General features: G+C 66.9%; 104 protein-coding genes and 7 tRNA genes (1 of these 111 cut by a window edge). 55 read left to right on the top strand and 56 right to left on the bottom strand.

Annotated features, from left to right (window positions below; all coding sequences use genetic code 11):
• Nucleotides 1-11 precede the first annotated feature (11 nt).
• Complete coding sequence (wecB, locus tag IFS44_RS06055) at nt 12-1,163, top strand: non-hydrolyzing UDP-N-acetylglucosamine 2-epimerase (protein WP_192097799.1); 1,152 nt, start codon at nt 12-14, stop codon at nt 1,161-1,163.
• A 12-nt stretch (nt 1,164-1,175) separates the two neighbouring features.
• A complete protein-coding gene (gene wecC / locus IFS44_RS06050) occupies nt 1,176-2,471 on the top strand; it encodes a UDP-N-acetyl-D-mannosamine dehydrogenase (protein ID WP_192097798.1) in 1,296 nt (431 codons plus the stop codon).
• Here the strand turns inward: wecC and IFS44_RS06045 are convergent.
• Entirely contained in the window at nt 2,468-3,622 is a 1,155-nt protein-coding gene (locus IFS44_RS06045) for a M48 family metallopeptidase (RefSeq protein WP_206757813.1), read from the bottom strand. The genes wecC and IFS44_RS06045 overlap by 4 nt on opposite strands.
• 14 nt (nt 3,623-3,636) lie before the next feature.
• Here IFS44_RS06045 and IFS44_RS06040 point away from each other — a divergent pair, with 14 nt between their 5' ends.
• Entirely contained in the window at nt 3,637-4,437 is an 801-nt protein-coding gene (locus IFS44_RS06040) for a metallophosphoesterase family protein (protein WP_192097796.1), read from the top strand.
• Between the two features lie 169 nt (nt 4,438-4,606).
• The gene (locus IFS44_RS06035; RefSeq protein ID WP_031394633.1) at nt 4,607-4,852 is read left to right on the top strand and encodes a hypothetical protein; all 246 of its coding nucleotides are present in this window, start codon (nt 4,607-4,609) and stop codon (nt 4,850-4,852) included.
• Between the two features lie 443 nt (nt 4,853-5,295).
• Here IFS44_RS06035 and IFS44_RS06030 read toward each other — a convergent pair whose 3' ends face one another.
• Nucleotides 5,296-5,865, bottom strand: coding sequence for an FKBP-type peptidyl-prolyl cis-trans isomerase (locus tag IFS44_RS06030; protein ID WP_031394634.1), 570 nt, complete (start codon nt 5,863-5,865; stop codon nt 5,296-5,298).
• 133 nt (nt 5,866-5,998) lie between these two features.
• Nucleotides 5,999-6,205 carry a 30S ribosomal protein S21 gene (gene rpsU, locus IFS44_RS06025; RefSeq protein ID WP_031394635.1) on the bottom strand — a complete coding sequence of 69 codons (207 nt, stop codon included), beginning with the start codon at nt 6,203-6,205 and terminating at the stop codon, nt 5,999-6,001.
• Between the two features lie 186 nt (nt 6,206-6,391).
• Here rpsU and cysS point away from each other — a divergent pair, with 186 nt between their 5' ends.
• Together cysS and IFS44_RS06015 are read left to right on the top strand one after the other, a co-directional pair.
• Nucleotides 6,392-7,858, top strand: a complete 1,467-nt coding sequence (gene cysS, locus IFS44_RS06020) for a cysteine--tRNA ligase (RefSeq protein WP_192097795.1) — start codon at nt 6,392-6,394, stop codon at nt 7,856-7,858.
• 61 nt (nt 7,859-7,919) lie between these two features.
• Complete coding sequence (locus tag IFS44_RS06015; RefSeq protein WP_192097794.1) at nt 7,920-8,858, top strand: D-2-hydroxyacid dehydrogenase; 939 nt, start codon at nt 7,920-7,922, stop codon at nt 8,856-8,858.
• 37 nt (nt 8,859-8,895) lie between these two features.
• Here IFS44_RS06015 and IFS44_RS06010 read toward each other — a convergent pair whose 3' ends face one another.
• On the bottom strand, nt 8,896-9,051 hold the full coding sequence (locus IFS44_RS06010) for a hypothetical protein (protein WP_162235368.1): 156 nt from the start codon (nt 9,049-9,051) through the stop codon (nt 8,896-8,898).
• A 208-nt stretch (nt 9,052-9,259) separates the two neighbouring features.
• Between IFS44_RS06010 and IFS44_RS06005 the strand changes: the two genes are divergently transcribed.
• The 6 genes from IFS44_RS06005 (at nt 9,260) to IFS44_RS05980 (ending at nt 14,406) form a co-directional block, all read left to right on the top strand.
• Nucleotides 9,260-10,633, top strand: a complete 1,374-nt coding sequence (locus tag IFS44_RS06005) for a class II 3-deoxy-7-phosphoheptulonate synthase (RefSeq protein WP_031394637.1) — start codon at nt 9,260-9,262, stop codon at nt 10,631-10,633.
• Nucleotides 10,634-10,746: 113 nt separating this feature from the next.
• Nucleotides 10,747-10,821 (top strand) — tRNA-Glu (locus IFS44_RS06000).
• A 164-nt stretch (nt 10,822-10,985) separates the two neighbouring features.
• Nucleotides 10,986-11,561, top strand: a complete 576-nt coding sequence (locus IFS44_RS05995; RefSeq protein ID WP_192097793.1) for a GNAT family N-acetyltransferase — start codon at nt 10,986-10,988, stop codon at nt 11,559-11,561.
• A gap of 91 nt (nt 11,562-11,652) precedes the next feature.
• Entirely contained in the window at nt 11,653-13,296 is a 1,644-nt protein-coding gene (locus IFS44_RS05990) for a PAS domain-containing sensor histidine kinase (RefSeq protein WP_244649946.1), read from the top strand.
• Nucleotides 13,289-13,921, top strand: coding sequence for a response regulator transcription factor (locus IFS44_RS05985; protein ID WP_192097792.1), 633 nt, complete (start codon nt 13,289-13,291; stop codon nt 13,919-13,921). The genes IFS44_RS05990 and IFS44_RS05985 overlap by 8 nt, the downstream gene beginning before the upstream one ends.
• A gap of 71 nt (nt 13,922-13,992) precedes the next feature.
• A complete protein-coding gene (locus tag IFS44_RS05980; protein WP_192097791.1) occupies nt 13,993-14,406 on the top strand; it encodes a hypothetical protein in 414 nt (137 codons plus the stop codon).
• 23 nt (nt 14,407-14,429) lie between these two features.
• On the opposite strand, the gene IFS44_RS05975 is transcribed toward IFS44_RS05980, so the two are convergent.
• The 6 genes from IFS44_RS05975 to IFS44_RS05950 all read right to left on the bottom strand — a co-directional run bounded on the left by IFS44_RS05975 (nt 14,430) and on the right by IFS44_RS05950 (nt 19,435).
• The gene (locus IFS44_RS05975) at nt 14,430-15,476 is read right to left on the bottom strand and encodes an acetate/propionate family kinase (protein ID WP_192097790.1); all 1,047 of its coding nucleotides are present in this window, start codon (nt 15,474-15,476) and stop codon (nt 14,430-14,432) included.
• Nucleotides 15,464-17,875 (bottom strand): phosphoketolase family protein, encoded by a 2,412-nt coding sequence (locus tag IFS44_RS05970; RefSeq protein WP_192097789.1) that lies wholly within the window; start codon nt 17,873-17,875, stop codon nt 15,464-15,466. Before IFS44_RS05970 ends, IFS44_RS05975 begins: the two co-directional genes overlap by 13 nt.
• A gap of 64 nt (nt 17,876-17,939) precedes the next feature.
• The gene (locus tag IFS44_RS05965; protein ID WP_192097788.1) at nt 17,940-18,623 is read right to left on the bottom strand and encodes an NAD(P)H-dependent oxidoreductase; all 684 of its coding nucleotides are present in this window, start codon (nt 18,621-18,623) and stop codon (nt 17,940-17,942) included.
• 286 nt (nt 18,624-18,909) lie between these two features.
• A tRNA-Pro gene (locus IFS44_RS05960) sits at nt 18,910-18,986 on the bottom strand.
• A 230-nt stretch (nt 18,987-19,216) separates the two neighbouring features.
• Nucleotides 19,217-19,293 (bottom strand) — tRNA-Arg (locus IFS44_RS05955).
• A 65-nt stretch (nt 19,294-19,358) separates the two neighbouring features.
• Nucleotides 19,359-19,435 (bottom strand) — tRNA-Arg (locus IFS44_RS05950).
• Nucleotides 19,436-19,529: 94 nt separating this feature from the next.
• Between IFS44_RS05950 and IFS44_RS05945 the strand changes: the two genes are divergently transcribed.
• Nucleotides 19,530-20,045 carry a hypothetical protein gene (locus tag IFS44_RS05945; protein ID WP_197977767.1) on the top strand — a complete coding sequence of 172 codons (516 nt, stop codon included), beginning with the start codon at nt 19,530-19,532 and terminating at the stop codon, nt 20,043-20,045.
• Between the two features lie 16 nt (nt 20,046-20,061).
• Here IFS44_RS05945 and IFS44_RS05940 read toward each other — a convergent pair whose 3' ends face one another.
• The 3 genes from IFS44_RS05940 to hemB are packed head-to-tail and all read right to left on the bottom strand — an operon-like array spanning nt 20,062 to nt 23,798.
• Nucleotides 20,062-22,275, bottom strand: a complete 2,214-nt coding sequence (locus IFS44_RS05940; RefSeq protein ID WP_244649945.1) for a hypothetical protein — start codon at nt 22,273-22,275, stop codon at nt 20,062-20,064.
• On the bottom strand, nt 22,268-22,813 hold the full coding sequence (locus tag IFS44_RS05935; protein ID WP_192097787.1) for a GNAT family N-acetyltransferase: 546 nt from the start codon (nt 22,811-22,813) through the stop codon (nt 22,268-22,270). Before IFS44_RS05935 ends, IFS44_RS05940 begins: the two co-directional genes overlap by 8 nt.
• Entirely contained in the window at nt 22,806-23,798 is a 993-nt protein-coding gene (gene hemB, locus IFS44_RS05930) for a porphobilinogen synthase (RefSeq protein ID WP_031396015.1), read from the bottom strand. The genes IFS44_RS05935 and hemB overlap by 8 nt, the downstream gene beginning before the upstream one ends.
• A gap of 118 nt (nt 23,799-23,916) precedes the next feature.
• Between hemB and IFS44_RS05925 the strand changes: the two genes are divergently transcribed.
• Nucleotides 23,917-24,864: a diacylglycerol/lipid kinase family protein gene (locus IFS44_RS05925; RefSeq protein ID WP_192097786.1), complete on the top strand. Its 948-nt coding sequence runs from the start codon at nt 23,917-23,919 to the stop codon at nt 24,862-24,864.
• Between the two features lie 8 nt (nt 24,865-24,872).
• Here the strand turns inward: IFS44_RS05925 and IFS44_RS05920 are convergent, their stop codons facing one another.
• The 7 genes from IFS44_RS05920 to IFS44_RS05890 form a co-directional block, all read right to left on the bottom strand.
• Complete coding sequence (locus IFS44_RS05920) at nt 24,873-26,342, bottom strand: MATE family efflux transporter (protein WP_192097785.1); 1,470 nt, start codon at nt 26,340-26,342, stop codon at nt 24,873-24,875.
• A 115-nt stretch (nt 26,343-26,457) separates the two neighbouring features.
• On the bottom strand, nt 26,458-29,259 hold the full coding sequence (locus IFS44_RS05915) for a valine--tRNA ligase (protein ID WP_192097784.1): 2,802 nt from the start codon (nt 29,257-29,259) through the stop codon (nt 26,458-26,460).
• Between the two features lie 39 nt (nt 29,260-29,298).
• Nucleotides 29,299-30,900 carry a histidine kinase famiy protein gene (locus IFS44_RS05910; RefSeq protein ID WP_192071169.1) on the bottom strand — a complete coding sequence of 534 codons (1,602 nt, stop codon included), beginning with the start codon at nt 30,898-30,900 and terminating at the stop codon, nt 29,299-29,301.
• A 148-nt stretch (nt 30,901-31,048) separates the two neighbouring features.
• Nucleotides 31,049-31,660, bottom strand: a complete 612-nt coding sequence (locus IFS44_RS05905) for a DUF2497 domain-containing protein (protein ID WP_243845946.1) — start codon at nt 31,658-31,660, stop codon at nt 31,049-31,051.
• 35 nt (nt 31,661-31,695) lie between these two features.
• Complete coding sequence (locus tag IFS44_RS05900; protein ID WP_166748431.1) at nt 31,696-33,225, bottom strand: TolC family outer membrane protein; 1,530 nt, start codon at nt 33,223-33,225, stop codon at nt 31,696-31,698.
• Nucleotides 33,226-33,233: 8 nt separating this feature from the next.
• Nucleotides 33,234-33,863, bottom strand: coding sequence for a protein-L-isoaspartate O-methyltransferase family protein (locus IFS44_RS05895; protein WP_192097913.1), 630 nt, complete (start codon nt 33,861-33,863; stop codon nt 33,234-33,236).
• 339 nt (nt 33,864-34,202) lie between these two features.
• Nucleotides 34,203-35,288: a helix-turn-helix domain-containing protein gene (locus IFS44_RS05890; RefSeq protein WP_192097783.1), complete on the bottom strand. Its 1,086-nt coding sequence runs from the start codon at nt 35,286-35,288 to the stop codon at nt 34,203-34,205.
• Between the two features lie 170 nt (nt 35,289-35,458).
• Here IFS44_RS05890 and IFS44_RS05885 point away from each other — a divergent pair.
• Both IFS44_RS05885 and IFS44_RS05880 read left to right on the top strand, forming a co-directional pair.
• A tRNA-Cys gene (locus IFS44_RS05885) sits at nt 35,459-35,532 on the top strand.
• Nucleotides 35,533-35,768: 236 nt separating this feature from the next.
• Nucleotides 35,769-36,851, top strand: coding sequence for a cellulase family glycosylhydrolase (locus IFS44_RS05880; RefSeq protein ID WP_192097782.1), 1,083 nt, complete (start codon nt 35,769-35,771; stop codon nt 36,849-36,851).
• Between the two features lie 209 nt (nt 36,852-37,060).
• On the opposite strand, the gene IFS44_RS05875 is transcribed toward IFS44_RS05880, so the two are convergent.
• The 3 genes from IFS44_RS05875 to IFS44_RS05865 all read right to left on the bottom strand — a co-directional run bounded on the left by IFS44_RS05875 (nt 37,061) and on the right by IFS44_RS05865 (nt 39,197).
• Nucleotides 37,061-38,314 carry a glycosyltransferase gene (locus tag IFS44_RS05875; protein ID WP_192097781.1) on the bottom strand — a complete coding sequence of 418 codons (1,254 nt, stop codon included), beginning with the start codon at nt 38,312-38,314 and terminating at the stop codon, nt 37,061-37,063.
• A 268-nt stretch (nt 38,315-38,582) separates the two neighbouring features.
• A complete protein-coding gene (locus tag IFS44_RS05870) occupies nt 38,583-38,903 on the bottom strand; it encodes a hypothetical protein (RefSeq protein ID WP_183936250.1) in 321 nt (106 codons plus the stop codon).
• A gap of 204 nt (nt 38,904-39,107) precedes the next feature.
• Nucleotides 39,108-39,197 (bottom strand) — tRNA-Ser (locus IFS44_RS05865).
• Between the two features lie 145 nt (nt 39,198-39,342).
• Here IFS44_RS05865 and hspQ point away from each other — a divergent pair.
• From hspQ to IFS44_RS05845, 4 genes are all read left to right on the top strand, one after another.
• Nucleotides 39,343-39,777, top strand: a complete 435-nt coding sequence (hspQ, locus tag IFS44_RS22590) for a heat shock protein HspQ (RefSeq protein ID WP_081874363.1) — start codon at nt 39,343-39,345, stop codon at nt 39,775-39,777.
• A gap of 172 nt (nt 39,778-39,949) precedes the next feature.
• Nucleotides 39,950-40,294: a 50S ribosomal protein L21 gene (gene rplU / locus IFS44_RS05855; RefSeq protein ID WP_031393729.1), complete on the top strand. Its 345-nt coding sequence runs from the start codon at nt 39,950-39,952 to the stop codon at nt 40,292-40,294.
• Between the two features lie 13 nt (nt 40,295-40,307).
• Complete coding sequence (gene rpmA / locus IFS44_RS05850) at nt 40,308-40,598, top strand: 50S ribosomal protein L27 (RefSeq protein WP_031393730.1); 291 nt, start codon at nt 40,308-40,310, stop codon at nt 40,596-40,598.
• A gap of 175 nt (nt 40,599-40,773) precedes the next feature.
• Nucleotides 40,774-41,325 carry a GNAT family N-acetyltransferase gene (locus tag IFS44_RS05845; protein ID WP_031441337.1) on the top strand — a complete coding sequence of 184 codons (552 nt, stop codon included), beginning with the start codon at nt 40,774-40,776 and terminating at the stop codon, nt 41,323-41,325.
• A 202-nt stretch (nt 41,326-41,527) separates the two neighbouring features.
• On the opposite strand, the gene IFS44_RS05840 is transcribed toward IFS44_RS05845, so the two are convergent.
• Entirely contained in the window at nt 41,528-42,427 is a 900-nt protein-coding gene (locus IFS44_RS05840; protein WP_042467462.1) for a metal-dependent hydrolase, read from the bottom strand.
• A 33-nt stretch (nt 42,428-42,460) separates the two neighbouring features.
• On the opposite strand from IFS44_RS05840, the gene IFS44_RS05835 reads away from it, so the two are divergent.
• The 10 genes from IFS44_RS05835 (at nt 42,461) to IFS44_RS05790 (ending at nt 53,740) form a co-directional block, all read left to right on the top strand.
• A complete protein-coding gene (locus IFS44_RS05835; RefSeq protein WP_031441339.1) occupies nt 42,461-43,060 on the top strand; it encodes a TetR/AcrR family transcriptional regulator in 600 nt (199 codons plus the stop codon).
• Nucleotides 43,061-43,126: 66 nt separating this feature from the next.
• Nucleotides 43,127-44,173 (top strand): GTPase ObgE, encoded by a 1,047-nt coding sequence (gene obgE, locus IFS44_RS05830; protein ID WP_031441340.1) that lies wholly within the window; start codon nt 43,127-43,129, stop codon nt 44,171-44,173.
• A gap of 187 nt (nt 44,174-44,360) precedes the next feature.
• Nucleotides 44,361-45,461, top strand: a complete 1,101-nt coding sequence (gene proB / locus IFS44_RS05825) for a glutamate 5-kinase (RefSeq protein WP_031441341.1) — start codon at nt 44,361-44,363, stop codon at nt 45,459-45,461.
• 34 nt (nt 45,462-45,495) lie between these two features.
• Entirely contained in the window at nt 45,496-46,395 is a 900-nt protein-coding gene (locus IFS44_RS05820) for an NAD-dependent epimerase/dehydratase family protein (RefSeq protein WP_031441342.1), read from the top strand.
• A gap of 58 nt (nt 46,396-46,453) precedes the next feature.
• Complete coding sequence (locus IFS44_RS05815; RefSeq protein WP_037527622.1) at nt 46,454-46,699, top strand: acyl carrier protein; 246 nt, start codon at nt 46,454-46,456, stop codon at nt 46,697-46,699.
• 138 nt (nt 46,700-46,837) lie between these two features.
• On the top strand, nt 46,838-48,100 hold the full coding sequence (spt, locus tag IFS44_RS05810; protein ID WP_192097780.1) for a serine palmitoyltransferase: 1,263 nt from the start codon (nt 46,838-46,840) through the stop codon (nt 48,098-48,100).
• Between the two features lie 124 nt (nt 48,101-48,224).
• Entirely contained in the window at nt 48,225-50,114 is a 1,890-nt protein-coding gene (locus tag IFS44_RS05805; protein ID WP_192097911.1) for an ATP-binding protein, read from the top strand.
• 115 nt (nt 50,115-50,229) lie between these two features.
• Complete coding sequence (lptF, locus tag IFS44_RS05800) at nt 50,230-51,423, top strand: LPS export ABC transporter permease LptF (protein ID WP_031394134.1); 1,194 nt, start codon at nt 50,230-50,232, stop codon at nt 51,421-51,423.
• Nucleotides 51,420-52,517 carry an LPS export ABC transporter permease LptG gene (gene lptG, locus IFS44_RS05795; protein ID WP_056674932.1) on the top strand — a complete coding sequence of 366 codons (1,098 nt, stop codon included), beginning with the start codon at nt 51,420-51,422 and terminating at the stop codon, nt 52,515-52,517. Before lptF ends, lptG begins: the two co-directional genes overlap by 4 nt.
• A gap of 68 nt (nt 52,518-52,585) precedes the next feature.
• Nucleotides 52,586-53,740, top strand: a complete 1,155-nt coding sequence (locus IFS44_RS05790) for a GNAT family N-acetyltransferase (RefSeq protein ID WP_037527626.1) — start codon at nt 52,586-52,588, stop codon at nt 53,738-53,740.
• Nucleotides 53,741-53,762: 22 nt separating this feature from the next.
• Here the strand turns inward: IFS44_RS05790 and IFS44_RS05785 are convergent, their stop codons facing one another.
• The 9 genes from IFS44_RS05785 to IFS44_RS05745 all read right to left on the bottom strand — a co-directional run bounded on the left by IFS44_RS05785 (nt 53,763) and on the right by IFS44_RS05745 (nt 67,504).
• On the bottom strand, nt 53,763-54,155 hold the full coding sequence (locus IFS44_RS05785) for a response regulator (protein WP_192097779.1): 393 nt from the start codon (nt 54,153-54,155) through the stop codon (nt 53,763-53,765).
• A gap of 64 nt (nt 54,156-54,219) precedes the next feature.
• On the bottom strand, nt 54,220-56,694 hold the full coding sequence (locus IFS44_RS05780) for an ATP-binding protein (protein ID WP_192097778.1): 2,475 nt from the start codon (nt 56,692-56,694) through the stop codon (nt 54,220-54,222).
• Nucleotides 56,695-57,984, bottom strand: coding sequence for an EAL domain-containing protein (locus IFS44_RS05775; protein WP_192097777.1), 1,290 nt, complete (start codon nt 57,982-57,984; stop codon nt 56,695-56,697).
• Between the two features lie 725 nt (nt 57,985-58,709).
• Nucleotides 58,710-62,966 carry a translocation/assembly module TamB domain-containing protein gene (locus IFS44_RS05770; RefSeq protein WP_192097776.1) on the bottom strand — a complete coding sequence of 1,419 codons (4,257 nt, stop codon included), beginning with the start codon at nt 62,964-62,966 and terminating at the stop codon, nt 58,710-58,712.
• Nucleotides 62,966-65,083: a BamA/TamA family outer membrane protein gene (locus IFS44_RS05765; protein WP_342366341.1), complete on the bottom strand. Its 2,118-nt coding sequence runs from the start codon at nt 65,081-65,083 to the stop codon at nt 62,966-62,968. The genes IFS44_RS05770 and IFS44_RS05765 overlap by 1 nt, the downstream gene beginning before the upstream one ends.
• 154 nt (nt 65,084-65,237) lie before the next feature.
• Nucleotides 65,238-65,681: a hypothetical protein gene (locus tag IFS44_RS05760; RefSeq protein ID WP_192097775.1), complete on the bottom strand. Its 444-nt coding sequence runs from the start codon at nt 65,679-65,681 to the stop codon at nt 65,238-65,240.
• Nucleotides 65,678-66,451: a prepilin peptidase gene (locus IFS44_RS05755; protein WP_244649944.1), complete on the bottom strand. Its 774-nt coding sequence runs from the start codon at nt 66,449-66,451 to the stop codon at nt 65,678-65,680. Before IFS44_RS05755 ends, IFS44_RS05760 begins: the two co-directional genes overlap by 4 nt.
• Before the next feature lie 61 nt (nt 66,452-66,512).
• The gene (locus IFS44_RS05750) at nt 66,513-66,980 is read right to left on the bottom strand and encodes a GNAT family N-acetyltransferase (RefSeq protein ID WP_192097774.1); all 468 of its coding nucleotides are present in this window, start codon (nt 66,978-66,980) and stop codon (nt 66,513-66,515) included.
• A 32-nt stretch (nt 66,981-67,012) separates the two neighbouring features.
• Nucleotides 67,013-67,504 carry an SH3 domain-containing protein gene (locus tag IFS44_RS05745; protein ID WP_183936260.1) on the bottom strand — a complete coding sequence of 164 codons (492 nt, stop codon included), beginning with the start codon at nt 67,502-67,504 and terminating at the stop codon, nt 67,013-67,015.
• Between the two features lie 162 nt (nt 67,505-67,666).
• Here IFS44_RS05745 and IFS44_RS05740 point away from each other — a divergent pair, with 162 nt between their 5' ends.
• Complete coding sequence (locus IFS44_RS05740) at nt 67,667-68,689, top strand: 2-hydroxyacid dehydrogenase (protein ID WP_192097773.1); 1,023 nt, start codon at nt 67,667-67,669, stop codon at nt 68,687-68,689.
• 91 nt (nt 68,690-68,780) lie between these two features.
• On the top strand, nt 68,781-68,972 hold the full coding sequence (locus IFS44_RS05735) for a hypothetical protein (protein WP_031395371.1): 192 nt from the start codon (nt 68,781-68,783) through the stop codon (nt 68,970-68,972).
• A gap of 47 nt (nt 68,973-69,019) precedes the next feature.
• Here IFS44_RS05735 and IFS44_RS05730 read toward each other — a convergent pair whose 3' ends face one another.
• The 7 genes from IFS44_RS05730 to IFS44_RS05700 all read right to left on the bottom strand — a co-directional run bounded on the left by IFS44_RS05730 (nt 69,020) and on the right by IFS44_RS05700 (nt 76,243).
• Nucleotides 69,020-69,268, bottom strand: coding sequence for a hypothetical protein (locus IFS44_RS05730; RefSeq protein WP_197977766.1), 249 nt, complete (start codon nt 69,266-69,268; stop codon nt 69,020-69,022).
• A 122-nt stretch (nt 69,269-69,390) separates the two neighbouring features.
• Nucleotides 69,391-70,017 (bottom strand): LysE family translocator, encoded by a 627-nt coding sequence (locus IFS44_RS05725; protein WP_031441353.1) that lies wholly within the window; start codon nt 70,015-70,017, stop codon nt 69,391-69,393.
• A 26-nt stretch (nt 70,018-70,043) separates the two neighbouring features.
• The gene (locus tag IFS44_RS05720) at nt 70,044-71,447 is read right to left on the bottom strand and encodes an NAD(P)H-dependent flavin oxidoreductase (protein WP_031441354.1); all 1,404 of its coding nucleotides are present in this window, start codon (nt 71,445-71,447) and stop codon (nt 70,044-70,046) included.
• 68 nt (nt 71,448-71,515) lie between these two features.
• Nucleotides 71,516-72,652 carry a glycosyltransferase family 4 protein gene (locus IFS44_RS05715; protein WP_192097772.1) on the bottom strand — a complete coding sequence of 379 codons (1,137 nt, stop codon included), beginning with the start codon at nt 72,650-72,652 and terminating at the stop codon, nt 71,516-71,518.
• Between the two features lie 633 nt (nt 72,653-73,285).
• Nucleotides 73,286-74,401 (bottom strand): glycoside hydrolase family 130 protein, encoded by a 1,116-nt coding sequence (locus IFS44_RS05710; RefSeq protein ID WP_192097771.1) that lies wholly within the window; start codon nt 74,399-74,401, stop codon nt 73,286-73,288.
• 139 nt (nt 74,402-74,540) lie between these two features.
• Nucleotides 74,541-75,299, bottom strand: coding sequence for an SDR family oxidoreductase (locus tag IFS44_RS05705; RefSeq protein ID WP_192097770.1), 759 nt, complete (start codon nt 75,297-75,299; stop codon nt 74,541-74,543).
• Between the two features lie 62 nt (nt 75,300-75,361).
• Nucleotides 75,362-76,243, bottom strand: coding sequence for an alpha/beta fold hydrolase (locus tag IFS44_RS05700; protein WP_192097769.1), 882 nt, complete (start codon nt 76,241-76,243; stop codon nt 75,362-75,364).
• Nucleotides 76,244-76,280: 37 nt separating this feature from the next.
• Between IFS44_RS05700 and IFS44_RS05695 the strand changes: the two genes are divergently transcribed.
• Together IFS44_RS05695 and astD are read left to right on the top strand one after the other, a co-directional pair.
• Nucleotides 76,281-77,660, top strand: coding sequence for a protein adenylyltransferase SelO family protein (locus IFS44_RS05695; protein WP_192097768.1), 1,380 nt, complete (start codon nt 76,281-76,283; stop codon nt 77,658-77,660).
• Nucleotides 77,661-77,729: 69 nt separating this feature from the next.
• Nucleotides 77,730-79,142 carry a succinylglutamate-semialdehyde dehydrogenase gene (gene astD, locus IFS44_RS05690; protein WP_031441361.1) on the top strand — a complete coding sequence of 471 codons (1,413 nt, stop codon included), beginning with the start codon at nt 77,730-77,732 and terminating at the stop codon, nt 79,140-79,142.
• Between the two features lie 63 nt (nt 79,143-79,205).
• On the opposite strand, the gene IFS44_RS05685 is transcribed toward astD, so the two are convergent.
• Complete coding sequence (locus IFS44_RS05685) at nt 79,206-81,023, bottom strand: DUF885 domain-containing protein (protein WP_192097767.1); 1,818 nt, start codon at nt 81,021-81,023, stop codon at nt 79,206-79,208.
• A 199-nt stretch (nt 81,024-81,222) separates the two neighbouring features.
• Here IFS44_RS05685 and cobA point away from each other — a divergent pair, with 199 nt between their 5' ends.
• The 5 genes from cobA to IFS44_RS05660 all read left to right on the top strand — a co-directional run bounded on the left by cobA (nt 81,223) and on the right by IFS44_RS05660 (nt 85,387).
• Nucleotides 81,223-82,011 carry a uroporphyrinogen-III C-methyltransferase gene (gene cobA, locus IFS44_RS05680; protein ID WP_192097766.1) on the top strand — a complete coding sequence of 263 codons (789 nt, stop codon included), beginning with the start codon at nt 81,223-81,225 and terminating at the stop codon, nt 82,009-82,011.
• A complete protein-coding gene (locus IFS44_RS05675; protein WP_031395828.1) occupies nt 82,008-82,304 on the top strand; it encodes a DUF2849 domain-containing protein in 297 nt (98 codons plus the stop codon). Before cobA ends, IFS44_RS05675 begins: the two co-directional genes overlap by 4 nt.
• A gap of 273 nt (nt 82,305-82,577) precedes the next feature.
• The gene (locus IFS44_RS05670; RefSeq protein WP_159512445.1) at nt 82,578-84,209 is read left to right on the top strand and encodes a nitrite/sulfite reductase; all 1,632 of its coding nucleotides are present in this window, start codon (nt 82,578-82,580) and stop codon (nt 84,207-84,209) included.
• Nucleotides 84,202-84,642: a DUF934 domain-containing protein gene (locus tag IFS44_RS05665; protein WP_192097765.1), complete on the top strand. Its 441-nt coding sequence runs from the start codon at nt 84,202-84,204 to the stop codon at nt 84,640-84,642. Before IFS44_RS05670 ends, IFS44_RS05665 begins: the two co-directional genes overlap by 8 nt.
• Nucleotides 84,635-85,387: a phosphoadenylyl-sulfate reductase gene (locus tag IFS44_RS05660; RefSeq protein ID WP_107929628.1), complete on the top strand. Its 753-nt coding sequence runs from the start codon at nt 84,635-84,637 to the stop codon at nt 85,385-85,387. Before IFS44_RS05665 ends, IFS44_RS05660 begins: the two co-directional genes overlap by 8 nt.
• 165 nt (nt 85,388-85,552) lie before the next feature.
• Here the strand turns inward: IFS44_RS05660 and IFS44_RS05655 are convergent, their stop codons facing one another.
• Entirely contained in the window at nt 85,553-87,043 is a 1,491-nt protein-coding gene (locus IFS44_RS05655) for a replicative DNA helicase (RefSeq protein WP_031395824.1), read from the bottom strand.
• A 143-nt stretch (nt 87,044-87,186) separates the two neighbouring features.
• Here IFS44_RS05655 and IFS44_RS05650 point away from each other — a divergent pair, with 143 nt between their 5' ends.
• Genes IFS44_RS05650 through IFS44_RS05640 form a run of 3 tightly spaced genes read left to right on the top strand, consistent with a single transcriptional unit; the run spans nt 87,187 to nt 88,817 of the window.
• Nucleotides 87,187-87,669, top strand: a complete 483-nt coding sequence (locus IFS44_RS05650) for a UPF0262 family protein (protein ID WP_031395823.1) — start codon at nt 87,187-87,189, stop codon at nt 87,667-87,669.
• Nucleotides 87,670-87,678: 9 nt separating this feature from the next.
• Entirely contained in the window at nt 87,679-88,356 is a 678-nt protein-coding gene (locus IFS44_RS05645; protein WP_192097764.1) for a GH25 family lysozyme, read from the top strand.
• Nucleotides 88,353-88,817, top strand: coding sequence for a cytidine deaminase (locus IFS44_RS05640; RefSeq protein WP_192097763.1), 465 nt, complete (start codon nt 88,353-88,355; stop codon nt 88,815-88,817). Before IFS44_RS05645 ends, IFS44_RS05640 begins: the two co-directional genes overlap by 4 nt.
• Nucleotides 88,818-88,824: 7 nt before the next feature.
• On the opposite strand, the gene IFS44_RS05635 is transcribed toward IFS44_RS05640, so the two are convergent.
• Nucleotides 88,825-90,378, bottom strand: a complete 1,554-nt coding sequence (locus IFS44_RS05635) for a porin (protein ID WP_192097762.1) — start codon at nt 90,376-90,378, stop codon at nt 88,825-88,827.
• Nucleotides 90,379-90,497: 119 nt separating this feature from the next.
• Here IFS44_RS05635 and dcd point away from each other — a divergent pair, with 119 nt between their 5' ends.
• Nucleotides 90,498-91,052, top strand: a complete 555-nt coding sequence (gene dcd / locus IFS44_RS05630; RefSeq protein WP_031395819.1) for a dCTP deaminase — start codon at nt 90,498-90,500, stop codon at nt 91,050-91,052.
• Between the two features lie 90 nt (nt 91,053-91,142).
• Here dcd and IFS44_RS05625 read toward each other — a convergent pair whose 3' ends face one another.
• The 5 genes from IFS44_RS05625 to IFS44_RS05605 all read right to left on the bottom strand — a co-directional run bounded on the left by IFS44_RS05625 (nt 91,143) and on the right by IFS44_RS05605 (nt 94,285).
• Entirely contained in the window at nt 91,143-91,490 is a 348-nt protein-coding gene (locus IFS44_RS05625) for a tetratricopeptide repeat protein (RefSeq protein WP_235516361.1), read from the bottom strand.
• A gap of 234 nt (nt 91,491-91,724) precedes the next feature.
• Entirely contained in the window at nt 91,725-92,153 is a 429-nt protein-coding gene (locus tag IFS44_RS05620; protein ID WP_031395817.1) for an ExbD/TolR family protein, read from the bottom strand.
• A gap of 33 nt (nt 92,154-92,186) precedes the next feature.
• A complete protein-coding gene (locus IFS44_RS05615) occupies nt 92,187-92,666 on the bottom strand; it encodes an ExbD/TolR family protein (protein ID WP_031395816.1) in 480 nt (159 codons plus the stop codon).
• Nucleotides 92,667-92,758: 92 nt separating this feature from the next.
• Nucleotides 92,759-93,553 (bottom strand): MotA/TolQ/ExbB proton channel family protein, encoded by a 795-nt coding sequence (locus tag IFS44_RS05610; RefSeq protein ID WP_031395815.1) that lies wholly within the window; start codon nt 93,551-93,553, stop codon nt 92,759-92,761.
• Between the two features lie 51 nt (nt 93,554-93,604).
• Nucleotides 93,605-94,285: an energy transducer TonB gene (locus IFS44_RS05605; RefSeq protein WP_056406249.1), complete on the bottom strand. Its 681-nt coding sequence runs from the start codon at nt 94,283-94,285 to the stop codon at nt 93,605-93,607.
• Between the two features lie 254 nt (nt 94,286-94,539).
• Between IFS44_RS05605 and IFS44_RS05600 the strand changes: the two genes are divergently transcribed.
• Nucleotides 94,540-95,508 (top strand): hypothetical protein, encoded by a 969-nt coding sequence (locus tag IFS44_RS05600; protein WP_244649942.1) that lies wholly within the window; start codon nt 94,540-94,542, stop codon nt 95,506-95,508.
• Between the two features lie 24 nt (nt 95,509-95,532).
• Here the strand turns inward: IFS44_RS05600 and IFS44_RS05595 are convergent, their stop codons facing one another.
• Nucleotides 95,533-95,823, bottom strand: a complete 291-nt coding sequence (locus tag IFS44_RS05595; protein ID WP_192097761.1) for a Rossmann fold domain-containing protein — start codon at nt 95,821-95,823, stop codon at nt 95,533-95,535.
• A 4-nt stretch (nt 95,824-95,827) separates the two neighbouring features.
• The gene (locus IFS44_RS05590; RefSeq protein WP_031395199.1) at nt 95,828-96,199 is read right to left on the bottom strand and encodes a dihydroneopterin aldolase; all 372 of its coding nucleotides are present in this window, start codon (nt 96,197-96,199) and stop codon (nt 95,828-95,830) included.
• Nucleotides 96,200-96,337: 138 nt separating this feature from the next.
• On the opposite strand from IFS44_RS05590, the gene IFS44_RS05585 reads away from it, so the two are divergent.
• From IFS44_RS05585 to IFS44_RS05570, 4 genes are all read left to right on the top strand, one after another.
• Nucleotides 96,338-96,847 carry a GNAT family N-acetyltransferase gene (locus IFS44_RS05585; protein ID WP_031440744.1) on the top strand — a complete coding sequence of 170 codons (510 nt, stop codon included), beginning with the start codon at nt 96,338-96,340 and terminating at the stop codon, nt 96,845-96,847.
• Between the two features lie 76 nt (nt 96,848-96,923).
• Nucleotides 96,924-97,514 (top strand): DUF1285 domain-containing protein, encoded by a 591-nt coding sequence (locus IFS44_RS05580; RefSeq protein WP_192097760.1) that lies wholly within the window; start codon nt 96,924-96,926, stop codon nt 97,512-97,514.
• On the top strand, nt 97,511-98,107 hold the full coding sequence (locus IFS44_RS05575; RefSeq protein ID WP_031440742.1) for a CoA pyrophosphatase: 597 nt from the start codon (nt 97,511-97,513) through the stop codon (nt 98,105-98,107). The genes IFS44_RS05580 and IFS44_RS05575 overlap by 4 nt, the downstream gene beginning before the upstream one ends.
• Nucleotides 98,098-99,291 carry a CCA tRNA nucleotidyltransferase gene (locus tag IFS44_RS05570; protein WP_192097759.1) on the top strand — a complete coding sequence of 398 codons (1,194 nt, stop codon included), beginning with the start codon at nt 98,098-98,100 and terminating at the stop codon, nt 99,289-99,291. Before IFS44_RS05575 ends, IFS44_RS05570 begins: the two co-directional genes overlap by 10 nt.
• A gap of 4 nt (nt 99,292-99,295) precedes the next feature.
• Here IFS44_RS05570 and IFS44_RS05565 read toward each other — a convergent pair whose 3' ends face one another.
• On the bottom strand, nt 99,296-100,972 hold the full coding sequence (locus IFS44_RS05565) for a putative bifunctional diguanylate cyclase/phosphodiesterase (RefSeq protein WP_159512439.1): 1,677 nt from the start codon (nt 100,970-100,972) through the stop codon (nt 99,296-99,298).
• A gap of 186 nt (nt 100,973-101,158) precedes the next feature.
• Nucleotides 101,159-103,408, bottom strand: coding sequence for a DNA topoisomerase IV subunit A (gene parC, locus IFS44_RS05560; protein WP_037530076.1), 2,250 nt, complete (start codon nt 103,406-103,408; stop codon nt 101,159-101,161).
• A 222-nt stretch (nt 103,409-103,630) separates the two neighbouring features.
• On the opposite strand from parC, the gene IFS44_RS05555 reads away from it, so the two are divergent.
• From IFS44_RS05555 to purQ, 6 genes are all read left to right on the top strand, one after another.
• On the top strand, nt 103,631-104,527 hold the full coding sequence (locus tag IFS44_RS05555) for an alpha/beta hydrolase (protein WP_192097758.1): 897 nt from the start codon (nt 103,631-103,633) through the stop codon (nt 104,525-104,527).
• A gap of 34 nt (nt 104,528-104,561) precedes the next feature.
• Nucleotides 104,562-105,776, top strand: a complete 1,215-nt coding sequence (gene kynU / locus IFS44_RS05550; protein ID WP_192097757.1) for a kynureninase — start codon at nt 104,562-104,564, stop codon at nt 105,774-105,776.
• A gap of 140 nt (nt 105,777-105,916) precedes the next feature.
• Nucleotides 105,917-107,020, top strand: a complete 1,104-nt coding sequence (locus IFS44_RS05545) for an acyltransferase family protein (RefSeq protein WP_192097756.1) — start codon at nt 105,917-105,919, stop codon at nt 107,018-107,020.
• A 148-nt stretch (nt 107,021-107,168) separates the two neighbouring features.
• A complete protein-coding gene (gene purC, locus IFS44_RS05540) occupies nt 107,169-107,948 on the top strand; it encodes a phosphoribosylaminoimidazolesuccinocarboxamide synthase (protein WP_031396310.1) in 780 nt (259 codons plus the stop codon).
• Nucleotides 107,949-108,179: a phosphoribosylformylglycinamidine synthase subunit PurS gene (gene purS / locus IFS44_RS05535; protein ID WP_192097755.1), complete on the top strand. Its 231-nt coding sequence runs from the start codon at nt 107,949-107,951 to the stop codon at nt 108,177-108,179.
• Between the two features lie 13 nt (nt 108,180-108,192).
• Entirely contained in the window at nt 108,193-108,861 is a 669-nt protein-coding gene (purQ, locus tag IFS44_RS05530) for a phosphoribosylformylglycinamidine synthase subunit PurQ (RefSeq protein ID WP_166745980.1), read from the top strand.
• Nucleotides 108,862-108,974: 113 nt separating this feature from the next.
• On the opposite strand, the gene IFS44_RS05525 is transcribed toward purQ, so the two are convergent.
• Entirely contained in the window at nt 108,975-109,676 is a 702-nt protein-coding gene (locus IFS44_RS05525; protein WP_051916672.1) for a queuosine precursor transporter, read from the bottom strand.
• A gap of 106 nt (nt 109,677-109,782) precedes the next feature.
• Here IFS44_RS05525 and IFS44_RS05520 point away from each other — a divergent pair.
• Nucleotides 109,783-109,859 (top strand) — tRNA-Arg (locus tag IFS44_RS05520).
• A 5-nt stretch (nt 109,860-109,864) separates the two neighbouring features.
• Here the strand turns inward: IFS44_RS05520 and IFS44_RS05515 are convergent.
• The 3 genes from IFS44_RS05515 to guaA all read right to left on the bottom strand — a co-directional run.
• Entirely contained in the window at nt 109,865-110,296 is a 432-nt protein-coding gene (locus IFS44_RS05515; protein WP_192097754.1) for a c-type cytochrome, read from the bottom strand.
• Nucleotides 110,297-110,945: 649 nt separating this feature from the next.
• Nucleotides 110,946-112,562, bottom strand: coding sequence for a carboxylesterase/lipase family protein (locus tag IFS44_RS05510; RefSeq protein ID WP_192097753.1), 1,617 nt, complete (start codon nt 112,560-112,562; stop codon nt 110,946-110,948).
• Between the two features lie 107 nt (nt 112,563-112,669).
• Nucleotides 112,670-112,782, bottom strand: the final stretch of a protein-coding gene (guaA, locus tag IFS44_RS05505; RefSeq protein WP_056406242.1) for a glutamine-hydrolyzing GMP synthase. 1,444 nt of this gene lie beyond the right edge of the window; only the last 113 of its 1,557 coding nucleotides appear in the window; its start codon lies beyond the right edge, outside the window; it ends in the stop codon at nt 112,670-112,672.

Genomic DNA, 112,782 nt, shown 5'->3' with positions numbered 1-112,782 from the left:
AGGCGGGTTCCATGTCAAAAATACTCGTCATCTTCGGGACGCGCCCCGAAGCGATCAAACTCTTCCCGGTCATCCGGGCGTTGCAGACGCAGCCGGGGCTGGTCGTCAGGACCTGCGTGACCGCACAGCATCGCGGACTGCTCGACCAGGTGCTCGCGATCGCGGGGCTGTCCCCCGATATCGATCTCGACCTGATGGAGCCGGGGCAGACGCTCGATCGGCTGACCGCGCGGCTGCTGGTCGGGCTGGGCGAGGTGATGGACGCCGAGCAGCCCGACATGATCGTCGTCCAGGGCGACACCGCCACTGCAATGACCGGCGCGCTCGCCGCCTATTACCGCAAGGTCCCGGTCGCGCATGTCGAGGCCGGGCTGCGCTCGGGCGACATCCATCATCCCTGGCCCGAGGAAGTGAACCGGCGGATCGTCGCGCCGATCGCCGCCTTGCACTTCGCGCCGACCCAGACTGCGGCGGACGCGTTGCTGCGCGAGAATATCGCCCCCTCGACGATCCACGTCACGGGCAACACGGTGATCGACGCGCTGCACTGGACCCATGCGCGGGTGGCGGCGGATCCGGCGCTCGGCGCCGCGCTCGACCCGGTCGTGGCGGACTGTGCGGGCAAGCGGATCATCCTCGTCACGACGCACCGGCGCGAGAATTTCGGCGACGCGATGGCCGAGATCGCGCGGGCGATCGCGCGGATCGCGGCGCGCGATGACGTCGCGGTGGTCTTTCCCGTGCATCCCAATCCGAATGTCGTCGCGGTGATGGACCGGATCCTCGGCGACCAGCCCGATATCGCGCGGATCGCGCCGCTCGATTACCCGAGCTTCGTCCGCGCGCTGGGGCTTGCCGAGATCGTCCTGACCGATTCGGGCGGCGTGCAGGAGGAAGCGCCCGCGCTCGGCAAGCCGGTGCTGGTGATGCGCGAGACGACCGAGCGCCCCGAGGGCGTCGAGGCGGGTACCGCAAGGCTGGTCGGGACGTCGGAGGACCGCATCGTTTCCGAAATCTTCACGCTGCTCGACGACAAAGCAGCCTATTCCGCGATGGCGCGCGCGCACAATCCGTTCGGCGACGGCCACGCCGCAGCCCGGATCGCCGAGACCATCGCCCAGACCATGGCCCAGGCGGTCGCCAGCGCACCGGCCCATCGTTGAGGATCATCCGTCATGCTTTCCGATACTGAACTGAACGTCGTCGTCATGGGGCTTGGCTATATCGGCCTGCCCACCGCGGCGATCATCGCGCGGACCGGCGCGCGCGTGCTCGGCGTCGACGTGACCGAACGCGTCGTCGAGACGATCAATTCGGGGCGCGTGCATATCGAGGAGGTCGATCTCGACGGTCTGGTCTCGGGCGTGGTCGCGCGCGGCACGCTGCGCGCGGCGATGACGGTCGAGCCCGCCGACGTCTTCGTGATCGCGGTGCCGACCCCGTTCGACGCCGCGCATGCGCCCGACATCAGCTATGTCCTGGGGGCCGCGACGACGATCGCGCCGGTGCTGAAGCCCGGCGATACCGTCATCCTCGAATCGACCTCCCCCGTCGGGACGACCGAGAAGGTCCGCGACCTGCTGGCGACCTTGCGCCCCGATCTGCGCGTGCCCGGGCGGACCCGGGACCAGGCCGATATCGCGATCGCCTATTGCCCCGAACGCGTGCTGCCGGGACGCATCCTGGTCGAGCTGATCGACAATGACCGCGTCATCGGCGGGATCACGCCGCGCTGTGCGCGCAAGGCGCTGACCTTCTACCGCCGGTTCGTGCGCGGCGCGTGCGTCACGACGACCGCGCGCGCCGCGGAAATGACGAAGCTGACCGAGAATGCGTTTCGCGACGTCAACATCGCGTTCGCCAACGAGCTGTCGCTGATCGCCGACACGATGAACGTCGATGTTTGGGAGGTGATCCGGCTCGCCAATCGCCACCCGCGCGTCAACATCCTGCAGCCCGGACCCGGTGTCGGCGGGCATTGCATCGCGGTCGACCCCTGGTTTCTCGTCCATGCAGCACCCGACCAGACGCCGCTGATCCGCACCGCGCGCGAGGTGAATGACGGCAAGACCGATCACGTCATTGCGCAGGTCGCCGCGATGATCGCGGCGGATCCGACCGCGCCGGTCGCGTGCCTGGGCCTCGCGTTCAAGGCCAATATCGACGATTTCCGCGAGAGCCCGGCGATGAAGGTCGCGCTGGCGGTGGCGAATCGCTTCGGGGACCGGGTCCGGATCGTCGAGCCCTATGCCGCGGCGCTGCCACCGGCGTTCGACGGCACCGGCGCGACCCTGATCGACGTCGACACCGCGATCGAGACCTGCCCGATCATGGTCGTGCTGGTCGATCACGACGTCTTCCGCTCGATCCCGCTCGAGGAGCGCAGCGAGAAGACGGTGCTCGATACGCGCGGGATCTGGCCCGACCAGCCGCGCGGCCCGGCGCAGCCGGCGGCGCGACTGGCCGGCTAGCGGAGCGGCTGGGTCCGCAGCGCGAGGACGTCGGCGGGCAGGATCGGCCGTTCGGGGCGGCGGGCAATGTCCTGGACGACGGCGTCGAGCGCGGTCGCCCGCGCCTTGGACGAGGCGTGGGTGCGGCTGCGGAACAGACCGCCGTCGATCGTGCCCCCCTTCTCGCGCCAGAATTGCGGGGCCGAGCGCGGATCATAGCCGGCATTGGCGAGCAGATAGACGCTGAGCCGATCCGCCTCGTCCTCGGTCTGGCGGATCAGCCGGCCGTTGCGGCCGAGTTCCGCCATCAGCCCGCGGCTGATCTTGGCCGCGTCGAGCCGGTCGCGGTGGCGCAGGATGTTGTGCGCCAGTTCGTGCGCGACGATCACTGCGACCTCCGCGTCGCTATAGCCTTCGAAATATTTCTCGCCGATCTGGACGACCGCACCGTCCGCGCTCGCATCGAGGCCGCTGCCGAGCAGGATCTCGAATCGCGAGCGGCAGCCCGCCACGGCGGGGATCGAGACGCTGATCGCGCGCCCGTCGCGCAGGACCGTCATCGCGATCGGCGCGCCCGGCGGCTGCGCTGCGATCAGGGCCTCGGCGGCGTCGCGGTCGGCGGGGGTTTCCGCGGCGTCGGCGGCACCGATCCCGGGTTGCCGCTTGCCCGCGAGCAGTTGGATCGAATCTCCCGACCGGACGCCTGCGCGCGCGGCCGGCCCGTTGGCGACCACCGCCTCGACCGCCAGCCGCGTTTCGAACCCGAATACGCCGATCGCATTCGGCCTGGCCTCCGCACTATATTGGTTGAGCGCATGGATCGGCATGCCGATCTGCGGCTGCAGCCGGTCGCACAAAGCCGCATTGGCGGAGGTCAGCCGGTATCCGATCGTCGCAAGCCGCAGATCCGCGGCGCGCAGTGCTTCGAAGAATGCCCGGGGTGGGGCCTCCGCGGGTGCCGCAGCCGGAGCGGCGCCGGCGAGGGAGACGGGCAGCGGCGGAACCGCGGAGGCCGCACCTGCGCTTAGCAGGACTGCGGGCAGGATACGCATGACGATCGACATGCGGCCCTGATAGACGGCTTTCAGCCGTACGCCATCCACCCTCGCGCAGGAGTCGACGAACCGCGCCGCGTTGCGACGGCGCGCCCGAGCCTCTATGTGCGGTGCCAACGGATATAGACTTTATGATTTCAAGATTCTTTCGGTCCAAGGCCCCGCGATCCGCGGGCCGGTCCTGCTCGATCCCCGAAGGCCGACGCGTCTATGCGGTCGGCGACATCCATGGCTGTGCCGATCTGCTCGACGACCTGATCGCGCAGATCGACGCGGACGATGCGGCGCGCGGCGCGGCGGAGACGACGGTCATCTTCCTCGGCGATATCGTCGATCGGGGTCCGGGCTCGGCCGCGGTGATCGATCGGCTGATCGGCTATGCCGCGACGCGCGCCGACGTGCGGTTCCTGCAGGGCAATCACGAGGAGATCTTCCTCGGCGCGCTTGACGGCGAGCCCAAGGCGCTGCGGCTGTTCTGCCGGATTGGCGGTCGCGAGACGGTGCTGAGCTATGGCATGGATGCGGCGGAATATGAGCGGCTCGATTACGAGGAGCTGGTGCAACGTCTCGCGCAGCTGGTGCCCGAGGCGCATCGCACGTTCCTGGCGGGCTTCGAGGATCTGATCACGATCGGCGACTATGCGTTCGTGCATGCGGGCGTCCGTCCGGGAACGCCGCTTGAGGACCAGCGCGGTTCGGATCTGCGCTGGATTCGCGATCCGTTTCTCGATCATCGCAGCCCGCTCGACAAGATGATCGTCCATGGCCACACGGTGATCGAAGAGGTCCAGACGATGGCGCATCGTATCGGCATAGATACGGGCGCCTATGCGACCGGTCGGCTGACTGCGCTAGGGATCGAGGGCGATCGCACATGGACGTTGCAGACGGCACCCCGCCCCGGCTCGTCGGAAAATTCTCTCGTATCCTGAAAACTATGCCTTCTCGTCTTACTACAATAGGGTATACCCCCAGGGCGATCAGGGCATGTTGCCCGCTCGCAACAGTATGGAACTCTTCCGTACCGTTTCAGTTACCTCGGTTGCGCAAGGTCAGGTTTCGTGCCAAAGACCTACGCGACGAGCACAAAGGGAGTTCATCATGCGTCTTGGGAAGTATCTCCTGACCGCAGCAGCAGCCACGATGGCAGTTGCTCCGGCCATGGCAGCACCGGTTAATTCGGCAGCAAGCCTTTCGGTTTCGAAGTCGGCTCGCGCCGGTTCGGTTACCGCAAAGAAGAACAAGGTTGCAGGCGGCGGCGTTATCGTTGCAGTCCTCGCAGCAGCAGCCGTTGTCGGCGGCATCGTTATCGTTGCCGATAACGACGACGACAGCGACAGCAACTAAGCCTAGGCTCAGTTCTGGAAAATAGCGGTCTTCGGGCCGCTATTTTTTTGCCTGCTGCAGATGGGCCCGGGGCGGGTATGGCGAAACTCCAGCGTCCCTCCCCGCCTCGCACCGCTGCGCAAGCCACCGCGTGCCACCGGGATCGACGATAGATTGCGACGATCTGCGGGACTGAGGCCTGCACACGAATTCCGGCAGTCGAGCATGATCCGCCATGCCGCTGTAATGCCGGATGGTGTTTGACCCCTGACGCGGCGCGCCCACCCTTGGCCAAGGCATGCGGGCGCGAAATGACCCGAGGCGTCACCGGGCGCACCGGCCGAACCCTGCATGATCCGCATTACGCTGACATAACAAGGCCGCCCGCGACGATCAGTCGCAGACGGCCCTGTATCATGATGCCGAGTTCGGCGAGTCGGGCGGCGCACCGCCCGACGAGGCGATCAGCGCGGCTGCGGTACCGCGCCGCCGGCGCCCGGCGCACCCTGCTGCATCTGCATCTGCTGCTGCGCCTGCATCTGCTGGACGACGCTCTGCGGCAGGAAGTCGAGCAGTTCGACGTCGAACACGAGCGTCGAGTTGGCTGGGATCGGTCCGCTGGCCTTGTCGCCATAGCCGAGCGAGGGCTTCAGCCAGAAACGGTACTTGCCGCCCTTGGGCATCAGCTTGAGCGCTTCGGAGAAGCCCGGAACGACGCCCGTGACGGGCAGCGGCGTAGGCTGCTGCGACTTGTCGAAGGTGGTGCCGTTGAGGAGCTTGCCCTCGTAATTCACCAGCGCGACATCGGCATCGGTCGGCTTGGCGGCACCGGGCTTGCCCGGCGTCAGAATCTTGTACTGGAGGCCCGACGCGGTCGTGACGACGCCCTTGGCGCGCCCGTTGCGGGTCAGCGGATCGTCACCCTGGCGCGCGAGCGCAACGGCGCCGATCAGCGCGAGCGCGATACCCAGCCACAGATAGATGAGATAGCTGCGCTTGGTCGGCTGCAGCGGAACGGCGGTGACGGTCGACATCGGACAAACCCCGGGTCATCTGGTCACGCCGGAGCGCCGCGCGTGCCGTAGAATTCGTAATCGGAGCCGCGGTGACGCGGCCCCCAAAACCCTGGCTGCACCTGCAGCCGAGGGTTCCTACTGCAGGCGAAGCTTAGCGTGCGCCGTCGCGCTCGGCGCGCTTGCGCTCGAGCTTGCGCGAACGACGGATCGCAGCCGCACGCTCGCGAGCGCGCTTTTCCGACGGCTTCTCGTAGTGGCGGCGCAACTTCATCTCGCGATACACGCCTTCACGCTGCAGCTTCTTCTTGAGCGCGCGAAGGGCCTGGTCGACGTTGTTGTCGCGGACGATGATTTGCATAAACCCGTTAAGCTCCGGTCGAATAGATACGAATGGATAGTGCCGTCGCGAACAAGTCCGCGCCGCATGAACGGGAGCCCCTAACAGCGTGTGCCCGCTGTTTCAAGCCAAACCCGCCCGGTCAGTGTCGGGGTTCACGTCGGGAGGCGGTTTGCGGGCCTGCCAAGCCAGCGCTAAGAGCCGCGCATGACCACGCACGCCCTGACCCTGTATAACAGCCTGACGCGCCGCCTCGAGCCGTTTGCGCCGATCGAGCCCGCCAATGTCGGGCTCTATTCCTGCGGACCGACCGTCTACAACTATGCGCATATCGGCAATCTGCGCGCCTATGTCTTTACCGACACGCTGTCGCGGACGCTGACGTGGAAGGGCTTTGGCCTCACGCACATCGTCAACATCACCGATGTCGGCCACCTGACCTCGGATGCCGATGCGGGCGACGACAAGATGGAGGCCGCCGCGCGCGCCAGCGGGCAGGATATCTGGGCGATCGCAAGACATTACACCGAAGCCTTCAAACGCAACCTGATCGACCTCCACATCCGCACGCCGACGCGCTTCCCGCTCGCGACCGACCATATCGCGGAGATGATCGCCTTTGCCGAGGCCATCGCGCCGGAGCATTGCTACCTGCTTGAGGACGGCCTGTATTTTGATACCAGCACGGTCCCGGACTATGGCCGGCTTGCCCGGTCGAACGACGATGCCGGCGAGAGCCGGATCGATCCGGTCGCCGGCAAGCGCCACCCGCAGGATTTCGCGATCTGGCGGACATCGGCCCCCGGCGAGATGCGACAGATGGAATGGGAGTCGCCCTGGGGACGCGGTGCGCCTGGCTGGCATCTCGAATGCTCGGTGATGAGCCAGAAATATCTGGGCCCGCAGTTCGACATCCACACCGGCGGGATCGACCACCGGGAGATCCACCACCCGAACGAGATTGCACAGAATCAGGCGCGTTGCGGGTGTGCGGAGACCGGGGCGAACCTCTGGATGCACAACAACTTTCTCGTCGAACGCTCGGGAAAGATGTCGAAATCCGGCGGCGGGTTCACAACGCTCCAGACGCTCGTCGATCGCGGTTTCCACCCGCTCGCCTATCGACTGATGTGCCTTCAGGCGCAGTATCGCAGCGAGCTCGAATTCTCCTGGGACAATCTGGCGGCCGCGACGACCCGGCTGAAGCGGCTGGCGCTCACCGTGCAGGCGTTGCGCGACCGTGCGGCCCCAGGCAATTCGGCAAGCGATCCCGCCAAACCCGCGGCCGACACCGTCCGCGCGCTGCTCGCCGGCTACCGCGACCGACTCGACATCGCGGTCTGCGACGACCTTGCGACGCCGCGCGCCTTGCCGGTCCTCGACGAACTGCTCGCGGACAAGCGGCTGTCGCCCGCGGACCGACTCGCCGCGCTGGCCGATTTCGATGCGGTTCTGGGACTCGATCTTGCAGCCCTGCGCCGCGAGGATCTGCGCGTTCGTCCGGCCTCGGCCACGCTCGATGCAACAGCCGTCGACGAACGCCTTGCCGAGCGCCGCGCCGCGCGGGCCGCCAAGGACTTCCCCCGGTCGGACGCGATCCGCGACGACCTCGCCAGCGCCGGGGTCGAGGTGATGGACGGTGATCCGCTCGGCTGGGACTGGCGGATCGGCTGATCAGCGGCGGAGACGACTCCGCGCTTTGGCGTCGCACCCGAAGCGCGGTACAGAGGCGGGGATGAAAGCCGTCCTCCCCGCCGCCGCCCGCCCGCTGCTCGAACCGCATCTGCCGTCCGATCTCGACGTCGAATGGTTTGCAACGCCCAGTGAGGCGAATGCGGCGATCGCCGATGCGGACATCGCCTGGGTCGACATGCAGCCGACTCACCTGGTGGCGGACGCGATTCGCGCCGCCGGGCCGCAGCTGAAATGGGTGTCGACCATCTATGCGGGGCTCGACGCCTTCCCGCTCGCTTTGCTCCGCGACCGAGGAGTGATCCTGACCAACGGCGCGGGCATCAACGCCGTCGCGGTCGCGGAATATGCGGTGATGGGGATACTCGTCGCCGCCAAGCGCTTCGACACCGTCCTCCGCGCGCAGGACGATCATGTCTGGCTGAAGGACGCGCCGGGCAAGATCGAACTGGCCGACACGCGTGCGCTGGTCATCGGCTATGGCACGATCGGCGCGATGATCGGTGATCGGCTCGCGGCCTTCGGCGTCGACGTGACCGGCGTGACCCGGACCGGGCGCGACGGGACCCTCACGCCCGATGCCTGGCGCACCCGTCTCGGGGAGTTCGACTGGGTGGTGCTTGCCGCGCCCTCGACCGATGCGACCAAGACGCTGATCGGCAGCGGCGAGCTTGCCGCGATGAAGGACAGCGCATGGCTGATCAACATCGCGCGCGGCGACATGATCGACGACAAGGCGTTGCTCGCCGCGTTGCGTTCGGGACAGATTGGCGGGGCGTTCCTCGATCCGACGCACCCCGAACCGTTGCCGGCCGATCACCCCTTATGGTCCGCGCCGAACACGATCCTGACGATGCATCTGTCGGGTCGCAGCCAGACGAGGATGTTCCAGCGCGGGGCGGCGCTGTTCCTCGAGAATCTCGAGGCGTACCGCGCGGGGTCTGCTATGCGGAACGTCGCCGATCTCGGCGCGGGCTATTGAACGATAGCGTCGGTGGCAGGCACCGGCGGTCGCACGATCAGCTGCGCGCGGTGCCGTTGTTCGGGCTGTTATAGTCCTTGATCCCGCGACGGCGGCGCTTGTCGCGACGGCGGCGCTTCATCATCATGATCAGGACGGGCACGCCGATCGCGACACCGACGCCAACGATCGAAAATGCAATGATAATTCGCAAGGGAAGATCCATCGTCGCCCTGTGCCAAACCTGCCCGACATTGAGAAGCGCTTTCTCTACAATCTTGGGCAACCCCTAACCGACCGGATCGCTGCGATCAGCCAAGCCCTGGGCTCGGTACTCGTCCGCCTGCAAGCTTTACTTGATTGCGCCAAAAGCCGATTCGGCGCATGGCCGCGCCTCGAATTCACCAATCGGACGAACAATTATGGCCGCGAACTGGGCCCCCGACAGCTGGACCACGCACGAAGCCCGCCAGCTCCCCTCGTATCCCGACGCCGGCGCGCTCGACGCCGCGACCGCACAGCTTGCGACGTTTCCGCCGCTCGTCTTCGCCGGCGAGGCGCGCAACCTGACCGCGAGCCTCGCCGAGGTTGCAGCGGGCAAGGCGTTCCTGCTCCAGGGCGGCGACTGCGCCGAGAGCTTTGCCGAGCACAGCGCGAACAACATCCGCGATACCTTCCGCGTCATCCTGCAGATGGCGGTCGTGCTGACCTTCGCCTCCAAGCTGCCGGTCGTGAAGCTCGGCCGGATGGCGGGCCAGTTCGCCAAGCCGCGCTCGGCCAATACCGAGACGATCGGTGGCGTCGAGCTGCCGAGCTATCGCGGCGACAACGTCAACGACATCGCCTTCACCGCCGAGTCGCGCGCCCCCGATCCGCAGCGGATGATCCGCGCCTATTCGCAGTCGGCGGCGACGCTCAACCTGCTCCGCGCCTTCGCGCAGGGCGGGTATGCCAACCTGCATCAGGTGCATCGCTGGACGCACGACTTCATGGGCCGCAGCCCCTGGTCGAAGAAATATGCCGAGACCGCGGACCGGATCGGCGAGGCGCTCGAGTTCATGGCGGCCTGCGGGATCGATCCGGAAACGGTGCCGCAGCTCGCCCAGACCAATTTCTACACCAGCCACGAAGCGTTGCTGCTGCAATATGAGCAGGCGCTGACCCGGCAGGATTCGCTGACCGGCGACTGGTACGACACGAGCGCGCATTTCCTGTGGATCGGCGACCGGACGCGATTCGAGGGGTCGAGCCATGTCGAATATCTGCGCGGCATCGGCAATCCGATCGGCATCAAATGCGGTCCGAGCCTCGAGCCGGACGCGCTGCTGCGGATGCTCGATACGCTCAATCCTGCGCGCGTCCCGGGCCGGATGACGCTGATCACGCGCTATGGCTATGATTCGATCGAGGCCGCGCTGCCCAAGCTCGTCCGTGCGGTGACCCGCGCGGGGCATCCCGTCGTCTGGTCGTGCGACCCGATGCACGGCAACGTCGTCAAGGCGGCCAATGGCTACAAGACCCGCCCGTTCGAGCGCATCCTTGCCGAGGTCCGCGGCTTCTTCGCGGTGCACCGCGCCGAGGGCACGCATGCCGGCGGCATCCATATCGAGATGACCGGGCAGAACGTCACCGAATGCACCGGCGGCGCGGTCGACGTCACCGAGCAGAGCCTGGCGGACCGGTATCACACGCATTGCGATCCGCGTCTGAACGCCAGCCAAAGCCTTGAGATGGCGTTTCTTCTGGCCGAAATGCTCAATGCCGAAATGGCCGAGCGCAAGAAGGTCGCCGCCTGACGACGACGACCGCCAAGGCGATCCGGCGGCAAAACGTGCACCTCGCGCGATTTTGCCGCCGCACCGCCTTGACGCCCGCGCCCCGCTTCCGTAGGAGCGCGGCTCGACTACACGGCCCCTTCGTCTAGCGGTTAGGACGACGCCCTCTCACGGCGTAAGCACGAGTTCGATTCTCGTAGGGGTCACCAAGTCTACCCATTCCGACATCGCTGGTTTCTATCGGATCGCGCCGTTCGTCGTGTGCGGTGACCGTGTCGCTACGTGTTTCCCGACGGTGTAGCGACGGGCGAGCGGGCGCTACCCGGGGCCGTCCTCATTTTCGAGGGCGTGCACCCCGTGGAAGGATGCCAGCATGGCCGATGCCGCCCGCAACACCGACTCGCCAGATGCCCTCCCCGCGCCGGCCACCGACTGGAGCGCGGATCTGACGACCCGGACCGGCTACGCGTTTCACGTCCGCCCGATCAGGCCGGACGACGAAGCGGCGCTGGCTGACTTCTTCACGCATGTCGGCAAGGAGGACCTGCGCTTCCGCTTCCTCAGCGCGATCGACCATGTCGGGCACGAGCAGCTGCTCGCGCTGCTGCGCGTCGATCACGAGCATAGCGAGCATTTCCTTGCCTGCGAGATCGGCAGCGGCAAAATCCTCGCGACCGCGATGCTGGTCGGCGATGACGACGGCATGCGCGCGGAGGTCGCGGTTGCGATCCGCAGCGATTTCAAGCGGCGCGGGATCAGCTGGGTCCTGCTCGATCACGTCGCGATGTTCGCGCGGGCCAAGGGCCTCCGCACGCTCGAATCGATCGAGAGCCGCGACAATCACCAGGCGATCGACATGGAGCGCGAGCGCGGCTGGACGGCCGCCCCCTGCCCTGGCGATCCCTCCGCGATGATCCTGCGACTGACGCTGGCATCGCCGCCTGCCTGACCCGTTCTGGTCACAGAGGCACGCGATCGGCCGGCGGTGGCCGGTGCGGCGGTTCTGGTCTATCATCCAGGCCGGTTCCGTACCGGCGACCATGATCTTGGCCGCCGGCGTATCGGACCCGACCGCCGGACAAGGCCCAGAGCCCGATGAACCGCACGCGCCCAGCCCGACCGGCCGCCTCGCCCGCATGATCGCGCATCCGTCCGACATGGGCGACGCGGCTGCCGGACGTCCCGCCGTGCTCGCGGAGGAACTCGGCCTGCTGATCGACGCGGCGACGACCTATGCGATCTACATGCTCGACCCGCAGGGGCGTGTAACGATCTGGAACCGGGGCGCCGAGCGGATCAAGGGATGGACCGAGGCCGAGATCATCGGCCGCGATGCCGCGATCTTCTACCCGGCCGAAGACGTCGCGGCAGGCAAGCCGCGCGCAGATCTCGAGCGCGCGCATGCCGGTGGCCGGATCGAGGAGGAAAGCTGGCGGGTCCGCAAGGACGGATCGGAGTTTCTGGCGAGCGTGACGATCACCGCGCTGCACGACGATGCGGGCGCGCTGCGCGGCTTTGGCAAGGTGATCCGCGACATCACCGACGAAAAGGCGGCGGAGGCCGCGATCCTGCGCCGCGAACATCATCTGCGCTCGATCCTGAACACCGTTCCCGATGCGATGATCGTGATGAACGAACACGGCGTCATCGTATCGTTCAGCGCCGCCGCCGCGCTCGTCTTCGGCTATGAGACGGACGAGGTGATCGGCCGCAACGTCGCGATGCTCATGCCGCCCGCGAATGCCGCCGCGCATGACGCGCATCTGCACACCTACCGGCGGACCGGGGTGCGGCATGTCATCGGCAATGTCCGGCTAGAACACGGGCTGCGCAAGAATGGCGAGGTCTTTCCGATCGAGCTCGCGGTCGGCGAGGCGTCGATCGCGGGCGAGCGGATCTTCACCGGCTTCATCCGCGACATCAGCCAGCGCCAGGTGACCGAGCGCCGGCTGAAGGAGCTGCAGGCCGAGCTGGTCCACGTCTCGCGGGTCAGCGCGATGGGCACGATGGCATCGACGCTCGCGCATGAGATCAACCAGCCGCTGACCGCGATCGTCAATTATCTGGAGGCGACGCGGGACATGATCGGCGACGCGCCGTCACCGCTGCTGGCGGAGATCGCCGAGGCGCTCGAACTTGCGGCGGCCCAGTCGCTGCGCGCCGGCACGATCGTCCGGCGGCTGCGCGCGTTCGTCGAGGGCGGCGACACCGCGCTTCGCGTCGAACCGCTCGCCGCGCTTGTCGAGGAGGCGATCAGCCTGGGGCTGCTGGGCGCGCACGAGGCGGGGATCACGGTCACCACCGATATCCGCCAGGGCGCCGATCTGGTGCGGGTCGACCGCATCCAGATCCAGCAGGTCCTGGTCAACCTGATCCGCAACGCCATCCAGTCAATGGCCTGCGCGCCTCACAAGCGGCTGACGATCGCAACGCTGGCGGATCGCGAAGGCTGGGTGCGGATCAGCGTGGCCGATACCGGTGCGGGCATCGATCCGGCGATCCGCGAGCGCCTGTTCGACGCGTTCGCCACCACCAAGAGCGACGGCATGGGCCTTGGCCTGTCGATCTGTCGGACGATCGTCGAGGCGCATGGCGGCCGGATCTGGGTCGAACCGACATGCCCCGCCGGTACCGCCTTCCACTTCACGATACCGCTCGCCACACAGGATGTTGCCGATGGATGAGACCAGCCACGTCGTGCACGTCGTCGACGACGATCCCGCGATCCGCCAGTCGGTCGGCTTCCTGCTGCGCAAGGCGGGCTATGCGGTCGAGACGCATGTGTCGGGCACGCAGTTCCTGAAGCACGTCACGCGCGAAGCCCATGGCTGTGTCCTGCTCGACGTGCGGATGCCCGATATCGACGGGCTCGAGGTCCAGGCGACGCTGGCACAGCGCGGCATAGCCCTGCCCGTGATCATGCTGACCGGACACGGCGACGTCGCGCTCGCCGTGCGCGCGATCAAGGCGGGGGCGATCGAGTTTCTGGAAAAGCCGTTCGAGCGCGCGACGCTGCTCGCGGCGATCGAGACCGCGCTCGCCAAGGCCGCGCGGATCGGTCGCGACCAGCTTGCCGCGGCCGAGGCCCGCGTCCTGCTCGCGGCGCTGACCCCGCGCGAGCGCCACGTGCTGGACGGGATGGTCCTGGGCCGGCCGAACAAGCTGATCGCGTTCGATCTCGACATCGCGACGCGGACGGTCGAGGTCCACCGCGCCAATCTGATGGAAAAGCTGATGGCGCGCAGCCTGTCGGACGTGCTGCGCATCGCCTTTGCCGCGGGTCTGGGGGAACCTGCCGACCCGGCCTGAGCGCCCCCCCGTGTTTTACGTACAGACCGGGTCCGCGGGTCCTGTCATCGAAGATCCGACAAGGATCGACGATGACCCCACCGGCCCCGTTTCTGCCTACCAGCCCGGGCATCTCGCTGGTCGACGGCAATCCCGCGCGACGCCGTGCGCGGCAGATCCTGCTGCTGTCCGAACGCTACCGGGTACGGTCCTATGCAAGCTGTGCAGCCCTGGTGTCCGATCCGGCACCGCGCGAGCATGCGTGCATCATCCTCGATCTTTCCGATCCTCGGCTCGCGGGGCAGGATGACGACGGGGTGGCGGCGCTTGCCGCGATGCGGGGCCTGGGCTGGGCTGGCCGGGCGATCCTGATCCATGAGCGGGTGCCGTCGCCGGACCTGCTCGCCGCGGCAGACCGTCAGGGTGACCGGATCCTCGACCGCGCGACCACCGACGGTGCGCTGCTCGCGGCGATCGCGGCCGCCATGCTGACGCTCGCCGGGTAAGGACGCCGCGCGGATCGATGGGGTCAGCGTGAGGGTCGGACGCCCCCCGCCTGGCTCAGCCGGGCGGCATGACGGGCGATCTCGTCGTCCTCGCGCGAGGCGACGATCCGGATTGCCAAGCCCGGCAGCCATGCCAGGCCGGTACTGATCGCCTGCTGGGTCGCGCGGTCATGTTCGCCGATCCCGCCGGTCAGCACCAGCAGGTCGATCCCCCCGAGCGTCGCAGCCATCGCCGCGATCTGCTTGCAGACCGATCGCTCGAACATCCGGATCGCAAGGACCGCATCGGGATTGCTCCCGGCCGCCGCGCGCAACACGCGCATGTCCCCCGACAATCCCGAGATCCCCGCCATTCCCGATTCGTGATCGATCAGCGTCGCCAATGCCCCGGCGTCGAGCCCGGTCTCGCGCAGCAGGTACAACAGGATCCCGGGATCGATATCCCCCGTCCGGGTCGCCATCGTCACCCCGCCCGATGGCGTCAGCCCCATGCTGGTATCGACCGATCGTCCGTCGCGCACCGCGGTGACGCTCGCCCCGTTGCCGAGATGCGCGATGACGAGGCGCGACGGGACGCCGTCGCCGAGCTGCGCCAGGATCGATTCGCACGACAGGCCGTGAAAGCCGTACCGCCGCACCCCGCTCGCGCGGTAGTGACGCGGGATCGACAGGACCTGCGCGACATCGGGCAGATCGGCATGGAAGGCGGTGTCGAAACAGGCGACCTGCGGCAGCCCCGGATAGCGCGCGCGTGCGGCCGCGATCAACGCGAGCGCCGCCGGACCATGGAGCGGCGCGAACGCACAGGCCGCGACCAGATCCGCGGTCACCGCATCGTCGATCAGACAATGCGCGGTACGGTGCGGGCCGCCATGGACGATCCGGTGGCCGATCGCGCTTGGCGCCGGGCTGTCCCGCAACGCGGCGTCGAGCGCGTCGAGGACCGAAGCGTGACCGTCGGCGGTCTCGATCGTCCCGCCGACGAGCAACGCGGGGTCCGGGTCGACGGCGTAGAGCCCGTATTTCACCGTCGACGACCCGCTGTTCAGCGCGAGGATCAGCGCGCCCATTGCCAGTCGCGCACCTCCGGCAGATCGTCGCCCTGTTCGGCGATGTACAGCTTGTGCCGTTCCATCGTCGTCCAGTAGCGCGCGGTCTCCCGCGGGACGCGGTCGCGGAACCGCGGGATCCGCTCGATCGCGTCGAGCGCGAGCCGGTACCGGTCGAGATCGTTCAGCACGACCATGTCGAACGGCGTCGTCGTCGTGCCCATTTCCTTGTAGCCGCGGACATGGATGTTGGCGTGGTTGGCGCGGCGGTAGGTCAGCTTGTGGATCATCGCCGGGTAGCCGTGGAACGCGAAGATCACCGGTGTGTCGCGCGTAAACAGCGCGTCGAATTCGCGCTCGTCGAGCCCGTGCGTATGTTCGGATCGCGGCTGCAGCACCATGAGGTCGACGACATTGACCACCCGGATCCGGATGTCGGGGACATAGGCACGCAGCAGTGTCACCGCAGCCAGCGTCTCGAGCGTCGGGACATCGCCCGCGCACGCCATCACCGCATCGGGCTCGGCATCGTCGCCGGCCCAGTCCCAGATGCCGGCACCCGCGGTGCAGTGCCGCACCGCCGCGTCGATCCCCAGCCATTGCCATTCGGGCTGCTTGCCCGCGACTATGACGTTCACATAGCCCCGGCTGCGCAGGCAATGGTCGCCGACCGACAACAGGCAATTGGCGTCGGCGGGCAGATAGATCCGCGTGACCTCCGCGGTCTTGTTCGCGACGTGATCGATGAACCCCGGGTCCTGATGCGACAGCCCGTTGTGGTCCTGCCGCCAGACATGCGACGTCAGCAGATAGTTGAGCGACGCGATCGGCCGCCGCCACGGGATGCCGCGCGTCACCTTCAGCCATTTGGCATGCTGGTTGACCATCGAATCGACGATGTGGACGAACGCCTCGTAACAGGAAAACAGCCCGTGGCGCCCGGTGAGCAGATAGCCCTCGAGCCAGCCTTGGCACAGATGCTCGCTCAGCACCTCCATCACGCGGCCGTCGGCGGTCAGATGCTCGTCGACCGCCTCGACCTCGGCCATCCAGACCTTGCCCGACACGTCATAGACATCGGCGAGACGGTTCGACGCGGTCTCGTCGGGCCCGAACAGGCGGAAGTTCACGCTCGGCATGTTGAGCGTCATCACGTCGCGCAGATAGCGACCGAACACCCGCGTTGCCTCGGCCATGACCGTGCCCGGCGCATCGACCGGCACGGCATGCGCACGGAAGTCGGGCAGCGACAGGGGCACCAGCGTCTCGCCGCCATTGGCATGCGGGTTCGACCCCATCCGCCGATGTCCGGTCGGTGCGAGCGAGGCGTAGATGTCGAGGAACTTGCCCGTCGCATCGAACAGCTCCTCGGGACGGTAGCTTCGCATCCACTCTTCGAGCAGCCGGAGATGCTCGGGGTCCTTGAAGTCGGCGATCGGGACCTGATGCGCGCGCCACGTGCCTTCGACCGGCTTGCCGTCGACGGTCTTGGGGCCGGTCCACCCCTTGGGCGTGCGAAACACGATCATCGGCCAGCGCGGGCGTTCGGGCGTCGCGCCGGGGATGCGTGCCGCGGCCTGGATCGCCTGGATCTTCGCCAGCGCGGTGTCGAGCGCGGCGGCGAGCTGCTGGTGGACGAGCGCGGGGTCGCTGCCGCCGACATAGAGCGGCTCATGCCCATAGCCGCGCAGCAGCGCGTCGAGCTCGTCCTCGTCGATCCGCGCGAGGATCGTCGGGTTGGCGATCTTGAACCCGTTGAGGTGCAGGATCGGCAGGACCGCGCCGTCGCGCGCGGGGTTCAGGAACTTGTTCGAATGCCAGCTCGCCGCGAGCGCGCCCGTCTCCGCCTCGCCATCGCCGATCACGCAGGCGACCAGCAGGTCCGGATTGTCGAACGCCGCGCCATAGGCGTGCGCCAGCGAATAGCCGAGCTCGCCCCCCTCGTGGATCGATCCCGGCGTTTCGGGCGCGACATGGCTGGGGATTCCGCCCGGCCAGGAGAATTGCCGGAACAGCCGGTGCATGCCCGACCGGCTGCGCTCGATCGCGGGATAACGCTCGGTATAGGAGCCCTCGAGATAGGTGTGGGCCACCAGCCCCGGCCCGCCATGCCCCGGCCCGATGATGTTGATCATGTCGAGGTCGTGCGCGACGATCAGCCGGTTGAGATGGACGTAGAGGAAGTTGAGGCCCGGCGTCGTGCCCCAGTGGCCGAGCAGCCGCGGCTTGACGTCGGCGATCGTCAGCGGGCGTTCGAGCAGCGCGTTGTCGCGCAGATAGATCTGGCCGACCGATAGGTAGTTGGCGGCACGCCAATAGGCGTCCATCCGGTGCAGCTCATCGCGCGACAACGGATCGGCGCGCGTCACGACATGCGGCGGTGCCTTGTGGGCGAGGCCGGTCAAGATTGCGGAGTCCATCGACGAGCGGCGGGGATCGCGGGCGGTATGGGACGCATGTCGATAATCCTTTGATGGAGGCGCATCAGCCGGCCAGCCGGCTGGTCAGCGAAGGGTCGCGCAGCAGCGCTTCGTCGCCGAATGCCAGTTGCGCGCAGGTACGGTTTGCCTGCGCGGTGACGGCGTTCAGATGCTGGCTGGCGACCTGCGGATCGAGATGGCTGGTGATGTTGGCGAATCGACGCTGTTCCTGCGACCGCATGCCGAAGGCGTGGACCAGATACTGGTCGACCATGGTCGTCAGCCCCGTCCCGAGCCCCTGATCGTCGAGCCAGACCCGGCTGCCAGCCGCGGTCGTGAAGGTCAGCAGCCGCTTGCCGCCGAGCAGCAGGCTGCGCGCACGCTGCTGGACCGCGACAGGCTCGATCCCTGCGCCGAACACGCGCTCTATATAGCCCTTCATCATCGCCGGCGGGGATCCGAACCAGAGCGGGTAGACGAGGACGAACACGTCGCAGCCCGCGATCGCCGCGCGTTCGTCCTGCACGTCCTGCGCGAGAACCGCCGCATCCCGCGTCGGCAATTCCGCGGGTTTGAGCACCGGATCGAAGCCCAGCGCATAGAGGTCGCGCAGCACGACGTGCTGGCCGTTCGCGCGCACCGCATCGCAATAGCGGTGCGCGATCGCGTGGTTGAAGCTCACAGGGTCCGGATGGCACAGGATCACGGCATGCCGAGGCTGGGCCGCAACGGGCTCGTCATCCATCATCGCGCCGACTCCATCCTGCGCCGACCATCATCCAGTCGCGCGCCGCGCCGGAGACGGTCAGGGAGTCGAGGAGTACGGGATCGCCCCGTGCGATCTCAGCCTCGGAAACTACGCACTAGGCAGCGCGCTTTACGCCTGCGCGCGCCCATCGGCCCGGAGGCGGCCAGGTCGGAATGCCGCTCGAGCACGGACACGACGCGACCAAGACCTTGTTGGCCTTAACGGCTTTGATGGTGCTGGATATACGGCCTGCCGCCTGGGCAAGCGATGATCATGCGATGCATGATGGTCGGGAAGAGAGGATTCGAACCTCCGGCCCCTGCCTCCCGAAGACAGTGCTCTACCAGGCTGAGCTACTCCCCGACGGAGTCCGATCGTTACGCCCTTGGGGGACCGACCGGTGACTGGAGGGGCGCCTATACCCAGCACTTCGCAGCTGTGCAAGCGGCCGCAGCAAGAAGTTTGCAGGGGATGTCGAAAAGCTCGGGAGCATTGCGTGATGCGACGGGACAGTTGCGTCGCGACGTCGATGCGGTGCGGATATGATAAGAAGTAATCGCGGACGGCGTCGTGCCGCGGCAGGTTGTGGACGATGGTGCACCCAGAGCGATTCGAACGCCCGACCCTCAGATTCGTAGTCTGATGCTCTATCCAGCTGAGCTATGGGTGCATCGCCATGCCGTTTTAGGCCGGCCCGTGTCTGGCCGTCTGGCCCCGCCGCGAGGCAGGAAATCCTGGTGCACCCAGAGCGATTCGAACGCCCGACCCTCAGATTCGTAGTCTGATGCTCTATCCAGCTGAGCTATGGGTGCACTGGAGGGGCGCTGATAGCAGGCATTTTTCGCGGCGCAAGGGTGTTGCGCGATAAAGTTGTGTACGCCGCGTCGGCGGCATAGAGCGATGGGCATGAAACAGCCTTCCCGCCCCGTGCTGATCGCCCTTCTTCTCGCACCCGCCCTGGCGGTCGGCGCCTGTAGCAAGGATACCGCCAGCTATCCCTCGCTCGGGATCCGCCCGACCGAATCGATCGGCTTCGGCGAACCCGCGGGCAAGCCGGTGGTGGTCCAGCCCGATCCGACGCTCGACACCGACATTGCAGCGTTCCGGACGCAGCTCGACCGGATCAAGGCGGGCTTTGCTAAGGATGCGGCGAGCACCCAGGCCGCCGCCCATGCCGCACGCGGCGGTGCGGTCGGTAGCGAGCCGTGGCTGACGGCCCAGACCGCGCTGGCCGGTCTCGACGACTGGCGGGCGCAGACGTCGCTGCTGGTCACCGATATCGAGCGTCGCGCGACCGATCGCGCGGCGACGCTCGCGCCGGCCTATCCCGCGCTCGATGCGGTGCGCGACGCGGCGCAGGCCGAAGCCGAGAAGCAGGGAACGACCATCACTCAGATCCAGGCGAGCCTCCCCGCCGCCTGACGCCGCCGCCCGCAGCCTACCAGAGCCCCTTGAGCAGCGGCAGGATCGTCGAATAATCGTCGGTCCATGCGGCCATGCCGTCGCGCGCGACGATCGGTTCCCAGCCTGAATTGCGTTGCCGGAGCAGCGCGATCGCCCGCGGGTCGCGCGACAGCGCGATCCAGTCCGATGGCGAGGGGTGATCCGCGTCGAGCGGCGAAGGACGGTAGAGCAGGTGGACGGCATGCCACCCCGCCTCGCGCGCGGCGGCGGCGACCACGGGTTCGAGGTCGATATAGCGGTTCGAGATATGGACGAGCAGCAGCCCGTTGCGCGACACCACGCGGCCATAGGTCGCGAACGCCTCGCGCGTCATCAGGTGCATCGGCACCGTATCCGACGAGAAGGCATCGAGCGCGAGCAGATCGAGGCTTGCGGTCCGCTCCCCCGCCAGCGCGATCCGCGCGTCGCCGATCCGGATCACCGGATCGGGCAGGCAGCGCGACAGATAGCTGAACTGGCCGGTATCGCGCGCGATCCGCACGACCGCCGGGTCGATTTCGTAGAAGCGCCACTGCTCGCCCGGACGCGCGTAGCAGGACAAGGTGCCCGTCCCCAGCCCGACGACACCGACCCGCGCCGCCGGGCCATAGAGCGGGCCGAGCGCCTGCATCGCCTGCCCCACGCCCGATCCGGCGACATAATAGGTGGTCGGCGTCCGCTCGCGCGCGGGCGAACCGCGCAGCTGGATGCCGTGGACGGTGGTGCCGTGATCGAGCTCACGGACCCCCTCGCCGTCGCGGACGGTGTAGACGCCAAAATAGCTGCGCTCGCGCGCACCCCGCTCGGCGCTGAGTTCCAGGGCGCGATAGCCTCCGAACATCACCAGCGTGCTGGCGAGCACGACGACATAGGGCAGCCGTGCGCCAAGCGTGGCGAGGCCGATCGCGGCGACGATCAGGAAGGCCGCACCCTGATGCTGGTCGCCCAATATGCCGTCGGGGTTGCTGATCCGCATCCCGGCCGCCACCGCCATGACGAGGATGATGGCCGCGAGCCCGAGACGGCGCCGCACCGCCGGCCCTGACCAGACCGCGCGGAACGTCGCCAGCAGGTACATCTGCGGCACCAGCACGCCCGCGGCCAGGATCAGCAGCGGATATTCATAGGTCCAGTCGAAGATCACGGGCGCGAGCAACGCCGCGAACACCCCGCCCAGCACGCCGCCGACCGACATTGCGAGATAGAAGCCCGTCAGCCGGTCGGGGGCCGGACGGCGGCGATACATGGCGGTGTGGAGCGCGACCGAGACCATGAACAGCAAGGTCAGCGCGATCGTCGCGCTGAACACCGGCTTGTCGTTGAACCCGCCCATGATCACCCCGCCGAACAGCAGGATCGTCACCGGGGCGATCCGGGTCAGCAGATCGGCGAGCGTGCGGTCCTGCGCGAAGGCGATGGTGAAGCTGAGCAGATAGAGCCCGAGCGGCAGCACCCAGAGCAGCGGCATCGCGACGATATCGGTGGTGATATAGGTCGAGGTGGCGAGCATCAGCCCCGACGGCACCAGCGCGAGCGCGATCCAGTGGAGGATCCGCGCCGCGCCCGGCGCCGGGCTGGTCGCTGCAACGTGCTCCGCCGACGCGGTGCGCGGCAGCCGCGTCGCGCAGAGTGCGACCAACAGGACGAGCACCGCATAGCCTGCGGTCCACAACAGGCTCTGGCCGTGGATCGCCAGCAACGGCTCGACGACCAGCGGATAGGCGATCAGCCCCGCGAAGCTGCCGAGATTGGACGCGGCATAGAGCGCATAGGGATCCGCGCCGCCGCTCGACGCGCTGAACCAGCGCTGGATCAGCGGCGCCTGTGCCGAGACCGCGAAGAACAGCGGCCCGATCGACAGGCCGAGCAGCCAGGGCACCCACACCGCAGGCTGTGCATCGGCGGGCAGATCGAGCGCGAACAGCCCGATCGGCAGCCACAAAGCTGCGACCGCGAGCACGCCGAGATGGATGACCGCCTGCGCGCGCGGCTTCACCCGTCCGAGCCAGTGTGCATAGGCATAGCCGCCGAGCAGCAGCGCCTGATAGACGAGCATCGCCGAGTTCCACACGGCAGGCGCGCCACCGAGCCGCGGCAGCGCCATGCGCGCGACCATCGGCTGGACGAGGAACAGCAGGAACGACCCTGCCAGGATCGTCGCGACGAACAGGACGCGGCACCACCGCGCCATCGGGGAAGGATCAGACATTGGTGGGGCGATGGATCCGATAGAGGACGTGCCGGCGCAGCGGGTCGGTGGCGGCGAGATCGGGATGGTCGAAATCGCCGTCCTCGACATGGGTCATGCCCAGCCGCTCCATCAGCGCGCGGCTGCGCATGTTGGCGGGGACCGTGATGGCGACGATATGCGCGACGGGCAGATTGGCCCAGCCCCAGGCGAGGCTCGCCGCCGCGGCCTCGGACGCATAGCCATGCCCCCAGGCATGACGCGCGAGACGCCAGCCGATCTCGATCGCGCCGTCGATCGGCGGCTTGCCCGGTACCAGACCGCAAAAGCCGAGAAACGCGGCATCCGCCTTGCGTTCGATCGCCCAGAAACAATGTCCCGACGTACGCTGCCGATCGGCCATTCGGCCGACCGCCACCTGCGTCTCGGCGAGCGTCGCCGGCGGCCCAAGAAAGCGCATCACATCGGGGTCACGCCCCATCGCCGCAAAGGGCTCGACGTCGGCGTCCCGCCACGCGCGCAGGATGAGACGCTCGGTCTCGAGCCTGAACTCATCCATTCAGGAGCCGGGCCGCGTGTGCCGCATGATAGGTCAGCACGCCCGAACAGCCGGCGCGCTTGAACGCCATCAGTGTCTCGAGCACCAGCGCGTCGCGGTCGCCCGCGCCCGCTGCGGCCGACGCCTCAATCATCGCATATTCGCCCGACACCTGATAGGCGAAGACCGGCACCTCGAACGCCTGACGGACGCGAACGATGATGTCGAGATAGGGCAGGCCCGGCTTGACCATCACCGTGTCCGCGCCCTCGGCGAGATCCATCGCGACCTCGCGCAGCGCCTCCTCGGCATTGGCGTTGTCCATCTGGTACGTCTTCTTGTCGCCCTTCAGCAGCCCGCGGCTGCCGACCGCATCGCGGAACGGGCCGTAAAAGGCGCTCGCATATTTGGCGGCATAGGACATGATCTGGACATTGTGATGCGACTCCGCCTCGAGCGCGGTGCGGATCATGCCGATCCGGCCGTCCATCATGTCGCTGGGTGCGATGATGTCCGCGCCCGCCGCCGCCTGGTTCAGCGCCTGCGCGACGAGCATCTCCGCGGTGGTGTCGTTGACGACATAGCCCGCCGCGTCGACCAGCCCGTCATGGCCGTGGCTGGTATAGGGGTCGAGCGCGACGTCGGTCAGCACGCCGACCTCGGGCACCGCATCCTTGAGCGCACGGATCGCCTGGCACATCAGATTGTCGGGGTTGAGCGCCTCGCGACCATCCTCGGTGCGACGCTCGGGCTGGGTGTAGGGGAACAGCGCGATGCACGGGATGCCGAGGTCACGCGCCTCGCGGCCACGCGCGACGATCTGATCGACCGACCAGCGCGAGACGCCGGGCAGGCTGGCGATCGGTTGCTCGACGCCCTCCCCCTCGACGACGAACAGCGGCCAGATCAGATCGGCCGGCGTGAGGACGGTCTCGGCATGGAGCCGGCGGCTCCAGTCGGACGAGCGGGTGCGGCGCAGGCGCAGCGCGGGATAGCTTGCGGACATGGCGCGGCTTTTGCGGGATGGACGCCGCGCAGGCAAGCGTTACGGTCGGCGCGAACGGAACCGATCGCTGCCGATTCGGCCTCGGGGACGCATTTCCCTTTCGCGCGTTGGGCCTCGCATGACCGCCACCACGACAGACACGACCCAGGCGCCCGATACCGGGCCGGCGCGCGACCGGCCGATCCGTTCCGCCGCGCTTGTGGTGAACGCGAAGTCGCGCAAAGGACAGGCGCTGTTCAAGCGCGCCTGCGCGGCGATGTCGGGGCTTCCCTATGAGGTCGACGCGCATGCGGTCGAGAACCCCGAGGATCTGGAACCCACCGTCCGGCGCGCGCTCGCCGCCAAGCCCGATCTGCTGATCCTGGGCGGCGGCGGCGGCACGATCAGCGGGCTCGTCGACCTGATGGTCGGGCACGACGTCATCCTCGGTGTGCTGCCGCTGGGCACCGCGAACAGCTTTGCGCGGACGCTGGGCATTCCGCTGACGATCGAGGGCGCGGTCGAGGTCATCCGGACGGGTGCGCCGCGGCGGATCGACCTCGGCATGATCGATGGCGATTATTTCGCCAATTGCGCGGCAATGGGGATCAGTCCGAAGATCGCCGAGACGGTGCCGCACGGCCTCAAGAAGATACTCGGCCGGGTCGGTTATCTCGGCTGGGCGGCGTATCAGTTCATGCGCTTCCGCCCGTTCACGCTGATCGTCGGCGAGGGCCCGGACGCGGTGCGGATGCGCGTCGTCGAGGTGCGTATCTCGAACGGTCCCTATCATGGCGGGACCGAGCTGGTCGACGCGGCGGCGGTCGATTCGGGCGAGATCGTCGTGCAGGCGGTGATGGGCAAGATGAAGCGGCGGCTGGTGCAGAACTGGGTCGCCAGCGTCTTCCGTCACGAATCGCGGCACGAGGAGGTCCGCGACTTCCGTGGCAAGAGCATGCGCGTCGACACGATCCCCAAGCTGCCGATTTCGATCGATGGCGAGGTGCTCGCCAAGACCCCGGTGACCGCCAGGATCGCCGCGGGGATCATCCAGGTCATGGCCCCGGTGACGCCGCCCCAAACCTAGGGCGGCGCTCAGCCGACCGGCATGGATCGGCTGGCGGGCTCGCAATCCGCCTTGGCTGCCTCGCCTGCGTCGTGTGCGGCGGGCTCGGTAACGATCCGGCCCTTGCGCCAGCCGCCATGCAGGTAATAGCCGATCGTCAGCAGCATCGAGGCGAGCGACCCCGCGGGAAAGCTCCACCAGATCGCATCCGCGCCGATCATCGGCTCGAGCGCATAGGCGAGCCCGAACCGTACCGGCCCCATCGCGACCGCGAGGATCAGCAGCGGGCCGACCACCGCGCCGTTCGCGCGGACCGTCGCCGACAGCACCATCGACACGCCGAACAGGATGAAGCTCCACCCCGCGATCAGGTTGATCCGCGTCGCGATGCCGATCGCGCCGGTATCCTGCCCGAGGAACAGCCACAGCACGTGCCGGTCGAGCAGCGTCAGCAGCGCCACGAGCCCGCCGGTCAGCGCGAGGTTCATCATCAGCCCCGCGCGCGTGATCCGGTCGACCCGGTCCCAGCGCCCCGCACCGATATTCTGCGCCGCCATCGCGCTGACCGCCGCACCGACTGCCATCGCGGGCATCTGCACATAGGTCCATAGCTGGTTGGCGGCGCCATAGGCGGCGGTCGTGGTGGTGCCGTGCCGGTTGACCAGCCCGATCATCGCCAGCGCCGAGGTCGAGACGACGAGCATCTGCAACCCCATCGGGACGCCCTTCACGACGATGGTCTTCAGCAGCGCACGATCGGGCAGGATATAGCGCAGCTCCGCGCCACGCAGCCGGATCGGCAGGTCCCTGGCATAGATATAGGCGAGCAGCGCGACGAACGAGACGGTGTTGGCGATCAGCGTCGCGAGCGCGGATCCCTCGATCCCGAGCGCGGGGATCGGCCCCCAGCCGCGGATCAGCAGCGGGTTGAGCGCGACGTCGACGACCGAACCGAGCGCCATGAACTTCAGCGGGGTCAGCGAATCGCCTGTCCCCCGCAGCGCCATCGTCAGCAGCACGGTCAGGAACCCCGCGGGCATCGCGACGAAGATCACGCGGAGATAGGCGAGCGCGAGCGGATAGACCTCGGCAGGCGTCGCCAGCACCCGCAGGATCGCCGGCGCGACCAGCCAGCCGATCCCCACCGTCAGCACCGAGATGATCGTGAACAGCCCGAACGACGTGCCGAGCACGCGGCGCACCGCATCGATGTCGCGGCGGCCCATGTTCTGGCCGATCAGGATCGTCGACGCCATGCCGAAGCCGAACACCGCGGCGACCAGCAGGAACATGATGATGTTCGCGTTGGTCGTCGCCGCCAGCGCGCGCTCGCCGAGAAACTGGCCGATCCACACCGCGTTGATCGAACCGTTGAGCGATTGCAGGACCGACGATCCGAGCGTCGGCAGCGCGAACGCCAGCAACGTCTTGCCGATCGGCCCCGTGGTCAGGTCGCGCTGGCCGGTCCTTGGTGCAGCCGTGTCCGTCGCATCAGGCATCGCAGTCGGGTCCCCTCCCCTTTGCATATGGGGTCAGGACCGACCCTGACCCCGCATGCTCGCAGCACGTGTTACGCACGCCCCGGCCCCGTCCCGCACAGCGGACGGGGTCAGGTCAGCCCAGCCGTCCCAGCGCCGCCTGCAGCCGCGCGGCTTCGGCGGCCTTGTCGGCATGGTCGGCCTTGGCCTTCTCGACCGCTTCGGGCTTGGCGCGCTCGACGAAGCTCGCATTGCCGAGCCTCCCTGCGAGCGCGTCGCGCTCCTTCTCCGCCGCCGCGATCGCCTTGGTCAGGCGGGTGCGTTCGGCGTCGAGATCGATCACGCCTTCGAGCGGCAGGACGAAGGTCGCCTCGTCGACCACGACCTGCGCCGCGCCGCCGGTGGCTTCGCCCTCGGCGTGCGTGACGCGCGCGAGGCGTGCGAGCGCGGGCGCCTGGCGTTCGAGCCGTGCGAGCGTCGCCGCATTCGCGTCACGAACGTGCAGCGGCAAACGCGCACCCGGCGGCACGTTCAGCTCGTTGCGCGCGGTACGGATCTCGCCGACGAGCCGGATCAGCCAGTCGACCTCCCTGCTCGCCTCGGGATCGAGCGAGCGCGCATCGGCCATCGGCCACTGCGCGACGATCAGGTCGTGATCGCGCGGGCCCATCGCATGCCACAGCTCCTCGGTGATGAACGGCATGAACGGGTGGAGCAGGACCAGGATCTGGTCGAGCACCCAGCCCGCAACCGCCTTGGACTCATCGTCGATCTGGCCGCGGACGTCATCGACCATCTGCGGCTTGATGAGTTCGAGATACCAGTCGCAGAAGCGGCTCCACGCAAACTGGTAGATCGCGTTGGCGGCGCCATCGAAGCGGTAGTCTGCGAGCGCGAGGTCGACCTGCTGCACGGTCGCGATCGTCTCGGCGATGATCCACTTGTTGACCGCGAGCTCCGCGCGCGGCGCCTCCAGCGTGGTGCTCGCGACGATGCCGTTGGCCTGCGCGAACCGCGCCGCGTTCCACAGCTTGGTCGCGAAGTTGCGATAGCCCTCGACGCGCTTCTCATCCATCTTGATGTCGCGGCCCTGGCTCTCCATCGCCGCCATGAAGAAGCGCAGCGCGTCGGCGCCGTACTGGTCGATCAGCCCGAGCGGGTTGACGACATTGCCCTTCGACTTCGACATCTTCGCGCCGTCTGCCGCACGGACGAGGCCGTGCAGGTAGAGCGTGCGGAACGGCACGTCCTTCATGAAGTGCAGCCCCTGCATCATCATCCGCGCGTTCCAGAAGAACAGGATGTCGAAGCCGGAGATGAGCACGTCGTTGGGGTAGCGGCCGCCGAGTTGCGACGCGGGGGCAAGCCCCTCCCCTTCAGGGGAGGGGTTGGGGTGGGGAGCCGCCCCGCGCGCGTCGGTCTCGATGAGATGGGACGGCCCCACCCCTTGCCCCTCCCCTGAAGGGGAGGGGTAAGAAGAGCCGTCCCAACCTAGCGTTGCGAAAGGCCAGAGCGCGGAGGAGAACCATGTGTCGAGGACGTCGGGATCACGCGTCAACGCGACGCCCGCGCCGGCGAGCGCCTGCGCTTCGGCCTCGGTTTCAGCCACGTACGGCGTACCGTCGGGCCCGAACCACGCCGGGATCTGATGCCCCCACCAGAGCTGGCGCGACACGCACCAGGGCTGGATGTTCTCCATCCAGTTGAAGAACGTCTTCTCCCAGGTCTTGGGCACGATATCGATCGCGCCGACGCGCACCGCCTCGATCGCGGGCTGTGCGAGCGTCTTGGCGTCGACATACCATTGGTCGGTCAGCCACGGCTCGATCACCACGCCCGAGCGATCGCCGTACGGCGTCTGGATCGTGCGCGGCTCGGCGTCGTGCTCGACGCCGTCCTTGTCGAGATGCGCGATCAGGAAGCCCTCGGCCTTCAGCTGCGCGACGACGGCTTTCCGCGCCTCCGCGGTCGTCAGCCCGAGCAGGTCGGCGGGGATCAGCCCGTCGGTCACTTGCACGACGCGCGCCTTGGCATCGAGCATGTTGAGCATCGCTCCCGCGGCCATGCCGGCGCGCTTGCCGACCTCGAAATCGTTGAAGTCATGCCCCGGCGTGATCTTCACCGCGCCCGATCCGAGCTCGGGATCGGCATGGTCGTCGGCGATGATCGGGATCAGACGCCCGGTGATCGGCAGCTTCACCTGCTTGCCGATCAGCGCGGTGTAGCGTTCGTCCGCGCCGTTCACCGCGACCGCCATGTCGGCGAGCATGGTCTCGGGCCGCGTCGTCGCGACCTCGATGAACCCCGATCCGTCCTCGAGCGGATAGCGCAGGTGCCAGAAGCTGCCCTTGATCTCACGCGTCTCGACCTCGAGGTCGCTGATCGCGGTGCCGAGGCCTGGATCCCAGTTCACGAGGCGCTTGTCGCGGTAGAGCAGCCCCTGCTTGTGCAGGTCGACGAACACTTTCAGGACGGCCTTCGAAAAGCCCTCGTCCATCGTGAAGCGTTCGTTCGCCCAGTCCATCGAACAGCCCAAGCGGCGGAGCTGCTGCGTGATCTCGCCGCCGCTCTCTTCCTTCCACGCCCAGACCTTGGCGATGAAGTCCTCGCGCGAGAGGTCGGTGCGCTTCTGCGGCGGGGACATTGCGCCCATCTGGCGCTCGACCACCATCTGCGTCGCGATACCGGCGTGATCGGTGCCGACCACCCAGAGCGCGTCCTTGCCCTTCAGCCGGGCGTGGCGCGTCAGGATATCCTGCAGCGTGTTGTCGAGCGCGTGGCCGATATGCAGGCTGCCCGTGACGTTGGGCGGCGGGTTGACGATCGTCCAGGGTTCCGCGTTCGGGCGGTCGGGGCGGAACTGGCCGCTGGCCTCCCAATGCGCATACCAGCGCGATTCGATGGAGGCGGGGTCGAAGGTTTTGGGAAGCTCGCTCATACCCCGTGCCTTAGCGAGCGTGTCCGGGCTAGACCAGCCTCACGTCCGCGCCCCCGGCTTGTCGAGCACCGCCCGGATGCGGTCGTTCAACTCATTCCGTCGATAGGGTTTGCGGATCAGTTCGAACGACCGGCTGCCCTCGTCGATCGCCTCGTCGGCAAAGCCCGTCGTCAACAGTACCGCGGTGTGCGGATAGTCGCGCCGCACCGACTGTGCCAGGGTGACGCCGTTCATGCCGCCGGGCATCAGGATATCGGTGAACAGCAGGCGGAATTCCGAGTCTTGGCGGAGCGTGTCGAGCGCGGCGCGCGCGCTGTTGACCAGGACGACGTCATAGCCGAGATCCTCGAGGATCGTCCGGCCCAGCTCGCCCACCTCGCGCTGATCCTCGACCATCAGCACGCGCTCGGCACCGCCCGCATGCGGTGCGATCGGCCCCGCGGTCTTGCGCTCGACGGCACCGCTCGCGCGCGGGAAATAGAGCGAGAATTCGGCACCGCCCCCGCTGAGGTTACGCACCGTGGCGAGGCCTCCCGACTGGCGGACGAAACCGTAGACCATCGCGAGGCCGAGCCCGGCGCCCTTGCCCATCTCCTTCGTCGTGAAGAAGGGTTCGAAGATCTTGTCGACGGTCCCGGGATCGATCCCCGGCCCGTTGTCGCGAATGCTCAACACGACATATTCGCCGGGCTCCAGCCTCGCGACACCGCCATCCTCGGGAAGGACGGCGTTGCGCGTCGTGATCGTGATCTCCCCCGTGCCGTCGAGCGCGTCGCGGGCATTGGCGATGATGTTGAGCAGCGCCATTTCGGCCTGCACCGGATCGACGCGGCAATTCCACAGATCGGTCGCCAGGTCGCGCTTCAGCGTGATCCCGCTGCCGATGCTGCGGTCGAGAATCGGCCGGAAATCGCCCAGCAGCTGGTTGAGGTTCATCAACCGGTCGCGCAATTCCTGCTTGCGCGCAAAGGCGAGCAGCTGTTGCGTGAGCGTCGCCGCGCGCGAGGCCGAGGTCGAGATCGCATCGACTGCCCGCCGCGCGGAACGATCGCTGGCATCGATCCGCGCGTCGAGGATGTCGGCATAGCCCTGGATGACCTGCAGCAGATTGTTGAAATCGTGCGCGATCCCTCCGGTCAGCTTACCGACCGCCTCCATCCGCTGCGCCTCGTGCAGCGCCTCCTCCGCCTCGCGGCGCCGCGAGATGTCCAGCTGGCTCGCGAAGAAATAGCGCAGCTCGCCGTCGTCGCCGAACACGGGCGAGACGTAGAGCGCGTTCCAGAAGGTCGAGCCGTTCTTGCGATAGTTGAGCATCTCGACCGAGACTTCTTCACGCTTGGCGATCGCGGCGCGTAATTCGCCGACGACCGTGCGGTCGGTCTCGGGGCCCTGCAGGAAGCGGCAGTTGTAGCCGAGGATCTCGTCCTGCGAATAGCCGGTCATGAACGAGAAGGCGTCGTTGCAGAAGATGATCGGGTTGTCGGGCCGATGCGGGTCGGTCACCACCATCGGCATCCGCGTGGTCCGCACCGCCGCGAAGAAGATGTCGCTGCTGGCATCGGCCGGCGCGATATCGCCCCGGACGCCTTGAGCGGCGAGACGGGCGGGGATTTCAGGCGCGGACACACTGTGATCGGACATTTGCCAACAACCATAGCGGAACCGTCACGGTTCCGCTCGTCGTGACATTACAGTCGTTTGGACCAGAACCCGGCGAGCAGTGTCCGATCGTCGCCAGCCGGCCAGGTCCCGATACAGGCCGCAGCGCGAAACGCTGCGGCCGGCCCGGTCAGGGCTGCTGGTTCATGATCTTGGCGATCTCGCGCGCGACCATGTCCTCGACCATGTCGGGCAGGTTCGCGTCGATCCATTCGCGCAGCATCGGGCGCAGCATCTCGCGGACCAGACCCTCGAGCGTGCCGTCGCTACTTCCTTCGGGCTTGACCATCATCCGCGTCAGCGCCTCGAGCGGCGCACGCGTCGCTGCCGCGGTTTCGCGCGACATGATCGGCTGGGCGGGCTCTTCTGCAGGCTGCGGAGCATGCTGCTGGGGCGCATGCGCGGCCGACGACGCGACATGCGGTGCGACATGAGGCTGGGGCTGGCTGCGCGGCGGCGCCTGGCGTGGTTCCGGCGCGGCGTCGACCGAGGTCAGCACCGGCGATTTCGGCGGGCGGGGAGTGCGGTCAACCATCGGCATCGGGTCGCTCAGTTCGAGGATTTCATCGTCGTCGATCGCGTCGTCGTCGTAATCGGCCGCGTAATCGGTGGCCGCCGATGCGGGCATCGCCCGCTGGTGACGCCGCTGGCGACTCGGCATGCCGTCGCCTTCTTCGGCAATGATGCGTTTGATCGACGAGAGGATTTCCTCCATCGACGGCTCCGCGCTGATATCCCCCATACGGACCATTCCAAACCCCGTCGCCCTACTCGCCCCTATTGGCGGCTCGGCGCATCCTTACCTGTCGTCAATGCCGGGTTCCTGTCAACCGGGCTGTCGAGCAACGGGTCAAGTTCGCGGCGCACGGCCGCGTCCTGCGTGGGCGACTGGACGGTACGCGTCGCGACCGGCACCGGCTCGCCATCACCGCCCCAGTCCCAGATCTTCTTGTGGACGCGGTCGTAATTGGCGACCGGATCGTACAACACGCCGCCGTCGAGCCCCAGGTCGCGCGCCTCCGCCTGCCCCATTGCCGCCAGCAGCGCGAAGCCCGCGACATAGGCGTCGCGCCGCGCCGTCACGAGCGTGACCTGGCTATTGAGCAGCTCCTGCTCGGCGTTGAGGATGTCGAGGATCGTGCGTGTGCCGACGCTGTTCTCCGCCCGGACACCCTCGAGGCTGAGCTTGTTCGCGTTGACCGCGGTTTCGGACGACTGGATCACCTGTTCCGACGAACGCCAGACGGCATAGGCCGAGCGTGCCTGCGCGATCACATTGCGCTCGGCTGCGGTCACATTCTCGATCGCGCGGCTTTGAAACGCCTCGGCCTGGCGGACCTGCGCGGCGGGACGACCGCCCTGGAACAGCGGCATCGTCAGCGACAGGCCCGCCTGCACCGCCTTGTTCGCATTGGGAAAGGTGTTGATGCTGCCGTCGGTCGTCGACGCCGATCCGAGATAGTTGGTGTAGCTGGCGCCGCCGGTAGCACTGATCTGCGGCAGGCGGCTCGCCCGCGCGACACCGACATCGTACCGCGTCGCGTCGCGTTCCTTCGCCGCCGCGATCAGCACGGGATTATTGTCGATCGCCACCGTCACCGCCAGGGCGGGGCTGTCGGGCAGATGCGGGAGGGTTGGCGGCGTTTCGAGCGTGCCGGCGGGCGTCCCGACAAAGCGGATATAGTTTTCCCGGCTGGTGATCAGCTGTGCCTCGGCCGACTGGAGCTGCGCCCGGGCGAGCGCGAGCCGCGCCTCGGACTGAGCGACATCGGTGCGGGTCAGGTCGCCGACCTGAAACCGGTCGCGGCTGGCCTGGAGATTGATGTCGAGCACGCGAACATTCTGCGTGTTCAGGCCGACGATCGCCTCGTCGCGGATCACGTCCATATAGGCGCCGACGACGTTGGTGAACAGATCGGCCTCGGTACCGCGCAGCGTCGCGCGGCCCGCCTCGACCCGCGTCTTGGCCGCGGCGACCGAGTTGCGCACCTGCCCGCCCTGATAGAGCGGCACGGAGACGTTCGCGCGAGCAACGACCTGACGCGGCAAGGCGATGAAGCTGTTCGCGGCGGTCACGACGAACTCGGTGTAATCGCCGGTCGCATTCGCCGAAGGCAACCCTGAGGCACGCGCGATCGGGACATTCTCGTCGGTCGCACGCAGCGTCGCGCGCTGCGCCGTGATCGTCGGGTTGGTCGTATAGGCCTTGACCAGCGCCTCGCGGAGCGTCTCCGCATGGACCGGTGCAGCGCTGTATAGCAGCGCAACACCCGAGAGCAGACGGCGGACTAGAGCGGCGCGCGGCATGATGTGCCTCAGAACTTGAAGGGTTTGGGTGTTTCGAAACCCGGCAGCGTCACGCACTCGACATCGACGAACGCCGCCAGTGCAAAGCCGCCATCGGTCTTTCGTCCCGATGCGAGCCGGGTCACGCCGCGATCCGCGATCCCGGCGACGATGCGGCCGCCCGACCGGATCTGCGCCACCAGCGTGTCGGGGATCGCCTCGACCGCGCCGTCGATGACGAGCACGTCATAGGGCGCGCCCGCGGCATGGCCCTGTGCCATCGGCCCCTCGACCAGTTCGACCGTCGGCGTGGCGTCCAGCGCATCGCGTGCGGTGCCGAGCAAGGCCGCATCGCTGTCGACCGCGACCACCGTACCGACGATCTCGGCGAGAACCGCAGCGGTGTAGCCCGTCGCGGCACCGATCAGCAGGACACGGTCGGTGGCGGTCAGATAGGCCTCGGTCAGCAACCGGCCGGTCGCCATCGGCAGGTTGGCGTAACGACCGCCGCCGAGCGGGATCGGTGCGTCGCGATAGGCGATCGACCGGACTTCGTCAGGCACGAACGCCTCGCGCGGCACCCGCGCCATCGCCGCGACGACGCGCTGGTCACTGACCGCGTTGGTGCGAAGCTGGCTGGCCACCATGGCGTGACGCATGACCGCGAAATCGGGACCGCCGTCGGACGTGCCGACAGCCGCACGCGTGCGGGTAGTGGAGTTCGTATCGAGGCTGATCGTCGTCATGGTCCATCCTGTCGCACAGCTGTTTTAGTTGCGCAATACACTTGTTCGCTTGCGTCAATCTCTACCGTGCCGCCAGCGTCGCGCCAAGCGACCTGTCGCGAATCGCGCGAGACAGCCCGGCTCGGAACGGCACAGAGGTCGGAATGGCACAGGGGCCGGATGCCGGGACTAGGGCGCCCCGCCCGCCCGTGTGACACCGAAATGCCGCGGGCGGGACGCCGAGGGCGCACGCAGAATGCGGCAACACCTCGCTCAGGCGCCTAGCACGGGCGCGCCCTGATCGGGCATCGGAATTTCCGCCGGGTCGATGACGGGGGTGGGTGTGGAATCGGGGGCGGGATCGATTCTGGGTGCCCGGCGGGCCGGCACCGCGCTGATGATCCGGTCGCTCGTTTCGGCGGGAACCTGCAGCGCCTGGGTCGGCGCGCCGAGCACGGCGGCGCGCGCGCGGACGCTCGCGTCGAGAAACGGCGTGCTCATCGCCATGAACCGCCGCGGCGTCATGCCGAGAAACGTGCCGGCGTCGCGCAGGAAATGCGACACGTCGAAATAGCTCGGGTCGATCGCCGAATAATCGGTGCCGCCGGGCGTCCGGAACACGCGCAGGAACGAGCGCAGGAACCGTGCGCGCCGCAGCAGCATCTTCGGCGTGAAGCCGAAATGACGCACCGCCAGCCGCCGCAGCGTGTCGGGGCTGATCGCCAGCTTGCCCGCGACCGCGGCGACGTCATCGCCGCCGTCCTGCCCGATCAGCCGGGTAAGCTGACGGATCGTCGCGGATTCGCGATGCGGCGGCCCGAGCAGATCACAAAGGATGGCATCGAGGATCGCCGCGACCTGGTCGTCGCGTTCGGCCGCCCGCAGTGCGGTCGTCAGACGCTGGGTCGCGACCGGCCCGAGCGCGTCGGCAAGCGGCACGATCCGGTCACGATACTCCGCCGCCGACCGGTTGAACAGCCGGCTCCAGGCCAGCGCGCTGACCCCGAACCCGATCATGATGCCGCCATTGGTCGTCGCCTTCAGCGCGGTCCCCGTCGGGCCGTACAGCGTCGCCGCCGGCAGGGGCCCGAACGTCCGCCGGCCGATCGCCACGCTGATCGGTCCCGCCTCGAACGCGAACCGGACATTGGCCGTCCCCGGCAGGAAGCGGTTGACCTGGCCGATGCTGGCCGGACCGGTCGCGCGATAGACATGGTAGCCGGTGATGAGGTCGGTAAGCGCATCGCAGGGCTGGTCATATCGGATCGCCATCCCCGCGGGCATCGCGAAGACATCGGGCGCCAGCCCTGCGCGGTTCGTTCCCCCGGACACCTGCATCACGTCCAAAAGAAACTCCATATGAAGCCAGGGATTGGACCGTATCGTGCCCAATCCATCGCCGGCGTGCAAGCCGTCCCCCACCCCGGCACCGCACCGCCGTGGCACACCCCACGACTATTTTAGCCCACAAACGCGATCGCCCGGTTGACCCGCCGCACAAAAGCCCGCATTTGCGCGCTCCGCATCGAGGCCCGATGGCGGAGTGGTGACGTAGAGGACTGCAAATCCTCGCACCCGGGTTCGATTCCCGGTCGGGCCTCCAATCTCATATCCTAATCGTTGCCACATGACGCGACGCACTGCGGCGATCGAGCGCAGTGACTTGATGCGCGGACCGCGCTTTCCCAAGCATGAGCGCGGTCTTGAGACAGGTCCCCGCGACGACGGGCCCTAGACCGCGGTCCCTGATCGACGTCAGGCATCCCGACATTCGATGATAGGGAGGCGGATCCGAAGCGCGACCGATTCGCTTTCACCCTTATTCGCCAGGTACATGTCATGACCCGACCATCGATCGCCGCCGGCCTTGTCGGCCTTGCCATCGCCGCCGCCGGACTGGGCTGCCCCGCCTCGGCCGCGCCCTCCCCGCAGCGCATGCAGCCGCCCCCCGCACCTCAAAAGGCAAGCGCGCCTGTCAGGTCCAGCGCGAGCGCCAACGTCCGTATCAGGGGCCCCGTCTTCGGTGTGAACATTGCCGGGTGCAGCTTTGTCGCCGACGGTACGCTCTGCCCGACGCCCGCGTCGGTCCGCGCCTATCTCGACAAGGGGTTCACGATGGTCCGCCTGCCGTTCAAGGGGCCGCAGATGGCGGACCCGGTGATCCGCAGGAAATTGGTGGCAGCGACGCGCGCCGCGCTCGACCGCGGTGCCTATGTCGTGCTCGATCGTCACGATTATAGCTGGCCGTCGGTATCCGAACAGGTGGCGTTCTGGACGTCACTGATGGCGAGCATGCCGCGGTCCGACCGGATCATCATCGACCCGATGAACGAGCCGAGGCATTTCGACGACCCGGTGCTGACCAATGACTGGGATCAATGGGCGCGCGATATCAACCAGATCATCGCGGGCCTGCGCGCCGCGGGGATCCGCAATGTGATCGCGCCGGAATATCCCGGGTCCTCCGCCACCTTCCGGCTGCGCAAGCGCGAGGACGCCGCCAAGCCGTCCGAAAGCGCGCTGGTCGCGCTCGACCGCGCGGGCGGGCTGAAGGATCCGCTCGGCCTGACCATCATCAACGGGCACCGCTATTTCGACAAGGGGTCGAGCGGAACCCAGCCGAGCTGCACGGGGACGCCGGGCTATGACAATTTCGCGTCCGAGCTGCGGGCGCGCGGGTTGAAGGGGATCATCACCGAATCGGCGTTCGGACGCGCTGGGGCGATACCGCCGAGCTGCGAGGCGGCGGGCGCAGCAGCGATCGCCTATCTCAAGACCAATGCCGATACGGTCGTCGGCGTGACCTGGTGGGGCGGCGGCGCGGCCTGGAACGAGCGGTATCTGTTCAAGATCGAGCCGAAAAAGGGCAGTTTCGGCCCCAGGCACAAGGACGCCTATCTCGACCGCCTGCTCGGCCGCTGATCCCGCGCGGTTGTGGCCGGGCGGGATAGAGGCGGACGAACGAACCCCGACCTCGGGACGGCGGCATCAACGCTGGTGCGGCCGTTTCCCGAAGGAAAAGCGCGATTGGGAGTATGCGCACTTCTTGCATTGCCGCACCCAAGTCTCGCCACCGGCCTCATCCACTGAAACAACGCGCCATTCGCCGAGGCGATGCCAGCAGATGAGCATCAGGACACCGCTTCCGCCACGCGTACCGGCTCCGTCGCCGGAACGATGCCCGCTAGCGTGAACGCAATCTGCTCGAGTCTGGTATCGAGCTCGCTATTGTCGAATTCGCGCTCGATCTTGGCGCGTGCCGCCACCCGCATGCTCGCCAGATCCACCTCCCCCGATTCGATTGTCGTTATGATGTCGGCGATCTGTCCGGCATTGCGCTCTTCGACCAGAAAACCCTCGACGCCGTCGTCGATGAGTTCCGGGATGCCGCTATGCCAGGTGGAGACGGTGATGACGCCGAGCGCCATGGCCTCCATCAACGACACGGGAATGCCTTCCATGTCGCCATTGTCGGCGACGACGGACGGCAGCAGGAACACGTCGGACCGCTTGAGTTCCGCAAGCACCTCGCGGTGCGGGATCTTGCCGAGGAACGTCACGCGCGCAGGACAGGCCGCAGCGGCCTCGCGCAGTTCCTTCTCCAGCGGCCCGTAGCCGATGATCGACAGATGCGAATCGCCCGGCGCGGCGCACATGGCGTTGATCGCGTAGATCAGCCCCTTTTTCTGAACGAAGCGCGCCGTCGTCAGCAGCCGCAATGGCCCGGCAGCGCCGCGACGTGGCTGCGGCATCGGAAAGTCGCTGACGTCGACCCCCATACGGTGGACCGTGATCATCGCTGGGTCAGCACCCCAGCCGATCAGCTTCTTCTTCCACAATTCACTGATCGGAAGCAGTGCTTCGGTCTGGGTGAAAAGGCGGCGGTAATGCGGCAGGAATTTTTTGACGAGACTATGCTCGGTCACGTCAAGACCATGAAAGACAGTGGCGATCGGGCCCGAGATCAGACCGGCGTCGCGCAGATACATGGCCCGTACGCCCGCGGGACCGAAATGCGCGATGATGGCATCGAAATGACCAAGTCCCTGTTCGCCGACACTGAGAATATCGACGATCGGCGCGACGATTCCATCGCGCAAGCCAGTAAGTCCTGCGCGAATTCGCCGCCGACTCTTGCCGGATTGCGCGCCAAGCAGAAGTTGAGCCGACTTTTTCAGCAATTGCGCAATCGGCGATGAGTCCCCTGTATTCGCGCGTACGGAGAGGATGCGCGCGGCACCGGATAGTGGATCATCGACAGAAAGATCATGCTGGCCGGTAATGATCGTAACCTGATGGCCGAGGTCGATCATACCCCTGATCTGACGAACGACGAACGTTTCCGAAAGAACGGGGTAGTTCGAAAGAAAGAAAGCAATCTTCATGACGCGCCGCCCGGTATATTGAACGAATGATGTAACCGGACTGGCGACGCCACCGGGCAATGCAGCATTGCTTACGAGCGCCGTCGATGCGGTTCACGCCGAGCCAGCACACAGGCGAGTTCAAGCAATTCAACGCCTAGGCGGATACAGAAGAATTTCTCCACGAAAAATTGCGGGTCTATCGGCGATCCCTGTACTTTATCGGGACTTGTTGCCGCCGGGCCACGCTTCCGGCGTTGCTTTGGCGATACCGGGCCGCACGTTCGGTCTACGCGCGCTGGATCAGGTGCAGGATGACACGCCAGAACGGATAGGACGCGCATTGCGGCCAGGTGTGCGGGCACAGGCCTTCGACGTGCCAGCGCACGGCGAGGATCGCCAGCGTCGTCGCGATCGCGGTGGCGAGCGCGGTCAGCCAGCGTGCTTTCAGACCAATCCGTGGTTTGACGCCCCATTCGAGCAGCGCCGCCAGCAGCCAGAACGCCGCGATCTGCCAGCGGGAATAGGTATCGAGCAGCATGAACCGCGAAAGGACGGCCAGGGCCACCAGTCCGGCCGCCAGCAGGATGTTCAGAAGGAACGTACGCATCGCGGTCTCGATCTGGAGGGGGCCTTGGCCGGGACGGGCATGGGAGACAACGCACGCCCTCCCCGACTGTCGTCCCGCGCCTGCTACTCTGAGCACATGAATGCGCTGTCCACAGCAGCGGATCATCGGACGATAGCTATAGAGAAGTACGCGGCCCCGGCGCGGGGGCCAGGGATCTCTTTGATCCACATGGCGCTAGGTAAATGGCGGAGAGGGTGGGATTCGAACCCACGGTACCCTCGCGGGTACGCCGCATTTCGAGTGCGGTACGTTCGACCACTCTGCCACCTCTCCGCAAGGTCATCCGAAGTGCTGCGAGCAGCGCCTCCGATCGGTCGAGGGCGGGCCTCTAAATCAGACCTTGCCGCAGTGCAAGAGGGTTTTTGCAATCACGAGCGGCCCGGCTTGTGCGTCGCGAAACAGCGCTTAAATTGTCGCTATGCCCCGCCACGACATCCCCATCGACCCCGCCACCCCCGACATCGCCGCGTCCGATGCCCTCTCGTCCGAGCCGGCACCGGCGGCGGCGGTCGAGGTCGTTGCCCCGCCGATCGTCCATGCGAATTTCTCGATCGGCGATATCGTCCGGCACCGCCTGTTCGATTTCCGCGGGGTCGTGTTCGACGTGGATCCTGTCTTTGCCAATACCGATGAATGGTATGAGGCGATTCCCGAACAGATGCGGCCGAAGAAGGACCAGCCCTTCTACCATCTGCTCGCCGAGAATCGCGAGTCGAGCTACGTCGCCTATGTCAGCCAGCAGAATCTGGTGTCCGACGCGGGCGACGAGCCGGTCGACCATCCGGGCATCGCCGGATTGTTCACCGACTTTGCCGATGGTCGCTACACGCTGCGCGCCGTCCACCGGCACTGATCGCCTGCCGGGCGCGGCGCCCTGACGCGGCTCCGGCCAGAGCCCGCGATGTTTTAGCCCCGCGCAATGGCCCTTCTTGGTTGACATCGTCACGCCCCTCGCTTAGCTCCCCGGCTTCTCCCGGCGGACCCTGCGTTCGTGGGGCACATGTATTTGGAAAGTGACAAGGGCCATGTTCGCAGTCGTGCGCACGGGCGGCAAGCAGTATCGCGTCGCCGCCGGAGATAAGATCGTCGTCGAGAAGATCGAGGGCGATGCAGGTGCGTCGGTGACGCTGGGTGATGTGCTGTTGGCGGGCGAAGGCTCGGAACTGCGCTCGGTCGAGGGTTTCACCGTCGCTGCAGAGATCATCGCTCAGGCGAAGGCGGACAAGGTCATCGTCTTCAAGAAGCGTCGTCGTCACAACTATCGTCGCAAGAACGGCCATCGCCAGCAGCACACGATCCTGAAGATCGTGTCCGTCGGCGGCCAGACCGCCAAGCAGACCGAGGCTGACGCCCCGGCCGCTCAGGCATAAGGAGTAGCTTCAGATGGCACATAAGAAAGCAGGCGGCTCTTCGCGCAACGGTCGCGATTCAGCCGGTCGTCGTCTCGGCGTGAAGAAGTTCGGTGGCCAGGCATGCGTTGCCGGCAACATCCTCGTGCGCCAGCGCGGGACGAAGTTCTATCCGGGCACCAATGTCGGCATCGGCACGGACCACACGCTGTTCGCGCTGGTCGATGGCCGCGTCGTGTTCAGCCAGGGCAAACTTGGTCGCAAGTTCTGCTCGGTCGAGCTGGCAGCGAATGATGCCGCCGACATGGCAGTTGCAGCCGAATAACATCGGGTAACCATCCGGGTTGCCCACCAGGGTGACCCGGGTCGCGAAAGCGAACCTGAACAAGGGAGACGGGTCACCCCGGCTCCCTTTTTTATTGCTCCCTCCCCTTGGCTGTCGCCGTCCCGTCATCCTGACGTGGCATGCGCGCAGCCGACGACGCGAGAGGAAAAGAGCAATGTTCGCGCGCACGAAGAGACTGACCTTGCGGCCTGGCTGGCCCGAGGATGCGCCTGCGCTGACGCAGGCGATCGGGCACGAAGCCGTGATCGCCAAGCTGACGCGGGCACCCTGGCCCTATTCACTCGGCGACGCGGCGGCCTTTCTGGCGCAGCCGCGCGGCGAGCATCAGCCGCGCTTCCTGATCGACGCGCTCGACCCCGGTGCGCCGCGCCTGGTTGGCGGCATCGATATCCATGCATCGCCGGACGGGTACGGCCACGAACTCGGCTATTGGGTGACGCCCGATGCCTGGGGACGCGGCTATGCGACCGAGGCTGGCGAGGCGGTGATCGCGATCGCACGTCATGCGCTCGGGCTCCGGCGGCTCGAGGCGTTCCATTTCGTCGACAATCCCGCGTCCGGCCGCGTGCTGGCCAAGCTTGGCTTCCGGCCGACCGGGCGGGTCGAGCCGCGAACGTCGCGCGGGCGTGGCGGCGAGGCCCAGGCCGTGCTGTTCGAGCTGGTGCTCGATGAGGACCGATGTGCGCCGATGCCGATGGCGGCGTGATTCGCGCATCCCGGCCTTGAAATTGCACCACCCCGGCGAAGGTCGGGGCCCAGTTGGGGGACGTCGCTGACTGCGGTCATCGCGTTGTTACTACGACCTTTCCAACTGGGCCCCGGCCTCCGCCGGGGTGGAATGCCTGGCGACGTATTCGCCCCACATACTTTGCGGGAGAATCCGGGAGAGGAAAGGCCGCAACCGTAACTCAGGCTGTGGCCACCGCCCGCTTCTCGACCGGCAGCACCGCCGCCTCATAATCGCTTTCGGCCAGCGCGATGAGCGCGCGGTCGTCGTGTTTCCAGGGATGGAAGCCGGGCAGGAAATAGGCCGCCCAGACGCCCGCGATCTTGCGCGCCATCCCCGGATTGCCGAACGCATACCATGCCATCCGCGCCCAGATCCGCGGGCCCGTGAGCCCGTCCTGCCGCAGCAATTCGGTCATGCCGCGCGCCCGCCCCGTGAAGAAGCGCCACGTGGTGATCAGCATCACCAGCGACTTGACCCGCCAGCGGGTAAACCGCGGCCAGTCGCGGGTCGCATGCAGCCAGGTGTCATAGGCGACGCCCTTATGCTCGATCTCCTCGGCGGCGTGCCATTGCCACAGCGCCGCGGCCTGCTGGTCGCCGCCGGCGAGGTGCCGGGGGTTCGCGATCAGTTCATGCGCGAGCATCGCGGTGAAATGCTCGAGCGCGGTCGTCGCGGCGAGGCTCGCGATCGGCGGGCGCCCCTTGGTCAGCGCGAGCGCGGCGTCGACATCAGCGATCAGCGGCGCGACGTCATACCCCTGGTCGGTGACGTGCCGGTTGAACGCGACATGCTCGCGGGTGTGGATTACCTCCTGCTTGATGAACGCGTTGATCTCGGCGGTCAGCTTGGGCGGCGTACCGTCGCGAAACCGGCGAACGCTGTCGACGAAATAGCCCTCGCCCTTGGGGAAGGTGACCGACAAGGCGTTGTAAAAGGCCGTCGCGATCGGATCGTCGTTCAGCCACCACCGGCGAATCGGCGCGCCCCGGCCAAAACGACGATCGCGCGGCGTGATCGTCAGATCGACGGGTGTGGTTGCTTTCGCCACGGAAACCTCCAAACAGAGACAGATCGTCATTACTGACACAGTTGTAAGTAGGTTTTTCATTCCGTGACGTCAACACCCCGCAAGCGCCTCTCCCCGACCGAATCGCGTGATGCCGCCGTCGAGGCCGCGCGCGCGCTCCTGGTCGAAAGCGGTCCCGGCGCGGTCACGTTGAAGGCGGTTGCGGGCCGGATCGGGCGGACGCACGCCAATCTGCTCCACCATTTTGGCTCGGCCGAGGCGCTGCAGACCGCACTGATCACGCGGATGGCGGCGGACATCGTCGGCACGATCGGCGCCGCGGTGCTGCGTGTCCGCGCGGGCGAGCTGGATCCGCGCGAAGTGGTCGAGATGACGTTCGACGCATTCGGCAAGGGCGGCGCGGGCGCGCTGGCGAGCTGGATGATCCTGTCGGGCAACACCGACGCGCTCGACCCGATTCTCACCGCGATCCACGATCTGGTCGACGAACTTGCCGAGGGCGACATGCCCGGCGACCAGCCAATCCAGGACCAGACGCTGACGCTGGTCCTGATGGCGCTGGGCGACGCGTTGATGGGCGCGCCGATGGCCCGCGCGCTCGGCCTGCCCGCGACCAGGGCGCGCGAACTCGCGCTCGACGCGCTGCTCGCGAGCAAGGACGCCGCCGCCTGCCCGTCGGCCTGAGCAACGCCGACCAGGGTCCGAGTCGCAGAGGCTGGCGATTTTCGCCAATTTCGCTATGGGGCGGCGATGCATTTTCTAGACCAAGCCAAGATCTACGTACGTTCGGGTGAGGGCGGCCCCGGTGCCGTCAGCTTCCGCCGCGAGAAATTCATCGAATATGGCGGCCCCGATGGCGGCAATGGCGGCAAGGGCGGCGACATCGTGTTCGAATGCATCGCCGGCCTGAACACGTTGATCGACTTTCGCTACACACAGCATTTCCGTGCCCCGCGCGGCTCGGGCGGCTCGGGCTCGAACCGCACCGGCGCGGGCGGCGAGGACCTCGTCATCCGCGTCCCGCTCGGCACGCAGGTGCTGTCGGAGGACAAGGAGGAGGTGCTGATCGACTTCACGCAGGTCGGCCAGCGCGAAGTGCTGTTCCGCGGCGGCGATGGCGGCCGTGGCAACGCCAGCTACAAGACGTCGACCAACCGCGCTCCGCGCCAGCACGGCACCGGCTGGCCCTATGGCGAGGCCTGGGTCTGGCTGCGACTGAAGCTGCTTGCCGATGCGGGTCTCGTCGGCCTGCCGAATGCGGGCAAGTCGACCTTCATCAACCAGGTCACCAACGCGCAGGCCAAGGTCGGCGAATATGCCTTCACCACCACCCGGCCGCAGCTGGGCGTGGTTCGCCACAAGCAGCGCGAATTCGTCGTCGCGGACATTCCCGGGCTGATCCAGGGTGCGGCCGAGGGCGCAGGCATCGGCGACCGGTTCCTCGGACATATCGAACGCTGCCGCGTGCTGCTGCATCTGGTCGATGCGAACGACGCGGATGTCGGCGAATCCTACCGGATCGTCCGCGACGAGCTGGCCAATTACGGCGAGGGCCTGACCGACAAGAAGGTGATCGTCGCGCTGAACAAGACCGACATGCTCGACGCCGAGCTGATCGCGGCGCTGTCGGCCGAACTGGCCGAGGCCAGCGGTGCCGAGGTGATGGCGATGTCCGGCGCGAGTGGTGCCGGCGTGGAGGCCGTGCTCGACAAGCTGATCGGCGAGATCGGGCCCGCGCCGGGTGCGCCGAAGGAGCTGGCGGAGGGCGAAGAGCCGGTCGCATGGTCGCCGCTGTAGCGTTCAAAACCGCTCCGTAGCCCGATCATGTACGCCATCGTCATCCCCGCGCAGGCGGGGATCCATAGCCTCAGGGGTATGCGATTCGGTGGTGAGGCCAGCCAATATGGGTTCCCGCCTCCGCGGGAATGACGATAGGGTGTTGCAGGCTATGACGACCTACGGGGAGGACCTACGGGGTCGACCAATGATGTTTCCGCCGTCCTCCTGTCCCCGCCTGATCGTGAAGATCGGTTCGGCACTGCTCGTCGATCCCGACGGCAGCGTCCGGCGCGACTGGCTCGCCGGGCTCGTCGCCGACATCGCCGCGCGCACCGGTGCCGGGCAGCAGGTCGCGATCGTGTCGTCCGGGGCAATCGCGCTCGGCGCGCGGCGGCTTGGCCTCGCCAAGGGCGGCCGCGCGAGTCTCGAGGACGCGCAGGCCGCCGCCGCCACCGGGCAGATCGCGCTGAGCCAGGTCTGGGCCGAGCTGCTCGCCGCGCAAGGCCTGACCGCGGCGCAGATGCTCGTCACGCTCGACGATCTCGAGGACCGCCGCCGCTATCTCAACGCCGCCGCGACGCTCAATCGGCTCCTGTCGCTCGGGGTCGTACCGGTCATCAACGAGAATGACAGCGTCGCGACCGCAGAAATCCGCTTCGGCGACAATGACCGGCTCGCGGCGCGGGTCGCGCAGGCCGCGGGCGCGCAGGGTGTGATCCTGCTCTCCGACGTCGACGGACTCTATACCGCCAATCCGCATGTCGACCCTTCGGCCACCCACATCGCCGATGTCCCGCGGATCGACACGGTCGCCGCGATGGCGGACGACGGGTCGGGGTCCGGAATGGGATCGGGCGGCATGGCATCGAAGATCGCCGCCGCGCGAATCGCCACGGCGGCGGGCATTCCGCTCGTGATCGCCTCGGGCCGGATCGACCATCCGCTCGCCACCCCTGCCCGCCATACGATCTTCAGCGCCGAACGCACCGCGTCTGCGCGGAAAGCCTGGCTGGCGGGCGGGCTGACCGCGAAGGGCACGATCCATGTCGACGCCGGCGCCGCCGCCGCGCTCGGCCAGGGACGCAGCCTGCTGGCCGCGGGTGCGACGGGGCTCGACGGGGGCTTTGTGCGCGGCGATCTGGTGACGATCGAGGGGCCGGCCGGCACGGTCGCGCGCGGTCTCGCAGAATATGACGCGGCGGACACCGCGCGTCTGCTCGGCCGTCATAGCGACGATCACGCCGCGATCCTCGGCTATGCGCCGCGCTCGGCGCTCGTCCATCGCAATCATCTGGCGCTCGTATGACTGCCGCGCAAATGTCGATCTGGAGCGAGCCGTCATGATCCTGGCCATCACCGGCGGCACCGGGTTCGTCGGCAGCCACCTGATCGACCATGCACTGGAGACGGGACACACGATCCGCGCGCTCGCGCGCAAGCCGCAGGCCAAGCGCATCGGCGTGACCTGGATCGAAGGCGCGCTCGATCGCCCGAAGAGCCTGGCGACGCTGGTCGAGGGCGCGGACGTGGTGATCCACGTCGCCGGCGTGGTCAATGCCGCCGATCGCGCGGGCTTTGCCGAGGGCAATATTGCTGGCACCCAGGCGATTGTCGACGCGACGCGGTCGGCGGGGATCCGCCGCTTCGTCCAGGTCTCGTCGCTGGCGGCGCGCGCGCCGGCGCTTTCCAACTATGGCTGGTCGAAGGCCGAGGCGGAGACGTGCGTCGCAGCCTCGGGGCTCGACTGGACGATCGTCCGCCCGCCCGCGATCTTCGGCCCGCGCGATCACGACCTGCTCGACGTGTTCAAGGCGGCGCGGTCGGGGTATGTGCCGATGCCCCCTGCCGGCACGCGCGTCTCGCTGCTCTATGTCGAGGATCTGACCGCACTGCTGCTCGCGCTGGCCGAGATCCCGGTCGCGCCGGCGATCATGGAACCCGACGACGGTACGCCCAAGGGCTGGGACAATCGCGACTTCGCGCGCGCGATCGGCGTCGCGGTCGGCAAATCGGTGAGGCCGCTGTCGATGCCGCGCGTGATCCTGTCGCTGGCGTCCGCCGCCGACCGTCTCGTCCGGCGCGGCAAGGCCAAGCTGACGCGCGACCGGGTCCGCTATTTCTGCCATCCCGACTGGGTCTCGCACACGCCGCCGCCGGCTGCGCTCTGGACGCCCTCGGTCCCGACGCCGAAGGCACTGGCGCAAACCGCGGCGTGGTATCGCGCGGCGGGACTGCTATAGCGCCGAAAAGCCGCCGCAATTCGCTGTCAGGATTGCGTCGACACCCGGAAGGAAGAGCATGAGCGACCGTCAGCAGATCTACGACACCGTCACCGCGCAGATCGAGCCGTTCAACAAGAAGGGCGTCGCGCTGAGCGATGCGACGACCTTCCAGGGCGATCTCGAATGGGACAGCCTGACCGTCATGGATTTCGTTGCCGCGATCGAGGATGAATTCGACATCATCATCACGATGAACATGCAGGCCGAGATCGAAACCGTCGGCCAGCTGGTCGATGCCGTCGCGAAGTTGAAGCAGGACTAACCAAAAATATCCCGTTCGTGGTGAGTAGGGACTGAGCGCGGCGAAGGCCCGTATCGAACCACCTGCCCTTCGATACGCGTCTTCGGCTTCGCTCAGCCGCTACTCAGGACGAACGGAAGTTTTTAAGGCCGAATGACGATGACCGAAGCCGCCACCACCGCCCACGCCCTCCCCGTCGATCCCCCCGAGATTGCGCCCGAACGCGATCTGATGAGCAAGTTCGACGGGCTGATCGCCGAACGCGAGGCGCTGGTGAAGTCCGGCGTGCGCAATCCGTTCACGATCGTGATGGACGAGGTCAAGTCGCCGACCCAGGCGGTGATCCGCGGCAAGGACACGATCCTGCTCGGCACCTACAACTATATGGGCATGACGTTCGACCCCGACGTCATCCAGGCGGGCAAGGACGCGCTCGACCGGTTCGGCTCGGGCACCAATGGCAGCCGGATGCTCAACGGCACGTTCCACGACCATATCGACGTCGAGCAGGCGCTGCGCGACTTTTACGACATGAGCGGCGCGATCGTGTTCTCGACCGGCTACATGGCCAATCTCGGGATCATCTCGACGCTCGCGGGCAAGGGTGAGTACGTCATCCTCGACGCGGACAGCCATGCGTCGATCTATGACGGCTGCAAGCAGGGCAATGCCGAGATCGTCCGCTTCCGCCACAACGACGTCGCCGATCTCGACAAGCGGCTCGGCCGCCTGCCGAAGGAGGCCGGCAAGCTGGTGGTGCTCGAAGGCGTCTATTCGATGCTCGGCGACATCGCCCCGCTGAAGGAGATGGTCGCGGTCGCCAAGAAGCATGGTTGCATGGTGCTGGTCGACGAGGCGCATTCGATGGGCTTTTTCGGCCCCAATGGCCGCGGCGTGTACGAGGAGATGGGGCTGACCGATCAGGTCGATTTCGTCGTCGGCACCTTCTCGAAATCGGTCGGCACCGTCGGCGGGTTCGTTGTGTCGAACCACCCGAAGTTCGAGATGGTCCGCTTCGCCTGCCGTCCGTACATCTTCACGGCGTCGCTTCCCCCCTCGGTCGTCGCCACCGCCGCGACGTCGATCCGCAAGCTCATGACCGCGCATGACAAGCGCGCGCAGCTCTGGAAGAACGCGCGGGCGATGCATGCGGGCCTCAAGGCGATGGGCTTCAAGCTCGGCACCGAGACGTCGGATTCGGCGATCATCGCGATCATCCTGACCGACCAGGAACAGGCAATCGCAATCTGGCAGTCGCTGCTCGAGGGCGGGCTGTACGTGAACATGGCACGCCCGCCGGCGACGCCTGCGGGCACGTTCCTGCTGCGCTGTTCGCTGTGCGCCGAACATACCGACGCGCAGGTCGAGACGATCCTCTCCATGTTCCGCGACGCGGGTCGCGCCGTCGGCGTGATCGGCTAGCAGCCGGCCGCTGTCATTGCGTCGGGAGCAATACGCACGCTATCGTCGCGGGGTGACGCAGGACGAGGCCGACGCGGCAGCCCTTGGGGGCGGAGCGACCTGGCGGACCATCACGCTCATCGTGATGGCGCTGCTGGGCGCCGCCGTGCTGGTCGGGCTCATCGCAACGCTGAGCAGCGCGAACCGCCAGCGCGACAGCGCGTTGCGGCTGCAGGCGCACAGCTATGACGTGATGATCCTCGCGCGCACGCTGTCGAGCACGATCGCCCGGTCCGAAGCGTCGCTCGGCCGCTATGTGATCAGCGGCGACCGGCAACTGGGCCGGCTCTATTTCGAGGAATGGGTCCTGGCCGGGACGCAGCTCAACCGGCTCGAGCGACTGACCTACGACAATGGTGAACAGCGCGGGCACATCGCCGAACTACGCCAGGCCTATGAGGACCGCGGCCGCGAGCTGTCGATGACCGCGCTCAGCACCAATTACGGCAAGAATTCGCAGGCATTCGCGCGCTATTACCAGGGCCGCAACGCCCCGACGCTCATCGCGATCAACCGGACGCTCGACCGGCTCATCGCGCGCGAGCGGGCGCTGCTTGACAACCGGACGTCGCGGGCGATGGCATCGGTCGAACGTTCGAGCTCGATCGCGGGCGTGCTGGCGGTGTTCGGGATGCTGATCGTGCTCGGCGCGATCGGGCTTGGCTGGTTCACGATCCGTGCGGTCAGCGACCGGGCAGTGGCGCAGGCGGACGCGGACATGGAACGCAGCCGTGCCGAGGAACTGTCCGCTGCCGTCGAACAGGCCACCGCCGAGCTGCGCGTGCAGGACGCGAAGCTGCGCCAGGTCCAGAAGATGGACGCGGTCGGCCGGCTGACTGGGGGTATCGCGCATGATTTCAACAATATGCTGGCCGTCATTCTGGGCGGGCTGGAACTGGCGCTGCGCAACATCGCGCGCGATCCGGCGACCGCGCGGCGGCACATCGAGAGCGCGACCGACGGCGCCACCCGTGCCGCCGCGCTGACCCGCCGGCTGCTCGCCTTCAGCCGCGAGGATTCGCTAAAGCCCGAGACGATGGGGGTTGCGGGGCTGGTCGAGGGCATGTCCGACCTGCTTGATCGGACGCTCGGCGATGCGATCACGCTGCACGTGGTCGACGCCTCCGAGGGCTGGCGCGTCCGCGCGGATCGCGTCCAGCTCGAAAATGCGGTGCTCAACCTGGCGGTCAACGCGCGCGACGCGATGAACGGCCGCGGCACGATGATCGTGACCACCGGCGCCGCGGTGCTGGCCGCGGGCGCGATCGGCGACTGCCCGGCCGGCGACTTTGCCACCATCACGGTTGCCGACGATGGCAGCGGCATGTCGCCGGACGTCGCCGAGCGCGTGTTCGAGCCCTTCTTCACCACCAAGGAAACCGGCAAGGGCACCGGGCTTGGCCTCAGCCAGATCTTCGGCCTCGTCCGGCAGCTGGGCGGCGAGATCGCGATCGCCAGCGTGGTCGGTGAGGGAACGACGGTGACGCTGTATCTGCCCCGCGACACCAGCGATCCCGCGATCGAGCCGGAGCCCGTCCTGCCGTTTGCGGACCTGCCGGAGCCGGTGCAGCCCGTCGCGCCGACGGCGCTGAACGTGCTGGTGGTTGAGGATGATCCGCGCGTGCTCGCCGCGACGATCGGTGCGCTCGAGGAGCTGGGCCATCATCCAGTCGCCTGTGACGACCCGACCCATGCGGCGACGATGCTCGCGCGTCACGGCGCGATCGACCTGATCATTTCCGACGTGCTGATGCCGCGGCAGACGGGGCCCGAGATGATCGCGGCATTGCGGCCCCTGTTCCCCGACATCGCGATCCTGTTCGTCACCGGCTTTGCGGGTGAAGCCGCGACGAGCGAATTCGGCGACCATGAGGTGTTGCGCAAACCCTTCACGCTGAGCGGCCTGGAACGCGCGGTCGCGGCGGCGATGGGCACCGACCGCCCCACCCCGCCCCGCCAGATGGCGGCCGAATAGACCGTGACAGGCCCGCCCCGTCCGAACTATAGCCGCCGCCCTATATCCCGCGCGAAAAGCTGATATAGACCCGCCCCACGCCTCGCGTTCGAGGCGCTCGCAGAGCCCCCGCTTCATGAAATCCATCGATCGCTACATGGCCCGGCTGATCGCGGTCCCGCTCTTTTCGACGCTGATCATCGCGGCGATGCTGCTCGTGCTCGACCGGATGCGCCGGCTGTTCGATTTCGTCGCGACCGAGGGCGGACCGATCAGCGTCGTCTGGCGGATGCTCGCCAATCTGCTGCCCGAATATCTCGGGCTCGGGATTCCGATCGGGCTGTTGCTCGGCATCCTGCTTGCGTTCCGCAAGCTCGCGACGACGTCGGAACTCGACGTCCTGCGCAGCGTCGGGATGAGCTATACCCGGCTGCTGCGGGTGCCCTATATGTTCGCCATCGTGCTGGCGATCGCGAACCTGCTGATCGTCGGCTATCTCCAGCCGATCGCCCGCTATTATTACGAGGGGCTCCGCTTCGAGCTGCGCACCGGCGCGCTCGGCGCGTCGATCAAGGTCGGTGAATTCACGCATCTGGGCGACCGGATGACGCTGCGGATCGAGCAGAGCCGCGACAAGGGGCGCGAGCTGTCGGGCATCTTCGTCCATGCGCAGACGCCGAAGAACGACTGGATCGGCGTCACCGCGGAGAAGGGACGCTTCCTCGCGACCGACGATCCCAACGTCATCATCTTCCGTCTCGCCAACGGGACGCTGATCCACGAACGGCCCGAATTCAAGACGCCGCGCGTGCTGACCTTCAGCAGCCATGACCTGCCGATCAACCTGCCCAAGTTCGAGAGCTTCCGCGTCCGCGGCGGGCGCAACCTGGAATTCACGCTGCCCGAACTTGCGCGTGCGGGGCATGAGGCGGCGACGCCCGAGCTGCGCGATGCAAGCCGGTCCGAATTCCACTTCCGTCTGGCGGAGGTGGCGATGATGTTCCTGCTGCCGATGCTGGCGGTGGCGCTCGGCGTGCCGGCGAAACGGTCGACGTCCGGTCTCGGCGTCTTCCTGTCGATCGTGATGATCGTCACCTATCACAAGGTGAACCAATATGCGGCGGACGTCGGCGAGCTTGGCCGGATCGACCCGCTGATCGCGCTCTGGGTGCCGTTCACGGTGTTCGCAGGGCTGATCCTGTGGATGTACTACACCATCGCCTATGTGCCCGGCGGCGAGCCGATCGGTGCGCTGGAGCGCGGCGTCGGCCGGATCGGCAAGGCGATCACCAGCCGGCTGCCCGGGCGCCGCAAAGAGAAGACGGCATGAGCAGGATCACGATCTTTCCGTCGCGCACGGTCGCGGTCTATATGGGCCGGCTGTTCATGACGCGGACGTTCAGCATCCTCGCGGCGCTGGTCCTCGTGCTCCAGGCGCTCGATCTGCTGAGCGAATCGGGCAACATCCTGGCGCAGGCGGGCAATGGCGACGCCCAGGTCTGGCAATATGTCAGCCTTCGCGCACCGCAGATCATCGCCTTCGCGCTGCCCTTCTCGGTCCTGCTCGGCACCATCCTGACGCTGATCACGATGAACCAGAACAGCGAGATCATCGCGCTCAAGGCGTCGGGGCTGTCCGCGCATCAGGTGCTCGCCCCGCTGCTGATCGCCAGCCTGGTCGTCGCGATCGTCAGCTTCAGCTTCAACGACCGCGTCGTGTCGCGCGCCACCGCCACCCTGTCGCAGTGGCAGAAGGTCAATTACGGCGCGATGCCGATCGACCGTGGCGACCGCGCCAATGTCTGGGTGCGCGACGGCGACGACCTGATCCAGGTGAACCAGACGCGCGGCAAGGGCGCTGGCACGCGGCTCGGCGGGGTAACGCTCTATGATCGCGCTGGCGGAAGCCTCGTCTCGATCATTCGCGCCCCCAATGGCAAGCGCGTCGCCGGGGGCTGGGAGATCGGCCCCGCGACGCGGTTCGACGTCGCCAGCGGCACGCTGACCACGCTCGGCTCGGTGGTCGTCGGGCGCGATGTCCGGCCCGACCAGTTCACGCTCGCGAGCGTCGACGCCGACAGCCTGTCCTTCGGCGCGCTGAAGGCGGCGATCGGCGATCTGGCCGACGCGGGGCGCCCGACCAAGGCACTCGAGGGATCGCTCTGGCACAAGCTGTCGGGACCGCTGTCGTCGGTGCTGATGCCGCTGCTGGGCGCGGTCGCGGCGTTCGGCATCGCTCGCTCGGGCAAGCTGTTCATCCGCGCGGTGATCGGCATGGGGCTGGGCTTCGCCTATTTCGTCGCGGACAATTTCGCGCTCGCGATGGGCAATCTTGGCGCCTATCCGCCGTTCCTCGCCGCCTGGGCGCCCTTCCTCCTGTTCTTCCTGATCGGCGAGGCTGTCCTGTTCCGGACCGAGGAATAGCCGCTGTACGAACTGCGTGATCGTCGATATCCGCAGCGGCTGACGACGCAGCGCTGAGGGGCGAGCCAATGGCCGGTACGATAACGATCCGCAAGGTCGAGACGAAGCGCGATCGCAAGGTCTTTGTCGACGTGCCCTTCGGCCTCTATCGCGACGATCCGCACTGGGTCCCGCCGCTCAAGACCGAAGCGCTCGGGCTGATCACGCCCGAGAAGAATGGCTGGTTCAGCCATGCCAAGGCGCAACTGTTCCTCGCCGAGGAGAATGGCCGGGTCGTCGGCCGCATCTCGGCGCATATCGACACGCTCGCGCTCACCATGCCCGCCGAACAGGGCTTTGGCCCCGGCGTCGGCCAATGGGGGCTGATGGAGGCGGAGAGCGAGCCGGTGTTCCAGGCTTTGCTCGCCGCGGCCGAGGATTGGTTGCGTGCGCAGGGCATGACGCGGATGCTCGGCCCGATCAGCATGTCGATCTGGGAGGAGCCCGGGCTCCTCGTCGAAGGCTATGATCACGCGCCGACAATCATGATGGGGCATGCACGCCCCGAATATCGCGACTGGGTCGAGCGGTCGGGCCAGGTCCCCGTCAAGCGGCTCATGACCTATGAGGTCGACGTCACGCGACAATTCCCGCCGATCGTCCAGCGGATCATCAAGTCGGGCGAGAAGAATCCGCGGATCGTCATCCGCGAGGTCGACAAGTCGCGGTTCGAGGACGAGGCCGCGATCATCCTCGCCATCCTCAACGATGCCTGGTCGAGCAACTGGGGGTTCGTGCCGCTGACGCCGCCCGAGATCAAGGATGTCGGGGTCAAGCTCAAGCCGATCGTTTTCAACGACCTGATCCGGATCGCCGAGGTCGACGGCAAGCCCGTCGCGTTCATGATCACGCTGCCCGACCTGAACGAGGCGATCAAGCCACTGCGCGGGTCGCTTCTGCCGTTCGGTTGGGCCAAGCTGTTGCTGTGGCTGCGCAAACCAAAGGTGAAGACGGTTCGCGTCCCGCTGATGGGCGTCGTCCGGGAGCTGCAGTCGTCGCGCATGGCAAGCCAGCTCGCCTTCATGATGATCGAATATATCCGGCGTTCCGCCTCGCAGGATTACGGCGCGACCCGCGCGGAGATCGGCTGGATCCTCGACGACAATCAGGGGATGCGCTCGATCGCCGAGACGATCGAGAGCCGCATGAACAAGGTCTATCAGGTCTACGAAAAGACGCTCTAGCGGCCGTATGACCGGCCTGTGATCAGCCGATCAGCCCGTCGCCCTGCGCCTCACGCGCGAGGATCCGGCCGATCGCGTCAAACAGCGAATCCATCGCGACCGGCTTGAAGATCACATCGTCGGCGCCTGCGGAAAGGCAGCGCTGGCGAAGGTCGGGGGCGACGTCCGCGGTCACGACGATGATCGGGACCATGCCCTTGTCGTCGGACCGCGCGCGAATGTGACGGATCGCGGTGATCCCGTCCATGCCCGGCATGCGCAGGTCGACCAGCACCATCTCGAAATCCTGCTCGTCGAGGATTTCGAGGCCACGCTCGGCGCTTTCCGCCTCGACCATCGTCGCGCCGGCCACGTCGAGCATGTCGCCCACCACGCGGCGGTTCATCCGATCGTCCTCGATGAACAATATGTTCAACATATCCTCCGTGACGGGTCGACCGGGAGAGGCGCACTGTCCGTCATTGCTAGGCGTTTACGCATCAAGCCGCCCGCGAGACAAGATCGGGAATTGCGTTGTTTTTAACTACCGGCGACGCGAAGATCGCTTCGACCAGATCCGCACCCGATACCGGCTTCGCAACGATGCGTGTAATGGCAGTCGTGAGCAGTGTCGGATCGTCGAGCCGATCGGCCGGCCACAACAGCGTCGTCGCGGCATCACCCGCCGCCCGTGTCAGCTGCTCCAGCGCCGGCCCCGGATCGCCACCGGCGCGCAACGTCGCATCGTCGATCACGATGTTTGCGACCACCGTCTGCGCCAGCAGTGTGACAGCCTCGTCGATCGAGGCGGCGGTCAGGACGATGTCGCAATGCGGCGTCACCAGTGTCCGGAACATGCTGCGCATGATCGGATTGCGGTCGACGATCAGCGTCGCCGCGCCGGTTCCCTGATCGGCCCCCAGGTCGCCGAGCGCGATCGCCTCCGCATGGACCAGCGGCAGGCTGAGCGTGAACGTGGCGCCCTGCCCTTCGCGGCTGGTGACCGTGACGTCGCCGTTCATCGCGCGCGCGAGGTTGCGACAGATCGACAGGCCGAGCCCGGTGCCGCCGAACTGCCGCGTCGTTCCGGCATCCGCCTGGCGGAAGGATTCGAAAATCTCGTCGAGCTTGTTCGCGGGAATGCCGATGCCCGAATCGGATACGTCGAGCCACAGCCGGTCTTCACCGGTCCGCAACGCCACCGTCACCGCGCCCACGCGGGTGAATTTCAGCGCATTCGACAACAGGTTGAACACGATCTGCCGCACCCGCGCGGCGTCGCCCATGATCCGGGCGGGGCAGTCGGCCATGTCGAGCGTGAATGACAGCCCCTTCGACCGGGCCTGCTCCTCCCACATCTGCGCAGCATCGGTCACCGTGGCGCACAGATCGAACGGCGCGAACTCGATCGTCAGGTTGCCGGTTTCCATCTTGGCGATGTCGAGAATGTCGTCGACCAGCGCGCGCATCGTCGCCCCCGCGCCGCGCACGATGCCGAGGCGATCGCGCAGGTCGGGGGTCAGGCGCGAGTCAGCGAGCATGACCTCGGTCATGCCCAATATCCCGTTCAGCGGCGTGCGGATCTCGTGGCTGGTCGTGGCCAGGAACTCGGTCTTTGCCGCAAGCGCCTTGCCGAGCGCCGCGTTGGTGATCGCGAGGTCGTCATTCGCGGCGCGCACCTTATCGCGACTGCGGCGAATCGTCACCAGCCCCAGCGCGAGCAGGCCGATGATGATCGAAACCGCCGCGATCGCGCCGATGAACATCAGCCGCTGCGTCTCTGCCCGGTCCTTCTCGTACCGCACGCTGCGCTCGAGCTCATCGGCGCGCAGTTTGGAAATTTTGAGTTCCTGGTTCGCAAAGTCGAATCGCGCCGCCAGCAAGGCCGTGCTCATATTCGTGGCGAGTGTGGTCGCCTGATCATCCAGACGCTTCTGCGCCTCGAGATGGACGAGCGCGTCGAGGGGCCGGTCGAGGGCCTTATAGATCGCATAGGCAACCTGATGCCCCTCCCGATACGACAGGTTAGTCTTCGTCAGATCGACGCCCGCAAAACGCTGCGTGATGAGCGCGAGCGCGCGCGGCAAATTTCCCTGTTGGAGGGCGACTTCGGCGGCGATCGGCAGCAGCTGAACCCGCCAGACTGCGGCCTCCGACTGCATGGCAAGGCGCTGGCTGGCAGCGATCGCCATTGCCGCGGCTGCGGTCTTGCCCGCCTTTAGCAACACATGCGCGATATTCCCCTGGATGCGGGACTGCAGCAGCGGGCTCTTCATCTGCTCGGCAAGCGCCAGTGCCTTGCGATACTGTGCGACAGACTGGTCGTAACGGCCAAGATCCTGATAGCAGGAGCCCCGGTTATTGTAGATCGCCACGAGCAGGCCCGGGTCGCCATGGTAGACGTCGAGCGCTTGGCTGAGATATTTGAGGGCGGACTCGCTGTCATTGCCATCGCCGTACAGCGTGGCGATCAGCATGAGCGCCTTGGCACGGTTGCGCATGTCCCCAAGCGTGCGGAAGATATTGTGCGCGGCCTGATAGTCCGCCAGCGCCGACGCCAACTCCGCGCGAGTCGCATGAACGCCCCCACGGGATAGAAGGATCTCGGCATTCAGCGCCGAACCGGGATCCAGCCTAACCACCGTTGCCAGAGCGTTATGGATCAGCACGGCGGCGCGATCGTCGCGATCGATCCGCAGCGCCGCTTCCCCCTGCAGCCAGCGCGCGGTCGCGACGGCCAGCTGCCGCCTTTCGGGATCCGCTATGGCGGCGGCAGCCTGTTCGGCGGTCGATGCCCTGCGGATGGCCTCACCTGGATCGGTCTGCACCAGCGACTTGGCGTTCCCGATGGCGATATCGAACCGGACCTGCGGCAGCGGCTCTGCCCCGGCTGCCGCGGGCACTCCGCTGACGGCGAGAAGGATCGCCGGCAGCCCATGCCAAAGGCTTAGCCGCCGCCGACCCAGCTGATTCACTCAGCCGGTCTTCCGGACAGCCGCGATCCGCGTGAGCGGTGACCGCACGTCGCGGGCGATTGCCAGATGACGCTCTTCCGCGAGGAACGGCAGCAGAGCGTCGATACCTATCGGGCGACTCACCAGAAATCCCTGAATCATGTCGCACCCCATGACCGACAATAGCGCCATCGCCGAGGGCGTTTCGACCCCTTCTGCGACGACTTCCATTTCGAGCGCGTGCGCGAGGTCGATCGTCGACCGGACGATCAGCGGATCGCGGTTCGAACTGGTGAGTTGCGTGACGAAGAGCTTGTCGATCTTGAGCTCGCTGGCGGGAAGCTGCTTGAGATAGGCGAGCGACGACAGGCCGGCACCATAATCGTCGATCGCGATCACGATGCCGATATCCGCGAAGATCTGCAAATTCCGGATCGCGCTTTCCGGATCGCGAATCACCGACGTCTCGGTGATCTCGAAGCCCAGACGCGCGCCGCTCGACGTGATCATCTCGCACGCCTGCCGCACGAATCGCGCATCGGCGAGCAGGACGCCGGCGATATTGATGAAGATCGGCAGTTCATGACCATGCGCCGCCAGGATCCGCTGGTCGCCGATCACCTGCTCGATCGTCCACAGCGTGAGCGCAACGATGTCGCGGCTCTCCTCCGCGATCGGGATGAAGTCGCTCGGCAGTACGAGGCCGCGCTGCGGATGGCGCCAGCGGACCAGCGCCTCGACGCTGACGATCTCCTGCCGACGCAGATGGACCTTGGGTTGATATTGGAGGAACAACTGGTCGCCGCCGATCGCCTTGTGCAGCTCGCGCGCCAGCATCAGCCGGTCCAGCGAGGCGCTGGCCGCCGAAACGTCGCGCGCGATCGGTCCGCGCTCGACCCGGGCATCGGCAAGCGCCAGCTCGGCTTCCTCGATCAGGCGGACCTCGTCGTGCTGCGGCGCGCGAACCGACGCGCCGCCCAGCGTCAGGTCGACGTGATAAAGCTCGCCGTCGATGTCGAACGGCGTGGTGAAGGCATGTGCGATCAGCTCGAGGGCGAGGTCGAGCTCGTCCTGCTGATCCGCCAGAAGCGCGATGTCGATCAGATCACGCGCGGCGATCTCGATACGCGATTGCGGCAGAACCGCCGCGATCCTCAGCGCGATATCGCCGACCAGCGTGTCCGCGCGCGCGCGTCCGACATGGCGGCGAAGCATTGCGAAATTCGCGACCTCGGCGAGGATCACGAATTGCCAGCCATGAAAGGCCACGGGCAGGCACGACATAGTCGCGGGATCCGACACGTCAGTCATGCGACAGCCTCGCAGACGCATAACCGCCGCGATGCGAGTCGCACGTGCAGCCGAAAGGAATATGCGAGCGGTCGATCATCCCTAAACGCTAGCTGCCGATACTGAAGATAGCGTTAAGCCTCCCATGCTGGCACGTAAACGTGGTTAACGATTAATAAACCATGTTGAATTCAAGTTAACGCTCGGTTAACTTCCCCTTGCGTCCTAACGGGCGTGAACAAGGGAGAAAAAAGTGCTGAAGCTCATTCTTTCGCTCATCTACGGCGACCACATGCGCCCCTGGTAAACAGGTGCCGGCCCGGCGTTTTTGGAAAAACCCGCGCATCGCGGGCAGGCTTCCATTGGCGCCGGGCCACTTTGAATGCCATTCAACTATAGTGTTTTAAGACCCGTTCTGGCCTGAATCCGACGGGTAGCCGCCGACGGGCCATCCCCATGGCCGTCTGGATATGTGACCGGTCGCTACCGCTGCAGCGCGCGCATGGCGCCGCTCGGCTTCACCATACAGACAAGATGGGCCGCGCATCCGCGCCAGGGCGCAGGCCGAAGCAGCTCGCCTGCAAAACCAGCAACACAGTATAGGGATCGGCGTAGCGCGCCGGCGTCCGCTATCGGACAGACCTGTGTCTGGCTGCGAGGATCGCGCGGCGAGCTTTACGCGCCGCGCCTCGCGTCTGGGAAGATCCCGTGGCGGGCGCGATCCGCGCCGCCACGGGATGAGGCGATCAATAGTCCTTGGAGTATTTCACGCTGGCATTGGTCCCGCCCTGCGCGCCGGCCGACGAGAGCAGGCTGAGCGCCTTGGTCAGGGCAATCTCGAGCTGGGTCGAGGTGAAGCCCTTCGCGTCGGTCACGATCTCCACATAGATGTTGTCGGTCAGGTACTTGCCTGCCGCAAGGCTGGTGCCACGCCCGCTGGCCTCGTCCGCGCCGAGGACGCGAAGACGATCGAAGCCGGTCGCCGAGCGCAGCTTGCCAAGCGGATTAAGCCCGCCGCCCGATCCGCGCAGTGAATTGAGCGCAGACGCCAGCTGGATCGCCTCGGTCGCCGAGAGATTCTCCGGGTTGGTGCCGAACAACAACCGGCTCAGCACCTCGTCCTGCGGCAGCGCCGGGGTTGAGGTGAAGGCGATCTGCGGGCGCTGGCCGGTACCCGTGACGTTGATCACGACGGTGATGTTGTTCGTGGTCGTCGTCGCCTGGATGTTGATGTCCGGATCAGTCAGCGCCCCGCCACGGAAGCGGATCGTGCCGCGATTGACCTCGAACCGCTTGCCCGCGAACGAATAGGTCCCGCGGACGATGTCGAGCCCACCGGTGACGACCGGCGCGGTCGACGTGCCGGTGATCCGCATGTCCATCTCCCATTCCGATTCGAGACCCATGCCGGACACGAACAGTTGGTTCGGCGCCCGCACCCGGAGGTCGAGCTTGATCAGGCTCGGCGGCGCGGGCCGCGCCGGACGATCGGTCGGCAGGGCCGGCCGGATCTCGCTCTTGCGACGGATACCGGTCAGCTCGGCGACTTCCGCCTGACCCTGGCGGATGATCTCGTAGCGCGCTTCCGGGATCTGCAGGTCACCCTTGAGCAGTCCGCCATCGCGGCCATAGGTGAACCGCACCGACCCGGTCGTCGTCGCACTGAGCGCATCGCTCTTGGCAAGCTGTGCATTGTCGAGGGTCGCGCGCAGATCGATCGGGAAGCCGCTGTCCGCGGCAAGCCCGACGCTGCCCTGGGCCTGTACACTGCCATTGCCGGCACGGGCCCGCAGCTGCGTCAGTTCAAGCCGGTCGTTGTTGAACCGCGCATTGATCGCCATCTGCGACAGGCGCGTGCCGTAGACCTCATTGTCATAGGTCAGCGAATCGGCCCGTACGATGCCGTTCAGACGCGGCGCCTGAACGCGCCCGGAGAAGTCCGCCGCGATCGCGATCGGCCCGGACAGCTGCTGGTTGGGCAGCGCGGCCAGGCTGAACAGCACTGCCGATGGCCCGTTATACCGGATGCCACCCGACAGCGGTGCCGCCATCAGTCGTTCCGACCAGGACGCGCCAGCGCCCAGCGGCCGGAGATTGGCGACCATGCGCCCCACCACCGTCGGCCCGCGCCGGACCAGCGCGCGCCCGGTCCCGCCATCGGCATTGAGCGTGCCGGCGAACACGATGTCGACCGCATCAGACACCGCCGCGATTCCCGTGCGGGTGAAGTTGCTCACCGTCGCACGGACGTTCGCCGTGGGCACCGCAGTGCTGTTGGCCTGGGCGAAGTCGAGGCTGCCCGTTGCGGTGCCGCCGATCCCGAGGTTCGGCATCAGCGCGCTGAGGACCGACAGGTCGAGCTTGTCGAGCCGTGCCTGTGCGTTCAATCCGCGGCCATAGCTGCCGGCAAGCCGCGCTGCGCCGGCCGCGGTCCCCTGACCGAAATCGATCCGGGTCGGCGAAAGACGATAGACGCCCTGCGTCGCCTGGATCCGCGCGGGATTGGCGGTGCGGAAGTCGATCCCGTTCGCCTGCCCCTTGAGCGCAACGAGATAGTTGTCGGGGCTCAGCTTCGCATTCATCGCAAGGCGGAACGGCACGCCGCTCGACCCGGTCGCCAGCGCCTGGGCGGTGCCCTTGCCGCCGACGTAATTCACCTTCGCGCGTGCGGCGGACAACACGACCTCGCCGTAGCGCATGTCGGCGATCTGGACGTCGGCGATCACCTCGGGCGCCTTGGGATACAGCACGGCGCTGGCATCGACGATCGCGCGGCCGATCGTGAAATCGACCATCCCCGGAATCTTCGCGCCATAGGCCCGCGCAGCGACATCGGCGCGCTGATACCCGCCCTGGTTGGCGAGACGGACATTGCCCGTCAGCCCCTGCCCCGCGAACTGCAGCGCACCGGCGAACGGCCCCGCCGCACTCTGCACGATCCGGCCGCGTGCAACGATGCCCGCGAAGACCGCACGACGCACGTCGACCGCAAGCTGCGTGCCCGGCGTGACCAGCACATCGGCGGTGAAGGGGCCGTAATCGGTGCCGCCGCTCGCGACGACGGCATAGGCGCCGTTCCGCCCGACGACCCGCGCCTGGAGGTTTACCAGCCCGACGCCAACGCCCGGCCGCGGTGCGCGCAGGACGACGACCGGCGCGGTCGCGCTGCCCGTGACCCGCGCCGAGAGCGGACCGTAGACGGTCGAATAGGCATCCGCGTTGACGAGCACCGCACCGGTCGCCGGATCGAACCGCCCCTCACCGCGCGTCACGCGGAATTGCGGCGCGTTCATGCGGAGGTTGCGGAAGGTCACGATCCCCTCGGGGCTGTACCCGATGTCCGACCGGACGATCGCGTTACCGCCGAGGAAGCTGCGCGCGCCTTCGTTGAAGATCTGCGCGGTCTGCGCGACGACGCGCCCGGTGATGCCGAACCCGCCATTGGGGCCCGGCACCAGCTTCGCATCGGTCGTCAGGTTGACGATGCCGATCCCGTCGACGCGGTAGTTGTTGACCCGCCCCTTGAGCGCACCGGTGTAGCGTCCGGTCGCCATGTTGGCGACGACGACCGCGGTCGCGTCGATCTTGTCCGAACGGATCTTGAGGTTGTCCGACAGGACGTTGACGCCGGAGATCGCGAAGTCCCCGTCGATCGCGACATTGGTCGCAAGACCGCCAACCGCCACATTGAGCCCGGTCACGCGACGTGCGCGCGCCTTGATCGGCAGGAGGATGCGGTCGGCATTCACGCGCGCAAGACCCTCGGCATAGAGGTTCTCGACACCCATGTCGCCAAAGGCGATCGTCGCGGCCCGGACCTTGTAGTCGACCGTCGGGGTCGCGAACGCCCCGTCGAGGACGACGCGCGCGGTGACATCGCGACCGCGCAGATTGGGCAGGATCGCCCCCGGGGTCAGAAGCTTGGCGTCGACCGCGAAGTTGGCGAACCGGCTGTTGGCGAGATCGATCAGGCCGCCGGCATCGACCGCGAGCGCGTCCGACTTCAGCGTCATGCGCGTGTCGGCCTTGCGGTCGTTCAGCGTCGTGTCGATCGACACGTTGAGCTGCGGCGCGGTCAGGCGCTCGACCGGTCCTTCGAGATAGAGGCCGGGGCGGGTCGCGCCGCGCACCTCGATATGCCCGTTCTTCGCGGTCAGGCCGAGATTGGCGAGCTCGCCGCCGCCCAGCGTCGCGACCGCACGGCCGCGCCAGGCGGCCCAGCTTCCACGGCCGTCGACCGTCGCGGTCAGCGGCGCCTTGAGCGACCCCATCGTCGCGACCACGCCGCCGACGGGTGCGGTCAGCTTGATGTTGACGTCGAGCTTGTTCTGTTCGGGCACCGCGTCGAGCTTGAGGATCAGCCGGTCACCGCCGGCGATGCCGGGGCCGGTCAGCGCGGCGGCGTTGGTCGTCAGCTGTGCACGCTTGTCGGCGATATGGACCGCGCCGTCGATCTTGAGGATATGCGTCTGGCCCGTCACCGGCTTGCCGATCACGAACCGGTCGATCACCAGCCGGTTCACGTCGATATCGAGATCGGGCAGCAGCGGCGCGTTGGGATCGGTCGGGGTTGCCTTGAGCACCGGACGGCGTTGCAGCGTGACGAGCGGCGTGGTCAGCGACCGGACGTCGACATGGTTGCTGGCAAAGGCGAACGGGCGCCAGTCGACGCGCAGCTTCGGGCTGGTGAGGAACACGCCGGTCGGGTCCGACACGCGGACGTCGCTGAGCGTCATCGCGCCGTAGATCGATCCGTCGATCCGGCCGACCTTGATGTTGAGGCCCGACGCGGTCGTATAGCCACCGATCTGATCCGCGACGAGGCGGCGACCGGGATCGGTGTTGATCCCGAACAGCACGATCAGCACGAGTGCGATCAGCGCCACGATCAGGATCGCGATCCCCTTGAGGATCCGCTGCCAGAGCGGCCGCCGGGCCACGACGCTGTCGTCAGCCTGATCGATAGGTCCCTGGTCGGCAGGGGGTGCGCCGTTTTCGGCCATCAGAATGCCTGCCCGATCGAGATGTAGAGCGCGACCTTGCCGTCGCCCTCGCGTGGGTTCAGCGGCGTCGCGACGTCGATGCGCATCGGACCGAAGCTGGTGTAGAAGCGACCGCCGATACCCGCGCCGTAGCGCAGGCTCGACAGGTTCGGCGTGCTGCTTTCATAGCTGTTGCCCGCGTCGATGAACGGCACGATGCCGAAATCGCCGAAGCGGTAGCGCGCCTCGAGCGCGAACTCGTTGAGCGAACGACCGCCGACCGGATCGCCATTGGGATCGAACGGCCCGAGTCGCTGATAGCCATAGCCGCGGACCGATCCGCCGCCGCCGCCATAATAGCGCCGCGAGGGCGCCAGGTCGTCGCGCGCGACGCCCTGGATCGTCCCTGCCTTGGCGCGGCCGGCGATCACGATGCTGCTCGACACGGGATAGTAGAAGGTCCCCTCGACCATCGCGCGGACATAGGGTTTGACCGAGCCCTGCACCGATGTTTCGGGGCTGGCGTTGAGCCGCAGGCGGAACCCCTTGGTCGGGTTGAGCAGGCTGTCGGAGCGATCGAACAGCAGCTGCCCGGGCAGCGCGACGATGCCGTAGGTCCGCCGGACGTTCTCGCCACGAGCGAAATCATACACGCTCTCGTTCGTGCCGACGAGCTCGCCGCCGTAGTAATAGGTGATCGGCTTCTGCCAGATCGGCGTCGAATCATAGCTCCAGCGGATGCCGACGCTCGTCGTGAACGCCTCATAGGCGTCGTAGTTCGAATGATTGGCCCCCGCCGTCAGGCTGAAGGTGCGATCGCGACGCCCGGCATTGGCGCGGCGGAACGTGCCCGCAAGCCCCTGTTCCTGCGTCCCTGCAATCACCGACGCGAGCAGACCACCCTCATAGGGGAACAAGTTGCGATGCTGCCAGGTCCCCTCGGCGCGGAAGCCCTGCCCGGTCGAGAAGCCGACATTGCCGCCCAGCGTGCGCGCCGGGCCCTTTTCCTGCCGGACCAGCAGGTCGACCTGCTCGGTGCCGTCGGGGTTGGTCCTGCCGGTCCGTTGCGGGATCACCGAGACGCTCTGGAACAGGCTCGTCGCGACCAGCGCGTCGCGCAGGTCGTCGGTCATCCGGTTGTCGTAGAGCTGCCCCGCCTCGAACCGCGGAAAGACGTTCAGATGCTCGATGTCGAACACTGCGTCGCCTTCGGTGCGCAACTGCCCGAACGAGGCGCGCGGCCCCGTATCGACGGGCAGCGTATAGGCACCGGTCGGGACCTGCGCCTCGTCGTCGAGCAGGATGTCGCGTTCGCCCACCTTGACGAACGGATAGCCCATCTGCGGCAGCATCAGCGAGACATTGGCCTCCGCCCCCTGGATCCGGTCCGCCTGGATCGGATCGCCGACCTTCAGCGGCAACTGGCTGCGCACCAGATCCGGCGGAATGGTCTGCGCGGTCTTCACGTCGATCGAGCCGAGCGTGTAGAGCTGCCCCGGCTGCGCGCTGACGATTGCCTTCAGCCGCCCGGGCTTGTCGGGCACGGTTTCGATCGTCGAGACTGCGGTCGCGTCATAATAGCCGAGCGACTTCAGCAGCCGGACGACCAGCGCCTCGTCTTCCTTCGCGCGCGCCGAAACCTGCGTCGTGTTCGCCGCCTTGCCGCCGCCCTTCAGCGCGGACAGGGCCTTGTAGCGCGCTTCGAGCCCGTCGCCCGCATCGGCCAGACCCTTGATCTCCGCATCATAGCGGATCTCGGGCGCATCCTTGTCCTTGATGTCCGCAGCGGTCGCCAGCGGCGCCGTGTCGTAGCTCGCGAGCGCGGGAAGCGGCACGACCAGCTGGGGATCTTCGGGACCGGTGGGGGGCAAGACGGCGCCCGACGCGGTCGTCGCGGGGGTCACATCCGTCGCGGGGGTCACGGGCGCCGTCTCGCTCGCCATCGGCTCGAGCGGTGCGTTGATGTCGTTCGAAAGCGGCGGCAGCGCCTGGTTGAATTCCGCGTCTGGAACGATCGGGGCGTTACCCTTGGGATCGGCGACGCCGGTGTCGGCTCGCTGCTCGGCCGTGGGTGCGTCGGGTCCCTTCGCTGGCGCGGTACCGGGCTTTGCCAGCTGGGCTTCGCCGGGCGCAGCCACAGTCGCCGCCAGAGCGATCGCGAGCCAATAGTGCCGTCTTGTCGAACTCGTCACAGGAAACACGATCCCCTTTCGAAGGGCGACCGCGTTCGATTCATCCCCATTAATCCCTCGCAACGCACGAAACTTGGGTTGGTTTCCGTCATCCGGCGATTCACACGCAGCCGATCATGCCGGCCACCGGAAGGACGATGGTGTCGCGGCCCGGCCGCTCAAGCCGTAGCGTCGCATTGGGCACCATCGCGCCTGACGCCAGATCCTCGCGCGTGACGATCGTCATGTCGAGTGCGACGGTCAGGTCGCCGCCGCGGTAGGTCGTCACCCCGGCAAAGCCGTAGCCACCCGGGCCGGCCTCGTCGACTCGCGCATAATCGACCGGCTTGCCTTCGACTGCGAGACGCAGCCGAGCCGAGTCGGCGGTCGCCATCGCCACCAGCGTGCGGTCGCCCGTCGACCAGAGATACGCCGCGCATCCCCGCGCCGGCATCGCCTGCTTGCCGATCGGACCGAGCGTCGCGGGAGCCTTGGTGGTGTCGCCGGGCACCGTCTTGGCGGGCGTGGCGGCCTGCACGGCCGCGGCGATAAGCAATAGCATCATCCGCCCGACGCTATCATGAAGAGCCAGGCCGGATAAGCCGCGATCGCCAGCAATGCGCCGAACGGCATCGCGGTCTGCCCGGTCACGGGCCTGCCGCCGACGCGCATCGTCAGCACCGCGCCCAGCCCGACCATGCTGGCGATCAGCAACACGGCGGGCAGCATCTGCCAGCCGAGCCACAGCCCGATCGCACCGAACAGCTTGGGATCGCCGCCGCCCATCCCGTCATGCCCACGGATTCGACGATAGCCCGCCGCGATCGCCCAGAGGAGGGCGAACCCCGCGATCCCGCCGATCAGCCGGTCGAGTCCCCCGGGCGCCAGTCCGGCGACGCCGCCCGCCGCACCGCCGAGCGCAAGCAAGAGGGTCAGACGATCGGGCAGCCAGAAGGCGACGAGATCGAGCGCGGCAAGCGCCAGCAACAGCCAGCCAAAGACCGCGCCCCACAAAGCGGCCTGCCCCGGCGCGACGAGCCCTGCGGCGATACCGATCGCCAGCCCGCACGCCTCGATCCGCCAGTGCAACGGATCGATCTGCGCACCGCAAGACCGACACCGGCCGCGCAGCAGCAGTGCACTGACCAGCGGGACGAGATCGATCGTGGTCAGCGTCCGCCCGCAGGCGTCGCACGCCGACCGCCCGCGAACGACCGACCGGTCCTGCGGCCAGCGAATCACCAGCGCGGCAATGAAGCTGCCGACGATGGCACCGAGCACCCCCAGCGCCGCCGCGGTGATCATCGGGCTCGGCACAGGCATGGCGTCGATCATCCGCCGCGCGTGCCGGGCACGTCCCGCGCCGTCAAGTCGATCCCGGCCAACGTTGCCGCCGTCAGAGATCCAGCGTGTAATATCGGCTGAACCGCGAGGGCGGATAGGATCCGAACCGCTTACAGCGGACAAAGCCTGCGCGTTCGTACAGAGCGCGGGCCGCGGCATAGGCAGCGTTGCCCCCGGTCTCGAGGCTGATCCGCGTCGCGCCCATGTCTCTGGCATGGCGGATCGCACGCTCCAGCAGCGCCGCGCCGACGCCGCGGCGTACATGGTCGGGATGCGTCCGCATCGATTTCAGCTCGCAATGCCCCGCGTCGAGCGGCTTCACCGCGACGATCCCGAGCAGCGTCGAATCGCCCCCCGCCTCGTCCCAGGCCGACCACACCACCACCGACGGATCGCGCAGCCCGGCGAGGTCGAGGGCAAAGACACAGTCCGGTGGCGAGTTGGCATGCGCGGCGCGCTGGTGCAGCGCGACCAGATCGACGACCGCGTCGCGCGTCAGATCGTCGCGCTCTATCCGCATGACGCGATCCGGATGCGACGGCGCGTCATCGCTCAGGGCAGCGCTTCGTCCGCATCGATTCCCCACAGCGCGTCGACGCGCACGAAACCGGCCTGCCCCTTGATGTCCATCTTGCACCAGCCATTGCCGCACTGGCTCAGCCGACCGACGACGCCGGGGGCCGCGCGCCATTGCAGTCGTCCGCTCTCGCTCGGGCGGTCGAGGATCGCGATCGGGGTCGTGCCGCGCACGATCGCGGTGCGCGTGCTGCTCATCAGATTGGCCTGCATCCAGCCTTCGGTGCCGTCCGGATCGGCGATCTTGCGCCATTCCTTGTGGATCGCGATCACGCGCACCGGCAGGTCGGCACGCTGATACAGCCAGCTGGCGGGATAGGCGCGGGCCGGCCCGGTCCGCAACCGCGCGCGCCCCGCCGAGATCGAGGCATAATAGGGAAGCTTGCGCACCGGATCCGCGGCGGCGGCAGGCTCGGTGCCCAGCGCCGCCGTGACGAGGGCGGCGAGCCCGAAGGCGAGAATGCGCATGCTGATGTCCTGTTGCCGACGCGGTTCGTGTCCGGCCAAGCTCTATCGCCACCGCGGCGGCGGTTTCAACTGCTAAGCGCGCGCGCCGCCGTTCCACGGATCGCAGCGCGGTTTTGCCGCTCCATCGTTGACGCCGTGGATGACGTTCGCCAAGCCACAGTCATGCCCGATCCACGCCCCGATAGCTGGCCCGACACCCGGCGCTGCCCCAACCCCAAGGTGGTCGTCACGCGCGAACTCGCCGATGCGGTCATGGACCGTATGGCGGCGCTGTTCGACACGACCAACAATCACAGCGATGCCAAGCTCAGCCGCGACCAGCTGGCCGCCGCGATGGCCGATTGCGATGTGCTGGTCCCGACCGTGACCGACGATATCGACGCCGCGCTGATCGCGGGCGCGGGCGATCGCCTTCGCCTGATCGCCAATTATGGCGCGGGCGTGAACCATATCGACCTGAAGGCGGCGCGGGCGCGCGGGATCATCGTCACCAACACGCCGGGGGTGCTGACCGAAGACACCGCAGACATGACGATGGCGCTGATCCTGTCGGTGCCGCGGCGGCTGGCGGAGGGCGAGAAGCTCGTTCGCTCGGGCGCATGGACCGGCTGGAGCCCCGGCGGGATGCTCGGCCACCGGATCGGCGGCAAGGCACTCGGCATCGTCGGGATGGGCCGGATCGGACAGGCGGTCGCGCGCCGCGCCGCCGCATTCGGCCTCTCGATCCACTATCACAATCGCCGCCGCCTCCCCGTCGCACTCGAACAGGCGCTCGGGGCGACGTGGCACGCCTCGCTCGACGAGCTGCTCGGCGCAGTCGACATCGTCACGATCCACACCCCGCTCAACGCCGACAGCCGGGACATGATCGACGCGCGGCGGATCGCGCTGATGCGCCCGCACGTCTTCCTCATCAACGCCTCGCGCGGCGGCGTGGTCGACGAGACCGCGCTGGTCGACGCGCTCGAGGCGGGCCGGCTCGCCGGCGCCGGGCTCGACGTCTGGCGTCACGAGCCGCAGATCGATCCGCGGCTGCTCGCGCTCGATAACGTCGTGATGCTCCCGCACATGGGATCGGCGACGTTCGAGGGGCGGATCGCGACAGGCGAGAAGGTGATCCAGAACATCCGGATGTGGGCCGATGGCCACCGCCCGCCCGATCAGGTGCTCGAAGGCTGGGCCTGACGGCACCTCCCCTGTCCCCGCGCCCGTGCCCGGAACCGATTCCGCAGTGCGGCATTTGTTGGATACCCCCGGAGAGAAAGAGGAGTATCCCATGAAGAAGATTGCTGTTTCCGCGCTGCTGATCGCGTCCGCCGTGTCGATGAGCGCCTGCTCGACGCTCAAGGGCGCAGGCATCGGTGCTGCGGGCGGTGCGGGTGTCGCCGCGGCGACGGGCGGTAGTGTCGAAAAGGGCGCAGCGGTCGGTGGTGCCGGCGGTGCGGTGGTCGGCACGGTCGCTGACTGAAACGTCTGGCGCGCGCGGGCCTGAAGGTCCGCGCGTCGCCCCTCAAATCACCGTGCGCGGATCCAGCCGGTCCGCTGGACGCTGCCCGTCAGGACTTTCGACCCGAACGCCTTGGCGACGGTCGCGGCATCCGCAATGTTCATCAGGACGATCCGTGTCCCCCCCGACGGCAGTGATTCGATCGCGCTGATCTCGGCCTTGTGCTTGGCGCACATCGCGACGGCCTGGGCCTCGGTGACGCGTACGTTCATCGCACGCGAAATGGGCGCAACATCGGCGCTGGGCGTGGTGGTCATCTGATAATCCCGGCAGGGAGCGGGAGCGCGATACGTCTCTCAGTCGTGGCTTGCCCGAATGAAGCGCCGCAATGCGTCCGGTATGCGCGCTATCCCGCCGATCGGCAACCTCGGCCGCCGCGTCAGACGCGCGTTCCGAGCAGTGCGAGCCCAAAGCCGACGAACACCGCCCCCGTCGCGCGGTCGAAGGCGCGCCGCAATGCCGGTCGCGTCAGATGCCGCGCGAGCGTCCGCCCGCTCATCGCATAGACCGCATACCAGAGGCTTTCGACCACCGCGAAGGTGACAACGAGGATCGCGAACTGCGGCCCCTGCGGTGCGGCGCGGTTGACGAACTGCGGCAGGAAGGCGGCTGCGAACAGCAGCAGCTTGGGATTGCTGATCCCGATCACGAACCCGCCGCGGAACAGCCGTGCGGCCGACATCGTGCGCGGCAGCGTGTCGGCGCCCAGATCGACCGGCCCGCCGGCACCGCGCCACGCCTTGATCCCCAGCACGATCAGATAGGCGACACCGGCATAGCGCAGCGCATCGAACACCCGCGGCCAAGCAGTCAGCAAAGCCGCGACCCCCGCCGCCGATGCGGCGAGGACGAGGACCAGCGCGGTCAGGCACCCCGCCATCGCCGCCAGGCTGCGCCGCGCGCCGAAGGTCATGCTGCGCGTCATGACGTGCAGCATGTTCGGCCCCGGCGTCCCGCACAACAGGATCACCGCGACCAGGAACACCGTCCACGCATGCAGCGTCATGCCTTTGCCCCCCTAGCCTGACCGGCTCAGTCGCCGGTCAGGATCCGATCGACCAGCTGCCCGACGCTCGGCACGAACCCGTTGGAATAGAACGGGTCCTTCTTGAAGTTATACGCCGCATGGCCGGCGAACATCAGGTTCTGGTCGATGTCGCCGCCATGCGCGATATCCTGCAGCGTCTTCTGGATGCAAAAGCTGCGCGGGTCGGCGAGCCGCCCCGTCGAGTTGGTCTCGGTATCCGCCCAGCTCGAGAAGGAGCATTGCGACAGGCAGCCCATGCAGTCTGCCTGGTCCTTGCGGATCATGCCCTTTTCTTCCGGACCGACGAAGACCAGCGTGTTGTCCGGGGTCTTGAGCGCGTCGGTAAAGCCTTCGCCGAACCACTGGCGTGCGCGCAGCAGATCGTTGCGTGTCACCCAGAAATTCTTGCCCTTAACCCCGACGTCGAGCTGGAAGATGTGGTCGCCCGCTTCCTGCGTCGAAAACGCGATCTGGCGCTCGGACCGCGCCTCGAGGCTGCGCAGGAACGGGTTGCGCACCGCCGAGGAATAGAAACCGGTCGGCGAGAATTTGTGCAGCAGCACGTCGCCTTCCTCGATCTTCGTCAGCGCGTCCTTCCACCCCTGCGGGATCGGGCTTTCGCGCGTCAGCAGCGGGCGGGTACCGAACTGGAACGCGATCGTGCCGAGCTCGGGATTGTCGATCCAGTCGTTCCAGTCGCGCAGGTACCAGACGCCGCCCGCCATCACGATCGGCACGTCGTCCGAAATACCGCCCTCGCGCATCACGTCGCGCAGTTCCTTGACGCGCGGATAGGGATCCTGCGGCTTCAGCGGATCCTCGGCATTCGACAGGCCGTTATGCCCGCCCGCGAGCCACGGATCCTCGTACACGACCGCGGCGAGCCACTGTGCCGCCTTCGAATAGGCGCGCTTCCACAGCGCACGGAACGCCCGCCCCGAACTGACGATCGGCAGATAGCTGACGCCGTAGGACGCGGTGATCTCGCTCAGCTTGTAGGGCATGCCCGCACCACAGGTGACGCCCGCCACCTTGCCGCGCGTCCGCTCGAGCACGCCGTGCAGGATCCGCTGCGCGCCGCCCATTTCCCACAGCACGTTGATGTTGATCGCGCCCTTGCCGTCGGCGATCTCATAGGCGCGCTCGACCTGCTGGACCGCACCGTCGATCGCATACTGGACGAGCTCCTCATGCCGGTCACGCCGCGTCAGCGCGGCATAGACCTGCGGGATGATCTTGCCCTCTGGATCGTAACTATCGGCATTCACGGCAGAAACCGTGCCGATGCCACCCGCGGCGGCCCAGGCTCCGGCCGACGCATGGTTGGTCGCCGCGACTCCCTTGCCGCCTTCCACCAGCGGCCACACTTCGCGACCGTTATAGACGATAGGCTTCAGGCCCTTGAACACGACGTCACCTCTCCCGGAAAATACGGCCCCCTATATCGCAAGGACGCAGCGTGCGAGCAAATTAAGACCTAGGTTAGCGCGCCGGGTCTGCCGAGCGCCTCTTCGTACAGCGTACGGTAGCGCGCGATCATCACCGATTCGTCGAATTCGGCCCGCGCCCGCCGCTGATTCGCCGCCCCGATCGACGCACGCAACGCGGGATCCGCGACCAGCGCCTGCAACGCATCGCGCAGCCGCACCTCGCTCGGCGCCTCGGTGATGAACGGCAGGTTTTCGGGCGCAACCATCCGCGCGACGTCGCCGACCGGATAGCTCGCGATCGGCAGGCCGGCGGCCATCGCCTCGACCACCGAGATCGGAAACTGCTCGCTGCGCGACGACAGAGCGAGGATGTCGAAATGCCCGATATAACGATAGGGCCGGTCGAGAAATCCCGGCAGGACGAGCGTATCAGCCATCCCCATCGCCGCCGCCGCCTGGGCGATCCGCGCGCGCTCGGGTCCCTCGCCGACGATCACCAGCCGCACCCGACCCGACACGCCGCCGACCGCACGCACCAGTGCGGTCAGGTCCTTCACCTCGCGCAGGCCCGCCAGCGCGCCGATGACGACCTCCTTCGCCTTCGGGACGAACCCCGGGATCGCCTTGGGTTCGGGCTTCTGCGCGTAATAGGCGGTGCCGATTCCATTCACGATCCGGTGAACCCGCTCGCGCGGCTGCTTCCAGGTCTTCAGCGCGATCGCCTCGAGCACTTCGGACGGTACCGCCAGCGCATGTGCCGCACCCAGCGCGAGCCGACGATAGATGTTGCGCTCGATCTTCAGCCCGCCCGCCTCGTCGGCGTTGAACCCGTCCTCGTGATGGACCAGCGGCGGCGCGCCCTTGCCGAACGCGCGCCGCGCCATCGCCCCGTCGATCGCCCCCCAGTTGTAGCTCAGCACCAGATCGAACCGCCGCATATATTGCGCAATCGCCTCGTAGCGCGCGACCGACGGCTTGCCCGTCAGCGGCGGCGGGTTCTGCGCGATCTCGTAGCGGATCCCCTTGGCGATCGACGCCTGCGCGCCCAGCGCATCGGCCACGCCCGACACGATGGTGTGCTTCGCGCGATCGCCGAACGCATTCATCAACCGCACCGCCCGCGCCTCCTTCCCGCCGAGGTCGAACGAGGAGTGGAGATGCAGGATGTTGACGGGTGCGGCCATGCCCGACGCGATGCCGATTTCTCGCCGGGGTTTCAAGGGAGCAGGCGCGCTGGATTGCTGTCCGCTGCCGCCCACAATCGCGGATGTTCGTTCATATTACGCTAACGTACTGGGCGTACTTCACCTCGGGCGAGGTGGGGATGAAGCAAGTGACGGTGCTGTCGCGAAGATGGCCATATGCCCTCTCGGGTATCCTTTTTGCTGTGCTTTTGATGTTCCCAATTCTGCTCGTTTTTTCCCCGGGCGTCCCTCGCCTAAATGGCGACGACATCTGGGCTCTATGCCTCGTCGAGACGCCGTTCTTCACGTTCTGGGCTTGCCTTTCCGTGGTTCCGGTAGTTCGGCCGCGCCGCCTTATCCTCACCGAACAAGGTGTTACACTAGACACTGTTTGGAGGCGGCAGCATTGGGAGTGGGGGTGTGTTGCTGGCATATGGCCGTTGGGTGGGTACAAACCTCATCTTGAGGTTAATCAAGGTGGCGGTAAGCTGAAGCGGGTCTTCCTAGGTTCGTTTTGGCCAGGTGACTCGGTGGGATTGGCGGAGGTCGTTTCTAAATACCGAGCCCAAGCCTACCCACCCTCCTGCCCCAAAGCGAACGGCAGCTAACCACCAAAATACGCCACAAACCGCATCAAACGGGCGGGTCGAACGCAGTCTTCGCGATGTGCGTGATCCGGCACGCCAGATCCGCCTCGCCGCTCGCGACCACGTAGAAGTCGCCCGCGTCCGCAATGCCCGTCGTGAAGACGACGTTGTCGACGTACATCTGGTCCTTCAGCGGCTCGGTCAGCGCGGGGTTCGCCTCGAGCAGCGGCGCGTGCTGGGTTGCGATCGTGATCGACGGGTCGTCCTTGTCGAGGATCGACCAATAGGTGCGGTAGATGCCGACCACGCCCGACGGCTCGACGCCGTGCCACAGGCTCAGCCAGCCGCGATCGGTCAGGATCGGTGGTGTCCCCCCGCCCATCCGCGCGGTCGAGACCGTGGCGGCGTGAGGGCGGATGCCGGGCTTGTCATGCGGCTTCCAGTGGAGCGCGTCGGGCGAGCGCGACAGGTTGATCGACGGCCCGGCGCGCCATTCGCTGCCCGGCGGATAGGTGAAATACAAGTCGCCGAGCGGCCGCGTCTGCGCCCAATATTGCCCGCCGATCAGCCCTTCGAAGATCAGCATGTCCTTGTTCTGGTGATCGAGCACGATCCCCTCGAGCTGCCAGTCGAGCGCGTCGGCGGACGAATAGAGGGTGGTCGAATGCCGTTCCGGGCTGACCGAACAGGTCGTCATCAGATAGCGGTCGCCGACCTTCGAGATGCGGGCATCCTCGACGCCATAGCATTGATAAGGCGTGCGCGGCGCGATCGCCTTGTCGTAATGGACCGCGACGACCGAACGGCCCTCCGCGTCGAGCTCGACCGGCAGGAGCCAGGACAGCGAGGTGAGCGCCATCACCTTCCACCCGCCGCCGGGGATCAGAAATTTGCGCGGATCCTTGGTGTCCACCATCTGCAACGGCCACGCATCGCGCAGATAGGCGCCGTCCTGCCAGCGGATCGCATGGACGTTGCCGCCCTTGACCGGCTCGCGCAACGCCTCGGCCACGCGCACCATCAGCAGAAGGTTGCCGTTCGCCAGCCGCGTCATCCCCGGATTGAACGCGCCGAGCACATAGGTTTCGGCCCCGACCTTGCCCGCCAGTGGCGAGCGCGACAGGTCGATGTCCGCAGGGGTGAAGACGAGCTGATCGAACATGCTATTCTCCTAAAATTCTTGTTGTTCGGCCGCCCCGCCCCGCCCCTCTCCCGTTCGCCCTGAGCGAAGTCGAAGGGCATGCCCCGGGCGGAGGTGCTTCGACTTCGCTCAGCACGAACGGGACGGGTGAGCGGTGTCGCTATTCCCCCTCCAGCGCCCGCGGCACGATAACGAGCTGCTGGATCACACTGCGCGTCGGCTGCGTGAGCAGGAACTCGACCCCCGCGGCTATGTCCTCGCCGCGCAGCATCTGCTCCGCCGCGATCATCTGCCGCTGCTTTTCGTCGGGCACGTCGGGATATTGCATGTTGGAGCCGACCTTGCCCGGCTCGATCAGCGACACCCGGATCCCCTTGGGCCCCAGCTCTCGACGCAGCGCCTCGGCGAAACCGGCGATACCCGATTTGATGCCCGCATAGACGGTCGAGCTCGGCCCGAGGATATGCGCGCTGAGCGAACCGATGAGGATCAGGTCGCCGATCGGCGTCATCCGGTGCGCGGCGTGATGCGCGCTGAGCAGATAGGCGGTGAAATTGACCGCGATCGCGTAGCGCAGCGCGTCTTCGTCCATCTGCGTCAGCCCGCCCGCGGCGATCGAGGCGTTGACGACGGTGATGTCGAACCCGCCCAGATACGCCTCGCCGGCATCGAAAAAGGCGCGGACCTTGTCCGGATCGGCAAGCTCGGTGACCATCCCGTCGCCTTCGCCAACCTCGCGGATGCAAACGAGCGCGTCCTCGAGATGACCCGCATCGTGACCGCAGATATAGACTTTGGCGCCCCCCGCCGCGAGCAGCACCGCGATCGCCCGGCCGATCCCTGTCGTCCCTCCCGTGATGATCGCGCGTCGACCCTTGAGGGAGCGATGGTTCGCATGAAGGTCGGCGGGTGCGGTCATAAGCTGTTCCGGTCATCGAGCAGGCGGGACAAGGCGTCGCTGCGACGCCCCATCCCCGTCCCCTAGGCGCGGACAGCATCCCCCTCAAGCACCTGCGCCAGCAGCTCGTCGATCGGCGCCTGGACGATCGGCTCGCTCAGCGTCGGGGCATGACCGACCCCGGGCACGGTGACGAGCGTCGCGCGGTCGAGCGATGCGACCATCCTGTCCGCGATCGCGGCGGACAACAGGTCGGACCGACCACCGCGAACGATCAGCGTCGGGATCTCGCGCAGGCCCGCCAGCGCCTGCCACATGTCCGGCCCGGCCTCGCTGCCCGGCACGCGGAACGGTTCGGCGATCTTCAGGTCGTAATCGAGCACGATCCGGCCCGAGCTGTTGAGCCGGTAGATGCGCTTGGCCATCGCCAGCCAGTCTTCGATCGTCCAGTCGGGATAGACGTCGGCATTGCTCTCCGACACGCAGCGCGCGGCATGCATCCAGGTCGGAAAGACGCTTGCCTTGCCGACATAGCCGCGGATCCGCGACAGGCCCTGCGCGTCGATCTCGGGGCCGACATCGTTGAGCAGCGCGGCTGCTATTCGCCCGCGCGCCGGCCCCGCCATCAGCATCGTGACGATCCCGCCGAGCGACGTCCCGAACGCGACGAAACGGTCGATGCCATGCTCAACCAGCAACGCCTCGACATCCTGCACATAGGTCAGCGGGACATAGGACATCGGATCCTTGGCATAGGCGCTCTCGCCGCGCCCGCGGAAATCGATCCCGATCAGCCGCCAGCGTCCCGCCAGCCGCGCCGCCAGCGCATCGAAATCGCGCGCGTTCCGCGTCAGCCCGGGCAGGCACAGGATCGGCGGACGACCATCGCCGCCGCCGGGATAGTCGCGCGCATGCAGCCGCAGCCCGTCCCTGGACCACCAATAGAGGTTTTCGTAAGCGGCCATGGTTGCGTCCTTCGGGTAGCGGCCACCATATCGCCGCATGCCCATCGACCCGCAAGCCTTCCCCGCCTATCGCCCCGAAACCACGTTGCTCGACCTCGGCGACCCGTTCTTCGATCCGGTCGCGGCGGCCGATTTTCCCCGCACCCAGCTCCGCTTCCGCAACGATCGCGCCGCCGCGCAGGTCGGCCTCGCGGCGCTCGACGACGATGAATGGACCCGCCATTTCGGCCGGTTCGCGCCGTTGCCGGACACGCTGCCCGGCCCGCTTGCCTTGCGCTATCACGGTCATCAGTTCCGCAACTATAATCCCGATCTCGGCGACGGGCGCGGCTTCACCTTCGCCCAGATGCGCGACGATCGCGGCCGCCTGATGGATCTCGGCACCAAGGGGTCGGGGCAGACGCCGTGGAGCCGCGCGGGTGATGGCCGGCTCACGCTGAAAGGCGGCGTGCGCGAGATCCTTGCGACCGAGATGCTCGAGGCGCTGAACGTCCCGACCTCGCGCACGCTGTCGCTGATCGAAACCGGCGAGGATCTGCAGCGCGGCGACGAGCCGAGCCCGACCCGCTCCGCAGTCATGGTCCGGCTCAGCCACAGCCATGTCCGGATCGGCACCTTCCAGCGCCTCGCCTATCATCGCGACGACGACGCCCTGCGCCGGCTGGTCGGCTATACCTTGCGCAACCTGTTCGACGAGGACGGGAACGGGGAAGGCGATGATCCGGTCCGCCTTCTCGCGCTCGTCGTCGCACGGGCTGCGCGGCTCGCGGCGCGCTACATGGCCGCGGGCTTCGTCCACGGCGTGCTCAATTCGGACAACATCAACGTCACCGGCGAAAGCTTCGACTATGGCCCGTGGCGGTTCGCGCCGACCTGGGACCCGGGCTTTACCGCCGCCTATTTCGATCATCAGGGCCTGTACGCCTTTGGTCGCCAGCCCGAGGCGATCCACTGGGACGTGATGCAGCTCGCGGTATCGCTCCGCACGATCGCCGAGAGCGATCCGCTGATCGCCGCGCTCGACGGTTTCGGCCCCGGCTATCAGGCGGAGGTTGGCGCGGCGATCCTGTGGCGGCTGGGCGTCCGCCCGCGTGATCCGGATAGCGACCGCGCGCTCGTCCAGACGACCGAACGCGCGCTGCGGACCAGCGGGGCGGGAATCGACCGGTTCTTCTTCGATGCGTTCGGCGGCGAGCTTCCCGCGGGCTATGGCCCCGAATGGGACGAGGTCCGCGCCGCGCTCGGCGGCTATGCCGCGCGCAAGGATCGCAGCCATCCCTATTGGTCGGGCACGCCGTGCAGCCTGCTGATCGACGAGGTGGAATCGATCTGGGCGCCGATCGCCGACGCCGACGACTGGAGCCGTCTTACCGCGAAGGTCGCGGCGATCCGGGCGATGGGCGAGGCGCTCGCCTGAACGCGGGTGCCGCGGCCGACGGTGCGGCGGATGGTGGAAACTCTTCTAAAATTGGGGCAAGAGCCCGATATGGCCGATGAGATCCTCTCCTACGAACCCGCAACCGGTACGCTGTTGTGGCGTCACCCGATCGGGGATGTCGATACCGAAGTGGCGACCGCGCGGTCGGGCTGGGCCGGCTGGGCGTCCAAGCCGCTCGCATTCCGGATCGAGACGATGCGCCGGTTCGCCAATGTCGTCCGCCAGCGCAACGACGCGTTCACCGACCTGATCGCGCGCGAGACGGGCAAGCCGATCTGGGAAGCGCGCGGCGAGGTCGAGACGGTGATCGCCAAGGTCGACATCTCGGTCAGCGCCTATGCCGAACGCACCGCACAGCGCCGGATGGAGGCGCCGATGAACAGCCGCGTCGCGCTGCGCCACAAGCCGCACGGCGTGCTCGCGGTGCTCGGCCCCTATAATTTCCCGGCACACCTGCCCAACGGCCACATCGTCCCCGCCTTGATCGCCGGCAACGCGGTCGTCTTCAAGCCGTCCGAAAAGACCCCCGCATCGGGCGCGTTCCTCGTCGAGTGCTACCGCGCCGCCGGGGTGCCCGAGGATTGCATCCGGCTGCTCGTCGGCGGCCCCGCGGAGGGCAAAGCGCTGGCTGCGCATCCCGATATCGACGGCCTGCTCTTCACCGGTTCGGCCCAGACCGGCCTCGCGCTCAACCGCGCCTTTGCCGAGAAGCCCGAGAAAATTCTGGCGCTCGAAATGGGCGGCAACAACCCGATCATGGTCTGGGACACGCCGGACCTGCACACCGCGGCGGTGCTCGTCGTCCAGTCCGCCTTCACGACCGCCGGCCAGCGCTGCACCGCTGCGCGCCGGCTGATCGTCCAGGAACGGCTCGCCCAGCCGCTGCTCGACACGATCGAGCGGATGATCGCGCGGATCATCGTCGACGAGCCACATGCGAACCCAGCGCCGTTCATGGGCCCGGTGATCGACAACCAGGCGGCGGACCAGCTGACCGAGAGCTTTCTCGAGTTGCTGATGCGCGGCGGCCGCCCGATCCGGCATCTCGAACGCCCGGTCGATACGCTGCCCTTCCTCCGCCCGGCGATGATCGACGTCACCGACATGGCGGAGCGCCCCGATCTCGAGCTGTTCGGCCCGATCCTGCAGGTCTTCCGCACCGATGATTTCGACGCCGCGATCGCCGAGGCTAACAACACCCGCTATGGCCTGTCCGCCGCGCTGATCAGCCAGACGCCCGCGCTCTACGACCGGTTCTGGGCCAATATCCGCGCCGGGATCGTCAACTGGAACAAGCCCACCAACGGCGCCTCGTCGGGCGCGCCGTTCGGCGGCGTCGGCTGGTCGGGCAACCACCGCCCCAGCGCCTATTACGCCGCCGACTATTGCGCCTATCCGGTCGTCAGCAGCGAATCCGAAAGCGCGCGGGCGAGCATCGGCATCGGCCTGCGCGACGGCTGAGGCAGGTAGCGGCCCCCAAAGCTGAACTGAAATCCTCCCCCGCCAGGGGGAGGATCATGGGGTTTACTTCGCCCCGCCCAACCAGTCGGCGATCTTCTTCTCCAGGACCGGCATCGGCAGTGCGCCCGTATCGAGCACCTGCGCATGGAAGGCGCGTGGATCAAACGCGGCACCCTGCGCCGCCTGCGCCTTGGCCTTCATCCTGAGGATCGTCAGCTGGCCGATCTTGTACGCCAGCGCCTGCCCGGGGATCGAGATGTACCGCTCGACCTCGGCGGTCGCGTCAGTCCGCCCCATCGGCGAATTGGCGAGCATGTACGCGATCGCCTGGTCGCGGCTCCACCCCTTGGCGTGGATCCCGGTATCGACGACCAGCCGCATCGCGCGCAGCATCTCGTCGTTCAGGCCACCCATCCGCTGATAGGGATCGCTTTCGACGCCCAGTTCCTTCCACAAGGTCTCGGCATAGAGCGCCCAGCCCTCGACATAGGCGGTGTTGCCGCCGAACCGGATGAAGGCGGGCAGCGCGACATTCTCCTGCGCCAGGCTGATTTGGTAATGATGGCCCGGCACCGCCTCGTGCAGGTAGAGCGTCTCCATCCCCCACAGATACCGCGTCGGCAGATCATAGGTGTTGTAGTAGAAGATCCCCGGCCGCGTGCCGTCGGGGGTTCCCTGCTGATACGACCCCGCCGCATCGGTCTTCGCGCGGAAATCGGGCACTGCACGGATCTCGAGCGGGCTTTTGGGCACCAGCGAGAATTGCGTCGCGATCCGCGCGTTGACCCGCTTGCCGATCGCCTCATAGCCCTCGCGCACCGCCGCCGCCGACTTGGGCTGGAAGCGCGGATCGGTGCGTAGATGATCGAAGAACGCGGCCAGCGTGCCCTTGAACCCGACCGCGGCCTTCTGCGCCTCCATCGCCTGCGTGATCCGCGCGACCTCGGACAGGCCGAGCTGATGCACCGCCTCGGGCTCGAGCGGCAGCGTCGTGCTGTCCTCGATCCGCTGCGCATAGAGCGCGGCGCCGCCCGGCAGCGCCGACAGCCCGACCGTATCGCGCGCCTTGGCGAGATATTCATTCGCGAGGAAGTCACGCATCCGGACATGCGCGGGATTGATCACCTCGCGCACCTGCTTGGCATAGGCCGCGGTCAGGCGCGTGCGGTCGGCCGCCGGGATCGACGCGGGGAACATCGTCACCGGCGCGTAGAAGGTCGATTTCTCGACACCCTCGGCGATCAGATTGTCGAACTGGCCGATCATGTTGCGCACGACCAGCTTGGGCTGGGTCACGCCCTTCGCCATCCCCTCGCGGAACCGCGCGATCGCCCGGTCATAGACCGCGGCATAGCCCGCATTGCGCCGCAGGTTGGTCTCGTAATCCGCGACCGTCTTGAACGGCGCGCCGCCCTTGCCCGACGCAAAATCGGGATAAAAGGTCTGGAACCCGCCAAAATGGCTGAGCGGCAGCAGCCGGTCGATCGCGACCAGGTTCGGCGCGAACCCGCGCAGCGCGACCTCGCGGCCGTTGCGGAACACGTCATAGGCGATCTGGTCGACGCGGGTCAGCTTGCTGCGGTCGATCGCGGCGATCGCAGCCAAGTCCTGCTCGACATTACGCTTGTCCTGCGCGGTGCGCGCATCGGTCAGATATTCGCCGAAGCGATCGGCATAGCGCATGTCGCCGCGGAAGATCGCCTGCAGCGGATCGTTCTTCAGATCGCGCTCGTCGCTGGCATAGAAAAGCTGCTTGAGCTTCGCATCCTCGGGGCCGTCACCGGCGATCGGCGCGGGCGGCGGCAGCGCCTGGCTCGACACCGGCACCGCGCCGATGAAGGTGGTCGCCAGCAACATGGCGGCAAGGCAGGTCAGGCGCATTATCGAAGTTCCCCATCGCGTCCGGGTTACCCGGTTCGTCGCGCCTTCCTATCGCGCGGATTCCACCGCCACCAGCCCGTGACCGGGGCTTGCGAACGTTTCCGGCGATGGCCGCCGCACCACGTGGGAAAGCAGGACTAGCCCCGGGGCAAATAATGCTGGGCTCGCCAATCGCCCGCCCAGAGCCCATCTTCCTGCCATGGTAAGCTTGCTAGACCCCGGTGCCCGCGGGCGCGTCATCCTCGTCGGGGCGGGGCCCGGCGATCCCGGTCTGCTGACCGTGCGTGCGGTCGCCGCGCTCGAGATCGCCGACGTCGTCGTCCATGACGGGCTGATCGATCCGCGCGTGCTCGACATCGCGTCGCCTGCTGCTCAGCGCATCTCGGTCGCCAAACAGCGCGCGCGCCATACGCTGCCGCAAGAGGCGATCAACGCGCTGATCATCGCGCATGTGAAGACCGGCGCGATCGTCGTCCGGCTGAAGGGTGGCGATCCGTTCGTGTTCGGTCGCGGCGGCGAGGAGGTCGAGGCCGTGCGTGCCGCGGGCCTGCCGGTCGAAGTGATCCCCGGGGTCTCCGCAGCGCTGGGGTGCGCGGCCGAGGCGATGCTGCCGCTGACCCACCGCGATCATTCGAGCGCGGTCAGCTTCGTCGCGGGCCAGTGCAAGGGTCTGACCGAGCAGGACTGGTCGGGGCTTGCCGGCCAGGGTCGTACGCTCGTCATCTACATGGGGATCGCCACCGCGACCGATATCGCCGACAAGCTGATGGCCGATGGCGTGGCGCCCGACATGCCGGTTGCGGTGCTCGAGCGCGGCACGCTATCGGGCAGCCGTGCGATGCGGACGCTGCTCGCCGATCTCGGCCCGATGGTGCAGCGCGAGGCGGTGAAGAGCCCCGCGATCATCGTTGTCGGCGAGGTCGTCGAACTCTCCGACGCGCAGGACAAGCTCGCCCGCTGGGCACGAATTGCAGAGGCCGCCGCATGAAGCTCCTGACCGGAAACGACCTTCCCACCGGCGACGTGATCTGGTGGACCGGCGATGGCTGGTCGCGCCATATCGAGGATGCGGCCGATGTCGGCGTCGCGGGGGAATCGATCCTCCAGGCGGAGGAAGGCGCACGCCGCGTCAACGTCCCTTATCTGATCGAGGCGACCGCGACCGCAGACGGCCCCCGCCCTGCGCACATCAAGGATCGCATTCGCGCCTTGGGTCCGACTATGCGGCCCGACCTTACGCTCAAGCCGGCCGATCCGGCTGCGGGGAGTTGGGTTATATGATTCACGCGATGGCGCGAAGGCGCGACGAGAGCAGTGAGAAGATGGTTCGCGCGGAGGCGCGGAGGCGCGGAGGTGTCTCCCCTGCCGCGCAGCGGCCCTCACACTCGCTGACTGAGGCAGATTTGCTGCCCGCTGGCGCGGGAGTTCATTCCTCGTCTTTCTCCTCCGCGTCTCCGCGCCTCCGCGTGAATCCAATCTTCTTCGCGCCATCGCGCCCCTTCGGCTTCGCTCAGGACAGGCTCCGCGCGAACCAAATTCTACCGGGAACCCCCCATGTATAAATACGACGAGTACGACCAGGCCATCGTCGACCAGCGCGTCGACGAGTTCCGCGACCAGGTCCGCCGCCGCCTTTCGGGCGAGCTGACCGAGGACCAGTTCAAGCCGCTGCGGCTGATGAACGGCCTGTATCTCCAGCTGCATGCGTACATGCTGCGCGTCGCGGTGCCCTACGGCACGCTCGATGGCCGGCAGATGCGGATGCTCGGCCACATCGCGCGCAAATATGATCGCGGCTACGGGCATTTCACGACGCGGCAGAACATCCAGTTCAACTGGATCCAGCTCGATCAGACCCCGGACATCCTCCAGGAGCTGTCGACGGTCGAGATGCATGCCATCCAGACCTCGGGCAACTGCATCCGCAACATCAGTTCCGACCAGTTCGCCGGCGCCGCCGCGGACGAGGTCGCCGATCCGCGCCCCTGGGCCGAGCTGATCCGTCAGTGGTCGACGTTCCACCCGGAATTCACCTACCTCCCGCGCAAGTTTAAGATCTGCGTGATCGCGGCGGACGAGGATCGCGCGGCGATGCGGCTGCACGACATCGGCATCGGTCTGCACGTCCGCGACGGTGAACTCGGCGCGAAGATCTATGTCGGTGGCGGCATGGGCCGCACGCCGATGATCAGCCACGAGATCCGCGATTTCGTCCCCGCCGACGATCTGATGAGCTATCTCGAAGCGTGCCTGCGCGTCTACAATCGCTACGGTCGCCGCGACAATATCTACAAGGCGCGGATCAAGATCCTGCTGCACGAGATCGGCCCCGACGAATATCGTCGCCAGGTCGAGGAGGAATTCGCCGCGGTGAAGGGCCTCGGCCTCGATCCGCCGCGCGCCGAACTCGAGCGGATCACGAGCCATTTCGGCGCGCCCGCATTCGAGGAAAACGCGTCCACCGAGATCGACCGCAGCGATCCCGACTTCGCGGTCTGGCTCGACCAGAATGTGAAGGCGCACAAGCAGCCCGGCTATGCGATCGTCAACATCAGCCTGAAGCCCGTCGGCGGCATCCCCGGCGACGCGTCGGCGGACCAGATCGACGTGATGGCCGATCTCGGCACGCGCTACAGCTTCGACGAACTGCGCGTGACGCATGCGCAGAACATCGTCCTGCCGCACGTCCGCATGGCCGATCTGCACGCGGTGTGGTCGACGCTAAACGAGGCTGGGCTGGCCGAGGCCAATCTCGACCTGATCAGCGACATCATCGCCTGCCCCGGTCTCGATTATTGCAGCCTCGCCAATGCGCGGTCGATCCCGCTCGCGCAGAAGATCGCGACGCGCTTCGGCGATCTTGGCCGTCAGCGCGAGCTGGGTGAGCTCAAGCTCAAGATCAGCGGCTGCATCAACGCCTGCGGGCATCACCATGCCGGGCACATCGGCATCCTCGGCGTCGACAAGAAGGGCACCGAGAATTACCAACTCTCGCTCGGCGGATCGGGCGCGGAGGATGTGAGCCTCGCCAAGATCACCGGCCCCGGCTTCTCGGAGGATGGCGTCGTCGACGCGATCGAACGCGTCACCGACCGCTATCTGCAGGTCCGCGACCCCGGCGAGCGCTTCCTCGACACCTACCGCCGCGTCGGCTTCGAGACGTTCAAGGAGGCGATCTATGGTTGAGTATCCGGACCAGACGCTGCTCCGCTTCCGCGACGACGAGCCGCATGACGAGCCTGCGGTGACGCTTGATTCGTTCATCGGCCAGAGCAACGCCGCCGCCGTCCGCCTCGAAGCGGGCGACGATGCGCGCGCGCTGCTGCCGCAGATCGACCAGCTCGCGCTGATCGAGGTGAGCTTTCCCGGCTATCGCGACGGCCGCGGCTATTCCGCGGCGCGGATCCTGCGCGAGGCGGGCTATACCGGCGAGCTGCGTGCGGCGGGCGACGTGCTTGTCGACCAGATTCCGTTGATGCGCCGCTGCGGCTTCGACAGCTTCGCGCCCGAGGCCCCGATCGATATCGACGTGCTCCGCGCCAGCCTCTCGCGCTACGACACGCCCTATCAGAAGGCGGCCGACGGCACCGTGCCAGTCTGGAAGCTGCGCCATGGGTGAAGCGCTCCGCCGGATCGACACGATCGACGTGACCCCCGCCTTCACCAGGGCGGACGCACAGGCGATGCAGGACCGGTTCGCCGGCGTTCCTGCGGCGCAGATGCTGCGCGAGCTGCTGACCGGCGAACTGGCCGGGCGGATCGCGTCGGTTTCGTCCTTCGGTGCCGAATCTGCGGTGCTGCTGCACATGGTCGCGCAGGTCGATGTCGACGTGCCGGTGATCTTCACCAACACGCAGAAGATGTTCGGCGAGACGCTCGCCTATCGCGATGCGCTGGCCGAACGGCTTGGCCTCACCGACCTGCGCGTGTTCAGACCCGATCCGCGGCTGCTCGCGATCAAGGATCGGGCCGGCGAACGCTGGTCCTACGACCCCGATGGCTGCTGCGACCTGCGCAAGGTCGAGCCGCTGCGCCGCGCGCTCGCGCCGTTCGACGCGTGGATCTCGGGGCGCAAGGGCTTCCAGTCGGGCACGCGCACCGCGCTGCCGCGGTTCGAGGAAGATGAGGGCCGGTTGAAGATCAACCCGCTCGCCGACTGGGACAAGGCGCGGCTCGACGCCTATTTCGCCGAGCATGATCTGCCGCGGCATCCGCTCGAGGCACAGGGCTATCTCTCGATCGGCTGCGCACCCTGCACCACCAAGGTCGCCCCCGGCGAGGATCCGCGCGCGGGGCGCTGGCGCAGCTTCGACAAGGTCGAATGCGGCATCCACGCCCCCGGCGGCTACGACCCGATCATCTGACTGAATTCCCTCGCCCCTTTGGGGAGAGGGAGGGAGGAGCCGTAGGCGACGGAAGGGAGAGGGGCGTTGGGATTAACCGTCCCGCGTCTCATTCCCCTCACCCTTTCCACGGCAAGTGCCGCGGGCCCCTTCCCTCTCCCACGCGGGGAGAGGGTGATGAGCGCCTCAATATTCCGCCAGATCCGAGAATTTCGTGATCGTCGGGTCGAACTTCATCCGCACCTTGCCGGTCGCGCCGTGGCGCTGCTTGGCGATGATCAGCTCGGCAAGACCATAGACCCGCTCCATCTCGGCCGCCCAGGACGCGTGATCCTCGAAGATCTTCGCGCTGTCGCCTTCGGCCGGGCGCTTGGGCTCCTTCGACGCGACGTAATAATCCTCGCGGTACACGAACCAGACCATGTCGGCGTCCTGCTCGATTGACCCGGATTCGCGAAGATCGGAGAGCATCGGCGTCTTGTCCTCGCGGCTTTCGACCGCGCGGCTCAGCTGCGACAGTGCCAGCACCGGGACGTTCAGGTCCTTCGCCAACGTCTTCAACCCACGCGAAATCTCCGAGATTTCCTGGACGCGGTTGCCATCCTTGCTCTTGCCCGACCCCGACAGCAGCTGGAGATAGTCGACCACCACCAGCCCGATCTCGTTATTGTGGCGGCGCTGCAACCGGCGGACACGCGTGTGCAGCGCGCCGATCGACAGACCGCCCGTGTCGTCGATGAACAGCGGCAGATTCTCCAGCTCTGCCGCCGCGGCCGCCAACTGCGCGAACTCGGTCCGGCTGATCTTGCCCATGCGGAGCGATTCGGATGAAATCTGCGACTGCTCGGCAAGAATACGCGTCGCCAGCTGATCCGCGGACATTTCGAGGCTGAAGAACGCGACCTTCGCGCCGACCGAATCCTTCGGCGCGATCCCGTCGGCCATGTCGCGCATCCAGCGCCGCGCGGCGTTGAACGCGATGTTGGTGGCGAGCGACGTCTTGCCCATGCCCGGACGCCCGGCGAGGATCATGAGATCGCTGTGATGCATGCCGCCGATCTTGGCGTTGATCGAGTCGATACCCGTGGTGACGCCCGACAAATTGCCGCCCGAGTTGAGCGCCCGCTCGGCCATCTTGACCGCCGCGGTGGTCGCCTGCGCGAACGTCTTGACCGAGTTCTCCGCCCCGCCATCGGCGGCGACCTTGAACAATTCCTCCTCGGCCAGCTCGATCTGCGCGCGCGGATTGACCTCCTCCGAGGTGTCCATCGCGCGGTCGACCAGGGTGCGGCCGACCGAGACGAGCGCACGCAGCATCGCCAGGTCATAGATCTGCTGCGCGAATTGACGCGCGCCGATCAGCCCCGCGCCGCTGCCCGTGAGGCCGGCGAGATAGGCGGGACCGCCCAGCTCGCGCATGCCCTCGTCCGCGTCGAACATCGGCCGCAGCGTGACCGGCGTCACCAGCATGTCGTTGCCGCGCAGCGTCTTGATCGCGGCGAAGATGCGCCCGTGCACGGGTTCGAAGAAATGCGTGGGTTCGAGCTTGTCGACCAGATCGTCGGCGAGCCGGTTGTCGATCATCATTGCGCCGAGCATCGCGGCTTCGGCCTCGACGTTGCGGGGAAGCTGCTGTGGTTCGGCCACGGCGGGGACGGGGAATGCAAGGGTTGCCATACTGCGTTCTACGCACTGCGCGCGATCGCTCCAAGCCAACTGCGCCAGAATGATGGGGATAAGTCGACCAGCCCGCCGCGATCGGCGGCCGCCGGTGCAGGCGACAAGTGACACGCGTTACGACCATCGCTATCGCACATGGCATGGCCGACCCGCGGATCATCGACATACAGCTCGACGAGCGCACGATTGCGTGGCGCTCCGCGGATATCGAACAGGAACGCCGGATTGCGATCTTCGACCTGATCGAGGGCAATTATTTCGCGCCGCAGCGCCAGCATGCCGATGGCTATGCCGGCCCGTACCGCATCAGGCTCGAGACGGAGGAAGGCCGTCTCGGCATTCACATCCATCGTGAGGACGACACGCATCTTGAGACACTGGTGCTCGCGCTCGGCCGTTTCCGCCGACCGATCAAGGACTATTTCGCGATCTGCGACAGCTATTACCAGGCGATTCGCCAGTCCTCGCCCGCGCAGATCGAAACCGTCGACATGGCCCGGCGCGGCGTCCACAACGAGGCCGCCGAGCTGCTCAAGGACCGGCTGTCGGGCAAGATCGAGGTCGATTTCGACACTGCCCGCCGGTTGTTCACGCTCATCTGCGTCCTTCATCTACGTGGCTGAGCAGCGCTGATGGCCACGACATTGCTGAAGCTTGCGACCGTGCTGTTCGGCACGGGCGGCATCGCGATTGGCGGCTGGGCCTATGCGACGCAGTGGCATCCCGCGACCGAGACCTATCCGCTGCAAGGCGTCGACCTGGGTGAAAATCCCGCGCCGGTCGAATGGGGAACGGTGCGCGCGCGCGGCGTCGATTTCGCCTATATCGTCGCGACCTCGGGCAAGGATCGCCGCGATCCCGCGTTCGAGGCGAACTGGGCGGCGCTTCCCGAAGCCGGGCTGCGCCGCGGCGCGGTGCATATCTATTCGCTGTGCCAGCCTGCGGTCGAACAGGCGAACGCGTTCAATACCTTCGTGCCCGCCGCCGCCGATGCGTTGCCCGTCGCCGTCGATGTGCAGTTCCGGGATGATTGCGTCGCCCGCCCCGAAAAGGCCGCGCTGGTCGCCGATCTGACGCGCTTCGTGACGATGGTCGAGACGCATACCGGCAAGCCCGTCCTGCTGCGCATCGGCAAGTCGGTCGAGGGCAGCTATGCGTTGTCGGCGGCACTGCCGCGGCCGGTCTGGGCGATGGCCAATCTGCTCAAGCCCGATTATGCGGCACGGCCGTGGCGAATGTGGCGCGCGAGCAATTTTCGGCGCGTCGAGGGAATCGAGGGACCGGTGAATTGGGACGTGGTGGCAGGATGAACGATGGTTTCGATACCGATCAGGCAACCCGCCTGATCGCCGCGGCGCGCGACGCCGCGCGTCACGCGCATGCGCCCTATTCGCGATTCGCGGTCGGCGCCGCGGTGCTGCTCGACGACGGCAGCGTGATCACCGGCGCCAATTTCGAGAATGCGAGCTATGGCCTGTCGCTCTGCGCCGAAACAGTCGCGCTGGCGACCGCAAGCGCGCAGGGCCGCCTGCGTGACGTCGTTGCGATCGGCGTGATCGGCGGCGCGATGGACTCAGAAGGTTGCGCGACCGGCAACGCTCCCGTGAGCCCGTGCGGACGGTGCCGCCAGGTGATCAACGAGGCGGCGCAGATGGGCGGGCGCGATCTTCCCGTCCACTGCGGCGCGGCGCAGGGCGAGGCTGTCCACAGCTACCGCCTGTCGGAGCTTCTCCCCGATGCGTTCGGCCCGGCGGACCTCGGGATCGGCTGATCCGCGGTCAGTAGTTGAACTGCAACTGCGTGCGGATCAGATCGCCCTCCGCCCGGCCCTCGCGGCGTTCGTCGGCCTCGCGCCGCGTCATCCGCGCATAGGCGACGGTCAGCTCGATCGGCGGGGTCGGCTGGAACTCGATCCCCAGCTCGAACTCGTCGGTCTCGAGCCGCGGCGCGTTGGGCAGCGCCTTCCACCCGCCGCGATAATATTGCCGGCGCGCATAGGGCATGAACGGGCCGAGCGGCGACGACCGCACGCGAGCCATCGCCTGGACATAGCCGCCGTTGAGCCGCTTGGTCGTAATCGACTGCGACACGTCGTCATATTCGGGGCCGCGCCCCCAGTTCCACTCCGCCTGAAACCCGAAGGGCTGCGGATAGAGGATCGCGTGGACCCCGAACCGCTCATCGGCAAAGCTCGTGTCGCTGACCCCGCCGCTGCGCAGTTCGGGCTGGACGCGATTACGGATGGCCGCCGCGCCGACCTCCAACACCTGTCCGCTAAACGCCCCGCCAAGCCCGTCGAGCGCGAACGGCCACGTCGCCATCGCCACGGTCATCATGCCGTCATTGGTCTCGGCACGGCTGATCCCCTGGCCGTTATAGACGCCAAGAGCGAACGCACCGTAATTGCCGAACAGTTTCTGGCCGTCCTCCTCGAGGCGATCCCAGATCCGTTGCACGCCGGTGGGCGTGTAATAGGCGACGATGCCCAGATCGCGCTCACCGGGGACCGCGCTGTTGATCCCGTCGCTGCGATCGATCGTGATGCGATTCGACGAGGACTGCATATTCTCCCAGCCGAATGGCACCTTCGACTGCCCGAACCGCAGCCGGAAGCGGCGATCCGCGTCGAGGAACGTGTCGACATAGGCGTCGCGCAGCTGGGCAAAGCCCTCGCGTCGCTCGCCGCCCGACTGGTTGCTGACGTTCACCGCGAAGTCGGGCTGGAGATAGAAGGACACCCGGTCGGTCAGATCGCCCTGCAGGACCAGCCGGACGCGGCGGAGCGAAAAGCCGGTATTGTCGCCGATGCTGCCGTCATGCACCGACCGCAACCGCGACTTGCCCTCCGGCGCGGTGCGATCGCCCGACACGATCTCGTTGAACCGCATCTGCGTATAGCCGCGGATCGCGATGCGATCATACCAGGCGCGCTTCGGCTCGGGCGTTGCCACGGCCAATTGCGTCGATGGCGCGACCGCGGTTGCCGGCTTGGGCGCCGGGGCGGGCGCAGGCGTTGCCGCAACCGCGACCGGCGCTGTGACCGGCGCAACTATCGGCGCAGTGACTGGCGCAGTCTGGGCAATCGGTCCGTTCTGGGCGGCCTTGAGCTCGGCGATCGTCGCCTTCAGTTCGTCGATCTGGCGTTGCAGGTCCTGCACCGACTGCGCCTGCGCCGTCGTACCTGACAGCGCGATCGATCCTACCAGCGCGATCCGCGCATGGCGGATGGCGCGGCGCACGCGAATAGCAGCGCGGTTCCGCGCGTCATCATGCTCCGGAAGCTGTGGCTCGACGGACGTACCGCGCGGAAAAGGCTGCCGAATCTGGTTCATGCCGCGCCCCATGACGGCCCGGCACGCCGGCTGCAACGGCAAAAACGCTCTCCGCGTGCACGCGCTCTTGCCGCCATCGACCATCCGCGCGAAAGCAGCGGCGAAAAGGGGAATGTCTCATGTCCGTCATGTCCGACCGCTGGATCCGCGAACGCGCGCTGGGCGATGCGATGATCGAGCCATTTCACGAGGCGCAGCGCCGCGATGGCTGTATCAGCTACGGGCTGTCCTCCTATGGCTATGACGCGCGCGTCGCCGACGAGTTCAAGATCTTCACCAATGTCGACAGTGCGATCGTCGATCCGAAGAATTTCGATGCGAACAGCTTCGTCGACCGCAAGACGGATGTCTGCATCATTCCGCCGAACAGCTTTGCGCTGGCGCGGACGGTCGAATATTTCCGCATTCCGCGCGACACGCTGGTGATCTGTCTGGGCAAATCGACCTATGCGCGCTGCGGGATCATCGTCAACGTCACCCCGCTCGAACCCGAATGGGAGGGGCATGTGACGCTCGAATTCTCGAACACCACGCCGCTGCCCGCGAAGATCTACGCGAACGAGGGCGCCTGCCAGTTCCTGTTCCTGCGCGGTAACGAGCCGTGCGAGATCAGCTATGCCGACCGCGCGGGCAAATATATGGGCCAGCGCGGGGTCACCCTGCCCCGGCTCTGACCGCCTCAGGCGTCGACCGCGCGAGGTCGACGCCTCTGCCTCAATAACGGAACCACAGGACCGGCGCCGGACGAGCGCGTCGGCCCTGGTTTAGCGCGTGGCGATCTGTACCGGGGCCACGCCGAGCGCGCGTCGTGCCAGATCATGCGACGAGGCCACCGCACCCGAGGGAAGGTCCATCGCGATGTCGCGGCGTTCGAGCACGCGCTTGTACAACGCCCGTGCGTCCGCCTCGCGGCCGGTCCGCCGGTAAACCGCGGCAAGGTTGAGCATCAGTTCGGGGCGACCCGGATAGACCGCCTGTTCCGCCAGGATATGGCGTTCGGCCGCGGCAAGATCGCCCGACACGATCGCCTGATAGCCATTCTGATCCGCCGCGAGCGCCGGTGCTGCCGCGCCGACAAGGGCAAGAACTACAAAGCCGAATTTGCGCATCATCCCGTCTCCATCGCCCTTCTGAGTCGAAAGGTTTCACTTTTGTGACACTGTTGTGTCACTTCGATGACTGTGGCGCAATATGGGATTTTTACGGATATTGCTTTGGCAAGGCCGTGAGGTGCGCGCGCGGCATGCCGACGCTCTTTCCAACCTCCGGTGTCATGGACGTCGGACATGCGAAAGGGGCGGCCCTTGCGGACCGCCCCTGGCATTATATCGATCGTGTCGCGTGACTTAGAAGTCGTTGCGATACTGCTCGTTACCGATGAAGCCGAGCTTCGTGATCGAAGACCGCTTCACGACGGCCAAAGTGCGATCGACGACTTCGTACCGCGCCTGCGGGTCCGGCTGGAAGTGAAGTTCCGGCTCGGGGTTCATGCCCGCGGTCTGGTCCAGATACTGGCGCAGCGTCACCTCGTCGACCGGCGACCCGTTCCAGGCCACCGTGCCCGATGCGTCGATCGAGATCTTGTTCTTCTCGGGGTCGATCGGGTTCTGCGGCGGGTTCTTGCTGTTGACCGGAAGGTCGACCTTGACCGCGTGCGTCTGGATCGGGATCGTGATGATGAACATAATGAGGAGAACGAGCAGGACGTCGATCAACGGCGTCATGTTCATTTCCATCATCGGCCCGTCATCTTCTTTGCCGCCGCCCATTGCCATTCTATACTACTCCTAAATACGTCCGAGCGATCGTCAGCGTTCGGTGGTGCCGCCGGGGGGCGGCTCGGAGATGAAGCCGACGCGGGCGAAGCCGGCGCGCTGCATCGTGTAGATCGTGCCGCCGATGCACTTGTACGGCGTGTTCACGTCGCCGCGAATATGCGCCTCGGGCAGCTCAAGACCTGCGGCATTCACGCCACCCTGACGATCGATCTCGGTCTTCAGCTTGGCGACCGCGCGATCGAGGAGCTCGGTCGAGGTGACCGGGGTCATGTTCCAATACACTGCACAGCTGCCATCGCCATTTGTCGTCACCGACAGCGAGACATTTTCGGGCTTGGTCGTGGTCGGATCAAATTTGACCTCGGGGAGCTTCAGCTGCACCGCCTGGACCGCGACGGTCGTCGTCACCAGAAAGATGATCAGGAGCACGAGCATGACGTCGACCAGCGGCGTCGTATTGATGTCCGATATCGATTTCTCGGTGGAATCGCCACCAACACTCATCGCCATGTGCGAACTATCCTATTCTTTTATCGCCACCGGCACCGCCGGCGGGAAGGAAGCGGAGCTGCCGCGAACGGCAGCCCCGCCTTTCTCGCGTCTTAGTTAGCGCGCGGCACGCCACCGGTCTGACCGGCAGTCGTGGTCGCCGTGGCAGGCTTGGCCACAACCGGCTTGACGCCCGAAGCGGTGATCGGACGCACGGCACCGTTCGATGCCAGGAAGCCGAGCACGTCGTTCGAGAAGGCCGACAGGTCCTCTGCGATCGACTTGTTGCGACGCTGCAGCCAGTTGTACGACAGCACGGCAGGAACCGCGACGACGAGACCCAGTGCGGTCATGATCAGTGCTTCACCGACCGGCCCTGCGACCTTGTCGATCGATGCCTGACCCGATGCACCGATCTTCACGAGTGCGCGGTAGATGCCGATAACCGTACCGAACAGACCGATGAACGGCGAAACCGAACCGACCGTTGCGAGGAAGGCGAGACCGCCACCCAGCTTCGAGTTGATCGCGGCTTCCGAACGCGCGAGCGAACCGTGCAGCCAGTCATGCGCCTCGACCGGATCGGTCAGCTTCGAATGCTGCTCCTGAGCGGCCAGACCGTCGTCGACGATCTGCTTGTAGGCCGAGTTCTTCTCGAGCTTGGCCGAACCTTCGCGAAGGCTGTTCGACGACCAGAAGGCCTGACGGACGCGCTTGCCCTGACCGATGATCTTCTGCTGCTCGAACAGCTTGGAGAACAGGATGTAGAACGAAACCACCGACATCAGCACCAGAATGCCGAACACGGTCTGGGAGATGAGACCGCCTTCGCGAAGTGCCGCTTCGAGGCCGTACGGGTTGGCTTCGGCTGCTGCGGGCGCCGCCGCGGCAAGGATAGTGGTGAACATGGTCGGATGATCCTCTTAAGATTCGTTGGTCTAAGTGCGCCGAGACGCAGATTAATTTTCCGGCAACGTCCACCGGATACGCTGCGTCGCACTCGAACGCATCGGGTTCCCGGCCTGATCGAGCGCCGGCGAGTAGCGACCACGTCGCGTCATCGCAGCACAGGCTGCCCGATCGAGAGCAGGCGAACCGCTCGACGACGTCACGGTGCAGTTCTCGACACGACCCTGGGCATTAATGTCCCAGCGCATCGCGACCGCACCCTGTTCGCCGGCACGAATCGCGCTCGGCGGATAGTCGTCCTGGCTCACCCATGTCGCCGGATTACCCTTGGCGCCCGCGGCCTTGCTGACCGTCGGTGCTGCTGGCGGGGCCGGCGGCGCTGGCGGCGCGGGAGGCGCCGGCGGTGCCGTTGGCTGGCTCAGCGGGATTATGTTCGACGTCGTGATCGCCGGAGCGGGCGACGGCGTAACAACGACCGGCGGCGGCACGACGACGGTGGTCGGCGGCGGCGGCAGGTTGGGCTGGTCAGGCGGCGGCGGCGGGGGCTCGTCGGGCGGAGGCGGCGGTGGCGGCGGCTCCACGTCGAACGTGTTTAACTTTTCGGTGGCCTTTTTCACGTATTGAAACGCGAGGCCGGTGACGAAAGCATAGCCCAAGGCAGCATGAATCAGCGCGACGATGACGATCGCGACGATTTTGCCTGAGGACATCTTCTGGTCAACATAGGCCATTCAGCAACGACACTCCCTTATTCTGTCTGCCTTCACGCAGTCGCGCATGGGGGCAGGCGCAACGCAAACGTGTGCCGTGAAGCAAAAATTCCACGCGGCAGTGCGCAATGTCTATCGCCACGCCATGCGACACGCAAACGCTTTGTCGGACGCAACAAACGTACAAGCGTATGATGGCAATTTTATTTCTGTAACGTTCATGCGCCATCGCGTAGCCCATGGCGATGATATCCCCACGTTCCATCCCACCGCTCATGACCCTGTTCGCCGTCATCGCCGCAGCCCCGATCGTTGCGCAGACGGCCCCCCCGCCGCAATCCGTGCCGACCGCGCCGCAGCAAAACAGCGCCGGCGACTCGACGACGCTGACCCCCGAACAGCTTGATCGGCAATGGGAAGGCGCGCGCGATGCAGCGCCCGCTGGAGCGGCTGGAGCGGCTGGCGCGGAGCCGGCCCAGCCCGCGGCCGCCGACCAAGGCGCGGGCTATGCGGACCTTGCGGATCTCGTTCTCGCCGCGCCGGTGATCGCCGACGCGACGATTCGCTCGACCGCGCGGATCAAGGGCGCAGAGGCGGCGGATGTCGCACCCGGGCTCGTCCGTTTCTATGTCGAGGCCGACGTAACCGCGCTGATTCGCGGCAGTGGTGGTGTGGCCCCAAGGCTCGGCTATCTGCTTGATGTCGCACCGGATTCCAACGGTCGCCTGCCAAAGCTGAAAAAGGCGCGCGTGCTGTTGTTTGCGCGTACCGCCGGAACATCGACGGCCGAGATCCAGCTCGTCGCGCGCGATGCGCAACGCGACTGGACGCCAGCACTCGACGCGCAGGTCCGCCGCATCGCCCGCGAGGTGCTCGCCGCCGACGCGCCGCCCGTCATTACCGGGATCGGCAACGCCTTTCACGTGCCCGGCGCCCTGCCCGGCGAAGGTGAAACGCAGATCTTCCTGACCACTTCGGATCAGCGTCCCGTCTCGCTGTCGATCCTGCGGCGGCCTGGCGAGCAACCCCGCTGGGCGGTCGCGCTGAGCGAGATCGTCGACGAGGCCGCGGCTCCTCCGCCGCGTGGTTCGCTGTTGTGGTACCGGCTAGCCTGCGCGCTTCCCGCCGCCATGCCGGATCGCAGCGTCGCGTCGATGGCAGCCACCGACGCGGTGATCGCGCGTGAGGATTATCAATTCGTTCTGCGTGCGCTCGGCCCCTGCGGACGCAGCCCGCGGCGCTGACCGGACCGCCGAGCGAGGGTCCGCTCAGCGGATCTCGACGATCTGCCCGGTCGTCGACAGGGCGGTCTCTAGGTAGCTGATCGCCGCTTCGACATCGGCGGCCCGCGCCCCATTATGGGACAGGACGGCGTTGATTCGCGTCACCGGCGCCGCCTCGATCGCGAGCGGCGCGATCGCGGCGCGGGCCTGGGCGGCAAAAAGCGAATCGCTGCTTTCGCGAATCACCACGACCAGGCTGTCTTCGGTGCCAAGTCGCGCTCGCGCGTCGCGCACGCACGCCGCGATATCGTCACGCTCGCTCAAGATCAGCCGCACGATCTCACCGACGATGTCGCACGAGCGTCACGCCGATCGCCTCGCCCGCTTCGGCGATCGCCAGCTTGACGATCTTCACCGCAACCCGCTGAACACGCGCGTCCTGCAGGAACAGCGTCTCGCAGATATGGTCGGCAACGGCCTCGATCAGCGTGAAATGCACGCCCGTCGGCAAGGCCGTGGTCGCGGCATGTTTCAGATCGAGATAGTTTTTCGACGCCGACAAGGGCGTGTCGGGATCGAACCGGCTCGGGCAGGTGAGATCGACGGTGAGCGAAATCCGCAGCGGCTGGGGCAGATGCGTCTCCTCCGAATAGATTCCGGTGAGCACCTGCACTTCCATGTCGTGCACTTCGAGCTGAAGACTGTCTTGCATCGCCGCGCTCTAGCAGAGCCGCGACCGTAGGGAAGGCCCGGGGCGGACGCGGCGCGACGCCGGTTCCGCTTGCGTTCGGCGACGTGCTGCGTAAAGCGCGCGGCCCCGGACGTTCCTGCGCCGGCGCTGGAGAAGCCGGTGTTCGAACTCGTCCCCTTGAACGCCGTCCCGCATGCCGAGGTCGAGATGCTGCTCGACCGCGCGTTCGGGCAGCATCGTCATGGCCGGACCGCCTATATGATCCGCGGCGATGGAACCGCGATCCCGACGCTCAGCTTCGCCGCCGTGTCGGGCGACATGCTGCTGGGCTCGATCCAGTGCTGGCCGATCGCGCTCATGACCGCGCAGGCGGCATTGCCGCTGGTGATGGTCGGCCCGGTCGCGGTCGCGCCGGGGCACCAGGGCGACGGCATCGGAAGGGCGCTGGTAGCGCGCGCGCTCGAGGTCGCTGCGGCGAGCGATCTGGGCGACGCGCTGATGCTGATCGGCGATCCGGACTATTATGGCCGGTTCTTCGGCTTTTCCGCCGAGCGCACGGCTGCGTGGCAGGCACCGGGTCCGGTCGAACGTCACCGGCTTCTTGCACTGGGCGGGGCCGTACCCGACGACGCTGGAATGCTCGGCCCGCGCCCAGGCGCAGCCGGCTGACGACGCCGCAGCGCGACCTGGCGCTTCGCCTGCCGCGAGACTTTACGAGAGGCCATGCGCACCCTACCTCGCGCTCATGCCTATGGACCCCCTCCCCGATCTTGCCTCGCTGAGCCTCGCCGAAATCGCCCGGCTCGCCGACGAGCAGAAACTGCCGCCGGTCGACAAATGGAATCCGTCGCATTGTGGCGACAGCGAAATGCGGATCGCGCGCGACGGGACCTGGTATCATCAGGGCACGCCGATCGGCCGCGAGACGATGGTCCGGCTCTTCTCGACGATCCTCCGGCGCGAGCCATCGGGCGGCTATGTCCTGGTTACCCCGGTCGAGAAGCTCGACATCGTCGTCGAGGACGTGCCGTTCGTTGCGGTCGAGGTAAAGATCGATGGCGAGGGTCCGGCGACCAGGCTGACCTTCCGGCTCAACACCGGCGACCTCGTAACCGCGGGCGCCGCGCACCCGATCCGCTTCGTCGAGGATGAAGACGGCCCGCGACCTTATCTGATGGTCCGTGGCGGGATGGAGGCGGTGGTCGCCCGGCCGGTCTATTACGAGCTCGCCGACCGCGCGATCGCGGGCGGCGAGTCGCCGGTCGGGCTGTGGAGCGACGGCCAGTTCTTTCCGCTCGAACCCGCGGTGCCGTCGCCCGAAGACATCGCCGCGTGACGCTCGCCGATCGGCTGCGCAGCGCGCTGTCGCGGGGTGTCGAGCCGGGCATGATCCTGCTGACCGGCGACCGTGACGATATCGATCTGCCGCCCGGCGATACGCTGCTGCCCGCGGCGGTTCTGATCGCGGTGACCGATCGTGCCGAACCCGGGGTGATCCTGACCCAGCGTACCGAGACGATGCGCAAGCATGCGGGCCAGATCGCCTTCCCCGGCGGCCGGATCGATCCTGGCGAGGATATCGTCACCGCCGCGCTGCGCGAGGCCGAGGAAGAGATCGCGTTGCCGCGCGAACGCGTGACCGTCATCGGCCAGGCCGATACCTATCGCACCGTCACCGGCTTCCAGGTGACGCCGGTGATCGGCGTCATCCCCCCCGACCTGGTGCTCCACCCGAGCGAGGCCGAGGTGGCGAACGTGTTCGAGGTTCCGCTCGAATTCCTGCTCGATTCGGGCAATCATGTCGAAGCCAGCGTCGAATGGCAGGGCCATGAGCGGCATTATTACGAGATCATCTGGAACGACCGCCGCATCTGGGGCGCGACCGCGGCGATGATCGTCAATCTGAGGCGACGACTGCAATGGGCATGAGTCTTCCCAATGCCGCCTGGCGGACGCGCCCCGGCCTCGCCGCGCTGACCGCCGTGCTGGGCGGGGCGTCGGCGCAGTCGCGGTTCGTCGGCGGGGCGGTGCGCGACACCCTGCTCGGCCTGACGCCGGCCGATACCGGCGCGATCGACATCGACATCGCAACCAGCCTCCCCCCGCAGGAGGTGCTCGAACGGCTCGAGGATGCGCGGGTCCGCGCGGTGCCGACCGGGCTTGCGCATGGCACGATCACCGCGGTGACCGAGGGTGGAACCGTCGAGATCACGACGCTGCGCCGCGACGTCGCGACCGATGGGCGGCATGCGACGATCGCCTACACTGATGACTGGCGCGAGGATGCGGCGCGCCGCGATTTTACGATCAACGCGCTCTATGCCGATCCCGTCAGCGGCGAGATCTTCGACTATTTCGGTGGCCTTGACGATCTGTCCGCAGGGCGCGTGCGCTTCATCGGTGATCCCCTGCAGCGGATTGCGGAGGATCATCTGCGGATCCTGCGCTTCTTCCGCTTTCACGCGCGGTTCGGGACCCAGATCGACGCCGCCGGGCTGGAGGCGTGCACCGCCCGCGCGAACGACCTGATGGCGCTGTCCCGCGAACGGATCGCCGCCGAACTGCTCAAGCTGCTCGTCGCGGCGCGCGCCGTTGCGGTGATCGCACTGATGGTCGAGCGCGGCATCTGGCGTGCGGTGCTGCCCGAGATCGACGCCGACGGGGTCGCACGGCTGGCCGCGCTGGTCGATCACGAACATGCCGCCGGCATTGCGCCCGATCCGATCCGGCGTCTGGCCGCACTGATCCCCGCCCGCGACGGCGATGTGGTCGCTGCACGGCTGAAACTGTCGAACACCAATCGCAAACGCGTCGTCGCGGCGACGCAGGGGATTGGCGACGAAGGCCCGCGCGCACTCGCCTATCGCCACGGCCTTGCTGGCGCGATCGACCGGTTGCTGATCGCAGGTGCGGACGTCGCGCCGATTGCCGACTGGTCGCCGCCCGCCTTCCCGATCAGCGGCGGCGCGCTGGTCGAACGCGGCCTGCGCAAGGGACCCGACGTCGCGGCGATGCGCCGGCGGATCGAGACTCAGTGGATCGCGGAGGGTTTCCCAGATCAGGCCCGGGTCGATGCGATCGCGGACAAGGCGGTCACCGAAACGCTCGCCTGAGCCTTCAGGCCAGGATCGGGACCCGGTTGAAGATCGACTCGAACGCCTGAGCCGCCTCGAGCGGCCGAGCGAAGACATAGCCCTGGCCATAGGTGCATCCGAGCGCCGCGAGCGTCTGGGCCAAGTCGCCCGTCTCGATCCCCTCCGCGGTCGTCTGCATGTTGAGCGCCTGCGCGAGACTGAGGATCGCGCGGACGATCGACACCTTGTCGCGGTCCGCCAGCATCCCCGTCACGAAGCTCCGGTCGATCTTCAGCACATCGATCGGCAGTTTCTGGAGATAGGCGAGATTGGAATAGCCGGTGCCGAAATCGTCCATGGCGAGTGTCGTGCCGAGATCCTTCAGCGCATGCATCGCCTGCGCGATCCGGTCCGGGTCGGACACGATCGCGCTTTCGGTCAATTCGAGTGTGAACCGATCGCCGCCGAGCCGCGAGCGAGACAGCGCCGACTCGACCACCGGCGCGATCGCGTCGCGCTGCAGCTGGATCGCGGACAGGTTCACCGCGACGCGAACGCCGCAATGCCCGCCGGCACGTACGTCCCACGCCGCCAGCGTCCGCGCCGCCGCATCGATCGCCCAGCGCCCCAGTGGAACGATCAGCCCCGATTCCTCGGCAACCGGAATGAACTGTGTCGGCGGGATCTCGCGACCATCCTCGTCGGTCCACCGCGCCAGCGCCTCGAACGCGACGATACGCCCGGTCGCAAGATCGCAGATCGGCTGATAGGCGAGCCGCAGCCGGTCATTCTCGATCGCGCGACGCAGCGCGGTCTCCATGCCGAACTGTTCGCGCGCGATCACGAATTCCTGGCGCTGATAGCATTCGGTCCGCCCCGTCGCCTTGCCGCGCTTTACCGCGAACTGCGCGTGGCGGATCATCTCGGCGGTGTCGCCGGTCTCGTCCCGGCCATAGGCGATGCCGATCGAGCATTCGACGCGGATCTCGTAATCGGTCAGGCGGAACGGCGCGATCAGCGCGCGCTGAATCCGGTCGGCGAGACGCAGTGCCTCTGCGGGATCCTCGTCGATCGTCATCAGCACCGCAAACTGCCCGCCGCCGACCCGCGCCAGCGTATCGCGCACCCGCAGCGCGCCCTTGATCCGCCGCGCGACGGTGATCAGCATCTCGTCGCCGACCAGCGATCCCAGGCACGCGTTCAGCCGCCCGAACCGGTCGATATCGATCGCCAGGACCGCGCGCGCGGCGTGATCCTCGACCGCCTCGACCAGATCCTCGAACCCTTCGCGGTTGAGCAGCCCGGTCAGGCTGTCGGTCGTCATCTCGCGCCGCATGCTGCGTTCGGTATGGATCTGCGAGGTCCGGTCGACGAAGCTCAGCGTGCACCGGTCGTGGATCGCTGCGCTGCTCCGCGCGATCGTCACGCGGTAATGCCGGCAATCGATCGTGTCGCCAAAGGCCCAGTCGAAGTCGAGTCGGGTTTGCGACGTCAGCAGAAAGGCGATGATCCGATCGCCCAGATCGGCGATCATCGGCGACCGCGTCGCGACGACGCCCAGCCCGGCGAGGCGATAGGCCCGGTTCATCGCGAACAGCTCGAGCCCACCGTTCTCGAGCGTCAGGTGGACCATCGGAATCGGGCTCAGCTCGAGGCCGCGCGCGACGAGTTCAGCCGAGACGGTTGCCGGTTGTTCGGCCTCGTGAAGAACCCATTCCATAGTCCTGCCTAACCCGGCTTCGTTAAGGCCGCGTGAAATTTACAAAAGACCCAAAACGAGTACGATTATTTCAACCCCGGTTCAGACAGCCCGGCACCAGTCCGCAACGACCCGGCCGCTGGCCCCCGATTTACCCTGGAGTCAGATCGCGATGGTCAGCACGCATCGCCTTAGCATAGACGAATTTCAGCCGAATCGGTTGTCGCGGGGAAAACCTGTGGGGGGCATCCGCCCGGCCGCACCGCGCGCCGTGCGCCACGGCCCCAGATCCGCCTCGGTCCGCGTGCGTTTGGTTTCGCCGCCCATCGCCCAGCTCAAGCCGTTGGCGAACACGAAGGTGATCGCATCGGCCAGCCCGCCGTCACGGTAGCGCTGGAGCTGCACCCCCTGCCCGCGATTCATTTCGACCAGCTCGTTGATCGGGAACACCAGCAGCTTGCGGTTGTCGCCGATCGCCGCGACATAATCGTCCGCGGGGTCGACCGGGCGGACCAGCTTCACCTTCTCGCCGATCCGCGGCGTCATCACCGTCTTGCCCTTGCGGGTCTCCGCGATCACGTCCGCCGCGGTCGCGATGAACGCGCGGCCATCGGTTGCCGCGACCATCAGCTTGGCCTGCCGCGCCGCGGGCAAGAGCGCGACGATTCCGACGCTGCCGTCGAGGTCGATCATCGCGCGCACCGGCTCGCCAAAGCCGCGCCCGCCCGGCAGCTTGTCCGCCGCCAGCGTGAAGAATCGCCCATTCTCCGCCGCCAGCAACAGCTTGTCGGTCGTCTGCGCATGGAAGGCGAAGGCCGGGCCATCGCCCTCCTTGAACTTCAGCGCCTCGGGGCTGGCCAGATCATTATGCCCGCGCATCGCCCGGATCCAGCCGCGCTGCGACAGGATCACCGTGATCGGCTCGCGCTCGATCATCGCCTCGAGCGGAATGTCGCGAGTCGGCGCGGCCTCCTCGATCGTCGTGCGCCGCTTGCCGAGCAGCGTCTCGGCGCCATAGCGGTCGCGGATCTTGCGCAGGTCCGCCTTCATCCGCTTCTTCTGCAGCTTGGGATCGGCGAGCAACGCGGTCAGCGTCGCCTGTTCCTTGTCGAGCTTGTCGCGTTCGGTCTTGATCTCGAACTCTTCGAGCCGGCGAAGCGACCGCAGCCGCATGTTCAGGATCGCCTCCGCCTGACGATCGGTCAGGTTGAACTCGGCGATCATCACCTTTTTCGGCTCGTCCTCGGTGCGGATGATCTCGATCACGCGGTCGAGATTGAGATAGGCGATCAGATAGCCGTCGAGCAGTTCGATCCGGTCGGCGATCTTTTCCAGCCGGTGCTGGGTGCGCCGGGTCAGCACGACGAACTGATGCTCGACCCAGGCCGCCAGCGCCTCGCGCAGCGACATCACGCGCGGCGTGCGATCCTTGTCGAGCACGTTGAGGTTGAGGCTGACCCGCGTCTCGAGATCGGTCAGCCGGAACAGCCCGTCCATCAGCACCTGCGGATCGACCGTCCGGCTCCGCGGCTCCAGCACGATGCGGATCTCGGCGTCCGATTCGTCGCGGACATCGGCGAGGATCGGCAGGCGCTTCGCGTTGATCAGGTCGGCGATCTGCTCGATCAGCTTGCCCTTCTGCACGCCATACGGGATCTCGGACACGATCAGCGTCCACATCCCGCCCTTTTCGCGCTCGATCTCCCAGCGCGCGCGCACCCGGAACCCGCCGCGCCCGGTGGCATAGGATTCGCGGATCACCGCGGGCGGATCAACGACCAGCCCGCCGGTCGGAAAGTCCGGCCCGGTCACATGCGCCAAGATCGCGTCATTGTCGGCATCGGGCTGATCGACCAGCAGGATCGCCGCCTCGATTAGCTCGGCGGCGTTGTGCGGCGGGATGCTCGTCGCCATCCCGACCGCGATCCCGCTCGCGCCATTGGCGAGCAGATTGGGGAACATGCCGGGGAACAGCTCGGGCTCCTCGTCCTCGCCATTGTAGGTCGGGCGAAGATTGGCCGCATCCTCGTCGAGACCGTCCATCAGGTCGACCGCAACCTGCGTCAGCCGCGCCTCGGTATAGCGGTACGCGGCGGCATTATCCCCGTCGATATTGCCGAAATTGCCTTGCCCGTCGACGAGCGGATATCGCAGCGAGAAGGTCTGCGCGAGACGGACCATCGCGTCATAGACCGACTGGTCGCCATGCGGATGATATTTGCCGATCACGTCGCCAACGACGCGCGCGCATTTCTTGTAGCCCTGGCTCGGATCGAGCTTCAGCAGCCGCATCGCCCAGAGCAGCCGCCGGTGCACCGGCTTCATCCCGTCGCGCACATCGGGCAACGACCGCGCGGTGATCGTCGAGAGCGCATAGACGAGGTACCGCTCGCTCAGCGCGCTGTCGAAGGGGGCGTCGACGATGGAATCGAAGGGATCTTTGAAATCGGTGACCATAGTTGCCTCGTGGATAGCAAGCGCGGCCCAAAGGTTCCACTGTTGTTCTCACCACCCCGACCAGAACGTCCTGTCCTCATCCGCTCCCCGTCACCCTGACGAACGTCAGGACCCACGAGCCAAGCCCTCAACCGATATTGCGCCAACCCGCAACGTCCGCCACCGTCACGCCACGACCGCTCCCGCGTCCCTCACCCACTCCCCGAAAGGCCACGCAACCCCATGATCCGCCTTGCCTTTCTCGCGCTGGCCGCCATCTCCACACCGGTGATCGCCGAACCGCCCGCACCCAAGCTCCTGATATGGCCCGACCTCGTCAAACGCCCGAAGCCCAGCCCCGACGCGACCATCGCCTATGGTCCCGACCAGATGCAGAAGGTCGATGTCTGGCGGCCGAAGGGCAAAGGCCCCTTCCCGGTCGTGGTGATGGTCCATGGCGGCTGCTGGACGACGAGCATCGCCGATCGCAGCCTGATGAACTGGGTCGCGGACGATCTTCGCAAGAACGGCATCGCGGTCTGGAACATCGATTATCGCGGCGTCGACCGCGCCGGCGGGGGTTATCCGGGGACCTTCGAGGACGCGGCGAAGGCGACCGACGCGCTCACTGCGAACGCGGCGACCTTCAGTCTCGACACGCGCCGCATCGTTGCGATCGGCCATTCCGCCGGTGGCCATCTCGCGCTCTGGCTCGCCGCCCGCGCAAAGATTCCGGCTGCCAGCCCGCTCCACAGCAGCGCGCCGCTTCGCATCGACCATGTCATCAGCCTCGGCGGGTTGCCCGATCTTGAGGCGACGGCGGCCACCCCCGCCAATGGCTGCGGCACGGAGGTCGTCGCCAAGCTCGTCGGCACGCCCAGCGCGGCCCGCGCGGACGTGTACGCCGACACCTCAGTGCCGCGCCTCCTCCCGCTCGGCATCGCGCAGGACCTCGTCAACGGCCGCGAGGATCGGATCATCCCCTTCCCCTTCGCCACCGACTATGTCGCCAGGGCGAAAGCCGCAGGCGACACCGCCGCCCTCCACACCATCCCGGCAACCGGCCATGTCGAACTCGTCGCACCCGAGACGCCCGCCTGGGCGGAGGCGAAACGGCTGATCGCGGCCGCCCTGAAATGAACCGAAACCCGCCCGCATTTACAAAGGTCCGACCATGACCCTCGACGAAGCCCGCGCGCTCGACGCCGCCGATCCTCTGGCAGCGTACCGGGAGCAGTTCGCGCTGCCGGAAGGCGTGATCTATCTCGACGGCAATTCACTCGGCGCGCTCCCCAAGGCGACGCCCGCCGCGCTCGCCGACGTCGCGACCCGCCAATGGGGCGACCGGCTGATCCGCAGCTGGAACGAAGGCTGGATCGACGCGCCGCAGCGGATCGGCGCGAAGATCGCGCCGCTGATCGGCGCCGCCGCCGACGAGGTGATCATCGGCGACACGACCTCGACGCATCTGTTCAAGGCGCTGGTCGCGGCGTTACGCGCCAATCCCGACCGCCACACGGTGTTGAGCGAGGCCGGCAATTTCCCGACCGACCTCCATATCGCCGAGGGCGCGGTCTCCTGCGTCCCCGGCGCCCGGCTGAAGGTGGTCGCGCGCGCGGATCTCGCAGAGGCGCTGGACGAGGACACCGCGGTGCTGCTGCTCACCCATGTCCACTACAAGACCGGCGAGCGCTTCGACATGACCGCGTGGACCGCCCGCGCCCACGATGCCGGCGCGCTGATGCTCTGGGACCTCAGCCACAGCGTCGGCGCGGTGCCGATCGACCTGAACGGCGCCGACGCCGATCTGGCGGTCGGCTGCACGTATAAATATCTCAACGGCGGCCCCGGCGCGCCCGCCTTTATCTACGTCGCCAGGCGCTGGCAGGACAGGCTCGCCAGCCCGCTGTCCGGCTGGATGGGCCACGCCGCGCCCTTCGCGTTCGAGGACGCCTATCGCCCCGCGCCGGGGATGAAGCGCTGGCTCGCGGGCACCCCCGCGATGCTGTCGACCGCCGCGCTCGAAACCGCGCTCGATCTCTGGGCCGACATCGACCAGCACGCCGTCGCCGCAAAAAGCGCCCGTCTGTTCGACATCCTCGCCGCCGCCGGCGACGCGCTCGGCCTCGACTGCGTCAGCCCGCGCGATCCCGCCCAGCGCGGCAGCCATATCAGCTTCCGCCACCCCCACGCGCATGCGATCACGCAGGCGCTCATCGCGCACGGCGTCATCGGCGACTTCCGCGACCCCGACATCCTCCGCCTCGGCCTGACCCCACTCTATCTCAGTCATGAAGACGTCTGGTGCGCGGGCGAGATGCTGAAAAAGATCGTCGAAACAGGAGAATGGCAGAATCCGCAGTATTCGGAACGACTTGCCGTTACCTGAGAATAGCAGCCTTCGCTGACGGCCAAGAGTTGTAAAATAACGCAGCTTCGTATCCGACGAACCAACCCTGACTTTCAGCACATGATCTGTTAGCCGATAGACGCGACGCATGGGGAGCGTCGCGCCGCGGGGGCCTAACAGTGACAATCAAACAGTCGGATCATGTCGAATTATACGGCATACAGATGCTGCGTGCGATCGCGGCGCTGGCCGTCGTCGTCCATCACACGCTGGAAGAGTCGGGGGGTGCGATCGGAAAGTTCAGCCCCGACTGGCTGACGACATCGGGCGCCTCCGGCGTCGACATATTCTTCGTCATCAGCGGCTTCATCATGTTCCACGTCACGTTCAGGGATCGCCGCGGCCCGCCGACGCCCGGGACCTTCCTGTTCCGCCGCGCAACCCGCATCTACCCCTTCTACTGGTTGTGCTGCCTCGCCGTCCTGACGATCTCGGCGATGGGATTCCTTGCTTCCAACCATTATCCCGCACGGACGATCGCCGGCGCGCTGATCCTGCTGCCGGGCAATGCGCTGCTCGGAACCGCGTGGACGCTCGTCTTTGAAATGTATTTCTACCTTCTCTTCGCGGCCACGCTCTGGGCGCGCTCGGCGACGCTATCGGTGATCGCGACGATCGCGGCGATCCTGTGCCTGCAGGTCGCGGGATCGCTGATGCCTGCGACCGCCACCGCCAGGTTTCTAGCGAGCCCGCTATCGCTCGAATTCTGCTTCGGCCTCGTCCTGGGATATGGCTATGCCGCCTGGATGCGCCGCGACCGGGCCTGGCCCGTGCCGCCCGTCATGGCACTTGTCGCGATGGCGGTCATGGCCGTCGTGCCGCTGTTCGTCGCGCACGACGCCACCACCAGCCTGCCCGAACTGCCGCGCATCGCGGCGTGGGGCCTTCCCGCAGTCGTCGTCGTCGCCAGCGTCTTGACGATCGGTGCACCACGCACCGCGGTTGCGCGGTTCCTCGTCCTGCTCGGTGATGCCTCCTATGCGCTGTATCTCACCCATGCCTTCGTGATGATGGGCTATGGATGGCTGGTGAAGATCCCCGCGGTCAGCCGACTGCCGCAGCAACCCGTCGTGATCCTGATCGTCATCATCGCGATCATCATCGGCCTGCTCGCCCATCTGCTGGTCGAGAAACCGCTGCTCGGTCTCGTTCGCCGACTGACCCCGGCCCGCCCCGCCCGGGCGGCGCCGGTAGATCAGCCGCTTCCCGAAGTCGCCGGTTAGCATCGACAGCCTTGCATTCCGTTCACACCGGTACGCCGATCCGATTGCACCGCCCGCGCCCTTCGCCTATAGGCGCGGCCTATTCCGGCCTCGGCTCCGCGAAGATTATCGTGGGGGTCGGGGCCGCTCAATTTTCAGGGGACCGCGCATGGCTCGCCGCCGCCAGATCTACGAAGGCAAGGCCAAGATCCTCTACGAGGGTCCCGAACCCGGCACGCTGATCCAGTATTTCAAGGACGACGCGACCGCGTTCAATGCCCAGAAGAAGGGCACGATCAACGGCAAGGGCGTGCTCAACAACCGGATTTCCGAGCACATCTTCACGCTGCTCGATCATATCGGCGTGCCGACGCACTTCATCCGCCGGCTCAACATGCGCGAGCAGCTGATCCGCCAGGTCGAGATCGTCCCGATCGAAGTCGTCGTGCGCAACGTCGCCGCGGGTTCGATCTCGAAGCGTCTCGGGATCGAGGAGGGCACCAAGCTGCCCCGCACGATCATCGAATATTACTACAAGGACGATGCGCTCGGCGATCCGATGATCTCCGACGAGCATATCGCCGCGTTCGGCTGGGCGAGCCAGGAGGAGATGCACGACATCGCCGACCTCGCAATTCGCGTGAACGATTTCCTGTGTGGCCTGTTCGCCGGCGTCGGCATCCGCCTCGTCGACTTCAAGCTCGAATTCGGCCGCATCTTCGACAACGACTATGGCCGCATCATCCTCGCGGACGAGATCAGCCCCGATGGCTGCCGTCTGTGGGACATGGAAACCAACGAGAAGATGGACAAGGACCGCTTCCGCCGCGATCTCGGCGGCGAAGTCGAGGCCTATCAGGAGGTTGCACGCCGTCTTGGCCTGTTGCCCGAAGGCGGCGACAATTCGGTCCTCGACCTCGAAAAGCATCGCAAGAACCGGGGCAAGTAAATGAAACTCAAGGTTTTCGTGACACTCAAGCGCGGCGTGCTCGACCCGCAGGGCCGCGCCATCCACCACGCGCTCGGCAGCCTCGGCTTCGACGGCGTGCAGGACGTCCGCCAGGGCAAGCTGATCGAGCTGGAGGTCGCCGACGATACCGACGACGCGACGATCGACGGCATGTGCCGCAAGCTGCTCGCCAACACGGTGATCGAGAATTACCGGGTCGAGAAGGCATGAAGGTGGTAAAATCATGAAGACTGCGGTCATCGTCTTTCCCGGCTCCAACTGCGACCGCGACATCGCCGTCGCGCTGGAAACGGTGACCGGCGTCAAGCCGACGATGGTCTGGCACGGCGACGCGGAGCTGCCGGGCGATGTCGGGCTGGTCGCGGTACCGGGCGGCTTCTCCTACGGCGATTACCTGCGCTCGGGCGCGATCGCCGCACGCTCGCCGATCATGCGCGCGGTCGTCGAGCAGGCGGGCAAGGGCCTGCCCGTGCTCGGCATCTGCAACGGCTTCCAGGTGCTGACCGAGGCGGGGCTCCTGCCCGGCGCGCTGATGCGCAACCAAGGGCTGAACTTCATCTGCCGTGACGTCGCGCTGACCGTCGAGACGTCCTCAAGCCGCTTCACGTCTGGCTATGGCGCTGGCGAACGCGTCTCCTTCCCGGTCGCGCATCATGACGGCAATTACTTCGCCGACACCGAGACGCTCGACCGCCTCGAAGGCGAAGGCCGCGTCGCCTTCCGCTATGCCGAGGCCGTCAACGGCTCGGCACGCAACATCGCCGGGTTGCTGAACGACAAGGGCAACGTGCTCGGAATGATGCCGCACCCCGAACGCCGGATCGAAGCGGCGCATGGCGGCACCGATGGTCGGCGGCTGTTCGAAGGCCTGATGGAAGCCGTCAGCGCTTAATCGGGATCGTCCCCTCACCTCATCCCACCCCATCCGTTCGCCCTGAGCGAAGTCGAAGGGCCTGAGACTCATGTGCTTCGACTTCGCTCAGCACGAACGGGTGGGGATGTGGGTCAAACCCGCGTCCGGAACGGCGAGAAATCCGTCCCCTCGTCATACACGTCCACCCCCTCGCGCCGCTTGAGCCAGCCCACCGCGACATAGGTCAGCGGCGTCAGCAGCACCTCCCACGACACCTTCAGCGCGAACTGGCTGACCATCACCATCAGCATCGCCTCGACCGGCCAGTCGGGCGCGCCGTAAAAGGCCAGTGGATAGAAGATCAGGCTGTCGAACGCCTGCCCTACCACCGTGCTGCCGATCGTCCGCGTCCACAGCATGCGGCCCTTGGTCCAGATCTTCATCCGCGCGAGCACGAAGCTGTTGGCGAACTCGCCCACCCAGAACGCACAGATCGAGGCCAGCACGATCCGCGGCACCTGTCCGAACACCGACTCATAGGCCGCCTGCCCCGTCCATCCCGCATCGGGCGGCAGCGCGACGACGACGGTCGACATGAACACCATGAAGAGCATCGCGCCGAACCCGGCCCAGATACAGCGGCGCGCGCGCGCATAGCCGTAGACTTCGGTCAGCACGTCGCCGATCACATAGCTGACCGGAAAGAACAGGATCCCCGCGCCGAACGGCCAGGCACCGATGAACGGCAGGTCGATCACCGCCCGCTTGCCCGCGCCGATGACGTTGGACAGCAGCAGGATGGTGACGAATGCCGCCATCACGAAATCGAAATAGCGGAACTGTTCGCTGCGCATGGCAGTGGCCGCCACGGGCTCGGGCGCGTCGTGATCCACGATATTCATCGCGTCGTTATGATGACGGTTCCAAGCTCGTGCAATGCACGCTAATCGGAACGCGTGCGCGCCCGTAGCTCAGTTGGATAGAGCAAGGAGCTTCTACCTCCTCGGTCGGGGGTTCGACTCCCTCCGGGCGCGCCAATTTCCTAACGGTCTCGGCGATAGGTCGCGAGATAGGCGATCACGTCGGCGCGCTGCTGCGCATCGGACAGACCGGCAAAGCGCATCGTCGTCCCCGGCACCAGGCCCTGCGGTGCCCGAAGCCACGCATCGAGCCGCGCTGCATCCCAGCGCCCGCCCATCGCCTGTAACGCCGCGGTATAGGCAAATCGCGGCCGGCGTTGCGCGACCGGGCCGTCGACCACGTCGTAGAGATTGGGACCGTCGGTATCGGGAGCGTCCGCACCGATCGTGTGGCAGGCCTTGCACTGAACGAACACGCGCGCACCCGCCACGGGGTCACCCGTCAGCGTCCCGACCACCACCCGGCGTTCCGCGGCGGCGGCATTCCGGCCATCGCCCGTCTGCTGGCATGCGCCGACGAGCATCAGCCCAAGTGTCACCCCGATCCTCCGCATGCCTTCGCTCCGATACCACCGGCCATTCCGAACGGCCGCGCCCCCCGCCTAGCGCAGATTTTCGGGCGAAACGAGGCAGCGGCGTGACGAGCGGTGCTGTCAAGTTTCGCCGCCAATGCTAGCTTGTCGTCAGCGACGCAGTGCCGATACGGCATCGCGTCCTCGGCGCCCCGCCCGGATACGAGAGTGTCGCACGGACGGGCGGGGCGCCCCGTTCATTTTCAATTCACGACTGCTTGGCATAAGCCATGGGCAGAGGCGTTGCCGAGTATCGCGTAACCTTCAGCGCCCCGCCAGTTTTCAGTCACACGGGCCGGCGGGGCGCGCAGCACCATCCCTCCCCGCCTTGTCGGCATTGTTCGGTGCATACCGCACATAGCGCATTCGGGTTCGCCGAATCGCAATTCGATCTCCAGGTTTGTCCCGCAATCGGTCGGCACAACTTCCTTTCAAAAGTCTTGATACATAGCGGCATTCCGCCCATATCCGATCTGTCCGACGCGCTTCCCCAAGACAGCAGCGTCGGCGCTGGACTGCGGCCCGCACGAGTTATCCCCTTTTCTCGAGCGGGCCGATTCCTACCGAAATCGCCAGAAGACGCGGACGCCAGACGCTCGAACTATGTGCGCAAGCGGCCGCGCGGCGTGCCTCAGCGCCGTTCGGGGCCTGCTGCCACGGCGTCGGCGGCCCCCTGTACCGCATCCAGCCGGGCCTTGAGCGGATCCACGCCGTTGATCGCGCTCGCATCGGCCTGCAGCAGCTGCACGGCGCCCCGGCGTGCGTCGAAGGCCGGCCAGCGCGGTAGTCCCGGCGCGTTGGGATCGCCCTTCCGCACGAAATTGACGACATAGCGGTTGGCGAGCTGCGCAGCGCGGGCATCCTGCGGGGTCAGCGCCGCGCCGTATTTCGCGGCAACCGTGTCGAAGAAATACGGGATGTCCGTGGCATGCGGCGCGCCCGACCAGTCCTTGCGCATCGATTGCGCGACATAACCGAAGCGATAGAGATAGGCGGGCTGCCCCGCGCGCTGCGTCTCCTGCGCGACGAGCCGCGCGGGTTCGTGCATCAGGCGGTCGCGTCCTACCTCGGGACCGACCGCGGCAAGCTCCTGCGTGCCCGCGGGATCATAGGCGGCGCGGGCGGCGTCGGCCTGCGCACCGAAGCTGGCGAACAGCCCCTCCTTGGACGTCTCGCCAAAGCCCGCGATATCCGCGTCGGTGGTCCCGACCATCATCGGTACCGCCATCGCGGTCCCTCGCCGCATCGCTCCGTCCGTCGTGCCGACCACGATGCGGCCATCGACGATCGGTCCGCCCGCATAGGTCGGCACATCCACCGGGCCCCGATAGGCAAGGTTCAGCTCGCCGCGCACCTGATCGGCGGGCAAGGCGCGAAGCGCCGCGAGCGTTTCCGCATCAGACCGTCCCGCAATGCCCTGGGTCGTCGCAAAGTTGACGCCGATCGTCTCAGCCGAAGGTCTGCCGCCCTGCTCACCGCGAAGCGGCACGCCACCGATCAATGTGCGCCCGCCGCCCGACATCACGATTGCCCGCGCGAACAGGCCCTTTGCCATTGGCGATGCCATCAGGTTCAACACCGAAGCGCCCCCTGCCGATTCACCCATCAGCGTGACCTGCGCCGGATCGCCCCCAAATTTCGCGATATTCGCCCGCACCCATTGCAATGCCGCGATCTGGTCGAGCAGCGCATAGTTGCCGAGCGGTCCCTCGTTCGCCGCGCTCAGCGCGGGATGCGCGAAAAAGCCGAACCGTCCGAGCCGATAGTTGAAGCTGACGAACACGACGTCCTGCCGTGCGAACGCCGACCCGTCATAGACCGCAGGCGACGACCCCCCATTCACGAACCCGCCGCCATAGATCCAGACCAGCACGGGTTTCGGCGCCGCTGACGCCGCCGGACGCCAGACGTTGAGGACGAGACAATCCTCCGCCGGCGTCGTGCCGAGCGGCGCGGCATCGCTCGGAAAGGGCAGTTGCATGCAGTCATGCCCGAAACGGTCCGCGGCGCGCACGCCCGACCATTTCTGCACCGGCTGCGGCGCCCGCCAGCGCAAGGGGCCGACCGGCGGCGCTGCAAAGGCTATGCCCTTGAAGACTGCGACGCCTGCGGCCGTCGTGCCGGTCACCGAACCGCCCTCGACCTGGACCGCGGGCGTCACGCCCTGCGCCGCACCTGTGCCCGGGACCATCGCGGCAACACACGTCATCGCGATCGCCAGCGTCGTCGACGCCCTCTGCATGCTCATCACCGCTCTCCCCCGGTTCTGCTTGTCTACGAGGGAATGGAACACCCGCGCCCATCCTGCAATCGGGGAAACCGCTCAGGCGAAGAGGCGCACGCCGCCCATGGGGCTCACTCCCACTCGATCGTGCCGGGCGGCTTCGACGTATAATCGTAGGTGACGCGGTTGATGCCCTTGACCTCGTTGATGATCCGGGTCGCCACGCGCGGCAGGAAGTCGCCGG

This window comes from Sphingomonas sp. CFBP 13706 (assembly GCF_014842355.1).
GTDB classification, from domain to species: domain Bacteria; phylum Pseudomonadota; class Alphaproteobacteria; order Sphingomonadales; family Sphingomonadaceae; genus Sphingomonas; species Sphingomonas aerolata.
This window is presented reverse-complemented; position numbering and strand designations above follow the sequence as displayed.

What these genes read in the sequence shown, in the direction of transcription:
- spt (WP_192097780.1), top strand. Translation starts at nt 46,838, where the DNA reads ATGACCGAAGCCGCCACCACCGCCCACGCCCTCCCCGTCGATCCCCCC.
- IFS44_RS05880 (WP_192097782.1), top strand. Translation starts at nt 35,769, where the DNA reads ATGACCCGACCATCGATCGCCGCCGGCCTTGTCGGCCTTGCCATCGCC.
- IFS44_RS05940 (WP_244649945.1), bottom strand. Translation starts at nt 22,275, where the DNA reads ATGTCTGATCCTTCCCCGATGGCGCGGTGGTGCCGCGTCCTGTTCGTC.
- IFS44_RS05675 (WP_031395828.1), top strand. Translation starts at nt 82,008, where the DNA reads ATGAAGCTCCTGACCGGAAACGACCTTCCCACCGGCGACGTGATCTGG.
- IFS44_RS05525 (WP_051916672.1), bottom strand. Translation starts at nt 109,676, where the DNA reads ATGCGCAGCGAACAGTTCCGCTATTTCGATTTCGTGATGGCGGCATTC.
- IFS44_RS05625 (WP_235516361.1), bottom strand. Translation starts at nt 91,490, where the DNA reads ATGATGCGCAAATTCGGCTTTGTAGTTCTTGCCCTTGTCGGCGCGGCA.
- hspQ (WP_081874363.1), top strand. Translation starts at nt 39,343, where the DNA reads ATGCCCCGCCACGACATCCCCATCGACCCCGCCACCCCCGACATCGCC.
- IFS44_RS05985 (WP_192097792.1), top strand. Translation starts at nt 13,289, where the DNA reads ATGGATGAGACCAGCCACGTCGTGCACGTCGTCGACGACGATCCCGCG.
- IFS44_RS05890 (WP_192097783.1), bottom strand. Translation starts at nt 35,288, where the DNA reads ATGGAGTTTCTTTTGGACGTGATGCAGGTGTCCGGGGGAACGAACCGC.
- hemB (WP_031396015.1), bottom strand. Translation starts at nt 23,798, where the DNA reads ATGTCCGCAAGCTATCCCGCGCTGCGCCTGCGCCGCACCCGCTCGTCC.
- IFS44_RS05790 (WP_037527626.1), top strand. Translation starts at nt 52,586, where the DNA reads ATGGCCGGTACGATAACGATCCGCAAGGTCGAGACGAAGCGCGATCGC.
- IFS44_RS05815 (WP_037527622.1), top strand. Translation starts at nt 46,454, where the DNA reads ATGAGCGACCGTCAGCAGATCTACGACACCGTCACCGCGCAGATCGAG.
- parC (WP_037530076.1), bottom strand. Translation starts at nt 103,408, where the DNA reads ATGGTCACCGATTTCAAAGATCCCTTCGATTCCATCGTCGACGCCCCC.
- IFS44_RS05910 (WP_192071169.1), bottom strand. Translation starts at nt 30,900, where the DNA reads ATGTCCGATCACAGTGTGTCCGCGCCTGAAATCCCCGCCCGTCTCGCC.
- IFS44_RS05710 (WP_192097771.1), bottom strand. Translation starts at nt 74,401, where the DNA reads ATGTTCGATCAGCTCGTCTTCACCCCTGCGGACATCGACCTGTCGCGC.
- IFS44_RS05700 (WP_192097769.1), bottom strand. Translation starts at nt 76,243, where the DNA reads ATGGCCGCTTACGAAAACCTCTATTGGTGGTCCAGGGACGGGCTGCGG.
- IFS44_RS05920 (WP_192097785.1), bottom strand. Translation starts at nt 26,342, where the DNA reads ATGCCTGATGCGACGGACACGGCTGCACCAAGGACCGGCCAGCGCGAC.
- IFS44_RS05775 (WP_192097777.1), bottom strand. Translation starts at nt 57,984, where the DNA reads ATGACTGACGTGTCGGATCCCGCGACTATGTCGTGCCTGCCCGTGGCC.
- IFS44_RS05570 (WP_192097759.1), top strand. Translation starts at nt 98,098, where the DNA reads ATGGGCATGAGTCTTCCCAATGCCGCCTGGCGGACGCGCCCCGGCCTC.
- IFS44_RS05735 (WP_031395371.1), top strand. Translation starts at nt 68,781, where the DNA reads ATGAAGAAGATTGCTGTTTCCGCGCTGCTGATCGCGTCCGCCGTGTCG.
- IFS44_RS05935 (WP_192097787.1), bottom strand. Translation starts at nt 22,813, where the DNA reads ATGGATGAGTTCAGGCTCGAGACCGAGCGTCTCATCCTGCGCGCGTGG.
- IFS44_RS06005 (WP_031394637.1), top strand. Translation starts at nt 9,260, where the DNA reads ATGGCCGCGAACTGGGCCCCCGACAGCTGGACCACGCACGAAGCCCGC.
- IFS44_RS05615 (WP_031395816.1), bottom strand. Translation starts at nt 92,666, where the DNA reads ATGGCGATGAGTGTTGGTGGCGATTCCACCGAGAAATCGATATCGGAC.
- IFS44_RS06030 (WP_031394634.1), bottom strand. Translation starts at nt 5,865, where the DNA reads ATGTCGACCGTCACCGCCGTTCCGCTGCAGCCGACCAAGCGCAGCTAT.
- rpsU (WP_031394635.1), bottom strand. Translation starts at nt 6,205, where the DNA reads ATGCAAATCATCGTCCGCGACAACAACGTCGACCAGGCCCTTCGCGCG.
- IFS44_RS05760 (WP_192097775.1), bottom strand. Translation starts at nt 65,681, where the DNA reads ATGATGCTATTGCTTATCGCCGCGGCCGTGCAGGCCGCCACGCCCGCC.
- lptG (WP_056674932.1), top strand. Translation starts at nt 51,420, where the DNA reads ATGAGCAGGATCACGATCTTTCCGTCGCGCACGGTCGCGGTCTATATG.
- IFS44_RS05655 (WP_031395824.1), bottom strand. Translation starts at nt 87,043, where the DNA reads ATGGCAACCCTTGCATTCCCCGTCCCCGCCGTGGCCGAACCACAGCAG.
- IFS44_RS05895 (WP_192097913.1), bottom strand. Translation starts at nt 33,863, where the DNA reads ATGCGTCACGCCATGGTGGCCAGCCAGCTTCGCACCAACGCGGTCAGT.
- IFS44_RS05755 (WP_244649944.1), bottom strand. Translation starts at nt 66,451, where the DNA reads ATGATCGACGCCATGCCTGTGCCGAGCCCGATGATCACCGCGGCGGCG.
- IFS44_RS05905 (WP_243845946.1), bottom strand. Translation starts at nt 31,660, where the DNA reads ATGGGGGATATCAGCGCGGAGCCGTCGATGGAGGAAATCCTCTCGTCG.
- IFS44_RS05555 (WP_192097758.1), top strand. Translation starts at nt 103,631, where the DNA reads ATGATCCGCCTTGCCTTTCTCGCGCTGGCCGCCATCTCCACACCGGTG.
- IFS44_RS05695 (WP_192097768.1), top strand. Translation starts at nt 76,281, where the DNA reads ATGCCCATCGACCCGCAAGCCTTCCCCGCCTATCGCCCCGAAACCACG.
- cobA (WP_192097766.1), top strand. Translation starts at nt 81,223, where the DNA reads ATGGTAAGCTTGCTAGACCCCGGTGCCCGCGGGCGCGTCATCCTCGTC.
- IFS44_RS06040 (WP_192097796.1), top strand. Translation starts at nt 3,637, where the DNA reads ATGATTTCAAGATTCTTTCGGTCCAAGGCCCCGCGATCCGCGGGCCGG.
- IFS44_RS05610 (WP_031395815.1), bottom strand. Translation starts at nt 93,553, where the DNA reads ATGTTCACCACTATCCTTGCCGCGGCGGCGCCCGCAGCAGCCGAAGCC.
- IFS44_RS05840 (WP_042467462.1), bottom strand. Translation starts at nt 42,427, where the DNA reads ATGACGATCTGTCTCTGTTTGGAGGTTTCCGTGGCGAAAGCAACCACA.
- wecB (WP_192097799.1), top strand. Translation starts at nt 12, where the DNA reads ATGTCAAAAATACTCGTCATCTTCGGGACGCGCCCCGAAGCGATCAAA.
- IFS44_RS05805 (WP_192097911.1), top strand. Translation starts at nt 48,225, where the DNA reads ATGGCGCTGCTGGGCGCCGCCGTGCTGGTCGGGCTCATCGCAACGCTG.
- IFS44_RS05730 (WP_197977766.1), bottom strand. Translation starts at nt 69,268, where the DNA reads ATGACCACCACGCCCAGCGCCGATGTTGCGCCCATTTCGCGTGCGATG.
- IFS44_RS05925 (WP_192097786.1), top strand. Translation starts at nt 23,917, where the DNA reads ATGACCGCCACCACGACAGACACGACCCAGGCGCCCGATACCGGGCCG.
- IFS44_RS05600 (WP_244649942.1), top strand. Translation starts at nt 94,540, where the DNA reads ATGACCCTGTTCGCCGTCATCGCCGCAGCCCCGATCGTTGCGCAGACG.
- IFS44_RS05580 (WP_192097760.1), top strand. Translation starts at nt 96,924, where the DNA reads ATGCCTATGGACCCCCTCCCCGATCTTGCCTCGCTGAGCCTCGCCGAA.
- IFS44_RS05725 (WP_031441353.1), bottom strand. Translation starts at nt 70,017, where the DNA reads ATGACGCTGCATGCGTGGACGGTGTTCCTGGTCGCGGTGATCCTGTTG.
- IFS44_RS05870 (WP_183936250.1), bottom strand. Translation starts at nt 38,903, where the DNA reads ATGCGTACGTTCCTTCTGAACATCCTGCTGGCGGCCGGACTGGTGGCC.
- IFS44_RS06015 (WP_192097794.1), top strand. Translation starts at nt 7,920, where the DNA reads ATGAAAGCCGTCCTCCCCGCCGCCGCCCGCCCGCTGCTCGAACCGCAT.
- IFS44_RS05665 (WP_192097765.1), top strand. Translation starts at nt 84,202, where the DNA reads ATGGTTGAGTATCCGGACCAGACGCTGCTCCGCTTCCGCGACGACGAG.
- IFS44_RS05820 (WP_031441342.1), top strand. Translation starts at nt 45,496, where the DNA reads ATGATCCTGGCCATCACCGGCGGCACCGGGTTCGTCGGCAGCCACCTG.
- IFS44_RS05705 (WP_192097770.1), bottom strand. Translation starts at nt 75,299, where the DNA reads ATGACCGCACCCGCCGACCTTCATGCGAACCATCGCTCCCTCAAGGGT.
- cysS (WP_192097795.1), top strand. Translation starts at nt 6,392, where the DNA reads ATGACCACGCACGCCCTGACCCTGTATAACAGCCTGACGCGCCGCCTC.
- IFS44_RS05900 (WP_166748431.1), bottom strand. Translation starts at nt 33,225, where the DNA reads ATGCCGCGCGCCGCTCTAGTCCGCCGTCTGCTCTCGGGTGTTGCGCTG.
- purC (WP_031396310.1), top strand. Translation starts at nt 107,169, where the DNA reads ATGGCTCGCCGCCGCCAGATCTACGAAGGCAAGGCCAAGATCCTCTAC.
- IFS44_RS05945 (WP_197977767.1), top strand. Translation starts at nt 19,530, where the DNA reads ATGAAACAGCCTTCCCGCCCCGTGCTGATCGCCCTTCTTCTCGCACCC.
- kynU (WP_192097757.1), top strand. Translation starts at nt 104,562, where the DNA reads ATGACCCTCGACGAAGCCCGCGCGCTCGACGCCGCCGATCCTCTGGCA.
- IFS44_RS05640 (WP_192097763.1), top strand. Translation starts at nt 88,353, where the DNA reads ATGAACGATGGTTTCGATACCGATCAGGCAACCCGCCTGATCGCCGCG.
- IFS44_RS05660 (WP_107929628.1), top strand. Translation starts at nt 84,635, where the DNA reads ATGGGTGAAGCGCTCCGCCGGATCGACACGATCGACGTGACCCCCGCC.
- IFS44_RS05670 (WP_159512445.1), top strand. Translation starts at nt 82,578, where the DNA reads ATGTATAAATACGACGAGTACGACCAGGCCATCGTCGACCAGCGCGTC.
- IFS44_RS05515 (WP_192097754.1), bottom strand. Translation starts at nt 110,296, where the DNA reads ATGCGGAGGATCGGGGTGACACTTGGGCTGATGCTCGTCGGCGCATGC.
- dcd (WP_031395819.1), top strand. Translation starts at nt 90,498, where the DNA reads ATGTCCGTCATGTCCGACCGCTGGATCCGCGAACGCGCGCTGGGCGAT.
- IFS44_RS05740 (WP_192097773.1), top strand. Translation starts at nt 67,667, where the DNA reads ATGCCCGATCCACGCCCCGATAGCTGGCCCGACACCCGGCGCTGCCCC.
- IFS44_RS05875 (WP_192097781.1), bottom strand. Translation starts at nt 38,314, where the DNA reads ATGAAGATTGCTTTCTTTCTTTCGAACTACCCCGTTCTTTCGGAAACG.
- astD (WP_031441361.1), top strand. Translation starts at nt 77,730, where the DNA reads ATGGCCGATGAGATCCTCTCCTACGAACCCGCAACCGGTACGCTGTTG.
- lptF (WP_031394134.1), top strand. Translation starts at nt 50,230, where the DNA reads ATGAAATCCATCGATCGCTACATGGCCCGGCTGATCGCGGTCCCGCTC.
- IFS44_RS05605 (WP_056406249.1), bottom strand. Translation starts at nt 94,285, where the DNA reads ATGGCCTATGTTGACCAGAAGATGTCCTCAGGCAAAATCGTCGCGATC.
- rplU (WP_031393729.1), top strand. Translation starts at nt 39,950, where the DNA reads ATGTTCGCAGTCGTGCGCACGGGCGGCAAGCAGTATCGCGTCGCCGCC.
- IFS44_RS05970 (WP_192097789.1), bottom strand. Translation starts at nt 17,875, where the DNA reads ATGGACTCCGCAATCTTGACCGGCCTCGCCCACAAGGCACCGCCGCAT.
- IFS44_RS05715 (WP_192097772.1), bottom strand. Translation starts at nt 72,652, where the DNA reads ATGGCCGCACCCGTCAACATCCTGCATCTCCACTCCTCGTTCGACCTC.
- rpmA (WP_031393730.1), top strand. Translation starts at nt 40,308, where the DNA reads ATGGCACATAAGAAAGCAGGCGGCTCTTCGCGCAACGGTCGCGATTCA.
- IFS44_RS05620 (WP_031395817.1), bottom strand. Translation starts at nt 92,153, where the DNA reads ATGGCAATGGGCGGCGGCAAAGAAGATGACGGGCCGATGATGGAAATG.
- IFS44_RS05510 (WP_192097753.1), bottom strand. Translation starts at nt 112,562, where the DNA reads ATGAGCATGCAGAGGGCGTCGACGACGCTGGCGATCGCGATGACGTGT.
- IFS44_RS05745 (WP_183936260.1), bottom strand. Translation starts at nt 67,504, where the DNA reads ATGCGCATTCTCGCCTTCGGGCTCGCCGCCCTCGTCACGGCGGCGCTG.
- obgE (WP_031441340.1), top strand. Translation starts at nt 43,127, where the DNA reads ATGCATTTTCTAGACCAAGCCAAGATCTACGTACGTTCGGGTGAGGGC.
- IFS44_RS05990 (WP_244649946.1), top strand. Translation starts at nt 11,653, where the DNA reads ATGATCTTGGCCGCCGGCGTATCGGACCCGACCGCCGGACAAGGCCCA.
- IFS44_RS05685 (WP_192097767.1), bottom strand. Translation starts at nt 81,023, where the DNA reads ATGCGCCTGACCTGCCTTGCCGCCATGTTGCTGGCGACCACCTTCATC.
- IFS44_RS05635 (WP_192097762.1), bottom strand. Translation starts at nt 90,378, where the DNA reads ATGAACCAGATTCGGCAGCCTTTTCCGCGCGGTACGTCCGTCGAGCCA.
- wecC (WP_192097798.1), top strand. Translation starts at nt 1,176, where the DNA reads ATGCTTTCCGATACTGAACTGAACGTCGTCGTCATGGGGCTTGGCTAT.
- IFS44_RS05995 (WP_192097793.1), top strand. Translation starts at nt 10,986, where the DNA reads ATGGCCGATGCCGCCCGCAACACCGACTCGCCAGATGCCCTCCCCGCG.
- IFS44_RS05915 (WP_192097784.1), bottom strand. Translation starts at nt 29,259, where the DNA reads ATGAGCGAGCTTCCCAAAACCTTCGACCCCGCCTCCATCGAATCGCGC.
- IFS44_RS05975 (WP_192097790.1), bottom strand. Translation starts at nt 15,476, where the DNA reads ATGGGCGCGCTGATCCTCGCGCTGAACAGCGGGTCGTCGACGGTGAAA.
- IFS44_RS05565 (WP_159512439.1), bottom strand. Translation starts at nt 100,972, where the DNA reads ATGGAATGGGTTCTTCACGAGGCCGAACAACCGGCAACCGTCTCGGCT.
- IFS44_RS05645 (WP_192097764.1), top strand. Translation starts at nt 87,679, where the DNA reads ATGGCCACGACATTGCTGAAGCTTGCGACCGTGCTGTTCGGCACGGGC.
- purS (WP_192097755.1), top strand. Translation starts at nt 107,949, where the DNA reads ATGAAACTCAAGGTTTTCGTGACACTCAAGCGCGGCGTGCTCGACCCG.
- purQ (WP_166745980.1), top strand. Translation starts at nt 108,193, where the DNA reads ATGAAGACTGCGGTCATCGTCTTTCCCGGCTCCAACTGCGACCGCGAC.
- IFS44_RS05650 (WP_031395823.1), top strand. Translation starts at nt 87,187, where the DNA reads ATGGCCGACCCGCGGATCATCGACATACAGCTCGACGAGCGCACGATT.
- IFS44_RS06035 (WP_031394633.1), top strand. Translation starts at nt 4,607, where the DNA reads ATGCGTCTTGGGAAGTATCTCCTGACCGCAGCAGCAGCCACGATGGCA.
- IFS44_RS05845 (WP_031441337.1), top strand. Translation starts at nt 40,774, where the DNA reads ATGTTCGCGCGCACGAAGAGACTGACCTTGCGGCCTGGCTGGCCCGAG.
- proB (WP_031441341.1), top strand. Translation starts at nt 44,361, where the DNA reads ATGATGTTTCCGCCGTCCTCCTGTCCCCGCCTGATCGTGAAGATCGGT.
- IFS44_RS05770 (WP_192097776.1), bottom strand. Translation starts at nt 62,966, where the DNA reads ATGGCCGAAAACGGCGCACCCCCTGCCGACCAGGGACCTATCGATCAG.
- IFS44_RS05750 (WP_192097774.1), bottom strand. Translation starts at nt 66,980, where the DNA reads ATGCGGATAGAGCGCGACGATCTGACGCGCGACGCGGTCGTCGATCTG.
- IFS44_RS05590 (WP_031395199.1), bottom strand. Translation starts at nt 96,199, where the DNA reads ATGCAAGACAGTCTTCAGCTCGAAGTGCACGACATGGAAGTGCAGGTG.
- IFS44_RS05980 (WP_192097791.1), top strand. Translation starts at nt 13,993, where the DNA reads ATGACCCCACCGGCCCCGTTTCTGCCTACCAGCCCGGGCATCTCGCTG.
- IFS44_RS05965 (WP_192097788.1), bottom strand. Translation starts at nt 18,623, where the DNA reads ATGATGGATGACGAGCCCGTTGCGGCCCAGCCTCGGCATGCCGTGATC.